A 115,343-nucleotide genomic window follows, 5' to 3' on the forward strand; every position below is an offset into this window, starting at 1 on the left:
CTCGGGACCGTCGTCGGGGCCTTCGGCAGCCTGGAAGCGCAGCTCGAAATTGACGGCCGGATCGTGGAAGCCCGTGATCGCCGAATAGGGGATGACCAGTTTCGACGCGACCTGATTGAAGCTGAGGCCGACCGAGAACTTCGTGTCGTCGACGTACAGATCCCAGTAGCGGTTCTGGATGACGATCGTCATTTCATCCGGAAACCGCTCGATCAGCCGCTTGGGGATGTCGACGCCGGGGTTCTGCGTCTTGAACGTGATGTAGAAATGATGCTCGCCCGGCAGGCCCCCGCTCTCGGCGACCGTGCCGAGGACGCGGCCGACCACGGCACGCAACGCTTCCTGGACGATCTCGTCGTAGGGAATCAGGCTGTCTGGAAGTCCATCGCTCATCCGGCCATGGACTAGCGTGGTTTGGGGTGCGGTCAAGATTGCATGGACCGCCCGGCCCGCTATGGAGGGCGAATGCGCACCGCCACGATCAATCGCTCGACCGCGGAAACCCGGATCGACGTCACCCTGAACCTCGACGGGACCGGGGTCTATGACAACGCGACCGGCATCGGGTTTCTCGACCACATGCTCGACCAGCTGTCGCGCCATTCGCTGATCGACCTGAGCGTGAAGGTCGTCGGCGACCTGCACATCGACGGGCACCACACGGTCGAGGACAGCGCGCTGGCGATCGGTCAGGCCTTCGCGCAGGCGCTGGGCGACAAGCGCGGTATCCGCCGGTATGGCGAGGCGGTGACGCCGATGGACGAGGCGCTGATCCAGGTCGCGCTCGATATTTCGGGCCGCCCCTGGCTGGTGTGGAATACGCCGTTCACCGTCGAACGACTGGGCGGGCTGGACACCGAACTGATCGAACACTGGTTTCACAGCTTCGCGCAGACCGCCGGCATCACGCTGCACGTCACCAAGCTCGGCGGCCACAACAACCACCATATCGTCGAAGGCGCGTTCAAGGGGCTTGCCCGCGCACTGCGGATGGCGGTGGAGATCGACCCGCGCAAAGGCGACGCGATCCCGTCGACCAAGGGGATTTTGTGATGGCCGCCAAGCCGATGACCCCAATGTGCCTTGTGCTGCTGACTTATGTAAAGCCGCTGGCGGAGGTCGACGTGCACCGCGCGGCGCATGTCGCGTGGATCGAGGGTCTGATGACGACGGGCACGATGCTGCTCGCCGGTCGTCGTTCGCCACCCACCGGCGGCGTCCTGCTGTTCCGCGGCGAGGCCGATGTGGTGGCGGAGGAAGCGGCCAACGATCCGTTCGTGCAGAACGGCGTCGCCACGTTCGAGGTGATCCCCTTCACCGCGACGCTGGCGATGGAAGAAATCGGCGACCTGTTTTGATCGCACTCATCGACTATGGCGCGGGCAACCTCCACTCGGTCGAGAACGCCTTGCGTGCGGCGGGCGCAACCGACCTGATCGTCACCGCCGACCCCGATGCCGTGGCGAAGGCCGACCGGATCGTCCTGCCCGGTGTCGGCGCGTTCGGCGCCTGTGCGGCCGCGCTGCGCGGGGTTGATGGCATGATCGACGCGATGGACCGGCGGGTGCGACAGGAGGGCGCACCGTTCCTCGGCATCTGCGTCGGCATGCAGCTGATGGCCGATACCGGGGTCGAGATGGGGACCCATGCCGGCCTCGGCTGGATCGCGGGCACCGTTACCCGGCTGGAGCCGACCGATCCGACCGCCAAGGTCCCGCATATGGGCTGGAACGACGTGGTGCCGGTGCGCGACCATCCGCTGATCGTGGCCGGCGAGGCATATTTCCTGCACAGCTATGCATTCGAGGGGGCGGATGTGATCGCGACCAGCGACCATGATGGCCCGGTCACCGCCGCGATCGGCCGCGACACGATGATCGGTGTGCAGTTCCACCCCGAAAAAAGCCAGGCATATGGCCTGGCGATGCTTGAAAGGTTCCTGACATGGCGGCCCTGATCGTCTTTCCCGCGATCGACCTGAAGGCGGGTCAGGTCGTCCGTCTGGCCGAGGGCGATATGGACCGCGCGACCGTCTATGGCGACGATCCCGCCGCACAGGCGATGCTGTTCGCGCAGGCCGGCGCGGAGTATCTCCACGTCGTCGATCTGGACGGCGCGTTCGCTGGCGGATCGGTCAATGGCGATGCGGTGCGCGGGATCGTGTCGGCGTTTCCCGGCCATGTCCAGCTGGGCGGCGGCATCCGCACCCGCGCCAATGTCGAGAGCTGGTTCGACGCGGGCGTCTCGCGCGTCGTCATCGGCACCGCCGCGCTGGAGGACCCGGAATTCGTGAAGGCCGCCGCGCGCGACTTTCCCGGCGGCATCGTCGTGGCGGTCGATGCGAAGGACAGCATGGTCGCGACGCGCGGCTGGGCCGACGTCTCGACCGTCACCGTCACCGACCTCGCCCGCCGGTTCGAGGATGCGGGCGTCGCCGCGCTGCTGTTCACCGATGTGGGGCGCGACGGGATGCTGAAGGGTTGCAATGTCGAGGCGACGGTCGATCTGGCGCGATCGGTCGACATCCCCGTCATCGCCAGCGGCGGCGTGAAGGGGATCGGCGACATTCACGTCCTGGCGTTGCACGTCCGCGACGGGGTGGAGGGGGTCATTACCGGCCGTGCGCTGTACGACGGTCGGCTGGACCTGACGGCGGCGATGGCCGTGGCGAACGCGGCGTGAGCGCATGACCGTCCGGGCGCGCGTGATCCCCTGCCTCGACGTGGCCAATGGCCGCGTGGTGAAGGGCGTGAACTTCGTCGACCTGATCGACGCGGGCGATCCCGTCGAGCAGGCGCGGGCCTATGATGCGGCGGGCGCGGACGAACTCTGCTTCCTCGATATTACCGCCAGTCACGAGGCGCGCGGCACGATTCTCGACGTCGTGCGGCGGACGGCGGAGGTGTGTTTCATGCCGCTGACCGTCGGCGGCGGCGTGCGCAGCGCGGAGGATGCGCGCGCGCTGCTGCTGGCGGGGGCGGACAAGGTCGCGGTCAATTCCGCCGCCGTCGCCCGGCCGGCGGTGGTCGCCGACATCGCCGAACGCTTCGGCAGCCAGTGCGTCGTCGCCTCGGTCGATGCGCGGCGGGTCGGGGATGGTTGGGAAGTCTTCACCCATGGCGGCCGTCGCCCGACCGGCATCGACGCGATCGAGCACGCGCTGCGGCTGGCCGATCTGGGCGCGGGCGAGATTCTCGTCACCTCGATGGACCGCGACGGGACGCGCGGCGGATATGATCTGGCGCTGATCCGCGCGATCGCCGATCGGGTGTCGGTGCCGGTGGTGGCGAGCGGCGGCGTCGGCGGTCTGGACGATCTGGTTGCCGGCATCCGCGACGGGCACGCCAGCGCGGTGCTGGCCGCGTCGATCTTTCACTTCGGCGAGGCGTCGATCGCGGACGCGCACGCCGCGCTGGCGGCAGCGGGGATTCCGGTGCGGGCGCATTGAGGGTGCCTTCCCCCTCCCCCTTCCGGCGCGGTGCGCTTCCCTCCCTATCCCATGGGGAAAGGGAAAAGACGGCGAAGGGTGGAGGTGACCGGTCAACCGCAGCCCGGGGCACGCCGTGCTGACCATCGCCGTCCAGTCCGGCCACACCGGCGTTGTACGCCCGCGTACCGGGCCGGAGGCATCCGACATCGCGCTGTTCGCCTTTGCCGCCATCGCGGTCTGGCTGGTGCGGCGGGCGTTGCGCGCACGATTTCGGTCGAAGGCTCCGCCACCGGGCAAGGATTGACCGCAAGGCCATCCCGCGCCAGACGCTGGGCCATATGGCCGATGACATCCTCGACCGCCTTGAGGCGACGATCCGCAGCCGCCGCGCAAGCGATGCCGGCAGTTCCTACACCGCCAGCCTGTTCGCGAAGGGCCGCCCCAAGATCGCGCAGAAACTGGGCGAGGAAGCGGTCGAGACCGTCATCGCCGCGTGTTCGGGCGACGACGCGGCAATCGTGCCGGAGGCGGCCGACCTGATCTTTCACCTGTGCGTGCTGCTGGCCGATGCCGGCCTCAGCCTGGACGACGTCCGCGCCGAGATCGCGCGGCGCGATGGCGTCGGCGGGCTGGTGGAGAAGGCGTCGCGCGCGGGATAACTTGTCTTCCGTTCGTTTCGAGCGACGTCGAAAAACTGATACGCGCGGTGGTTTCTCGACTTCCCTCGAAACGAACGGCTATGGGTTAGGCGCTGCCGTCGGGAGCGGAGGATACGCCCTCCCCTAACCCCTCCCGCAAGCGGGAGAGGGATTCCATGCCGATCGACGCCACCGCGCCCTATGACGACCAGAATGTCTTTGCGAAGATCCTGCGCCGCGAAATCCCGGCGGCGACGGTGTATGAGGACGACTATGCCCTCGCCTTCAACGACATCACGCCGCAGGCCCCGGCCCATATTCTGGTGATCCCCAAGGGGCCTTATGTCTCATGGGACGATTTCAGCGCGCGGGGCAGCGACGCGGAGATCGCCGGCTTCGTCCGCGCGGTCGGCACGGTCGCGCGTGCGGCCGGGCTGGTCGCGCCGGGATACCGCCTGCTCGCCAACATCGGCGCGCATGGCGGGCAGGAGGTCGCGCATCTCCACGTCCACATCCTCGCCGGGCGCCCGCTGGGGCCGATGGTCGCGCGATAGGCCAGCTTGGATGCACTAAAGGATTGCACGCAACAAAATTGCGGTTACCTTCTCGCGCTTGACCTGTGACGGCCGACATGGCCGCTCCTTGGGGGGAAGACTTGATGATTTTCGGACGCGTGAAGTCCCTAGACGCGATCCTGGCGGCGGCGGAGAAGAAGTCGCTCCACCGATCGCTCGGCGCATTCCAGCTGACCCTGTTCGGCATCGGATCGGTCATCGGCACCGGCATTTTCGTGCTGACCGCATCGGGCGCGCAAAAGGCCGGACCGGGCCTGATGCTCGCCTTCCTGATCGCGGGTGCGATCTGCATCGTCGCGGCACTCTGCTACGCCGAAATCGCGGCGATGATCCCGGTGGCGGGGTCGGCCTATACCTATACCTATTCGGTGATGGGCGAGCTGCTCGCCTGGACGGTCGGCTGGGCGCTGGTGCTTGAATATGCGGTCGCGGCGTCGGCCGTCGCGGTCGGGTGGTCGGGTTATTTCAGCGGGACGATCCTGAACCAGTTCTTCGGCATACAATTGCCGCCGTTCCTGGCGGGCGGACCGCTGGCGCTGGGCGGGATTGAAGGTGGCTTCATCAACCTGCCCGCCGTCGTCATCGCGCTGCTCGTCACCTGGTTGCTGATCGTCGGCACCAAGGAAAGCGCGCGCGTGAACGCGGTGCTGGTGCTCATCAAGGTTGTCGCGCTGACGACCTTCATCGCGCTGACCGCCGGCAAGATCGACATGACCAAGTTCAACCCGTTCCTGCCGGCCGGCGTGTTCGGCGGGTTCGGCACCGGCGTCGGCGCGGTCGGTGCGGCGGCGACGATCTTCTTTGCCTATGTCGGCTTCGACGCGGTGTCGACCGCCGCCGAGGAAACCAAGAACCCGCAGAAGAACGTGCCAATCGGCCTGATCGGGTCGCTGCTGTTCTGCACCGTGTTCTACATCCTGGTCGCGGCTGGCGCGATCGGCACCATCGGCGGCCAGCCGATCATGGGGCCGGGCGGCATCCCCTTCCCCGCCGGGTCGGCCGAACTGGCGAAACAGTGCATGCTGCCGCAATATGCCGATGCGCTGGTCTGCTCGAACGAGGCGCTCGCGCACGTCCTGCGCCAGATCGGCTTCGGGCCGGTCGGCAACATGCTGGGCATCGCCGCATTCGTCGCGCTGCCGTCGGTCATCCTCGTCCTGCTGTTCGGCCAGACACGCATCTTCTTCGTGATGAGCCGTGACGGCCTGCTGCCCGAGGCGCTGAGCCGGGTGCATCCGAAGTACAACACGCCGCATATCGTTACCGCGATCACCGGCGCGGCCGTGGCGTTCGCCGCCGCGTTCCTGCCGGTCGGCCAGCTGGCGGACATCGCCAATGCCGGTACGCTCTATGCGTTCATGATGGTTGCGATCGCGGTCATGCTGCTGCGCAAGACCGAACCGACCCGCAAGCGCGTGTTCAAGACACCGCTGATCTGGCTCGTCGCACCCGCGACGGTCGTCGGTTGCGTGTTCCTGTTCTTCAACCTGCCGGCGGCGGCAATGCTGGTGCTGCCGGTCTGGGGCGGCGTCGGCCTCGTGATCTACTTCGTCTATGGCTACAGCCGCAGCCATGTCGGCCGCGGGCTGGACGTGGTCGATCCGGTCGCCGAACTGGATGGTCCCGTTCACTGATACCGGTCTTCTGTTCCCCGGCGAAGGCCGGGGTCCAGTTGCCGGGTTCCCGGTAACCGTGGGCTGAACCCTCCGACACGCGCTAGCCCAACTGGGCCCCGGCCTTCGCCGGGGGACGGAGGCACAAAAAAAGGGCCGCCGGGATTATCTCCCGGCGGCCCTTTCTGCGTCTGTGGTCGAACGCTTCAGCCCAGCTTGGCGGCGGCCAGCGCCTTCATGTCGACCACCGGACGCGCGCCGACATGGCTGATGATCTCGGCTGCACACACGGCACCAAGCTTCAGCGACTGCTCCAGCGCATGGCCCTGCGCCTGGCCGTGCAGGAACCCTGCGGCAAACAGGTCGCCGGCACCCGTCGTGTCGACGACGCGGTCGATCGGCTCGGCCGGCACTTGGGCGCGCGTGCCGTTCTGGACCGCGCAGGCCCCGTGTTCGCCGCGCGTGACGACCAGCGTCGGCACCTGGGCTGAAACCTTCGCCACCGCCGCCTCGAAATCATCGGTTTCAGCGAGCGCCGCCAGTTCGCTTTCATTGGCGAACAGGATGTCGATCAGCCCGTCGGCGATCAGCGTGCGGAAATCACCGCCATGACGCGCAATGCAGAACACGTCGGACAGGGTGAAAGCGACCTTGCGCCCGGCCCCGCGCGCGCAGTCGATCGCCGCGCGCATCGCCGCACGCGGCTCCTTCGGATCCCAGAGATAGCCCTCCAGATACAGGATGGCGGAATCGGCGATCATCGCGGTGTCGATCGCGGCGGCGGGCAGGAACTGGCCCGCGCCAAGAAACGTGTTCATCGTCCGCTGGCCATCCGGCGTCACGAAGATCAGGCAGCGGCCGGTGGTCGGATCGCCCGCGCGGACGGCGGTGTTGAACTCGATGCCGATGCTGCGGACGTCGTGCGCGAACACCTGACCCAGCTGGTCGTCGGCGACCTGGCCGATGAAGCCGCACTTGCCGCCGAGCGCCGCGATGCCGGCGACGGTGTTGGCCGCCGATCCGCCCGAGACTTCGCGCCCCGGACCCATTTTGGCATAGAGCGCATCGGCCTCTTCCGTAGAGAACATCAGCTGCATCGAGCCCTTCGCGACGCCGATCTCGGCGATGAAGGCGTCGTCGCAGGTGCTGAGGATGTCGACGATGGCATTGCCGATCGCAACGACGTCATAGGTGGGTGTGGTCAAGGGGATACGCGCCTTTCAGGCCGGAAACGGATGGCCCGGGCGATACCCAGCCGCATGACGCTGCGCAACCGGCGCGTTGACGCACGCCACCACCCGCGCCATCGCGTGCGCCATGATCCACGCGCTTACCCTGTCGCTGGCCCAGATGGGCGACCGCAAGATCCTGGCCGTGCTGGCGAAGTCGCTGAGCGTGACGCTGGTGCTGTTCGTGATCGCGGGGGCCGGCGTCTGGTGGGGGACCGAGGCGCTGCTGGACCAGTGGCTGGGCGCGAGCGCGGGCGGCGTCGCGACGCTGATCGCGCTGTTCGTCACCGTCATGGCGCTGTGGCTGCTGTTCCGCGCGGTCGCGATCGGCGTGGTCGGGATCTTCGCCGACGACGTGGTCGAGGCGGTGGAGGCAAAGCATTATCCCGCCGCGCTGAAGACCGCGAAACCCGTGTCGCTGGGCAAGGCGGCGGCGATGGGCCTGCGGTCGGGCGGCCGGGTGGTGATCGTCAACCTGCTGCTGCTGCCGGTCTATATCACGCTGCTCGTGACCGGCGTCGGCACCGCGATCCTGTTCATCGTCGTCAATGGCTGGTTGCTGGGCCGCGACCTGGGCGACATGGTCGCGGTGCGACACATGGATGCAGCGGCGATGCGGGGCTGGCGCAAGGCGACCGATGGTTCCCGCTTCCTGCTGGGGCTTGCGGTGGCGGTGCTGTTCGTGGTTCCGGTCGCCAACATCCTTGCGCCGGTACTGGGCGCGGCGATGGCGACCCATCTGTTCCACACCCGATTGCTGCGTAAGGGGCAACCATGACCCGCAACTGTGTCCGCCACCTGACGATGCTGGCCTTGGCCGGCGGGGTATCCGCCTGCGCCGCACCCGCGACCAGGGGGCCGACCCTCTCCCGGCCGGTCGCCGTTCCGTACACCAATGTCGGGCTGGAGCGGGTGGTGGGACAGGACGCCGCCGGCCTCGTCCGCCTGTTCGGCCAGCCCGATGCCGACATTCGCGAAGGGGCCGCGCGCAAGCTGCAGTTCGAAAGCGGGATCTGCGTGCTGGACGTCTATCTGTATCCCAAGGGATCGGACGCGTCCAAGGTCACCTATGTCGACGCGCGCGAGCCGGATGGCAGCAGCATCGACCGGGCCAGCTGCGTCGCGGCGCTGGTTCGGCGCGAGGGCGGGAAATAGGCCTGGGGGCGGATCAGCCAACCCGCTCCAGCCTGGCCGCATAGTCCGCGGCGCGCGCGACATAGCCCGCCGCTGCCGCCCGCAGGCCGGCGACCGCCGCATCGTCCAGCGTGCGGACCGCGCGGGCGGGTGATCCGACGATCAGGCTGCGCGGCGGGAAGACCTTCCCTTCGGTCACCAGCGCGCCCGCGCCGACGAGCGACTCCGCGCCGATGACCGCACGGTTCAGGATCGTCGCGCCCATGCCGACCAGCACGGTGTCGCCGATGGTGCAGCCGTGCAGGATGGCGTGATGGCCGATCGTGCAGCCCGCGCCCACGGTCAGCGGCGCGCCCGGGTCGGAATGGAGCATCGCGCCTTCCTGAATATTGGTCGCGGCGCCGACGATGATCGGCGTATTGTCCGCGCGGATCACCGCCCTGAACCAGACGCTGGCCCCCTGCCCCAGCCGCACGTCGCCGATCACGTCCGCCGACGGCGCGATCCACGCCGATCCGTCATCCGGCAGCGTCGGCGCAGTCCCGGCGATCCTGTACAGCGGCATGGCCATCCTTTTCCTTCACCCAGGCCCGGAACCGGTGGAGCAGCGGTTCGGTATAGCCGCTCGGCTGGTCCAGCCCCTCGAACACCAACGCGCGGGCGGCCTGAAAAGCAAGGCTGTCGTGCTCGCGGCCCGCCATCGGCCGGTACAGCGGGTCGCCCGCATTCTGCGCATCGACCGTGGCCGCCATCCGCGACAATGCGGCGTCGACGTCCGCCGCCGTGCAGATGCCGTGGAGCAGCCAGTTGGCCATGTGCTGCGACGAAATCCGCAAGGTCGCGCGGTCCTCCATCAACCCGACGTCGTGAATGTCGGGCACCTTGGAGCATCCCACCCCCTGATCGACCCAGCGCACGACGTAACCAAGGATCCCTTGGGCATTGTTGTCCAGTTCCTCGCGCACCTCCTGCGCCGACCAGTCATGACCGTACGCGACCGGAATGGTCAGCAGCCGGTCGAGCGACGCGACCGGTTCGCCGGCGCGTTCGGCCCGGCGAGCGAAGACATCGACATCGTGATAGTGGGTGGCGTGCAGCGTCGCGGCGGTGGGGCTTGGCACCCAGGCGGTGTTGGCCCCGGTCTGCGGATGGCCGATCTTCTGCGCCATCATGTCGGCCATCCGGTCGGGTGCGGCCCACATGCCCTTGCCGATCTGCGCCTTGCCCGACAGGCCGCAGGCAAGGCCGATCTGGACGTTGCGGTCCTCATAGGCCGCGATCCAGTCGCTGGCCTTCATGGCCCCTTTGCGGATCATCGGCCCGGCGCGCATCGCGGTGTGCATCTCGTCGCCGGTGCGGTCGAGGAAGCCGGTGTTGATGAACACGATCCGGTCGCGCACCGCATGGATACAGGCGGCCAGATTGGCCGACGTCCGGCGTTCCTCGTCCATCACGCCGACCTTGATCGTGTGGCGGTCCAACCTGAGCAGATCCTCGACCGCGTCAAACAGGCGATTGGTGAAAGCGGCCTCGTCGGCCCCGTGCATCTTGGGCTTCACGATGTAGATCGAGCCGGCGCGGCTGTTGGTGAACCGGCCCTGCCGTTTCAGGTCGTGGACGCCGATCAGCGCGGTCACGATGGCGTCGAGGATGCCTTCGGGGGCCTCGCCGCCATCGGGCAGCCGCACGGCAGGCGTGGTCATCAGGTGACCGACATTGCGGACGAACAGCAGCGAGCGGCCGGGCAGCGTCAGGGCGGTTCCGTCGGGGGCGGTGTAGGCCCGGTCCTCGGCCATCGTGCGGGTCAGCGTCCGCCCGCCCTTGGCGAAGCTGGCGGTCAGGTCGCCCCTCATCAGGCCAAGCCAGTTGGTGTAGGCCGCGACCTTGTCGCCTGCGTCGACGGCGGCAATCGAATCCTCCAGATCGACGATGGTGGTCAGCGCGGATTCGAGCAGAACGTCGGCGATGCCGGCCGGGTCGGTCGCGCCGATCGGGTGGCTGCGATCCACGACGACCTCGATATGCAGGCCGTTGTGCCGGAACAGCCAGGTGTCGCCATTGCGGCCGGCCAGCTGCTTGGGATCGGCCAGCGTCGGGGCGTCACCCGCAAAGTCGCTCCACGATCCTGTCGCCAGCGGCACCGCGCGGTCGAGGAACGCCTTCCCCCAGGCGATGACCTGTGCGCCCCACTCCTGGTCATAGCCCTTGCCCGTCGTGGTGCCGGGGATGACGTCGGTGCCGTAGAGCGCGTCGTACAGGCTGCCCCAGCGCGCATTGGCGGCGTTCAGCAGGAAGCGCGCGTTGAGGACCGGCACGACCAGTTGCGGACCGGCAAGCGTTGCGACCTCGGCATCGACGTTTGCGGTGGTGATCGTGAAGGGCGCGGAATCGGGGACGAGATAGCCGATCTCGCGCAGGAACGCCTGATAGGCGGGCTGGTCGATGGGCTGACCGGCATGGTCGGTGTGCCACGCGTCGATCCGCGCCTGCATCGTGTCGCGCACGGCGAGCAGCGCGCGGTTGTCGGGGGCAAAGGTCGCGAAGATCCGCGCGGTGCCGGACCAGAAGACGTCGGGCGCGATGCCGGTGCCGGGCAGCGCCTGGGTTTCAATGAAGTCGGCCAGTTCGCTGGCGACCTGTAGCCCGGCCTTTTCAACCATTGCACTCATTCTCGGTCTCCTATGCGCGCACATCAATCCGTTCGTTTCGAGCGGAAAGGGGGGCGGTCCCCCATCATAAAACCACACTACCCCCCTCACCAATCGGTCGGTAGAGGATAAGAACTACAGACAGTCGATCGCGATAGGAACAGATGATGGATCCCGACAGCGCACTCTTTGTCGACGTGGTGACCGCCGGCAGCCTGAGCGCCGCCGCCCGCGCCCGCGGGATTTCGCCGGCGATGGTGTCGAAGCGGATCGCCCGGCTGGAAGCGCGGCTGGGCGTGCGGTTGCTGCACCGGACGACGCGCCGGCTGGAGCCGACCGCGCGCGGCGAGCGGTTTCATGCCGACATGGTGCAGGTGCTGGCGGCGATCCGCGCGGCGGAGGCGCGGGTGGCCGATGGCCGGGATGCGCCGTCCGGGCCGTTGCGGATCAGTGCGCCGACATCGTTCGGACGACTGCACGTCGCGCCGCATCTGGCCGCGTTTCTCGATGCGTATCCGGGCATCGCGCTGGAGCTGAACCTGTCGGACGGGTTCGCCGACCTGATCGGCGAGGGTATCGACCTGGCGATCCGCATCGCGCCACGCGTCGAGCCAGCGCTGGTCGCGCACCGGCTGGCCGACAGCCGGCGGATCCTGTGCGCGGCGCCGGCGTATCTGGCCGCGCGGGGCGTGCCGGTCGATGCCGATGCGCTGGCGGATCACCGGCTGCTGGCCGCGACCGGGCAGATGCCGTGGCGGCTGGCGGACGGGATCACGATCGACCGGGCGTCGCATGTCCGCACCAATTCCAGCGAAGTGGTGCGCGAACTGGCCATTGCCGGGGTCGGCATCGCGCTGCGGTCGCTGTGGGATGTCAGCGCCGATCTGGCGGCCGGGCGACTGGTCCGCGTGTTGCCGGCGATCGAGGGGTCGGCCGACGTCGGCATCTATGCGGTGCATCCGCGCGGGAGTCCCGTGCCCGCCGGCGTGACCGCGCTGCTCGACTATCTGCGCGCGCTGTGGTCGCCGGCTCCGTCGTGGGAGTCCTGATCGCCGGAGGCATTATCCAGCGCCAGCACCTCGGTGTCGATCCGGCGCAGCATCGCGACGAAGCCGGCAAGTTCGTCCGGACTGAACGCCGTGAAGATCCGGCGTTCCAGATCGAGCGCCTTGGGCGCGACCGCGCTGTAGAGGGTCCGGCCCGCGTCGCTCAGCACCAGCAGATGCGAGCGCCGATCCGACGCGCTGGCCTGTCGTTCCAGCAATCCGCGGTCGACCAGCGCGGCGGCGGCGCGGCTGACCGTCACCTTGTCCATGCGGGTGCGCTGCCCGATCGCGTTCTGGGTGATGCCGCCGGTTTCCGCGACCACCGTGACCAGCCGCCATTCGGGAATCGTCAGCCCGAACAGCGCCGCATAGGCCCGCGCGATCGAGTCGCTGACGAGGTTGGAGGTGTAGGACAGCCGGAAGGGCAGGAAGTCGTCGAGGATCAGGCGGGTGGTCACCGGCACATGGTATCAATTGACACCATCTCCGCAAGCGCACAAACTGGTTTCATTAGATACCATAAGAAGGTGCCGCCCCGTGACTCAACCCATGACCCAGTCCGACAATCCGCTTGGCCTCGACGGTTTCGAGTTCTGCGAGTTCACCTCGCCCGATCCCGACACGCTGGCCGCGCAGTTCGAGCAGCTGGGGTTCGTGGTGTCGCATCGCCACCCAAGCAAGGACGTGGTGCGCTACAAGCAGGGGCGGATCAATCTGCTGCTCAACCGCGAGGCGACCGGGCAGGCCGCCGATTTCCGCGCCGCGCACGGGCCATCGGCCAGCGGCATGGCGTTCCGGGTGGCCGATGCGAAGGCGGCATATGACCACGCCATTGCCGAGGGTGCGAATCCGGTCGACGTTGCCGCGGGGACGCTGGGCGAAGGATCCTATGCGATCGAGGGGATCGGCGGGTCGTATCTGTACCTCGTCGACGCCGCGACCGGGCTGTACGACCGCTGGACCGAAGTCCCCGGCTGGCAGGAGGCGGAGGCGGTCAATACCGTCGGCCTCGACCTGCTCGATCACCTGACCCACAATGTCCGTCGCGGCGAGATGCGGACATGGTCCAGCTTCTACGGCAAGCTGTTCGGTTTTCAGGAACAGAAATATTTCGACATCAAGGGCAAGGCGACCGGCCTGTTCAGCCAGGCGATGATCGCGCCCGACAAGGCGATCCGCATTCCCCTGAACGAAAGCCAGGACGACAAGAGCCAGATCGAGGAGTTCATCCGCGAGTACAAGGGCGAGGGCATCCAGCACCTCGCGCTGACCACCCCGGATATTTTCGACACGGTGGAGAAGCTGCGCGCGCGCGGCGTGAAGCTGCAGGACACGATCGAGACCTATTACGAACTGGTCGACAAGCGGGTGCCGGGGCATGGCGAGGATCTGGAGCGGCTGCGCAAGAACCGGATCCTGATCGACGGCAATGTCGGCGAGGAGGGCCTGTTGCTCCAGATCTTTACCGAGACGATGGTCGGACCGATCTTCTTCGAGATCATCCAGCGTAAAGGGAATGAGGGGTTCGGCAACGGCAACTTCCAGGCGTTGTTTGAAAGCATCGAGCTGGATCAGATCCGGCGCGGGGTGATTATGGTCGACGCGTAAGCGCGACCATAATCACGCCCCGCCCGGCCGGTCCGGCAGAGCCTGCCCACAGGGCACGGCTTTGCCGGGTCCGACGGGCAGGCGGATGAGACTCCCACAGGAGCCACCGATACTGCACCACCCCATGCGGGGTTGATGGAAAGGATGCCGATGACCGCCCCCGCCCCCGACTACATCCCCGGCTTCGGCAACCACGTCTCGACCGAGGCGGTGCCCGGCGCGTTGCCGATCGGGCGCAATTCGCCGCAGCGGCCCGCCTTCGGCCTGTACGCCGAGCAGCTGTCAGGCACCGCCTTCACGGCACCCCGCCATGAAAACCGGCGCAGCTGGCTGTACCGGCTGCGCCCCACCGCCGAGCATCCGCCGTTCGTGCCCTATGACGGTGCCGGTCGGTTCGTCGACGGTGCGGGCGATGCGCCGCTCGCGCCCAACCGGCTGCGCTGGGATCCGATCGCCGATGCAGGCCCCGGCATCGACCTGATCGACGGCATGACGACGATGCTGACCACGCGCCCGCCCGCCGATCTGGAGGGGGTGGCGGTCCACCTGTACGCGGCCAATGCCGACATGACCGACCGGGTGTTCATGGATTCGGACGGCGAGTTGCTGTTCGTGCCGCAGGCGGGGCGGCTGACGCTGCTGACCGAGCTGGGGCGGATCGACATCGCGCCGGGACAGATCGCGCTGGTCCCGCGCGGCGTCCGGTTCCGCGCGTTGCTGCCCGACGGCAGCGCGCGCGGCTATGTCGCGGAAAACCACGGCAGCCTGTTCCGCCTGCCCGATTTGGGGCCGATCGGTGCGAACGGCCTTGGCAACGCGCGCGATTTCGAGACGCCGGTGGCGTGGTTCGAGGATCGCGACGCGCCCACGCAGGTGATCCAGAAGTTCATGGGGGCGCTCTGGACGACGACGCTGGATCATTCGCCGCTCGACGTGGTGGCGTGGCACGGCAATCTTGCGCCGTGGCGGTACGACCTGTCACGGTTCAACACGATCGGCAGCATCAACTTCGACCATCCCGATCCGTCGATCTTCACGCTCCTGACCTCGCCCAGCGACGTGCCCGGCCGCGCCAATGCCGATTTCGTGCTGTTCCCGCCGCGCTGGCTGGTGGCGGAGGACACGTTCCGCCCCCCCTGGTTCCACCGTAACGTCATGTCGGAGGCGATGGGCCTGATCCACGGCGCGTACGATGCCAAGGCGGACGGATTTTCGCCCGGTGGCCTGAGCCTGCATAATCTGATGGCGGGCCACGGCCCCGACCTGACCAGCTGGCAGGGGGCGAGCGCCGCCGACCTGAAACCGCACAAGATCGACGCGACGATGGCATTCATGGTCGAAAGCTGCTGGCCGTATCGCCCGACGCCCCACGCGCTGGCGACCGCGCAGCTCGACTATGACGCGGTGTGGCAGGACTTTCCCAAGGCCGTGTTGCCGGCATGAGCGACCGGCTGACCGCGACACCGGCCGGCGTGCGCCTTGGCCCGATCGGCGACATCGCCGATGGAGCGGCACGCGGCTATGTGTTGCAGATGCGCGCCGGGCGTTTCCACGGTTTCGTGGTGCGCCGGGGCGATGTGGCGACCGGCTATGTCGATGCGTGCCCGCATATGGGCCTGCCGCTGGCGCGGACGCTGGACGATTACCTCACGCCGGATTCAAGCCGGATCGCGTGCGGCTGGCACGGGGCGGTGTTCGCGGTGGAGGACGGGCGATGCCTTGGCGGGCCGTGCGTCGGCGCGACGCTGACCCCGTGGCCGGTGACGGTGATCGACGGCATCCTCACGACCGCCTGAACGGGGTCAGAGCGACTGGCCGTCGTCGATGGTGAAGCATGACCCCGTCACGCCGGCCGACGCATCGGAGGCAAGGTATAGGAGTGGCACGTCCAGCGCATCCTCGGCCAGCAGCCGGCGGCGGGGAAAGGTTTCGACATGCCGCGCGCCGGCCGGCGTGTCGAACCAGTCGGCGTTGATGTCGGTGCGGATATAGCCGGGGCACAGCATGTTGACGTTGATGCCGCTGCGCGCCCAGTCGCGGGCCATCACCCGGCCCATCTGCTGCACCCCCGCCTTGGTCGCGCTGTAGGCGGCAAGGCCCGGCGACACGGCATCGGCGGTGATCGACGACAGGATGACCATCCGCCCCCGCCCGGTATCGGCGCTGCCCGCCGCGATCATCCGCCGCGCCCCCTCCCGCACCGTCACGAACACGCCGCGCAGATTGACCGCGACGATCGAGTCGAAGGCGTCGAGGTTCAGGTCGGTGGAGGGACCGGATACGCTGATGCCGGCGTTGGCGATGACCGTGTCGACCGGGCCGAACCGCTGTTCCGCCGTATCATAGGCGCCCTGCACCGACGTCTCGTCGGTCACGTCGAGCGATACGGCCACGGCGGTGCCGCCCCGCTGCCGGATCGCCGCGACCAGCGCGTCGAGCCGGTCGACCCGTCGTGCACCGACCACCACCCGCGCGCCCGCCGCCGCCAGGATCGTTGCGAACCGTGCGCCCAGTCCGGACGACGCACCGGTGACAAGGGCGATCCGCCCCGACAGGTCGAACGTGGGTAGCTCGCACGGGGGTGGCGTGGGCATGATGGCATCTCCTCCGCTCGTCCTATCGCATCGCTATCTGCTGGCGAAGACCGCATTTTTTTGGCACATGCCGCCAGATACCGGGAACAATTGTCGGGTTGGTGACTTTTGGTTCTACCGGTCGTGCGTCCGGTCGCGTTGGTGAAGGGTTTCGGATTGTCGACATCGAACGGGGATCGTTTGTCCCTCAAGGTTTGGCTGGGTTCGGCCGTCATCATCGCCATCGCCGGATTGTCTGCCTGCGGTGACAGCGCATCCAACGGAAAAGCGGGCGGAGATAAGGCCGGAGCCGGCAAAGCCAAGCAAACGCCTGAAGTCGGGTTCGTCGTCGTCCAGCCGACCAATGTCGCGCTGACCACCGAACTGGCCGGACGTACCGTCGCCTTCCAGAGTTCCGAAGTCCGCCCGCAGGTGACCGGCGTGATCCAGCGCCGATTGTTCACCGAAGGCACGATCGTCCGGCGCGGCCAGCCGCTTTACCAGATCGACCCCAGCCTTTACCGCGCCGCCGCGAACGAAGCGCAGGCCAACGTGGCCAGCGCGCAGGCGACCGCCGCGGCGGCCCGGATCAAGGCGCAACGCTACAAGCCGCTGGCCGACATGCAGGCGGTGGCGGCGCAGGATTACACAGACGCCGCCGCGACCGCACGCCAGGCCGCCGCCGCCGTGGCGCAAACCCGGGCCGCGCTGGAAACCGCGCGTGTCAACCTGCGCTTCACGACGGTCCCCGCACCGATCACCGGCCGGATCGGCCGGTCGCTGTTCACGGTCGGCGCGCTGGTGTCGAGCACGCAGGCCGATCCGCTGGCGACGATCCAGCAGCTTGACCCGATGTTCGTCGACATCCAGCAATCCGCCGCCGCGCTGATCGAGTTGCGCCGGGCGCTCGCTACCGGCGGCGTGCAGCCGACCAAGGCCGTCGTGCGCCTGAAGCTGGAGGATGGCAGCGAATACGGCATGACCGGGACGGTCGAGTTCGCCGAGGTCGTGGTCGATCCGACGACAGGCACGGTCACCCTGCGCGCGCGCGTGCCCAACCCGAACGGCGCGCTGTTGCCGGGCATGTTCGTGCGCGCGACCTTCGCACAGTCGATCGACACCAACGCATTCCTCGTCCCGCAGGCCGCCGTGACCCGCGATGCCAAGGGCGCGGCGACGTTGTACGTCGTCGGGCCGGGCAACAAGGCCGTGCAGAAATCCGTCATCGCCGATCGGGCGCAGGGCGCGTTCTGGGTGGTGACCAAGGGTCTCAATCCCGGCGACAAGGTCATCACCCAAGGCACGGGAAGTCTGAAACCGAACGCACCGGTTCGACCGGTTCCGGCCAACACCCCGCAGCGCATCGTGCCCCCGCAAGGTCAGGGGGGCGGTCAGGACAAGGGCGGAACCCCGGCCGCCAAGAGCTGATCGGCGATGATTTCGCGTATCTTCATCGACCGCCCCATCTTTGCATGGGTGCTGTCCATCATCGTCATGCTGGCCGGCGTCGGCGGCATCCTGTCGCTGCCGATCGCGCAATATCCCGACGTGGCCCCGCCGCAGGTTTCGATCCGCGCGACCTTCCCCGGCGCATCGGCGCAGACGATCCAGAACAGCGTCACCCAGGTCATCGAGCAGCAGCTGACGGGTATCGACGGGCTGATCTATTTTCAGTCCTCGTCCAGTTCGCGCGGCTCGGTGTCGATCACCGCGACGTTTGAGAAGGGCACCGATCCCGACATCGCGCAGGTCCAGGTACAGAACCAGGTCCAGCAGGCAATTTCGCGCCTGCCCCAGCAGGTGCAGCAGCAGGGACTGGTCGTCCGCAAGTCGAACCCCGACTTCCTGCTGATCGCCGGCGTCTATGACGAAACCGACAAGCTGACCAACCAGGACGTGTCGGACTATCTGGTGTCCAATCTGCAGGACCAGCTGGCGCGGACGCCGGGTGTCGGTGACACCAACGTGTTCGGGTCGCAATATGCCATGCGGATCTGGCTCGATCCCGCCAAGCTGACCAGTTTCCAGCTGATGCCCGGCGACGTCATCACCGCGATCACCAACCAGAATACCGAAGTCGCGGCGGGCGAGCTTGGCGGCCAGCCACAGCCGATGACGCAGATGCTGAACGCGACCGTCACCGCCCAGTCGCGCCTGCAAACGCCCGAAGAGTTCCGCAACATCATCCTGAAGACCGAGCAGGACGGCGGCACCGTCCGCCTGTCCGACGTCGCGCGGATCGAGCTGGGGGCGGAAAGCTATGCGGCGCTCAGCCGCGTGAACCGGCATCCGGGTGCGGGCATCGCGGTGCTGATGGCGCCGGGGGCCGACGCGCTGAAGACCGCCGAACTGGTGAAGGCGCAGATCGAAACCGCGTCCAAGGATTTTCCGCCGGGCCTGAAATACGCCTATGCCAACGACACCACCGACTTCATCAAGCTGTCGATCGAGGAAGTCGTCAAGACGCTGATCGAGGCGATCATCCTGGTCGTGATCGTGATGTTCGTGTTCCTGCAAAGCTGGCGCGCGACGCTGATCCCGACGATCGCGGTGCCGGTCGTGCTGCTGGGTACGTTTGCGGTATTCTACCTCGCCGGCTTCTCGATCAACACGTTGACGCTGTTCGGGCTGGTGCTGGCCATCGGCCTGCTGGTCGATGACGCGATCGTGGTGGTCGAGAATGTCGAACGCCTGATGGAGGAGGATCCCGACCTGACGCCGCGCGAGGCGACGATCAAGTCGATGGACGAGATCACCGTCGCGCTGATCGCCATCGCGCTGGTGCTGTCGGCGGTGTTCCTGCCGATGGCGTTCTTCGGCGGATCGACGGGCGTGATCTACCGCCAGTTCTCGCTGACGATCGTGTCGGCGATGATCCTGTCGGTGTTCGTGGCGCTGATCCTGTCCCCGGCGCTGACCGCGACCCTGCTGAAGCAGAAGAAGAAGGATGGCGAGCACGAGGACGGGTTCCTCGATCGCCGTTTCCCGAAGGTCGCGCACGGGTTGCAGCGCGCGAAGGACGGGTTCAACAGCCGGTTCGATCGCGGGGTCGAACGCTATACCGGGGCGGTGAAGACCGTGATCGACCGCAAATGGCTGTTCCTGCTGATCTATGCGGGGCTGCTCGCCTTGCTGGTCGTGCTGTTCCTGCGGCTGTCGACCGGCTTCCTGCCGACCGAGGATCAGGGCGGCGCGATCGTCCAGTTCCAGTTGCCGGCCGGCGCGACGCAGGGGCGCACCTATCAGACGCAGCGGCAGGTCGAGGAGTATTTCGCCAAGAACGAAGCCGCGAACCTGAAGACGATCTTCTCGGTCAGCGGCGGCGGCGGCGGCGGGACGAGCGGGCAGAATACCGGCCAGGCCTTCCTGGCGTTCAACGACTGGGCCGAGCGCGAGGGCAAGGAAAACAGCGCTGACGCGATCGTCGCGCGGGCATCGGCCGCATTTGCCGGGATCCGTGACGCGCGCGTCTTCGCGCTGGTGCCGCCGGCCATTCGTGGTCTGGGCCAGTCGAACGGTTTCACCATGGAATTGCAGAACAGCAGTGGCATGGACCAGGCCAAGTTCGAGGCGGCGCGTGACAAGCTGCTCGCCGCCGCCAATGCCGACCCGGTTCTCGCCTCGGTCCGCCTGACCGAGTTGCCCGACGTCGCGACGCTGAAGGTCGATGTCGACCAGCAGAAGCTGGCCGCGCTGGGGCTGACCCAGAACGACGTGAACACGACGCTGTCGACCGCCTGGGGTGGCCGCTACGTCAACGATTTCGTCGATCGCGGACGCGTGAAGCGGGTCTTCGTGCAGGGCGACGCGCAATACCGCGCCGACCCGGCCAATCTGGCGCAGTGGTTCGTGCGCGGCGCGAATGGCCAGATGGCCCCCTTCTCCGCCTTCTCGCAGACCAGCTGGTCGCAGGCACCGACAACGCTGTCACGGTTCCAGGGCATCCCGTCCTACGAGTTTCAGGGACAGGCGGCCGCCGGCCAGAGTTCAGGCGACGCGATGATGCGGATGACGGAGCTGGCGGCGCAGATTCCGGGAACGACCGTGGCATGGGCGGGGCTGTCCTATCAGGAACGGCTGTCGGCGGGGCAGGCCCCGCTGCTGTACGGCCTGTCGATCCTGGTCGTGTTCCTGTGCCTTGCCGCGCTGTATGAAAGCTGGACGATCCCGATCGCGGTGTTGCTGGTCATTCCGCTCGGGCTGATCGGGGCCATCGCGGCGGTGACGCTGCGCGGACTCATCAACGACGTCTATCTCCAGATCGGCCTGCTGACGACGATGGGTCTGGCGGCGAAGAACGCGATCCTGATGATCGAGTTTGCCGAACAGGCGGAAAAGAAGGGCGCACGCGTCATCGACGCGGCGATCGAAGCGGCAAAGATCCGGTTGCGCCCGATCCTGATGACCAGCCTCGCCTTCATCTTCGGCGTGCTGCCGCTGGCGATCTCGACCGGGGCCGGTGCGAACAGCCGCATCGCGATCGGCACCGCGGTGATCGGCGGCATGTTTACCGCGACCGTCCTGGCGATCTTCTACATCCCGCTGTTCTTCGTGCTGGTCCGGCGCGGCGTGCGCGACGGGATGAAGAAACTGCGACACAAGAAGGACGCCCCGCCATTGCCACCCACCCCATCCACGGCGGAGCCGGCATGATGCGCCGTGGTCCGATCGCGCTGTTGCTCGGTGCCGCGCTCGCGGGCTGTTCGATGGCCCCCAAATATGTCCGCACCGACCTGCCGGTGCCGCCGTCCTGGCCGGTGGGTGACGCCTATCTGCGACAGAGCGAGGGGGCGCTGGCCAGCGTCAGCTATGCGCAGGTCTTCACCGACCCCCGGTTGCAGGCGATCGTGCGGCAGGCACTGGACAACAACCGCGACCTGCGCGTCGCCGCCGCCAACATCGCGGCGGCGCGCGCGCAATACCGGATCCAGCGATCCGACCTGTTGCCGCAGGTCGACGCCAATGGCCGCTATACCTATTCCGACGGGGGCAATGGCGCATCCAGCATCGCCGGCAGCGGGACGACCGGCGGTACGGGCACCGGGGTCGGCACTGGGGTCGGCACCGGCGCAGGCACCGATACCGGCGCGGGGACGGGTACGTCGACCGGGTCGGTGGTAACGACGTCGCGCTCCAACAGCGCGTTTTCGGTAGGGCTTGGCACGACCGCGTTCGAACTGGACCTGTTCGGTCGGATCCGTTCGCTGAGCGATGCGGCGCTGAACCGGTATTTCCAGACCGAGGCGGCGGCGCGTACCACCCGGCTGACGCTGGTCGGGGACATTGCGGACGCGTGGCTGACCTATGCCTCCGACCAGAGCCTGTTGCGGATCGCGCAGGAAACCGCGCTCAGTGCCGAACGCAGCGTCCGGCTGACCCGGTTGCGGCTGGACGGCGGCATCGCGCCGCGCACCGACCTGCGCCAGGCCGAAACCGTGCTGGCGACCGCGCGCGCCGATCTGGCGCAACAGCGGACCGCGATCGCGCAGGACGTCAACGCCCTGCAACTGCTGGTCGGCGCGCCCGTCGCGGCGAACCTGCTGCCCCGGTCGATCGAGGAAGCGGCGGCAACCATCCGCCCCCTGCCCGCCGGCCTGGATTCGTCGATCCTGTTGCGGCGGCCCGATGTGGTCGAGGCGGAATATACGTTGCGCGCGCTGAATGCCGAGATCGGCGCGGCGCGCGCGGCGCTGTTCCCACGCATCTCGCTGACCGGGCTGGTCGGTTTCGCCAGCACCGCGCTGACGTCGCTGTTCAGCGGCGGGGCGTTCAATTATTCGGTCGCGCCCAGCATCAGCTACCCGATCTTCAATGCAGGCGCTGGCCGCGCCGGCGTGCGGTTCAGCGAGGCACAGCGCGATGCCGCGCTTGCCACCTATGAGGGCACGATCCAGACCGCGTTTCGCGAAGTATCGGACGCGCTGGCCCGTCAGGGTACGTTTGCCGATCAGTTGCGCGCCAACCAGCAGTTGCAGGCCGCCGCCGCCGATACCTATCGCCTGACCGATGCGCGCTATCGCGGCGGGATCGACACGTTCCTCGCCAGTCTGGATTCGCAACGCTCGCTGTATCAGGCGCAGCGGACGCTGGTCGCGACCCAGTTGACGGGGGCGAGCAACACGGTGTCGCTGTATCAGGCACTGGGCGGCGATTCGACGCTGGAGGCCACCAGCAGCGGGCCGGTGCCCGTCACGCCGACCGGTCAGCCGCGCGCGGCCCGGACCGGGGGCACGCCCGCGTCCGATCGTCCCTGATCCCCGACCGCCCCTGCCCCATGTCGATCGTCCGTCGCCCCTCCACCCTGCTCGGCCTGCTCGAAGTACCGCGCGCCATTGCCGAACTCGGGACATTTCCCCTTGCGGCAAAGGCGCTGGCGAACGCACCGCGCGGCGACGGGCACCCGGTCATGGTCCTGCCGGGCTTCGTCGCGGACGACGCCTCCACCCGCGTCCTGCGCCATTTCTTGCGCGCGCGCGGGCACAACGCCAGTGGCTGGGACCTTGGCCGCAACCTGGGACCGAAGGCCATCGGCGCGCAGGGTGAGGCGCTGGTCGAGCGGGTCCTGGCGTGGCGGGCGACATCGGGGCGCACGGTCAGCCTGGTCGGCTGGAGTCTAGGCGGCATCATGGCGCGGATCATCGCCCGGCGCGTCCCCGATGCCGTTCGTCAGGTGGTGACGTTCGGGTCGCCGTTTGCCGGCGATCCGCGCGCCACCAATGTCTGGCGCGCCTATGAACTGCTGGCGGGCCAGCGGGTCGACGACCCGGCCGCGCGCACCCTGCTGGCGGAAGGGGCCGGGCCGCTCGACGTACCGACCAGCGCCATCTTTTCGCGCGACGACGGAATCGTCGCGTGGCAGAACTGCCATGGCGAAGACGGTGACGCCTGCGAAAGCATCGAGGTTCGCGGAAGCCATCTTGGCCTCGCATCGAATCCGGCCGTCCTGTATGCCGTGGCGGATCGGCTGGCCCTGCCCGAAGGTGCCTGGCACCGGTTTCGGGCGACGGAATTGCACGGTCTGTCCTATCCGGCGATGGTCGCGCCGAGCGTCCCGTCCGACCAGACCCGCCTTGTGACAGCATGACCACGGTACAGACAGACTCATTCGACGGCGTCAGATGATCGTTTCACCGCATGGATTTGTACAATCGGACAATAGCCTGCGCACGCGGCGGCGGGCGACTTCCAGTTGCATTACCGGTCAAGTCGAATATTACGCGCAGGGTCACGATCATGACCGTGAAACTTTCCTGAAGGTGGGCCGAAACTTGAAGCTACTCTCGTCCACCGGCAATCGCGTTGCGATCTGCCTGGTCGTATCGGCTGCCGGCATCGTGTCGGGCTGTTCATCGCTGCCGACCAGCGGCCCGACCGCACGACAGATCATCGCCAATGAAAAGGACGAGGCCGCCCGTATCGGCTTTCAGATCGTCAATCTCGACGCGACGACGCTGCCGCAGGCCGGGGCCACCGATGCGATGTCGAGCGCCGGCATCGCGGCGCTGGCGCGAAACGGCCGCGTCGATCAGGTGGGACCGGGTGACGTTCTGTCGATCACCATCTACGAGGTCGGCGTCACCCTGTTCGGGTCGGGCACCACGACGCTTGGCGGCACGGCCGGCAGCGGCGCGGCCGGCGGCGGTTACGACCCATCGGCCAAGGCGCAGAACCTGGCCGGCGTCACCGTCCGTGACGACGGCACGATCCGGTTGCCGTTCATCGGCAATCTGCGTGTCGCCGGCCGCACGACCGCCGAGATCGAGGCGATGATCGTCGCCAAGCTGCGCGGCATGTCGCAGGCGCCACAGGCGCTGGTGACGATCAGCGGCAACATGACCAATACGATATTGGTGAGCGGTGCGGTGACCCGCCCGGGACGCCAGCAGCTTTCGCTGGTTCGCGAACGCCTGCTCGACGCGATTGCCGCGGCGGGCGGGACCGGAGAGCGCGACGGGCCGCAAAGCACCGTCGTGCGCTTTACCCGCGACGGCCAGTCGGCCGAGGCCTATCTGGGAACGATCGCGCCGGGATCGGCGGCGGACCTGACACTGCTGCCGGGCGACCGGATCGACCTGATCCGGCGACCGCGCAGCTTTTCGGTGTTTGGCGCGGCCGGCAAGGTGATGCAGCTGCCGATCGACGCGAACGTCCTGTCGCTGGCCGAGGCCGTGGCCCAGGCCGGCGGCCCCGATGACAGCCGTGCCGATCCGACGGCGGTATTCGTGTTCCGCGATTCGGCAAACGGGCTTGCAGCCGCGCCGGGCGCACGACCGGCCGCGCCGATGGTCTACCGTCTCGACCTGATGAAACCGTCCAGCTATTTCGTCGCGCAGCGGTTCGCGATGCGCGACAAGGACGTCATCTATGTCGCCAACGCGCGCCTGAACCAGACCCGCAAGCTGGTCGAAATCTTCAACGTCCTGTTCACCCCGGTTTTCACCCTGCGGCAGACGGTGCAGTAAAATACCGGACTGCGGAGAGCTGATCGACGCTCTCTGCGGTCGTGGACGTCTTGCCGCGCCAAGGGGTCATCACCTGAAAACAGGCTTCAGGCTGCGCGGCCGCCGATCTGACGCGGGGCGGATGAAGGCCCGTGGAATCGACAGATGCCGCGCCTCCGCCCATGTCGACGAGCGCTGTCTGGTTGATCTCAAAGCGGTCCGCGTCGCCATCGGCAAACGCGGACCGCCGGCCGGTCAGGCCTCGTGCTCGCGCACCCCGGCCAGGATCAGCCAGCCGATTGCATAGGCAACGAACAGGCCGAGGAAGATCGTTCCGACGATACGCAACCGCTGCGGGTATTGCGACTTCACCGGCATGTTCGGATTGACGACGCGGACCAGATACAACTGCTTGCGCATGACCTGCTCGCGCGCCCGATCGAGGGCGCTGGCAACGGCTTCGTAGCGTTTGGACGCGAATTCCTGCCGCAGTTGCAGCTCGTTGTAGGAGGCCAGTTGCGAGGCGATCGTCGTTCCCGATCCGGCGAGGCGGTTGGACTGGGCCGAAACCTGTGCCTGCAACGCCTGGACCCGCCCGCGCAGCGCGACGTATTGCGGGCTGGACGGGCTGATCGCCTGCCCCATGCTGGCCAGCTGTGCCTGTGCCTGAACCAGATCCGCGGTCAGCTGGCTGATGAGCGTCGTCTGCGCCTGCCCGGTGCCCTGCGGGTCGATATCGCGCTGCTGCGCGCGAAAACGGCTGATGTCGACCTGCGCCTTGTCCAGCGCGTTTTCCGCATCGGCCAGCTGCCGCTCGGAACTGGCGATGGCATCGTCATAGGCGCGCTTGTTGAGCGAATTGATCCGCAGATCGCCCAGCGCCAGCAGGCGGGTGGTGATCGCATAGGCATCCGCCGGTCGAAACGCGCGCGCCTGAACGACCGTGATGCCGGTCGTGGAATTGATCTCGACCTTGGTATGCGCCAGATAATATTTCAGCAGCTTTTCCGGGGTCGGGTTCGGCGAGCCGAGCCGCGAAATGGCATCCACCTCGGGCCGGCGATACATCTGTACGAGGCCGATCTGGTCCCGCAGGGCATCGACCACGTCGTGCGACGTCATGTAGTCCGCCACGCTCATCGCCTCGGGCGACGAGTTTTCGCCGCCGGCCGCCGCCAGGATCTGGCTGATGCCGCCGCCGCCGCTCGGCTTCTGCGTTTCGGCGGTGCGGACGATGTAATGCGCCTCCGACTGATACTGATCGGCGGCGATCGCATAGTAATAGAAGGCCGCAAGCGCCGTCGGCAGGAAGACGATCAGCAACACCATGCGATGGGCGACGATCCATGCCCAAGTACGGCGAGCAGGCGACCCGCGCCGTGTCCCGACATCGTGCCCCAGGGGCTGAATTACGCCGTGCATAGAAAAGTCCTCAGGCCAGGTATCAGGCGTCGATCAATGAACATGGACGCGCCTGCGAAGACGGCGCACCAAAAGCAAGCCGCAGTAGGTCAGCAGCGTGCATACGATTGCGACGTAGCCCACGTCCATATATTCCGACGTTGCCGACCGGAACTGCCCGTACCGTGCCTGCTCACAGATGAGCGCCATCGGCCACCACAGCAGGTACTTCCGAAAGCTCTCGGGAATCCATTCCAATTGATAAAACGCGCCCGACAGCGGCACGCAAAAATAGGCAATTGGGTGGGTGAAGCGGGCCAGCGTTTCGTTGCCATACGTTACGCCTACAACAATGAAAGCCAATGCAACTGACCACCACCCCATCTGAGCATAGGCGGCAAGTAGATGGAGCGGACGCTCTGGCCAATCAGCATAGCCCAAGGAAATCGCCAACGACATCAGAATGCACATCGTGATGAAGCAGCCGCCAATTTCAAGCATGGCGCGCGCCAGCATGATATCCGTGATTGTCACCATGCGATGATGCAGAAGCATCTGGTTTGATTCGACGGCCCCATCGGCACGGCTGAAGATGCCACGGAACACGATGAAGATCGTATAGCCGATGATCGTGAACGGTACCGGGCCGATGTCGCTGCCGAAATGCGTCGGTGCATTGGCGTGCAGCAGCGTGATGACGCTGGCCAGCATCATCGGCTCGGCGATCAGCCATAGATAGCCGATGTTGTCCCGGCCGTAACGCGAATGAAGCTCGCGTAGAAACAGCGCGCCAATGACACGCTTCTGCGTGGACAGTGCGCCAAAGAAGCGGCCGATACGTCCGGGGCTGTGGGGAAGCGAAGACGCCATCGGCTCAAAGTCCAGACACTGACGATATCATCCGGGTGAAGGCCATGGTCAGGTTGCGGCACCCGGCGGACGGGTGGCGAGATACCGCGCCTCCTCGTCCAGCCACAGGTCGGCATAGCCCACGTTCGTCCACTGTTCGAACCATGGGCCGCCATTGGTGTAGTGGATCAGGTTCGGGGCCTTTTCCGGCAGTGGATATTCGCCCTCCAGGAAGTTCCAGCCCAGATCCAGCGACCCGATGAGGGAGTCGTCGGGCAGCCATTCGAAGCGGTGCAGATAGCTTGGCGCGGCCGTGTTCACCAATTCGGGGGTCAATGCGCGCACATGCGGATTGCGACCGTTGAAGATCATCACCGACGACCAGTTCTTGCGCGGATAGACCGTCTGCGCCTTGCCATCCATCTTGATCGCGTTGGCCGGCTCGTAATCGTGCTGCACCACGTACAGCGCCTTGCTCTCGTCCAGCCCCTCGAAAATCGCGTTGAGATCGGTGGTCAGCAGGACGTCGCAGTCCATGAACACCGTCCAGCCGTCATGCGCGGCGATGTATGGTACCAAGAACCGCGTCAGCGAAAACTCGGTCGACGACAGCGCATCCATCGGCCGCGTGTACAGCCCCAGTTCGCGCACGGTCGTCTGGCGCAGCGGATAGATATCGATCGGGGTGGATGCATGGCGATTGATCGAATGACGGCAGACCTGCCACGCGATATCTTCACGGCTGTCATATCCGACATACACTCGGTTTCGCATCTCAATCCCCAATGAAGCTCGTCGGCCGCTGCATACCGCAGTTGATGAGCGGGGTCGATCCGCGTTTTGTAAGAGGCCGGGTCGATGCGCCCGGATGATGCGACCGGTCGTGCCAGCCTCTGCCGGACGCCGATGGAAGGGGATGACGCCTGTTTGAAGCTGCGCTAGGAGTCGGGCCATGTTTGGCTTTTCGAGAAAATCGACCGGCGTCCGGTTCCCCCTGGATCCCTTCGCGATGTGGCCGAACCACGCAAGCCGGATCAGCGGCCTTGGCCACGGCACACAATCGTCGCATGACAACGTTGTTTTTCATACGGCCTATCTGTCGTTCGGCAGCGGCTGGCTGACCTTCGATATCGAGCTTGACGCCCTTGTCGCCACATCGGGCACGCTGAGCCTGACGATCCTGGAATTGTCGGATCGACGGTCGAGCGCTGCCGTGGTCAAGCGGCAGTCGGTTTCGCTGCCGAAGGTCGCCACCGCGACGGGCACCGTATCCGTGTCGATCGCCATCCGCGCGCGCGACGATGCCAGTTATGCGGTCTGTGGCCGGATCCGCGACGAGACCGATGCGCGGGCGTCGGCCATCCGCGTCTTTTCCGACCGGGAAAAGGACGATTCCCTGCTGGAGCGCAAGGTCGAGCAGGCGCGCACGACGATCTTTGCCGCCGTATCACCGATGACCGATGCCGACCCGCTGGTCGTGGCGACCCCCGCCACGCTGGCGACGCCGCGGTCGCAGATGTGCACCGCCGCCCAGTTCGACGAACCCGACTATGCCCGCTGGCTGACCCGCATCAACCGGCCGATGCACCGCCACCGCAAGCAGTGGGAGCATGTCTTCATCTGCCGCACGTTCGAGGCCATGAACGCCTTGAAAGGGCCCGCCCGCGCGCTGGGTTTCGGATGCGGGATGGAACCGATCCCGGCCGCGATCGCCGCCTACGACATCTTCGTCACCGCCAGCGACCTGCCGGTCGGCGATGCGCGCGCGGAAAACTGGCGCTATTCGGCACAGCTGCTGGTCAGCCTCGACGATCTGCGCGATCCCGGCATCTGCCCCAACGACCTGTTCGACCAGCGGGTCGAGTTGCAGCCGATCGACATGACGGCAATTCCGGCGGAGCGGCGCGATTACGACATGTGCTGGTCGTCCTGCGCGCTGGAGCATCTCGGTTCGATCGACGCCGGCCTCACCTTCATCGAACGGTCGCTCGACACGCTGAAGCCCGGCGGCGTGGCGGTGCACACGACCGAGCTGAACCTGACGTCGGACACGACCACGGTCGACAGCGGCGGCACCGTGCTGTTCCGCCGCCCCGATATCGAGGGCCTGGCCCGTCGCCTGCGGGCGCTGGGCCATTATGTCGCGCCGATCACGTTCGACATGGGCGAGCAGCCCGAGGACCGGCATATCGACACGCCGCCCTACACCGCCGACAGCCACCTGAAACTGGCGCTCGACCGCTATGTCAGCACCTCGTTCGGGCTGGTGATCCGCAAGGCCGGCGGTTGAACGACCGGTCCTGACCGGGCCGCAAGGTCAGATCGAATCTACGACATCCAGGACGATGTCGAGATGATCGGACCAGCCGGGCGCAAGCCAGCCGGGCAATCGGCCCAGCTGTGCCGCCCTGGCGGGTGAATCGGCGCGGGCATAGTCCCGGATCGCCGTCATCCACGCGATACCGTCCAGCGGGTCGATATAGTCGGGCACGTCGAGACCGACTTCGCGCAGCGGCAGCAGGTCCGACGCGATCACCGGCACGCCCAGCGCCAGCGCCTCGCTGACCGGCATGCCGAACCCTTCCGCAAACGACGGCAGCAGCAGCGCGCGGGCGCCGCGCAGGACGTCGAACATCCGTCGATCGGACATGCTGCTATATTCCTCGACCACGCCCTGCAACGGCACGCAGCGTTCGAGCATGTCGACGACCTGTTCGTTCTCCCAGCCGCGGCGACCGATCAGGATCAGCTTCGGTGCGGCCGGTCCCATTTCCTCGACCAGACGCTTCCAGACGTTCAGCAGCAGCAGGTGGTTCTTGCGCGGCTCGATCGTCGCCACGCAGACGAAATAGGGGCGGTCGCCCGGCTGCGCGGGCGCATCCGCCCGGTCCTCGCCGATCTCGGTGCCGAGATGCGCGACGGCCACGCGGCGCGGCCGATCCGTCCGGTCCAGAAAGGGGGCCAGCGCGTCGCGGGTGGCGACAGAGTTCGTAATGATCCCGCTGGCGTGCCGCGCGATCGTATCAATCCGGCGCAGATGGACGGCGGCACCGTTTTCGCGCGCATATTCGGGGTGCGTGACGGGGATGACGTCATGCACCAGACAGACGAAGGCGGCATGCTCGCGCGCCAGGATCCGGCCCATCCGGCCGCCATCCTCCAGATGATGCGGCGAGCTTTGCAGGAAGACCCGGGGGCCACGCGCCCGCGGGATGATGCGCGGTCGCAGCGCGGTCAGATGCCGGGCGGCGCTGGCCTGCAACGTCCACCGGTCGACGCGGTCGCCATTGCGCCACAGGGCCGCCGTCGTCGTCAGGAACTGACGCACCGCCGTCAGCGAAAGGCGACCATAGACGCCGTAGGGATAGCGCGCGCCGAACGACAACCGTTCCGGTATCCGGTCCAGCAGGCCAAGCGCATAGACAAGCTCGACCCGGTCGATCCCGGTCGGCGTCGTCCGCAGGACACGCGACAACAGTCGCGACAGGTCGAGGACGACTTCCGTCCCGCCCGATGCCCGCCCCTCTCCCCTGTCACGCCTCATCGCGATGGTATCATCGTCCCGCAAAAGTCATGCCGCAGCGCGATGTCTCCATCCAGCCGTGCCATGGCACCACGCACCAGTACGTCCAGCCCCTCCTCGCTCAGATATCCGCCATGAACGAGACACCGGTCGATCAGCACGCGGCAGAACGCGTCGTACACCGTCATATCCGGTGCGACCGGATTACACCAGAAGGCATCCAGCGTTCCCTGATAGGTGATGCGCGGCATGTGGTAGACCGCATCGCCCAGCACCGCGGTCGGGATCCCCTTGCGCAGGGCCAGGGTGCCGGTGGTGCTGTTGACCGTCACCACCCCGCGCGCGCGCTCGACCAGCGTCGTGACGTCGCCTTCGGGCAGGTAGAACACCCGGTCGCCGACGCCGCTTCGCTCCGCCTCGCGCGCGACGATCCGGCCATAGGGAACGAGGTCGGCATCGAGCGGGTGACGCTTGAGCACCAGCAGCGTGTCGGCGGGGGCATGTGCCGCGAAGCTGCGGATGACGAAGGCGATCGCCACCGTCATGTCCTCGAACGGCGAATGGGTGCGGATCTGGTGGTCCGACGACAATTGCATCGGCAGACAGAAATAGGGCCTGTCGCCGATCGCGCGCAGGGCCTCCTCCGACTGGCGCCGGTCGCCCTTGCTGAACAGCCGGCGACCGATCCAGCCGATCGCCTCGTACCAGGCCCCCGACGGGCGATGCGAGCGGTAGAAGGGGAAGCGCAGTCGTCCCGTCACCGTCGCCAGGTTGTAGGCGATGGTCTGGCGCGCGCGACGCTGGAAACTGGCGGGCACACCGTCGAACACCGGTGCCGGCGGCAGGCGCGCGGCCTCCGCCAGATACCAGTCGGGATCGTCCGGCAGCATCGAATTGCCGTTCACGCCCTCACGTTCCAGCGTCAGGAAGTCCGGGCGGATATAGCCTTCCTCGAAAACGTGGATCCGGCAACCGCGCAGTTTGGCGATGCCATGCGCGGCGCGGTGTACCGCGCGGCAGTCGCCGTACAGGATGACGTCGGTGATGCCGTGGTCGCGCAGGAAGGCATCGAGAAACAGCGGCCAGCCATCGCTGGTGCCGCGATAGTCGACCCCGCCCGGACCCCAGTCCAGCCGGTCGCCGCCGTTCAGATTTATCCGATAAACGCGGTGTCCGGCGTCGGCCAGCGCATCGCCAAGACGACGGAAAAACGGTCCGTGCGGCCCCTGGAGGAAAAGCAGCGCCTTTGCCTCCGGCCGGATCATATCGTGCCGCATCATGTCCGCCCGCTAACCCGCCAGCAGCCGCATGACCCGGCCCTGCGTGCGGCGCAGGCGGGTCAACAAGGTCGGGCGACCCTGGGTGCTGGCGATGCCGGTGATAAACACTTCCGGCGGACACGGCAAACCATGCCGTGGGTCCAGATAGCGCGGATAGAGGATCAGGACACCGGCCACGAGCTGGTCGAGCGTCAACCGGCGCATCCGCCGGCCAAGCGGCAGGCCGATATCGCGGGTCAGCCCCCAGCCGGCAAAGAAGGGCTGGCCGTGCACGACGACCTCGCGGTGACGCAACAGCGCCTCGAACCCGGTCAGCGACGTCAGGACGTGCACCGCATCGGCCCGGTCGATCAGCGCGGCGAGCGATCCGCCACGCACCACCGCATCGGCATGACGCCGCGCGTCGTCATCGGCGACCGCGCCGCGCCGGTGCCCGGCCTCCACGTCCGGGTGCGGCCGGTACAGGATCCAGGCGCCGGGTTCGGCGGCGCGCGCGCGGCGCAGGAGGTCGAGGTTCCCGGTCACGCCGCCCCCGCCGCGCAGGACCGATTCGTCATCCTCCACCTGTCCGGCGACCAGCACCACCCGGCGGCCGGCGGGCAGGTCGGGCAGGTCGGCGGCGGGGCCGGCGACACCGTATTTGCCGACCCCGCCATCGACGATGCGCGTCCGCAACGCCGCCGCGCGGGCGACCAGCTCGTCGGGGAAGGGATGGGTCGCCAGGATCGTCTCGATCCGGCTGGGGCGCGACGGGTCGTAATAGGGCGCAAGATCGTCGACCGCGATCGACAGCGGCGGGTTGAGGTCGCTGCCAAGCCCGGCGGACCGGAGGAACCCGTCCTCGACCCAGCGGACCGGCACCGCCGTGTCCGCAGCCTCGACGCCGAAATCGGCCGGCACGCGCGACGGCCACGCAGCGACGGCCCCGCGCCCTGCGTCCGCAGAACCCGCGGCCAGCGCGATGGCGGCAGCCGGTGGCATGAACGGCAGGTCATCCGCCCGGCCATCCCAGAGCAGGCGGGCGATCTCACGCCGTTTCCAGCGGGCCATGCCGGTGGCGGCGGCAAGCCCGCGATTGGCGTCGATCGTCGTGCGCCAGAAGGCGAGCAGCGCGATGGCCGCCTCGACCGTGATCGCATCGCCGGTAAACGGGTCGCGGTAGCGCCGTCCGCGCAGCAGGGCATCGTCAAGCCGCTGAAAATCCGGATCGACGACCGGCCGACCCGACAGGTCGTGGACCACGCACCCGGCCGCGCCCGCCAGCACCGCGATCTCATCGGCCGGATCGGCGATCACCAGCGCCGCCCCCGCGATCAGCGACCACGGGTCCACGTCGCGGCCGACCCGCAGTGCGGCGTGCGTGTCGCAGCGCAATGACGCGTCGACGACGACAACGCTGTCAGCAAGATCGCCCTCGGGCAACGTCCCGCCAGGTCCGGTAACGATCAGCCTCGGCCGCCCCGTCGCCTGCATGCCCCAGAAACCGCCGCCGACGCGGCCGGTCGCCAGCAGGGCGGCGACGCGGCGCGCACGGCCCGGATCGCGCGACACCGTTCCCGCCCCCTGCCCGTCGCCGTCGATCGTGGCCACCGCCGGGTCGATGCCCGGAAACGGGGGGGATCGCAGGAGCGCGCCAGAGGACGAAACGGCCGCCACTATCCGGCTTTCCGGATGATGAGGCCGCACGCCGACCGGCCATCCTCGACCACCGCCTCGCCGCCGATATGCCGCAACTGCGCCACCTGGTGCCCGCGCGAGACGAGGACGAGCGCCAGACGGTCGATCTCCCGCTTCGGCAGGCCGGCAAACGTGCCGTTCTCGATCACGTCCATCGACAGCATGACGACCGCCAGCCCGCCCGGCTTCAGCCCGCGCAACAGATCCTCGACGAAACGCAGGCTGCCCTGGCGATCCAGATCGGGTCCGCCGTCGCGGGTCACATAGCAGAAGTCGAACCCGGCGATGTCGTCGGGCACGGCGTGGGGATCGAAAAGGCGCGCGGTCGCACCGACCGGCAGCGGGGCATCGCGCGGCTCGGGCGAGGTCAGCACCAGACGGCATCCCGCCGAAGCCAGCGCATCGGCCAGCGGGTCGCCCAGGCCACCGACCCCCAGTCCGCGCGCGCCCGACCGGGCCACGTCATACCGGTCCAGCGCCCGGGCGATGAACACCCGCTCCCAGGTCGCGATCGACCCGGTCTCGCGGCCCGCCCCGACATGCTGCGCCCAGTCGGCGAACACCGGTTCCTTGAACTGCGCCAGCGTACAGACCTGCGACACCGGCGCCTTCAGCGTCGGCGGCTCGGGCGCGATCAACTGACCCACCGCACCGACCCGTTCGGATGAGTAGCGGGTGGCGATTGCCGGATCGTCGGCGTCCGGGGTGCGGCGCGTGACGTCGATCCGCAGGGCGTCGGCCATCGCGACGCAATCGCCGTGGACATGGCCGAGAATGGCATAGCTGAACCCGTCCGTCGCCTCGGTCCCGATGGTGACGCGGCCGCCGCTGCGGATCACCTCCAGCAACTGCGTCTGCGACAGGGTGACCAGTCGTGCATCCGCGCCCAGCACATCGGCCAGTTCATGGATTCGCAGGATCAGCGTGCCGCGCTCGGCGGTCAGCCCCTCGAACGTCAGGTCGAACTGGATCCAGCCGGTACCGCAGCCGACATACAGGGTATGGAAGGCATAATCGGGGTCGTCACCCTGTTCGGGTCCACCAAGCGGCGTGACGCGGCTGCGACGTTCCGGCCAGAAGACGAACGGGTCGATCGCGATCGAATCGCCTTCGTCGACCAGCTTGCGCGGATCGACGATCATGCCGCCGAAGCCTGACCCAGCGTCCGGGCATAGAGCGTGGCCAGCCGTTCGCGATACCGTTCCATCGAGAACATGCGTGCCTGTTCCAGTCCCTTTCGCGCCATCGTCTCACGCAGCGCGGGATCGGAATCGACCCGCCGCATCGCCTCGACCAGCGAAGTAACGTCATAGGGATCCACCTGGATGCCCGCGTCACCGACGATTTCGGGCAGCGAGCTGGTGCGCGCGGTGATGACCGGCGTGCCGAGCTGCATCGATTCCAGCGCAGGCAGGCCGAACCCCTCGTACAGCGACGGGAACAGCAGCGCGCGCGCGCCCCGCGCCAGTTGCTTCAGCACCCGGCGCGGCAGGTAGGACAGGCGGACGATGGTCTGCCCGCGGTGGCCGGTGAACGTGCCCTGCACCGCGTCGGCACCGCCGCCGGGCATCAGCTTCAGTTCCTCGCTGCTCTGCCACGCGCGCGCGCCGACGATCACCAGCGGCGTATCGGTGCGCAGCGACAGATACGCCTCGATGATGCGGCCGACATTCTTCTTCGGCTCGATCGCGCCGAAATACAGGAAATAGCCGCGATGCTTCAGGCCGAAGATCCCCTCGATCGCGGCGGCGTCATCGGCCTCCGACCCGCTGGGGATCTCGCCCATCGACACCGATTGATAGGTGTTGGTGATCCGGCCAGGCGCGATGCCGAAGCGGTCGCGAATGTCGTTCAGGCTCGATTCCGATACGGTGCAGATGTGATCGGCGGTGGCGATGCAGTCGGCGACGATCCGCTGGTACACCGCCTTGTTGTCGAGCGTGGTGTAGGGCAGCTTCAGCGGCACCAGATCGTGCAGCGTATAGATGTTGCGCGCGCCCTTCAGCCGCACCGGCACCGGATAGGTCCAGTGCATGATGTCCGGCGGGTCGACCATTTCCAGCGTCGTGAACCGCCTGATCCGTTCAAAGCGGACATTCGCGCGCTCGAACAGGTTCTGGCTGCTCGACAGGCGGGCGAAGGCGGGCATCCGGTCGGCGAAGGTCGACTTCTCGACATTGGGGGTGAGCGGAATGTCCAGCGCCCGGGCCGGGCCGAACGCACGCAGATACTCGATCCGGCGCTCCCATTTCGGCACGCGTTTCAGCGGGTCGCGCGGGCGTTGCAGCGCGTCGAAGAACTGCACTTCGCGATAGGTCGGATCGGTCGGCACCGGCAGGCCGAAGACACCCTCGACCGCATGGCCCATGCCCTGCAACGCGGTGACCAGTTCGATACCGTAGGTCGACACGCCCGTGCCATGCGCCATGGCGAGATTGTAGCCGTCGACACCGATCCGCAAAATTCACCTCATCGTCACCAGCGTCAGAGGACATCGCGATACGGGTGCGGTCCGTCGCTGACAAGCATCGTGGCATACAACGCCGCCAGCCGGTTGGCGAATGCGGCGGGTGCATAGACGCCCGATCGCGCCCGCCCCGCCGACGCCAGCGTGGCGCGCAACGGGGCATCGCCGTCCAGCCGCCGGATCGCATCGGCAATGGCCGCCGTGTCGGTCGGGTCGACGAGTAGCGCCGCCCCGCCCGCGACCTCCGCCGTGGCCCCGTACCGCGACGTGAGGACCGGGACGCCGAACCCCATCGCCTCGATGATCGGCAGGCCGAACCCCTCGGCCAGCGTGGGGAACAGGACCCCGCGCGCACCGGCCTGCACCGCATGAAGGTCCGCGGTCGGCAGATAGGGCAGCCGGATCACACCGGCGGCGTCGAGCGCGGGCAGGATGGTTTCCGCCCGCCAGCCATCGCCGCCGACCACGACCAGCGGCGTCGTCACGCCCGACGCTGCCCATGCCGCGGCCAGCCGGATCAGGTTCTTGCGCGGCTCGATCGACCCGCAGAACAGGAAGTATCCGCCCGGCTCAAGCCCCGCGGCCCCGGCCCGGCCCGCCACGACCGGCGACACCGCCTGACCGCAATCGACCACGCGCCCCGGATCGAGGTTCAGCGTGGCCGCGATGTCCGCGCGCGCCGCCGCGCTGACCGTCACGATGCCGTCCGCCGCCCCGGCGATGGCGGTCAGCAACCGCCGATGCCGCACAGGATCAATCGGACTGAGATCGGGCGCCATCAGCGGGATCGCGTCATGGATGGTGTAGACGTTGCGCCAGCCGCACAGGCGGATCGGCACCGGATAGGTCCAGTGCATGATCCCGGCAGGCCCGGGCGGCGGCACGACCCGCATCAGCGTGCCGTGGCGATCGAAATGCACCTGCGCGCGCCGGAAGATGTCCGCGCCGACAAGACCTTCAGCCGCCGACGGCGCAGCGACGGGCACGTCACGCCGCGTGGCCAGCCAGCGTCGCAGCTTTTCCGACCGCGACCGGCGCTCGCCCATGCGCCCGACAAAGCCGTCGGTCAGCAGGCACGCATCCCCCAGGCTGCGCTGCGCCGCACGCAGGCCCCGCGCATAGGTCGCAACGCCGGTACCAGCGGACTCCGCCAGCATCCGTGCGTCCATGCACAGGGTGAGGCGCGACCCCGCGGGGATCGCCGAATCGTCGTTCATTGGCTAAGAGACGCCAGCCGGCGCGGTCGCCGGCACCCAAAGCCGGGACCGTGACAGCGATGATTAGGTTCGAAGACGTATCGAAGGTCTATCACGGCAAGAAGTTTACCAAGCGGGTGTTCAACAACCTGAACTTCTCGGTGGAACGCGGTGAGAGCATCGGCATCGTCGGGGCGAACGGTGCCGGCAAATCGACGCTGATGCGGCTGCTGGCCGGGGTCGAACCACCCACGAGCGGGACGATTACCCGCACCATGAGCATGTCCTGGCCGATCGGGTACAGCAGTGCGCTGCAGTCGGGCCTGACCGGTGCCGACAATGCCCGGTTCATCGCCCGTATCTACAACCAGCCGGAAGACGAACTGCTGGAAAAGGTCGAGGCCTTTGCCCAGCTCGGCCCCTATCTCCATCAGCCGTTCGGCACCTATTCGTCGGGCATGTCGGGACGCCTTGCCTTTGCCCTGTCGCTGACGATCGAGTTCGACTGCTATCTGATCGACGAGGTCATGTCGGCGGGCGACGAACGCTTTCGCAAGAAGGCGGAGGCGGCGATGATCGAACGGCGCGAACGGGCATCGCTCGTCATGATCTCGCACGATCTGGGGACGCTGCAACGATACTGTTCGCGCGGCGCGGTGCTGTATGGTGGCGCCCTCACCTTCTTCGACAGCGTGTCCGAGGCCTGCGAGGTTCATTACAGCCTGCAAGCACTGGCGTCCTGATCGTCGCTCCCTGTGGATGACGCGACGCCCCAGGGATGGGCGGTGGCACCCCGGTCGATCCGCCGCAGGATTTCGGACAGCGGCGGATCGCGATATCCGTCGAACGGCTGGCCGCGCAGCGCGTAATGCGGATCATGGGCGGGATCCCAGCGCAGATCGCTGCCCCAGCGTCGTGCCAGCGTCTGTAGCTCACCCTCGTCCCAGGCGACCTGGTCCCGCGTGACGTTATGGCCGCGCGTCTGCGATTCGTGATGGGTCAGGGTCAGCGCCGGCGTGTAGAGGACGACGCGCCCGCTCGCGCGGACACGGAAGCAATAGTCGATGTCGTTATAGGCCAGCGCCAGCGCCTCGTCGAAGCCGCCGACCGCCTGCATCGCCGTCCGGCTCGTCGCCAGAAAGGCCCCCGTTACCGCCGCCACCCGCCGGGTCTGGAGCCAGCGGTCGAGCGGCCCGCCCTCATCGCCGTGATGGCCCAGCCCCTCGTGCACGCAAAGCTGCGTCGCCGACAGGCCAAAGGCGATGCCGGCATGCTGATAGTGACCGTCGGGATAGAGCAGGCGCGCACCGACCGCGCCGACACCGGGCTGCGCGCAGAACCCCTCGACCTGCACGTCCCAGCCGTCGGTGAGCATGTCGACATCGTCATTGGCAAAGACCAGCGTGTCCGCATCGCTGAGCGCGAGGATCCGGTTGTTCATTGCCGACCAGTTGAACGCGGCATCATGCGCAACCACCCGCGCCTGGCCCGCCGCCGCGATCCGCGCCAGCATCGCCCGGCCAGCGTCCGTTTCGCCGCGATTGTCGAGAATGACGATATCAAGCCGGTCGGGATGGGTCGCACGCGCATGAAGCCCGGCGATGCAGCGCTCCAGCATTGCCGGCGAATCGCGCGTCGGCACCAGCACCGCGATCCGCCCCGGCGTGACCGGTGGGACCGCCTGCGCCGAGGCGACCGCAACGCCGTCGCGTCGCCGGATGCTCGCCAGCGGCCGGGCCGGGTCGCTGGCGGTGGGCACGCCCCACGCGACCTCGCCGGTGCCGGTCCTGGCCTCGGCCGGTCCCAGCGGCGCACCCCGCGCGACGGCGGGCACTTGCAGGATCGAGGCGAGCAAGCGCGGGACGTGCACGACGCGGCGGCCTTGCGCGTCCGCCGACAGGATCAGGCGGCGGATGGGATCGGGGTCGGATGACGCAACCGGCTCGGTCGCGACCGTGGTAAAGACCGCGACAGGCGGATCGTTGGTCGCGGCGATCACCAGCGGATCGAAATAGCCGAACAGCGCGGGCGTGCGGTGGACCGGCCCGGTCCGCCAGTCGCGCTCGACCCGGTCATGATCGGCGAACAGGCAGTGCCCGCCACTGCGCGCGGCGGCGAACAGGAACCAGGCCAGCGCATTGGCATCCAGCACGACACCGGCCATCACCGTCAGGGTGCCGGCCGGAACCGGATCATCGACGGCCACCTCGCCCGCCCAGTCGCCGAACCGCAGCCGTGGATCGCGGTCGGCGATGGTGGCGACGGCGTGCCCGCTCCGGTCCGCAAAGCCTGCGATGCACGCGGTCCAGTCGCCATGCGTCTGGTCGGACAGGCTGTCCAGCGTGGCCCGCACCATCGCCGGGGAGGCGGTGGCGGCCTCGACCCGGATACAGACCAGACCCGGCAGCGGCACCGTGGCCGGGGGCGGGACGACCGGGCAGGCATGGCGAAACCGGTCATAGGCACCCGGCGGATACAGGCCGCCACCGACCCAAGCCTCGATCGCATCGCTGGTCGCGGTCGCCGCATCGCCGATCCGCGCCATCAGCGTGCCCTGCCGCGCGCGCGTGATCGCACAATCGGGCAGGTTGGTCCGGCCGCCCATTTCGGCGATCATGTGGGTCGCCTGGCGGTGGTCGGAGTCACGCCGCAGGATATCGGCATAGGCGATGCGCGCGTCGGCAGGGCGATCGGCACGACGCAGCATGTCGGCCAGGTGCGCCAGCGCATCGGTCGACGTCGGCGCAAGGTCGGCGGCGATGCGGTAGGATCGTTCTGCCGGCCGGATCAGCCCGGCCTCTTTCAGCGCATGGGCATATTGGACGCGCAGGCCCGCCGACGCGGGAGAGGCGGCGACCACCGCCGACAGATGCTCGGCGACCGCCATCCAGTCCCCGGCCTGTCGCGCCGCCTCGGCCCGCGCCTGCGCATCGCGCACGATCGTCCCGCGGCCCGGCGACCAGAGACGACCAAGCCATGCGCGCAAGGGCCGCATCGCGTCAGCGGCCGCCGCTATACGCGGTCGATGCCGTCATATCGAAAACCATGGGTAACTTTCCTGCAACGCCGTTCCATTCGCTTGACCGAACCGGTCCCGCCAATCATCTAGGCGCGATATTCGGTTCGGAGGCCTTCATGGCGAATTGGTTTGGCAAGTTCAATTCGCGTACGCGCTTCGGCAGTCGCAGCAGCCCGTTTCGCACACTCGGCGACGAGGCGCGCGATCGCCGTGACTGGGCCGCCGCCGCCAGTGCCTATGCCAGTCATGTGGCCGATCATCCGGACGACCTGCCGATCTGGATCCAGCTTGGCCACGCGCACAAGGAGGCGGGCGATTACGACAGCGCCATGGAAGCGTACCAGCAGGTGCGAAAGGCGACGCCGGCCGATCCGGATCTGCTGCTGAACCTGGGCCATCTGTACAAACTCATGGGCGATGCGCCTCGCGCGTGTCAGGCCTATGCCGCCAGCGCCGCGATCGACGGCAACAGCGCAGCGCAGGAAGAATATGCCAGCTTGGCAGTCACGGTTCCCATCACCCGCGTGGTGAAGGAAGTCCTGGTGGAAAAGGGCAGCGAAACGATCGCGTATCTTCGGCCGCGCTGCCACGGCGTCCGCCCGACCCTCGCCAGTGACCTGACCGTGCTGGGCGACACGCTGCAAAGCGCCAGCAACGACCCCTGGGTCGAGTTCGAACCGACCGGTCGCATCCCGGTGGCCACACGCGCGGCCGAACTGCTGATGACCATTGACGGTCCGCTGCCCGAAGAGGGCATGACCACCAAGATCTATCTCGACTATGGGGACGGCTATAGCGAAACCCGCTCGATCGTCTTCCCGACAAAGGTAGGCGATGTCCGGTTGCAGCTGGTATTTCCTCGTTTCATCAAGCGGATGCGCTGGGATCCCGACACCGGCCCCTGCCAGTTCTCGGTCGAGTCCATCATCCTCTCCCCGCTGTCGTCGCTGGCTGCAGCGACAGCATCGCTCCGCGCAAGCGAACGGCCCGAAGTCGAGATCGCCGGTGCACTCGTCGCGCTGGAACAGGCCTTTGCCGCGGATGCCCCGACGGAAAGCCTCGCCGACTGGCTGCAACTGCCGCTGAAGCCCAATTTCCACATGGGCCTCGATTATGACTGGTGGCGCGAAATGTATATCGATCCCAAGCCGGACGATTACCGACGCATCACCCGAATGACGGCCGCGCTGTCCTACAAGCCGAAGTTCTCTTTCGTCGTGCCGACCTATGATACCGACCCGGCGTTGCTGGTCGAGTGCATCGAGTCCATGCTGAAGCAGACATATACTAATTTTGAGATCTGTATTTCTGACGATAATTCGCCGAATGAAGAAGTCCGCACCATTCTCAGCCGTTATGCGGACAAGCACGACAACATCAAGGTAACATTTCGTCGGCGCAACGGGCATATTTCAGCCAACAGCAATTCGGCGATCGCGCTGGCAAGTGGCGACTATATCGTCCTGGTCGACCATGACGATATCATCCCCGACTATTCCCTGTTCGTCGTCGCATATTATCTGAACCAGCATCCCGAAGCCCAAGTCATATTTTCCGATGAGGACAAGGTTTCGGCCAACGGTGACCGTCGGTTCGATCCCTATTTCAAATCGGCCTTCAGCCGGTTTCTGCTATATGGCCACAACATGGTCAGCCATCTGGGGATCTACAAAAAATCGCTGGTCGACCAGCTTGGCGGCTTTCGCCTCGGCCTGGAGGGCAGCCAGGATTATGACCTTGCCTTGCGATGCCATGATATCGTCGGCGATGAAGGGTTCCTGCACATCCCGCATATCCTGTATCACTGGCGGACGATTCCGGGATCGACGTCGCTCAGCGCCGATCAGAAGAGCTATGCCGTCATCGCCGCGGAAATGGCGATCAACGGCCATTTCGAACGGACCAATCGCCCTCTGCGCAGCGTCAACGGCCTTGCGCCCGGCCTGACGGCGGTCAAGCCGGCGTTCGAACTGGATACGTTCGTCAGCATCATCATTCCGACCCGCGACGGACTGGATGTGCTGCGTCCCTGTATCGACGCGATTGCCGCGCGCCATCCGTCCAGCATCGAAATACTGATCGTCGACAACGGGTCGCAGGATCCTCAGATGCTGGCGTATCTCGAAAGCCTGAAGGATCATGCGTACATCCGTGTGCTGCGCTATGATCAGCCGTTCAATTTCTCCGAAATCAACAACTTCGCGGTCCGTCACGCCAAGGGGGAGATCATCTGCTTCCTGAACGACGATACCGAAGTCGTGTCGACCGACTGGCTGAACCATGCACGGACGTTGCTGTCGATGCCCGACGTCGGCGTCGTCGGCGCGCGATTGATGTTCCCCGACGGCAACCTTCAGCATTTCGGCATCGGACTTGGCATCGGTCGGCATCGGGTTGCCGGAACCCCGCATGGCGGCACGCCGGGCGACCATTTCGGCTATTTCGGCAAGGCCCGGCTGATGCAGGAATTCAGCGCGGTGACGGCAGCCTGCATGTTTGTCCGAAAGGCCGATTTCGAGCGACTGGGCGGGTTCGATCCGTCGCTTCGCGTGGCGTATAACGACGTCGATCTGTGCCTGCGATTCCGCGAGGACAATCTGCGGGTGCTGTGCGACCCGGAAATCGAGCTGATCCACAAGGAGTCCCGGACGCGCGGCAGCGACAAGACCGAGGAGAACCGCGCACGACTGAATATCGAGGCGGCCATGATGCGGGAACGTTGGGGGCATCAGCTCGACAATGATCCGTTCATTTCTCCGAACCACAGCCTGGCCCGTACGGACTTCGCCCTGGCCTGGCCACCACGCGTGCCCGTTCCCTGGCGCATGGAAGGGACGTCGCCGGGTCGTCTCGCATAATAACTGGCGTTCGATCGGGGCGGGCGGTATTGGGCAGAAATGTATGTATCTGCCGCGTTCGATCGCCTGTATCCCGAGGGAGCCGGATTTCCCGAGCCAAGCAAGCGCAACGACAGCGGCTGGTTGGACGGCGATGCCACGGGTGCCGGCATCACCGTGGTGGCAGACCTGTTTCCCCGCGCGTCCTATGGGGCACCGTTCGATCCGGCCATTTTCCCGCAGAACACGCCGTGGACCGGTACCCTCTGGCCACTTTACACGGATCTGGCGGTCAAGACCGCCAGCAGCGCCCTGCTCGTCGCGATCGACGACGCGCTCACTTATGGACCGGTCGTCTACACAGGGCCGGGCCACGATCGCGCGGTCCTGTATGAAACCTATCGCCCGAACGATCGTGCGGTGGCCCAGTTGGCGGCTCCTGAACACGTCAACGGTGCGCACGCGTTCAATTTCCTGAACGACGCCGACTATCTGTTCTTCGCATCCGTTGGTTCGTTCAATTACGGGCACTTCCTGGTCGACGACCTGCCGCGACTGAAGGCCGTAGAACTTTTGCGCGCTTCCAACGGCGGCCGCAGGATCGTCATCGTGATGATTTCCCATGGGCCGGCGATCGACCGGATCCGGACGGATGCCATCCGACGCATTGCCGGCACCATGCTGGAAATCCGCCTGCTGCCGCAGTCCGAAACATTCCGGTTTGAACGCCTTCTCTATGCGACGCCGGTCAGCTCGCATCCAGTGGAGAAGAATCCGCTCGCGCTGGACTATGTCGTGCAGGCGGCCAAGGCGGCGATGGGCATCGACCAGACCCCGCGATCGAAACTGCTCGTGCTCCGCAAATCGTCGACCGTGCGCGCGCTGGTCAATCAGAAGGAACTTGTCGACCGTCTGGTTCCACTCGGTTTTGAACCGTTGCACACGGACGATCTGTCGTTCGAGGATCAGGTGCGGCGCTTCGCCGGAGCGGCGATCATTGTTGGCCAGATGGGGGCGGCCATGACGAATACGATGTTTGCCCCCGCCGCCGCCAAGCTCGTCTATCTGGCTCCGGCCGGTTGGATCGAACCCTTTTACTGGGATTTGTCACTGGCGCGCCGGCAGTCCTATCGCGCCGTCTATGGCCCCGTGACGCAGCAGGGGCGCCCGGTCCACGATTCGGACTTTGCCGTTTCTCTGGATGCCGTGCTTGCGGCGATCGACTGATATGGCATCGTTCTGCCGGCGCGCGCCGCGCCGCGTCGTACGACTTCTAGCCGCCACCGTTTCACTGATCCTCGTCACCTCACCGGCTTTTGCGCAGGAAGAGGATGGGCAATTCTGGTTTCAGGCCAATACGAACGTGCCGCTGGCCGACAATGTCCGCGTGACGCTGGAGCAGATCGCGCGCACCAGCGACCGGCAGGATGGCGTGTATCAGACCGAGTTCGGCGGGTTGCTGGGATACCGGGCGGCCAAGGGGGTCGAACTGGGGTTCGGCTATCGCAAGGTCGGCGCGCACAACGGCAACACCGGTGCGAACGAGGATCGCCTGCGTCAGCAGATCGTCGCGACCTTCGGCCCGTTCACCACGCGGTTCCGGGTCGACGAGCGGTTCAATCCGCGCGGCAGCGAGGTCGGGTTCCGGGTCCGCCCGCTGGTCCGGTACAATTACCGCATCGGAAAACGCGGCCACGCGCTGTTCTTCAGCCATGAGAGCTTTCTGCTGCCCAACAGTACCCGCTGGGGTCAGCGCAGCGGGTATGAACGGATGCGCAACATCGTCGGGGTCGCGCTGCCACTGCGGTCGCGGGTGGCGGCGGACGTCGGCTATCTCAACCAGTATCGCTTCGCACGCGGATCATCGCGCGCGCAGATGGATCATGCGCTCAGCCTGCAACTGACGATCAACCTGAACGCCTTCAAGATGCCGCGCGTGCATTACTGATCCCGGTCGCGTTTATCCTGCTTTCCTGTTGCGTGGTGGCCTGACGATGGCATGATCGCATGCCTCACCATGACCCATCGCACCACCACCAGACACCGGATCGGTGCCGAGGCCGAACCGCTGATAACGATCGACGGATTCGCAGTTGATCCCGCGGCGTTGCGCGCCGCCGCGATCGAAGCGGCGTTCGACTCCGCCGATCATCATTATCCGGGGCTGCGTGCTCCCCTGCCCGATACCTATCTGCGCGATCAGCTTCCCGTCATCGCCCAGGCGCTTGGGCGCGTGTTCGGTCCGTGCCGTCGCCTCCATGTGGTCGATGCCCGGTTTTCGCTGGTCACGACGCCGCCCGGTCGACTGGATGTCCGGCAAAGCCTGCCGCATGTCGATGCCTATGGCCGCGAGCGGATCGCGCTGGTCCATTATCTGTCGCTCGGATGCCGGGACGGAACCGCCTTCTACAGGCATCGCGCCACCGGATTTGAGACGATCGACGAGACGCGCGCGCCCGCGTATTTCGACCGGCTGCGGGCGGAGGTGGAGGACGCCCCGCCTACCGGTTATATCGTCGGCGATACGCCCTTGTTCGAGCGAACAGCGGTGGCGCAGGGCGATTATAACCGCGCTGTGCTGTATCGCAGCTACCTGCTGCACAGCGGCGACATCGGGCCTGATACCGTCTTTTCGACCGATCCGGCCGCCGGTCGCCTGACCATTACCGCCTTCCTGGCGGTCGAATAGAGGAAGGATACATCCCATGATCGTGCTGCTGTTCGCGTTGCAGGCCGCCACGCTTGGCGCGACCAATTACGGTGTCGATGCACCGATGACCGTCCCGAAGGGTAAACCCAGCTTTGCGGACGAATTCGACGGCAAGGCCATCGCCGCCGGCCCATGGCGGTTCGACGTTTCGCGCAATGCGCAGGGGTGGGCCAATAACGAGCGGCAATATTACGCCGCGAACCGGCCAGAGAACGCGCGGATCGAAAAAGGCGCGCTGGTCATCGAGGCGCGGCGCGAGACGCTGGACACGGCGCGATTTTCCGATTGGGGCGGTCAGGCCTACACCTCGGCGAGGCTTGTCTCGCGCGAACCGCGAGGGCCGGGTTTCTATGAAGTCCGGGCAAAACTGCCGTGTGGGCGTGGTGGCTGGCCGGCGATCTGGCTGCTGGCACCGGACGGCAAATGGCCGGACGAGGGCGAGATCGACATCATGGAAATGGTGGGCTGGGATCCGGGCGTCATCCACGCCACGCTGCACACCGAAGCGTACAACCATGCAAAGGGCACGCAGCGTGGTGCACAGACCCGGGTCGCCACCGCATGCACCGCCTATCACCGCTATCAGCTCGACTGGCGCGCCGACAGCATCACCATCGGCGTCGATGGCCGCGCGGTCATGCGGGTTGCGAACACCCCGCCGGGCGGCAAGGCGGCGTGGCCGTTCACCCGCCCCTATTCGCTGATCCTGAACCTGGCGGTCGGCGGCGACTGGGGCGGGCAGAAGGGCATCGACGACACCGCCTTCCCGCAACGGATGGCCGTCGATTACGTCCGCTACTGGAAACCGCGCTGAACTCGACGTTGCCGGGGACTATGGCTTCATCGTCATCGGTGCCAGCGTTGCGGTTCTGACCATCGCCCGGTCGGTCGCGTCATGCGCGACCGCTACGCGGTAGGCACCGCCGGCGATCCGCCATCCCGGCAGCGTCGTGTCGTAATCCGCCACGACCCGCGGCTCGGCGGTCAGCGTGACGCGGCGCGTCTCTCCCGGCTTCAGCGTAAGCCGCGTGAACCCGGCCAGCCGCATCGGCATGGCCGCCCCGTCGCGCGCGACATACATCTGCGGCACGTCCACCCCAACCTGCTTGCCGGTATTGACGACGTCGAACGTGACGCTGAGCGACCGGCCGCCGGTGACGACGGGATTGCGATAGGCAAAGCTGGTGTAGGTCAGGCCGTGGCCGAACGCGAACAACGGGCGCTGCGCCTGTTTTTCATACCAGCGATAGCCGACATTCGCGCCCTCGACATAGTCGACCGGGAAGGATTCGAGCTGATAGGCCGATGCGTTCGCCGGATTGGCCGCCGCCTGCGCCTCGACCGAGGTCAGCCGGTCCAGCCCGACCGGGGCGGCACGCGGAGCCTGTGTCGCGGCAGCGGGAAAGGTGATCGGCAGCCGGCCCGATGGCGCGACCTTGCCCGTCAGGATATTGGCAATCGCCTCGCCGCCACGCTGGCCGGGATACCAAGCCTGCACGACGGCCGGGACCGTGTCGATCCACGGCATCAGGACCGGGCCGCCGGTTTCCAGTATGGCCACCGTCTTCGGCTGCGCCTTGGCGACGGCGGCGATCAGTGCGTCCTGCCGGTCGGGCAGCGACAGGTCGGTCGCGTCCTGCGCCTCGGTCGTCCACTGTGTCGCGAAGACGATCGCCATATCGGCGGCCCGCGCGGCCCGCGCGGCCGATGCCGCCGCCGCGACGTCCGTGCCATCGACGAAGGTCACGGTCGCCCCCGGCAGCGCGGCCTGCAGCGCCTTCAGCGGCGACGACGCGTGATAGGTGTAGCGGGCGAACGACATCGCCGCGCCCGAGGTCAGCGGTACCTCGATCGGCGCGCCGCCGACCGACCGCACCTGGCTCGATCCGCCGCCCGACAGCACGCCGACATCGGCGCGCCCACCGATCACCACGATCCGCTTCGCGGTGCGCGCCATCGGCAGCAGGCCGCCCTCGTTCTTGAGCAGCACGATACCGGCCTCCGCCGCGCGCTGCGCCACATCGGCATGCGCGGCATAGGGCGGCGTCTGCGCGGTCGCCGGGACCGGCGTATCGTAGGCGCCGGTTTCGATCAGCCCGGTCAGATAGCGCACGATCATGTCGTCCAGCCGGGCAGCGGGCACGGTGCCGGCCTGGACCGCAGCCTTCAGCGGCGCGGCGAAATACAGCGCCTTGTCCAGTTCCTGCCCCGACTGCTGGTCCAGCCCGGCGTTCGCCGCCTTGACCGTGGAATGGACCGCGCCCCAGTCGCTCATCACCCAGCCGCGATAGCCCCAGTCGCGCTTCAGCACGTCGGTCATCAGGTGCTTGTTCTCGCACGCCCAGTCGCCATTGACCTTGTTGTAGGCGCACATGACTGAACCCGGCCGCCCCTTTTCGATCGCGATCTGGAAGGCGAGCAGGTCGCTCATCCGCAGGCTGGCTTCGTCGATCCGCGCGTCGACCACCATGCGGCCGGTTTCCTGCGCGTTGAGCGCAAGATGCTTGACGGTCGACACGATCCGGTTCGACTGGACGCCGGCGATATGCGCGCCGGCCATCTCACCGGCCAGCAGCGGATCCTCGCCCAGATATTCGAAATTGCGGCCGTTCCACGGGTCGCGCGTCAGGTTGACACCGCCGGCCAGCAGCACGTTGAAACGCTTGGCCCGCGCCTCCGCCCCGATCATCACCCCGCCGGCCCGCGCGATGGCGGGATCAAAGCTGGCGGCGGTCGCCAGGCTGGACGGCAGGGCGGTCGCGACGTCACCCTTGCGCTGCTCGACCTGGTTGGCAACGCCGAGCGAGGCGTCGCTTTCACGCACCAGCGGCACGCCGAGACGCGGGATACCGTCGATATGGCCCGCCGAGGGAATCAGCTCGTTGGCCGTCTTGCCCGCCGCCATCGGCGGGAACAGCCCGTGGGCCAGCGCGATCTTCTCATCCAGCGTCATCCGCGCCACGATCGCCGCCGCGCGCGCGCGGGCATCGGACACCGGCTGCGCCCCGGCGGCCGGCAACGCGCCATCGCCAGCCAGCACCGGCGCGGTCGCGACGAGTAGCGAGGCTCCCATCAATGCGGCACGAAAACCCTTCGACATCACCATCTCCCTGATTGCGGCGACGGACCCGGGGGCCGTCGTCCGGGTGCGTGTTGCACCGTTGCAACGATTATCAGCATAATTTGTGAACGTTCACAACTGCCGTTTCCAACGCTTGACATGGAAAGGCAGAAGGAGAAAGTGAACGTTCACAGGCAAGGCGCACGGATAGCGCTGGCTACAGGGAGAGAAGACTCATGCGTGGCTTCACAGCGCGTTCGCTTTCGCAGTTCTTTATCGGCACATCGGCCCTCGCGCTGATCGGCGTTCCGGGCGCGGCAGCCGCGCAGGATGCAGCCGCCACCGTCGGCAACCCCGGCCCGTCGGACATCGCACCGCAGACGACGCCCACCGAGGGCGAGCCGACCGATGACATCGTCGTCACCGGCATTCGCGCATCGCTGCGCGAGGCGATCGACCTGAAGCGCAACGGACAGGGCGTCGTCGACGCGATCTCGTCCGAAGACATCGGCAAGTTCCCCGACACCAACCTGGCCGAATCGCTCCAGCGCATCACCGGCGTGTCGATCGACCGTTCGAACGGCGAAGGTTCGACCGTCACCGTGCGCGGCTTTGGTCCGGAATATAACCTGGTCACGCTGAACGGCCGCCAGATGCCGACCTCGACGCTGGGCGACGGGGCCAGCGCGCCGGCCTCGCGTTCGTTCGATTTCGCCAACCTCGCGTCCGAAGGCGTCGCCGCGGTCGAGGTCTACAAGACCGGCCGTGCCGCGGTGCCGTCGGGCGGCATCGGCTCGACGATCAACATCCGCACGCCCCGCCCGCTCGACAAGCCGGGCACGCGCGGCAGCGTCGCCGCCAAGGGCGTGCTGGACAGCTCGCGCAACGGCAAGGATCCGATCACGCCGGAAGTGTCGGGCATCCTGTCCTCGACCTTTGCCGACGACCGGATCGGCATCCTCCTGAGCGGCGCGTATCAGCGGCGCAAGGCCAGCAGCAACACGGCCGGCGTCGGCTTCCGCGACGGCTTCCTGGGGTCGGAGAACAACTGGGGCACGCTGGCGCAGCCGGGAACGCCGGGTGCGGCCAACATCACCAACCGCCCCGGCCCGAACGACGTCTACGAAATCCCGCAGAGCGCGAACTACAACCTGATCGACATCGACCGCGAGCGCATCAACGGCCAGCTGGTGTTGCAGGCCAAGCCGACCGACACGCTGACCGCGACGCTGGACTTCACCTATTCGAGCAACAAGGTCGAGGTGCGCGACAGCAGCGTCGGCATCTGGTTCAACTTCGGCGACACGCGCAGTGCCTGGACCAACGGCCCCTCGGCAGGCCCCGTTTTCTATTCGGAGAATTTCGCGCCCGGCAAGGATCTGTCGTACAGCAGCGCGCTGACCGCCAACAAGTCCGAGAACAAGTCGATCGGCGGCAACCTGACCTGGGACGCGCCCGGCGGCGTCACCATGTCGCTCGACGCGCATCACTCGACCGCAACGTCGAAGCCGACCAACGATTACGGCAGCAGCACGTCGATCGGCGGCGCGATCTTCGGCGTGCAGTCGCAGACGCTGAATTTCGAAAACGACCTGCCGATCATCTCCTACCAGATGTATCCGGGCATCGACCCGCTGAACGCCGCGCTCATCACGCCCACCGGCAACGCGTTCCGCAACGCGTTTTTCAAGGACGAGATCAACCAGTTGCAGCTGAAGGGTCATTACGACCATGATGGCGGCTTCCTCGACAGCGTCGACTGGGGCTTCTCGTACGTCGACAACAAGGTCCGCTCGGCCTACGGCTTCATTCAGAACGAGACGTGGGGCGGCATCGACCCGCGCGGCGCGGCGTTCGGCGCGGCGGCGGTGCCCGACAATTTCTTCACCCAGACCAGTTTGCCGGACAAGTTCAAGGGCGTGGCGGGCGCGGACAATTCCGCCATTCCGGCGTCGATCTACACGTTCAACTTCGAGCAGATGGCCGAATTGCTGCGCACGCAGTACAATATCTGCAGCGCACCGCAGACGGGCACGACCGCGCCGGGCACCTGCCTTGCGGATTACACCAACGACCGTCGTATCCGCGAGCAGACGGTGTCGCCGTTCATCCAGTTCAACGGCAAGTTCGACGTGTTCGGCCGATCGGCGCACATTATCGGCGGCGTCCGTTACGACCAGACGCTCGTGAAGTCGTCGGCGCTGGTGCCGATTCCCAACGGCACGCGCTGGACGGGGCCGAACGAATTCGCGCTGACCTATGCCGCCAATGCCGCGTTCACCACGCTCAAGGGCGAATACCAGAACTGGCTGCCGGCGGTCGATTTCGACATCGAACCGGTGCGCAACGTCAAGCTGCGCGCGTCGTACAGCCACACGATCACCCGTGCTGACTACAATAGCCTGCAAGGCGGCCTGTCGATCGATTCCAACCCGCGGATCGGCGGCGGCACGGGCAGTCAGGGCAACCCGAACCTGATCCCGTACAAGTCGAAGAACATCGATCTGTCGGCCGAATGGTATTACGGTCGTGAAAGCTACATCTCGGTCGGCTATTTCAACAAGGACGTGAAGAACTTCATCGGCACGACCCAGATCAACACGCCGGCATTCGACCTGCGCAACCCGGGTGCGGGTCCGCGTTATCGCCAGGCGGTGGCGGCACTGGGCACGAGCGACGCCGTCCGGGTGCGCGACTATATCCTGCGCAACTTCCCCGCATCGTCGCAGGTGACCGGCAATACCGTGGTCACCACCCCGACCGGCGACATCACCTATCTGAACGGCAACATCATCGGCCTGCCCGAGGACGATCTGTTCAACTTCCAGGTGAGCCAGCCGTTCAACAGCGACCAGACCGCCAACATCAACGGCTGGGAATTCGCGCTGCAGCACCGGCTGTGGGAAACCGGCTTCGGCGTCATCCTGAACTACACGATCGTCAACGGCGACTCCGACTATAACAACGCCCTCAACCCGAACCTCGGCCAGTTCGCGCTGACCGGTCTCAGTGACAGTGCCAATGCGGTCGGTTACTACGACAAGAACGGCATCCAGGCGCGTGTCGCGTACAACTGGCGCGGCGAATTCTATGCCGGCGGCGCGTTCGATCCGACCTATGTCGAGGCGTACGGCCAGATCGACGCCAGCGCGAGCTACCAGGTGACGCAGGGCCTCGCCGTGTTCGCCGAAGGCATCAACCTGACGGGTCAGGGCCGTCGCGGCCATCGCCGGTCGGACGAGTTCGTCACCTTTGCGCAGCCCGGCTATGCGCGCTACTCGGCCGGCCTTCGCTTCACCTTCTGAGGCATGGCCTGTCCGGGTGCCTGATCGACGTTGGAATGGCGGAGGAACCCACCGCCTTTTCGACGCCGGTCAGGCACCCATATAGTTTTTAGGAACGAGAGGCGGGAAAGGCACGATGACGACAGACACGGGAGATCGCCCGGTCCAGCACATCGTCGTCGTCGGCGGGGGCACCGCCGGCTGGCTTTCCGCCTGCCTGATCGCGGCGCGCGCCGATCCCCGCGTGCGCCGCCCCATCACCGTTACATTGGTCGAATCGCCGGACGTCGCGACGATCGGCGTTGGCGAGGGAACGTGGCCGACGATGCGCGGGACGCTGGAGCGGATCGGCATCAGCGAAACCGCGTTCCTGCTTGCCTGCGATGGTGCGTTCAAACAGGGGTCGCGGTTCGACGGCTGGCGCACCGGTGCTGCGGACGACCGCTATTTCCATCCCTTTACCGCGCCGATCGAGGGCGACCCGCGCGATATCGTTGCCGCATGGGCGGACCAGCCGACGCATGACGGAGCAGGATTTGCCCATAGGGTCGGGGCACAGGCCGACATGTGCGCGCGCGACCTTGCGCCGCGGCAGCGGGCCATGCCCGACTATGCCGGCACGCTGAACTACGCCTATCATCTCGACGCGGGCAAACTGGCCGCGCTGCTGATGCGGCAGGCGACCGAAACGCTGGGCGTGCGCCATGTTCGCGATCATGTCGTCGGCATCGACACGACCGGCGACGGCGACATCGCCGCTGTCCGCACGCGGGACAATGGCGCGATTGCCGGCGACCTGTTTCTCGATTGCACCGGCCAGCCGGCCTTGCTGATCGGTGGGCATTACGGCGTCGGCACGGTCGATCGCGGCGGCGAGCTGTTCAACGATCGCGCGCTGGCGGTGCAGATACCCGTCGCGCCCGACAGCGCCATCGCGTCACAGACCAACGCGACCGCGCACGCCGCGGGGTGGATCTGGGACATCGGCCTGCCGACCAGGCGGGGAGTCGGATGCGTCTATTCCTCGGCCCATTGCAGCGACGACGCGGCGGCGGACACGCTGGCGCGCTATTGCCGCCGGGTGGCGCCGGATATGGCCGTTCCGTCTTTCCGGCAGTTGACGTTTCAGTCGCGCCACCGTCAACGGTTCTGGGAGCGCAACTGCCTGGCGATCGGGCTGTCCGCCGGTTTCCTGGAGCCGCTGGAGGCATCGGCCATCGTGCTGATCGAATTGTCGCTGGAGGCGCTGCTCGACAATTTCCCGGTGACCCGTGCGGCGATGGATATCCATGCGGCCCGGTTCAACACACTTTTCCGCTATCGCTGGGACCGGATCGTCGAGTTCCTGAAACTGCATTATGTACTCAGCCGCCGCAAGGAGCCGTATTGGCGCGACCACCGCGACCCGGCGTCGATCCCGGACAGGCTCGCCGAACTGTTGCGGCTCTGGCAGCACCAGCCACCCTCGCGCGCCGATTTCCCGATGATCGACGAAATCTTCCCCGCCGCCAGCTATCAATATGTGCTGTACGGCATGGGCTTTTCGCCGCCCACGTCCGGCCCGATCGCAAGCGGATCGCGCACACGGGCGCAAATCCTGCTAGGCCAGATGGAGCAGCGCAAGCGCCAGCTCGCCGCCGGCCTGCCCACCAACCGTGCCTATCTCGACGCCCTGCGGCGCGAGAGCGGCATGCCCGTTCTGGAACCTGTTGCCTGATGTCCGACCATGCCATCCTGACCGCCGAAGACCATCGCGACCTGCGGATCCGCACCGAACGGTCGCCCGCGTATGGCGATGCGGTGATGGCCTGCATCACCGTGCCGAGCGAGTTTCGCCGCGTACAGTCGCACTATCCGATCCTGTTCCAGCTCGACGCGACCCGCGACAATTTCATCGCACTGGCCATGTTCGGGTTCGAGGCCGGAGAGAACCTGTTCCTGACCGATACCGGCTGGGACGCGCGCTATCGCCCGCTCGCCATCGACAGCCAGCCGTTTCTGGTCGGGCGCGGGCCTGACGGATCCGACGTGCGCCAGGTGCATATCGACATGGCCAGCCCCCGAATCGTGACCGGCGCGGGTGAAGGCATGCGCGTGTTCGACGATACCGGCCGCCCGACGCCGTATCTGGAGCGCATCGCCGACCAGTTGCGCGCGCTCGATACCGATTATGTCGCCTCCGCCGGGTTCTTCGCCGCCCTGCTGCGCCATGACCTGCTCGAACCGCTGACGCTGGACGTCACGCTTGACGACGGGTCGAAGAACCGGCTGGTCGGCTATCACGTTATCGACGAAGACAAGCTGGCGGCACTCGATGCCGCCGCCATTGCCGACCTGCACGAGGCCGGGCACCTGATGCCGATCTTCATGGCGCTGGCGTCGCTTGGCGCGATCGGCGACCTCGTTGCGCGCAAGAACCGGCGCAACGCCCATGGCTGAGGCCGACGCCGGCATCTTCGACACGCTCGCGCGGGTGCGCGACATCACGGTTGCGGATGCGGCGGACCTGGACGTCCACCTGCGCGAGGCGACGACGCCGTTCGTCGTGCGCGGGCTGATCGCCGACTGGCCGATGGTGCGCGCAGGACTGCAATCCGCCCGCGCGGCCCGCGACTATATCGCGCGCCATGCCCTTGACCGGCCGTTCGCCGTCTCGGTCGGTGCGCCCGGCACCGGTGGGCGGCTGTTCTATGACGACGCGCTGGCGATGAATTTCCAGATGCTGCGCGCGAAACTGCCTGACATCTTTGCGCGGATCGACGCGAATGAGGGCGCGGCGGACGCGCACGCCATCTATCTGGCGTCGATCGACCTGCACCAGTTCTTCGCCGGTCTGCATGAGGCGAACCATGTCGACCTTGGCGACCGCACGCCGCTGGCCAGCATCTGGATGGGAACGCCCACGCGGATCGCGGCGCATAACGACCAGCCCGACAATCTGGCCTGCGTCGCGGTCGGGCAGCGGCGCTTCGCGCTGTTTCCGCGCGACCAGTTCCGCAATCTCTACCTCGGCCCGGTCGACAACACGCCCGCCGGGCGCGCGGTGAGCATGGTCGATTTTCACCATCCCGATTTTGACCAACACCCGCATTTCGCCGATGCGCTGACCCACGCGCAGGTCGCGGACCTGGACGCGGGCGACGCGCTCTACATCCCGGCGCTGTGGTGGCATCATGTCGAGGGGCTGGCCGCGTTCAACGTGCTGGTCAATTACTGGTGGCGCGACACGCCGCGCTGGCTGGGTCAGCCGCAGGATGCGCTGAACCATGCGATGCTGGCGATCCGCGACCTGCCCGATGACGAGAAGCAGCACTGGCGCGCGATGTTCGACCATTATGTCTTCAAGGGCGGCCCCGATGTCACCGCGCATATTCCGGCGGCGGCGCGCGGCGTACTGGCCCCCCTGACCCCCGAAAGCGCGGGCAGCCTCCGCGCCGTCCTCCTGCGAGCACTCAGCCGATGACCGAACCTCGTATCCGCCCCTCGATCCGGCGCGTCGTCATTGCCGGTGGCGGCACCGCCGGCTGGATGGCGGCCGCCGCGATCGCGCGCACGATGGGCGGGACGATCGAGCTGACCCTGGTCGAATCCGATGCGATCGGCACCATCGGCGTCGGGGAATCGACGATCCCGCCGATGATGACCTTCAACCGGCTGCTCGGCATCAACGAGGCCGAGTTCATGCGCGAGACGCAGGCGACGTTCAAACTGGGCATCCTGTTCGAAGGCTGGAAGGACGTCGGCGACCGTTATTTCCATTCGTTCGGCGTCACTGGCAAGGACCACTGGTCCGCCGGCTTCCAGCATTTCTGGCTGCACGGCCTGACGCGCGGGCACCACCAGCCCTATGACGATTACTGCCTTGAGCTGCGCGCCGCGTTGCAGGGAAAGTTCGCGCACCTGCCCGACGACCGGATGAACTACGCCTATCAGCTGGATTCCACGCGCTATGCCAGGTTCCTGCGCCGCATGGCCGAGGCCGACGGCACGCGCCGGATCGAGGGCAGGATCGCGCGGGTCGAGCTGGACGGCGAAAGCGGCGACATCGCCGCGCTGGAACTGGAATCGGGTGCGCGGATCGAGGGCGACCTGTTCCTCGACTGCACCGGGTTTCGCGCGCTGCTGATCGAGGGCGCGCTGCACGCCGGGTTCGACGACTGGTCGCATTACCTGCCGTGCGATTCGGCGATCGCGATCCAGACCGAAAGCGTGAAGCCCGCCCTGCCCTATACCCGCGCCATCGCGCATGACGCCGGGTGGCAGTGGCGGATACCGCTCCAGCACCGGGGCGGCAACGGGATCGTCTATTGCAGCCGCTATCTCGACCGGGATGCGGCCCTCGACCGCCTGCTCGGCACGATCGAGGGCAGGACGCTGACCGAACCGAACATGATCCGCTTCGTGACCGGCGCGCGGCGTCAGCAATGGCATCGCAACTGCGTTGCCATCGGCCTGTCGGGCGGGTTCATGGAACCGCTGGAGTCGACCAGCATCCACCTGATCCAGCGCGCGGTCCTGCGCCTCCTGCGGCTGTTCCCGTCCGGCGCGGTTTCCCCGCGCGACGTCGCCGAATTCAACGACCAGCAGCATACCGACATGCTGCAGATCCGCGATTTCCTGATCCTGCATTACAAGGCGACCGACCGGCGCGACAGCCCGTTCTGGCGGCAATGCGCGGCGATGCCCGTCCCCGCCTCGCTGGAACAGAAGATCGAGCTGTTCCGCGAAACCGGGCGCGTATTCCGCAAGAACGAGGAACTGTTCGCGGAAAACAGCTGGGTTCAGGTGATGCTGGGCCAGGGCATCGTCCCCGACCGGTATCACCCGATCGCGACCAAGCTGCCCGATGCTGAGCTGGCCCGGTTCCTGGGCCAGTTGCGCGACGGCACCAATGCGACGGTCGCCAGCCTGCCCGAACACGCGGCCTATGTCGCGCGCTACTGCGCTGCGGCGGCCTGAGGCGCGTAACGATGGCGCGGCGACGTCAGGCGGTCACGATCAAGCATGTCGCGGCGGATGCGGGGGTTTCGCTCCAGACCGTCAGCCGCGTGGTGAACAAGGAACCGGGCGTCCGGCCCGAGATGATGGCCCGGGTGCAGGCGTCGATCGACGCGCTCGGCTATGTCCCCTCGATCGCGGCGCAGCGGATGGGCGGGTCGCGCTCCTACCTGATCCTCGCGCTCAACGACCGGGAACGGACGATCGCCGACTGGCGCGCGCGGCAGGGCACCGACTGGATCGACCAGATGCTGTTCGGCGGCATGCTGACCTGTGCCGAACATGGCTATCGCCTGATCGTCGAACTGGTCGACACGCACAGCGACCATATCGAGCGCGAGTTGCTGGCGGCCATCGCCGCGTTGCAGCCGGACGGCGTGATCCTGACCCCGCCCCATTCCGCCAATCCGCTCATCATCGACCTGCTGGCGGAACACGGCATCAGCTTCGCGCGGATCGGGTCGCTGACCGATGGCCCGGGCATCCGGCTCATCATGGACGACACGCGCGCCGCGACGATCGCGACCGAGCATCTGATCGCGCTTGGACACACCCGGATCGGCTTCATCGCCGGACCGGCCGAATATGAACTCAGCGCATGGCGCGTCGATGGCTGGGGCGCGGCGATGCAGGCCGCCGGGCTGACGACCGACGACCTGCTGGCGGTGGGCGATTTTGGTTATCCGTCGGGCCGGGCGGCGGCGGAGGCCCTGTTTGCCCTGCCCGACCGACCGACCGCGATCATCGCCAGCAACGATCAGATGACGCTGGCGACGCTCGACCTCGCGCGCGAACGGCGCCTGACCGTGCCGGACGACCTGTCACTCATCAGTTTCGACGACACGCCGATCATCCGGCTCGCGCACCCGCCGCTGACCGCGATCGTCCAGCCAATCGCGGAGGTCACCGCGCGCGCCGTCAACCTCATCATCGCCGATCTGGGCGACGGTCCGAAATCCGACGCACCGGTCACCGTCCCGGCACTGCTGACCATCCGCCAGTCGACCTGCCCGCCCGCCGGCGGTTGAGCGGGCAGTCGGTACGCACCGTCAGTCCCGTCCCGCATCGCGCGACGGGCGGCGGGCGGCGGGCGCATCGGGCGAGACGATCGCGGCGCGATCCAGCGCCTCGGGGATCAGGGCAAGGCACTGGATCGCCGCCAGTCCCCATTGCGCGGCGGCATTGGTCGAGACCCCCGGCCATTCGATCACAGCCCCGGTTCTACGGCGCGGATCGGTCGGCCATGTTCCCAGTCCCGCATCGCCGGACAGGAACTCGGACGCCGCCCGCGTGGCGAGTGCGGCATCCTGCTGTTCATGGGCCGCATAGGCGGTAAGCCGCGAGTGCCCCTCGCGCAGGTTGCGGGGGCCGAACGGCGCGCCGAACTTTGCCAGATACTCCGCCTGCGGCGCGTTGTACCATCGGCAATAGTCCAGCCAGGCGGCGCGGTAACGCGGAACGTCGAGCAGGCGGATCAGCTCCGAACTGACCTCCACCGCGCCGAACACCGCGTTCAGATGCGACAACCGGATCGGGCGACCATCGTCACGGAACCGGCCCGAGGCGAGGTCGAAGGGCGCGCTGCCGGTCATCCAGCCGTGCGGCAGCCGCCCGATGCTGTCGAGCCCAGCGACGATCCGGTCGCGCCACCGCGTATCGCCGGTCCGCTCCCATTCGGTCAGCCAGGCGGCGGCGAGCGGGCACCAGGTCGTGCCGAAGGTCATCTCGATCGTGCCCGCCGGCAGCACCGGTTTCTTCGCGCCCGGCACCTTGCGGCCGATCTCGACCTGCTGCAGCCGCTGGTCGGACGTCAGGAGGTCGCGCATCAGGTCGCCGACACGCTCGTCCGCCGTCAGATAGTAGAAGATCCGCCGGTAACTCGCGTTGCTGACACGCGGCTGTTTGGAACTGTCGCTCCAGTGCTGGACACCGTGGCGCGTGCCCATGCCGGCGAAACGCCCGCCATGATACACATCGACCTCGCCGGTGTGACGGGTCATCGCCTCGGCAAAGCGGAACGCGGTCGCATCGCCGGTGCGCAGGAGCGAATACCAGAGCCACAGGTCGGGGGAGAGTTCGCTGTTGTCCCACGCGAAACCGCCGATGTCATAGCGCCAGCGATGCCGATCGCTGTCATAGGTATGCATGATGTCGCCGTGGTTCCAGAACCCGTACCACGCCCGACGATCGACCTCGCCAGCGTAGAAATCGAGGAGGTTGCCGAGCTGGTTCTCGATCGCGGTGCGGTTCGGCGTCGACCGGTCGGGCAGGCCCCAGTCGCCGAACACGCCGGCGGCATGAAGATGCCCGGGCGTCGCCATCAATTGCGGCGGCGTTGCCTGCGCCTGCGCCATCGCGGCCAGCGTCGCGGTGTCCGGGGTGGCCGGCAACGCCCACAAGGTCAGCTCGCTGGTACGCGCGATACCCGACGCATCGTCCCAACCCGGCTCGTAATCCTCATAGGTGACGGACAGCCCCTCGTTCTGCGCGGCATAGCCCTCCATCCCCATCGTGCCATGATAGGGGCGCAGGTCCATCGCCGGCGCGGCGGGCGACCACAGCCACGCGGTCAGCCGCGCGGTGTCGTGATCCGCGCCGTCGATGTGCAGCGCGGTCGGGTGACGCTGCCAGAAATAGCGCTGGCCGATCGCGGCCCCGCCGTCGGGACCACCGACATAGGCCAGCCCCGGCGCACGCGCGCCCTCGTCCGCGTCGATCCAGCCATGACCCGGCGCAGTACGCTTGGTCAGCTGCCAGCCATGGGCATTGGGCTGCTCCAGCCGGAAGTCACCCCATGCCGGTATCCGCTCCAGCGTGTCACGCACCGCAGGCGCCATCTGCGCCAGTGGCGGTGTCGCGTGGCCTGCCACCTGCGCCTCGCGGAACGCACGGCCGGGATCACGGCGCAGACCGGTGAGCGGGCGGACGCCTTCGGCGAACATCTGCCCATCGGTGGCGATGCGGACGTGGCGATCGTGCAGGCTGCCGCGCATCGGCACGGTCGCCTGAACGCCAAGGCTGGTGAGAAAGTCCCGGCCGGCATTGCCATCGAACACGAAACTATGGACGATCCTGAGCGCCGCCGATCCGGCATAGGCATAGAGCCGTAGGGTGAACGGCAGCCAGCGCCGGTCACCCATGACGTGCCGGCCGTCGATCCGGACGACCCCGCGCACCGGCCCGCGCTGTTCGACGGTGACCGTCTCGATCTCGCCCGCAAAGGGAACGGAATCGCCGTGCAGCGGGTCGGATCGGACCGACCCGACGAGGGTGACGTGTCCGAGCACGGCGCGCCCGGATTGGGTCGCCGACCGAACGAGGGCGGCACCGGTGCGGCCGATCTCCCACCGCAGGTCGCCGACCTGCACGCGGACGGCATCGGCGGTTTCGGTGACGGTTACCGGATTTTGCGGCGCGACCCCGCGACCACGCGTGACCATCAGGCCATCGGGCGTGACATCGGCGGCCAGCGCGTGGGCGCTCCATTTGATCGAGCCGTCGGGCCAGCTTGCCGTCGTCCAGGTCTGCGACGCGACACCGACCCCTCGCACCGTGCGCAGCGTCAGCGCGGTATCGCGCTTCAGGACGCCGCGCGGCCAGGCGACGCCGAACGTCTGGCCGGTGTGCATCGCCGGCGCGGCACCGTCGATCCAGCGGATCGGTGCCGGCCGGAACGCAGGCACGCGTGCGGCATCGAGACGGACCGGCAGCATCGCGGTCGCGCCACCGAGCAAAACGGCCTTCAGCGTGTCGCGACGCGTGGGATTCAGAACGGTCATGGTCGTCTCCATCAGCAGGCCGTGGTCAGCGGGGCGTGATCGACAGGCGTCGGATACGCAGGTGGCTCCACGTCGTGCGCAGGCCGAAATGGCCGGCGGTGTAGGGTGCGGGATCATCGAGCGTGAACAGGCGGCGACCGTCCCGCTCGACCGCGATCGTCCGCCCGTCCGCGATCAGCCGGATCGTCGTCCAGCGGTTGGGCCGCAGCATGTCGGCCTCGTCGCTTTTGTCATGGCCGGGCAGCAACGGGCGGTCGCCGGTGCGCCCGACATAGCGGCGGAAGCGGGTGGTGGTGTTGCGGTTGCCGCCGATGCCGACATAATAGGTACGCAGGGTGTCATAGTCGGCAAAGGCGCCGCTGCGCCGCCGGGCGAGCACGGACCCGCCATCGTCATTGCGTGCCATCCAGAAGGCGTTGAGGTCGCTGACGCGGTCGTTCGCGCCGCCGCGCGCCACCGCCATCGCCTGAAACCGGATGACGACCGGCGCCGCGACCGGCCGGCGCCACCACAGGGTCAGGCCCTTGGGGGTGTCGATGTCGATGACGCCGCGATGCTGCGTGACGCGCGCGGCAGGATCTTCGGCCTCGACCACCCAGTCGTCGGACACGCGGTCGGCAGCGATCGGGCCGGCGGAGGGCGGATGCGCCATCATCGCGGTGGCCGAACCCGGAAGCCCGAGCGCCGCTGTGTAAATCCATGCCATGACGCGCATGTCGTTCCCCTCCCCGCGCTGTCGCCGCGCTGATGGGTCTTCTAGGCGGCAATTGCGCGACCGCCAATACGATCCCGAATATTAGCGCACTATTTCACATGATGAATATTTATCGGCCGGGCAGTTGCGCTTGGCGGGATCGCGTCGCATCATGCGGGACATAAAAGGCAGGAGAGTGGGCGTGAGAAACGGCGTGCTGATGGCGATCGCTCTGGTCGCACCGGTGATCGGTGGCGCGACTCCGCCTCCGATGCGGATTTTCATTGCCAGCGATTCGACCGCACAGGATTACAAGGCGGATCGCTATCCCCAATCGGGCTGGGGCACGATGCTGCGCTGCGCTGTCGCCCCCAACGTCGAAATCGTGAACCGCGCGATCGGCGGTCGCAGCACCAACAGCTTCATTCGCGAAGGCCGGCTGGACACGATCGCGACAGACCTGCGCAAGGGCGATACCCTGCTGATCCAGTTCGGCCACAATGACGCCAGCATCGACAAACCCGAACGCTACACCAGCATCGACCAGTATCGCGCGAACCTGCGCCGGTTCCTCGACGTTGCCAGACGGGCAGGCGCGAAGGCGGTCATCCTGACGCCGGTCGCGCGACGCGACTTCAGGGACGGGATCGAACAGCCCAGCTTCCCGACCTATGCCGAGGCGGCGCGACAGGTGGCACGCGAAACGCGGACGCCGCTGATCGACCTGGGCCGGACATCGCAGGCGCTGGTGCAGGCCGCCGGCCCCGATGCGGCCAAGGGATATTATCTCCACTATACCGGCACGGCGGGTGCGCCCGGCTATCCCGCCGGGGTGACGGACGATACGCATTTCAGCGAGATCGGCGCTCGGCGGATCGCCGATCTGGTGGCGACCGGACTGCACCGACTGAAGCTGCCGATCGCGCGGTATGTCATGCCGGGGACGCCTGCGCTGACGCGGGCGACACCGGCCGGCGGCCCGTCGTGCGGCTGATCGGTGCGCTGGTTCTGGGGGCCGCGCTGATGGCTGGTCCGGCCGAGGGCCAGTCACGGCGTTTCGTTTTCGCGGGCAAGCCGGCCCCCAAGGACGCCGTCGCCGTTCCCGCCGGTCGCCCCTATGCCGATGGCTACGGATTCGAAGGTGGCAACCCCGCGCTGTTCTCGGTCGCGGTGCCGCCCGGCAACTACCGCGTCACGGTGACGCTGGGCCGCGATGACATCCGCACCGACACGACGATCAAGGCGGAGTCGCGGCGGCTGATGCTGGACCGTGTCGTTGTACCCGCCGGGCGAACGGTCATGCGCAGCTTTGTGGTCAACGTCCGCGATGCCACGCTTGCCCCGCCGCCGGTCAACGCGCCGGGCGGCACGGCGGTGCTGCTGAAACCGCGCGAACGCGGGTCGTTCAGCTGGGACGACAGGCTGACACTGGAAATGCTTGGCACCGCGCCCGGCGTCACCGCGATCACCGTCGAGCCGGTGACGGTGCCGACCGTGTTCCTGCTGGGCGACTCCACCGTTACCGACCAGCCGGCCGAACCGGCGGCAAGCTGGGGGCAGATGCTGCCCGTCTTCTTCCGTCCCGATGTCGCCGTCGCCAATCACGCGGAATCGGGCGAGACGATGAAGTCGTTCATGACCGAGCTTCGCTTTGCCAAGGTGCTGGAAACCGCGAAGGCGGGCGACTGGGCGCTGATCCAGTTCGGGCACAATGACCAGAAGACGCAGTGGCCGCAGACCTATGCCGCCGCCGAGACGACCTATCGCGATTATCTGCGCGCATGGATCGCGGAGTTCCGGCGGCGCGGCGTGACGCCGGTCCTGGTGACCTCGCCCGAGCGGCGGATGTGGACCGGGTCCGCCATCCGCCCAACGCTGGCCGACTATGCGGCGGCGGTGAAGACAGTCGGTGCGGACCTGCGCGTGCCGGTGATCGACCTGAACATGGCGTCAATCCGCTTTTACGAGGCGCTGGGGCCGACGCGTGCGCCGCTCGCCTTCAACGACGGCGGCAAGGACGCCACGCATCACGACAATTACGGCGCGTGGGTGCTCGCGCGTGCGGTGGCGGCGGGCATGGCGGCGGCGAAACTGCCGCTGGCCGCGCATCTCAGGCCGGATCTGGCGGCGTTCGATGCCGGCCGTCCGCCCGACCCCGCGACGTTCCGGCTCGCGCCCAGCGTGGCGCACGATTCAACCCGACCGGACGGGAACTGACATGACGACACGCCGAACGATCCTTGCGGGTACCCTCGCCAGTCTGATCCCGCTGCCCGCGCTCGCACAAACACTCGCACAAACAGATGCCCCACCCGTCGAACGCTTTCCGATCTGGCCCGGTGCGGCACCCGGCGGCCCGACCCCTGCGGTCGTCGACGCATGGGTCGGGCGATCGCCGACCGGCGGAGCGGACGATATCGCCTGGCCGCATGTCGCGACGCCGATGCTCACCGTCGTGCGCCCCGCACGACCGACGGGAGCGGCCGTGCTGATCTGTCCGGGCGGCGGCTATGCCCGCGTCGCGGTAGGGCGGACGGGTGGCGGCATCGCCCGCGACTTCGCAGCGCGCGGCATCACCGCGTTCGAGCTGCTGTACCGGCTGCCGCACGATAACTGGGCCGCGGGGCCGGATGCGCCGTTGCAGGATGCGCAGCGGGCGATGCGTATCATCCGCGCGGGTGCCGGCACGCGCTGGACCATTGATCCGGCGCGCGTTGCCGTCACCGGGTTTTCGGCGGGCGGGCATCTCGCCGCGCGGCTGGCGGCGCGATCGGCGATGTCGACCTATACGCCGGTCGATCCCGTGGACCGGTTGTCGGCCCGCCCGGTGGTCGCCGGCCTGTTCTTCCCGGTGGTGACGATGCTCGACGACGGGGTGCACGCGCAGTCGCGCCGCGAACTGCTCGGCAGCCATGCCGCCGACCCCGACTGGCAACAACGCTATTCCGCGCAGATCGGTCTGGGCAGCGACATGCCGCCGACCTTCGTGGCGCACAATGGCGACGATCCGGTCGTGCCGATGCGTAACAGCGTGCTGATGTACACAGCCCTGCATGCCGCGAAGATACCGGCCGAACTGATGATCTTCGAGAAGGGCGGCCACGGTCCGCCCGCCGCGCACCGCGACGGATCGCCGGTGGCGTGGATGGAGCTTTTTCTGGCCTGGTCGCGCGACCATGGCTGGCCCGCCTGATGAACGGAATGACGATGCGGAAACATACACTCAGTCTCGGTCTGGCGTTGGTCGTTGCAACGCCCCCGGCCACGGCCCAGGTCGCGGCCCAGGTCACGGCCAAGCCAGCGTCATGGATCGACGCGAAGACCGGCCACCGCATCCTGCGGCTGTCCGATGCACCGGGCAATTACGCGCTGTATTTCAACTACAATGCCTACACGCCGCAGGGCGACCGGATGATCTTCCAGACCGCCGACGGGATATCGGTGGCGGACACGAAGTCCTGGACGGTAAAGCCCCTGCTGCGCCGACCGGGCCTGCACCTGCTGTTCGCCGGCCACACGACGCGCACCGCCTATTTCTCCGAACAGGGCAAGGGCGGTGCCGATGCGCCGGTCACGATCTACGCCGCCGACATCGACACCGGCAAGGTGCGGAAAATCGCCGACGTGCCAAAGGGCAGCCGGATCGACACGATCAACGCCGACGAAACCCTGTTGGCCGGACAGATTGCAGCGCGCGACATGCCGCTTCAGCCGAATGCGGCCGGCGTCGACATCAGGACCGGGCAGACCGCCTATGCCGCCAACTGGCCCGACGGGCGGCCGATGACCTATGCCGATGCCAAGGAATTTCGTCTGAACCAGCGGCTCGACGCGCGGATCCCGATGGAGATCTTCACCGTCGACGTGAAGACCGGCGCGCGGCGCAGCATCGTGAAATCGACCGACTGGCTGAACCACCTGCAATTCTCGCCGACCGACCCGACGCTGCTGATGTATTGCCATGAGGGGCCGTGGCACCGGGTCGACCGGATCTGGACGGTGCGCACCGATGGCAGCCAGAAGACGAAGGTCCACACCCGAACGATGAACATGGAGATTGCCGGCCACGAGTTCTGGTCACCCGATGGCAAGACCATCTGGTATGACTTGCAGACACCGCGCGGCGAGGATTTCTGGCTGGCCGGCTATGACGTGGCGACCGCCAAGCGCCGCTGGTATCACCTGGAGCGCAACGAATGGTCGGTGCATTACAATGTGTCGGCCGACCAGACTCTGTTTTCCGGCGATGGCGGTGACAGCGAAATGGTCGCGCGCGCGCCCGACGCGAAGTGGCTGTATCTGTTCCGCCCGCGCGCGGTGCCCGATGTCGCCGGGATTCGCGCCGACAATGCCGACGCCCTGATCGAACCCGGCACCTTCGCGACCGAGAAACTGGTCGACATGAGCCGGCAGGATTACAAGCTGGAGCCGAACGCGCGCTTCTCGCCCGACGGCAAATGGCTGATCTTTCGCGCCAATATCGAGGGGAAGGCCGCGATCTACGCGGTCGAAACGGGCAAGCCGGCCCGGTGACCGACGGTCGCCCGTAACGACCGCCCTTACCCTTCCCCGCCGCAGCCGGCCGGCAGGGTGAGGACGATCCGCCGTCAGTCTGCGGTGTCGGCGGGCGTCAGGCTGCCCGGAAAATAACCGAGATGCGGCGGCTGGTTGTAGGCGGTGTTCTGCCACGCGATACCGGCGCGATAGACGGGATCGTGCATCAGCGTCACGAGGCGATGCCGGGTCGGATAGGGCGTGACATAGATACGCAGTTCGCGGTTATCCGCCGATCGCCAAACGACCTCCTCGCGCCAGTCACCCAGAATATCCGCCTGCAACGCCGGATTGCCCTTGGTCCCGTTGTTCGACGCGACGTCGTCCGGATGCAGCAGCGGCACCGCCGTCCCGGTCTTCCAGTCCCATTTGCTGATCGTCGTCCCGTCCAGCAATTCCCGCAACAGGTCACCGTCCCAGTAGAGCGCGAAGTTGGTCTGGCGCGGTGCGGGGCCGATCGCATTGCCCTTCACGTCGAACAACTCGCGGCTGTTCGATCCCCAGAACTCCGCCCCGACATGGCGCGGGTCGATATCGGCGGCGAGGCCACGCCCGGTGTCGGTTTCGGCGGGTTTGGACCACAAGACGCGGCCAGTGCGCGCGTCGAGCAGGGCCGATCCGATGCCGCCATTGGTCTTCACCTGTTCAAAGACGCCCCATTTCTCCAGGCCCGGCCGCAGCGGATCGAGATCGGCGACATGCATCGCGTCGCCGTGGAACAACGGCACGGTCCACAGCCCCCTGCCGTCGTCGTCGATCGCCATCGAGCCATAGACGACCTCGTCGCGGCCATCGCCGTCGACATCGGCGATGCTCAACTGGTGATTGCCCCGGTCGCCATAGTCGGCGTTGCCCGGCGCGGCGCTGTCGAACAGCCAGCGTTTCACGAGCTTGTCGCCGCGATAGTCCCAGGCCGCGACGACGCTGCGGGCATAATAGCCGCGACCGAAGATCATGCTCGGCAGCCGCCCGTCGAGCCAGGCCATGCCGGCTAGGAACCGGTCGGACCGATTGGCATAGCCGTCACCCCAAGTGTCACGCATCTGCTCGAACGTCGGATTGCCGCCGGGATAGCGCGGCGGGTCATAGGCGGCGGTGGCGAGTGCCCGGCCGGTGCGGCCGTCGAACACGGTCAGATATTCCGGTCCCTTCAGGATGCGACCGACCAGCGGCGCGACCTTCGTGCCATCCGCCAGCACCTTGGCACCGGTCCTGTCCGGCTGCGGCACTTCGCCGTCACGACCGCGCCAGTCGGCGTTCGCATCACCGATCACCACGCCGGTGCCGTCCACGGTACCGTCGGCGGTCTTAATCGCCACCTCGGCGCGGCCGTCGCCATCGTAATCGGCGACCTGGATCTGCGTATAATGCGCGCCGGCGCGGATGTTGCGGCCAAGGTCGATCCGCCACAGCCGCTTGCCGTCGAGCATATAGGCGTCGACGAACACGCTGCCGGTATAGCCGGCCTGGCTGTTGTCGTGGCTGTTAGTTGGATCCCACTTCAGGATCATTTCATATCGCCCATCGCCGTCGAGATCGCCGACGCTGACGTCATTGGCGGTGTAGGTATAGGCCTCGCCATCCGGCGTCGTGCCGCCGGGCGGTGGTGTCAGGGGTATCGACAGATAGCCTTGCGGTGCCATCAGCGCCAGCCGGTCCGACCGCGCAGCCGCGCCCGCTTCGGCCGACCCCGCTCCGACCGCGCGCACGGTATAGCGCGCCTTGGCGCTGCCGTTGCGGTCGACGAACGCGGTCGCATCGGCAATCGGCCGCGTCGTGATCCTGCGGCCATCACGATAGACGTCGAAGCGGGTCGCGGACGGATCGTCGCGCAGCAGTCGCCAGCTGACGAGCCAGCCGCCGCCCCGCGCCGGCGTCGCGACGATGCCGCGATCGAGCCGTTCGACCGGGCGCGGTTGCGCCGCCGCCCCGACAGGCACACAGGTCCCGATCATCAGTCCCAGCACGGCGTTGCGGCATCGCGTCATCATCATCTCCCACGGGGCCGGCCCGTTTATACTGTTTATCCCAATTATTATGATTGCCCTTCAGTAAATGGCAAACTAATAACGGAACAGAGCCTCACAATGTGGTTTTCGCCGGTCAGCGCGCCGGTGCAGGCGACGGTAATGACCGCGTCGAGATTAGGGGATGATGATGACACGGCCCGACACCCGAAATGCCCGACCGACCGATCGCACGATACGATGCGATACCGCCGCGGCATCGCGAGCCGCCGTCTAGCATCCAGGTATCAGCACCGGACCAGCGCCCGAATGTGGCCGTCCGGCACGTCTCAGGGGGGAGAACATCATGACAGTTCACAACGGGTCGGCCCGCAATCTGGCGATCACCACGTCCGCGCTCGCAATCATGCTGGGATGCGCCGCACCGGCGACCGCGCAAACCACCCCGCCGGTGACACCGGTTGCACCCACCGCGCCCCGGACCACGCAGGCCCCCACCCCCGACACGACGACCCCCGATACCACCGCACTCGACGAGGCCACCACCGAGGATATTCTGGTCGTCGGCACACGCGCGTCGCTGCAATCCGCCATCGCCCGCAAGCGCAAGGCCGGCACTGTCGTCGACTCGATCGTCGCCGACGACATCGCCAGCTTCCCCGACAAGAATATCGGCGACTCCCTGGCGCGCATCACCGGCGTGCAGTTGAGCCGTGATTTCGGCGAGGGGCAGGCGGTGTCGATCCGCGGCGTCGAGCCGGATCTGAACCGCGTCGAGATCAACGGCGTCACCCAGGCCAGCGCCGATGGCAGCCGGTCGGGTGACCTTCGCGATCTGGCGACCGAACTCGTCAAGTCGATCGACGTCTACAAGGGCTACACCGTCGATCTGACCGAGGGCGGTCTTGGCGGCACGGTCAGCGTGGAGACGCGGCGTCCGCTCGAATTGCTGAAGCCGCTGGCCAGCCTCGTGGTTTCGGCCCAGCATCTCGATACCGCGCAGCAATGGCGCCCCCGCCTGACGGCCATCGTCGGCACGCCGCGCTTCCTCCTCGACGGCCTCGGCTTCCTCGGCACCGTCAACTACGAGAAGAAGCAGCTTCGCCAGGATTATATCAGCAACACCAACTGGAAGCGGATCGCCGATTTCGACCGGTCGGACGAAAAGACCATCGCCAACCCCGCCTATGCCAATTTCAACACCTATGGCAGCTGCGCCGGTGTCGGTGGCGCAAACGCATCCGCGGCGACCGCGCGGCGGCTGGCCTGCGAAACGCAGTTCTTCGACTGGGTGCCGACCGTGCCGCGCCTGCGCCAGCGTCGCATCGACGACCAGCGCCTGTCGGCCGATCTGCAGGTCCAATACGAATTCGCGCCCAATTTCCGCGCGTTCGCCGAAGCCATCATCACCAATCGCAAGCAGCAGTTCAACGACGTCAACTACTCGCTCGACCTCGGCCGGTTCGAACGCTTCAATTACGACGCGCCGCTACCCGTCGGCCTGAACGGGGCCACGTCGCGCCCGCAGATTTCTGCCGGTACGTCGACGAGTGAAAACCACGTCGTCACCAGCGCGCTGACCGCGGTCAATTCGGTCAATGTCGGTACCGCGACCGCCCCCATCTGGAACGGCGCCAGCAACATCCTTGGCGTGCAGCGCCGCGATTTCCAGTACGACCAGAAGACCCGCTATTACCTGACCGGTTTCGACTGGACGTTCGACAACCTGAAGCTCAAGGCGCTTGCGTCCCATTCGACGGGGCGGACCGTCAACGACACCAATCTGCTGGCCTATTCGACCGGCATCGGCGGTATCACCATCGACCGGCGCAACGACCTTGGCATTCCGGTGTTCGTGTTCCCCGAAAACTTCGACCCGGCATCGACCAGCGCCTATGTCCGGCCCGGCGGCATCAACGCCCCCGGACGCCAGGCCGGGCCGACCGTGCAGTACCGCCCCAGCGACAACAACAACAAGGAAGACCAGCTGAAGCTGGATGCGGACTGGAAAACCAACCTGCCGTTCCTGACCAGCATCGAATATGGTGGCCAGTTCCGGTGGCAGGAATACGAGAATTACAACGGCGGCGGTTCGCGCCTGCTGCGGCCGGCCGTGTCGGCCAACCCATCGACCGGCACCCCGGCGGTTCCGGCCGTGTACCAGACCAGCGCGAACGTCTCCTATACGACCGTGGTGACGGACACGCCGCCGGCCGTCCGCGCCGCCAACACCTATTACATGACCCAGGCGCAATATGCGCAGTTCATCGCCACGAATTCGGGCCGCCTGCCCGGCGCGCCGCTGTTCTCCGGCCTTCAGGGCGCGCCGGACGGCCTGCCGGGGCAATTGTCGGTGCCGGCGATCAACTTCGGCCAGCTCGGCCAGATCTATGACCTCTCGGGCTTCGACCAGGATCTCGTCCGCAACGCCGATGGCCTCGCGCAGATTCCGACGGTGTTCATCAAGGAGACGATCGCCGCCGCCTATCTGAAGGGCAATTTCGAGCAGGACGTGTTCGGCATGCGGTTCAGCGGCAACGCCGGCCTGCGCTATATCAAGACCACCGATACCGGCACCGGCACGAACATCAGCCGCCAGACGCGGGTTCGCCCCGGCACCGGCGTTCCGGGCATCCCGGCGGTCATCGAAACCGTGGTGACCAGCGCCAATGCCCTCTCGCTCCAGAACAGCTACACGGACTGGCTGCCCGCCTTCAACGGATCACTGGACATCACGCCGAACCTGACCTTCCGCGCCAACTGGGCGCGCAATCTTGCCCGGCCGAAGCCGACCGACCTTGTTCCCAACGTCAACTGTCTTGACGACGTGACCGATATCACCGGGCTTCAGGATGCGTGCACCGCCGGCAACCCCGACCTCGTGCCGTATCGCGCGGATCAGTGGGAAGTGAACCTCGGCTGGTTCCCCAACAAGGATACCGCGCTCAGCATCGGGTATTTCAAGAAGTACGAAAAGAGCTTCGTGATCTCGAACGTGACGCGCGGCGACGTCGACCTGTTCCAGGACGGCACCCTGTTCTCGGTGCGCCAGCCGGTCAACGGGTTCGGCGCGCTGCTCGACGGGATCGAGGCCAGCGCGCAGACCGCCTTCACCTTCCTGCCGGCACCGTTCGACGGCTTCGGCGCCAGCGGCAACGTGACCTATGCCCGTGCGATCCGCACCAACCTGACCAATGTCGCCACCGGCCAGCCGCTCGACGACTATCCCGGCCTGTCGAAATGGACCGCGAATGCCAGCATCTTCTATGACAAGGACTGGCTGAACATCCGCGTAAACTACAATTACCGGTCGGACTGGCTGGTGACCGTCGCCGATGTCAATTTCGACAACAGCCCGATCTATCGCGGAGCGGAGGGATATCTCGACGCCAAGGTCACCTTCCGCTTCCCCGAACAGCATACCAACGTCTTCATGGAAATGCAGAACATCAACAAGGAATCGTCGCGCAGCTTCATCGACAAGGCGCGGCCGGTTGAATATTACTATGCCGGACAGCGTTTCTTCGCTGGTTTCCAGGTCAAGTTCTGATCCCTCCCCCTTGGCCGGACCGCCCCCATGCGGCCGGCCATTTTTTCCATTCCTCCACCGCTGCCGTGCGATCCGGGGCGACTGCCATTCGCCGATTGCCAGCATGTAGGAGGCCGTTTTATGGAGTGGGGATGAATACGATCACGACGCATGTCGACAAGATGGAGCCGGCCGGCGCAGCCGTCGGCGCGGGCAGCCAGACGCTCATGCGGGGTCTCGACCTGATCGAGGCGGTCAGTCACGAGGTGCTGACGCTGAGCGAGCTGGCGGTGAAACTCGACCTGACCAAGAGCACCACGCATCGCCTGTTGAGCGCGCTGGTCGATCGCGGCTACCTCGCGTTCACGCCGCGCGCGGGCTACCGGCTTGGTCCCAAGCTGCTGTTGCTTGGTACGCTGGCGCAGGCGCAGGCCGATCTTGTCCAGGTCGCCCGCCCCTATCTGGAGGAGCTTGCCGCCTCGACCGAGGATACGGTGCATCTCGGCGTGTTCGACGGCGATTTCGCGCTGTATCTCGACAAGGTGCCGGGACGGCGGCGGATCACGATTTCCAGCCGGGTGGGCGATCGCCAGCCGCTGAGTTCCACCGGACTTGGCAAGGCGCTGATGATCGATTCCCCGCCCGCCTATTGGCAGGAGCGGTTCGACGCGGACCAGGCCGCCGGCGCACCCAGGGCCGACCCGAAGGTCTGGCGCGAGCGGATGCAGGGCTATGCCCAGTGCGGCCGCGCGTTCGATCTGGAGGAGAACGAGGACCAGATCCGCTGTGTCGCCGCGCCGATCCGCGATGCCGCCGGCAAGATCGTCGGCGCGATCAGCGTGTCGAGTGCCGCGCAATATATGAGCGACGAGCGCATGACCCGTCTGACCGACGAGGTGCGCGGGACCGCCGGCGCCATCAGCCGCGAGCTTGGGTTCGAGGCGCGGACCGACTGACCTGAAGGAGATTATCATGTTGCTTGAAGGCAAGACCGTGCTGGTGACCGGCGCATCGGCGGGTATCGGCCGGGCGGTCGCGATCGGCTGCGCGCGCCACGGCGCCAACGTCGCGCTGAATTTCGCGCGCGATGTCGACGGGGCGAACAGCGCGGTCGCCGAAATAGAAGCGCTTGGCCGCAAGGGCATCGCCATTCAGGGCGACGTGGCCGACCCCGCGACCGCCCACGACTTCATCGACCGCGCGGTCGCCGCGCTTGGTCGGGTCGACGTCTTCGTCAACAACGCAGGGATCTGCCCGTTCCACGCGTTTCTCGACATGCCGGTCGAGACGTTCGAGCGGACGATGCGCGTCAACCTGCACGGTGCCTATTTCATGGTGCAGGCGGCGGCCAACCAGATGGTGAAGCAGGGCGACGGCGGGTCGATCATCGCGATGTCGTCGATCTCGGCGCTGGTCGGTGGCGAGTATCAGACGCATTACACGCCGACCAAGGCGGGGCTGCATTCGCTGATGCAGTCGGTCGCCATCGCGCTGGGCAAGCATGGGATCCGGTGCAACTCGCTGTTCCCGGGCACGATCCTGACCGACATCAACAAGGACGATCTCGCCGATCAGGACAAGCGGTCGTACATGGAAAAGCGGATTCCGCTTGGCCGTCTGGGCAGGCCCGACGATCTGGTCGGACCGACCGTGTTCCTGGCGTCCGACCTTGCGCAATACGTCACCGGCGCATCGCTGCTGGTCGACGGCGGCATGTATGTGAACCTGCAATAGTCGTGACCGGTGCCTCGACCGTGACGCGTCGGGCACTGGGCTTGGGGATCGGCGTCGCGCTGCTCCCCTTCCCCGCGCATGCCGCGACCATGATCGACGTGCGCGATCACGGCGCACGCGGGGACGGGCGGACGATCGACAGCCCGGCGATCAACGCCGCGATCACCGCCGCCGCCAGGGCCGGCGGGGGCACCGTGGCCATTCCGCCGGGCCGCTATCTGTGTTTTTCGATCCGTCTGAAAAGCCGTGTGACGATCCAGTTTGCCAAAGGCGCGGTGATCGAGGCGGCGGATCCGGCCCGGCATGCCGGACGCTACGACCTGCCCGAAGACAATGGCGAGCAGCTGTATCAGGATTTCGGCCACAGCCACTGGCGCAACAGCCTGTTCTGGGGCGAGGACGTCGAGGATGTCGCGATAGTCGGTCCCGGCCTGATCCACGGGGCCGGGCTGACGCGCGACGGTCCCGGCGCGCGCTGGAAGGCGCAGACCGGCGAGCGGCCGCTGTCGATGCGTCAGATGAGCGCGGCCGAGATCGCCCGGCTGGAACCCGACGCGACGCGCATGAACGGCCTTGGCAACAAGGGAATCGCGTTCAGGAACGGGCGCAATATCCGCCTGTCGGGGTTCTCGATGCTGCGCTGCGGGCATTTCGCGATTCTCGCGACGGGTACGCAGCACCTGCATATCCACGACCTGACCATCGACACCGACCGCGACGGCATCGACCTGGATTGCGTCCGGCATACCGTCGTCGAACGATGCCGCGTGAACACCCCCAATGACGACGCGATCGTCATCAAGAGCAGCTTCGCGCTGGGTCGCGCCATCGCATCGCAGGACGTGACCGTGCGCCACTGCGCGGTTTCCGGCCATGACCTTGGCACCATGCTGGACGGTACGCGCCGGACGACGCAACTCCTTGCGCCGGACCGCGACCGGGTGACCGGCCGGATCAAGCTGGGGACCGAAAGCAATGGCGGCTACCGGCGGATCCTGATCGAGGATTGCAGCTTCACCCATTGTCGCGGTCTGGCGCTGGAGACGGTCGACGGCGGCGTGATGGAGGACGTCGTCGTGCGGCGGATCACCATGCGCGACGTGACGACCGCGCCGCTGTTCCTGCGGATCGGCGACCGGCGGCGTGGGCCGGCGGGTACCGGCGTCGGTGCGATCCGCCGGGTGACGCTCAGCGAAATCGACGCGACCGGGATCGACCACCGCTTTGCCGCGACGATCGCCGGCCTTCCCGGCCACCCGGTCGAGGATCTGACGCTGTCCCATATCCATCTGTCCTATCGCGGTGGCGGCACCGCCGAGGACGCGGCGCGCCGGCCGGAGGAACTGGCCGGTGCCTATCCCGAACCCAGCATGTTCGGCGTGCTGCCTGCTTGGGGCCTGTGGGTTCGCCATGCACGCAGGCTGACGATCGACCGTCTGGACCTCGCCACGACCGCAGCCGACGCTCGCCCGCCGTTCGTCTTTGCTGATGCGACTGGACTTTCGATAACCGGCACGCCGCTCTGGCGCGGTTAGCATTTGACCTGAGCGCCCAAGACCTTTACCAAATCGTACAGAACAATACCACATAGTGGATTGGAGGGGTGCGATGTCGATCCATGCGGTCAGGATGCAGTTGAAGCCCGGCGTGGTCGACGAGTATCGCAAGCGCCACGACGAGATCTGGCCCGAGCTGTCCGCGCTGCTGACCGAGAGCGGCATTCACGATTATTCGATCTTCCTCGACGAAGGCACGCTGTCACTGTTCGCGGTCCTGAAGCTGGCCGAACCGAACACGCGCGATACCCTGCCCGATCATCCGGTGATGAAGCGCTGGTGGGATTACATGGCCCCGCTGATGGAGGTCGAGCCGGACAATCGCCCGCGCGAATGGACGCTGCCTATGATCTTCCACCATGACTGATCGTTCGCACCTGATCGCGCTGGCGCTTGCCACCGCGCTGATGTCCGTGCCGGCATCCGCGCAGGTGGCACGGCCGACCGAGAACCTTGCGGCCCCCGTCAAGACTTTTGGCCGCGTATCCTACGACGCGCGGTCGCTGATGATCGACGGCAAGCGTCAGGTCATCTGGTCGAGCGAGTTCCACCCGTTCCGCCTGCCCAGCCCCGACCTGTGGCGCGACATCCTGCAAAAGATGAAGGCGAGCGGGTTCAACACCGTCGCGCTGTATTTCGACTGGGGCTATCACAGCCCGAAACAGGGCGTGTACGACTTCACCGGCATCCGCGACGTCGAACGCGTGCTGACGATGGCGCAGGAGGAGGGGCTGTACGTCATCACCCGCGCCGGGCCGTATGTGAATGCGGAACTGTCGCGCGGCGGTTTCCCGGGCTGGCTGGTCAACCAGAAGGCGCGCGCACGGACGGACGATCCGGCCTATCTGGCGGCGGTCGACGAATGGCTGACGCAGATCAACGCGATCATCGCCCGGCACCAGATCAACGGCGATGGCAAGGGACACAGCGGCAGCGTCATCCTGCACCAGATCGAAAACGAACTGGCGCTGACGACCCCGACCCAGCGCCGCTACATGGACCACCTGTATGCCAAGGCGCGCGCCGACGGCATCACCGTGCCGCTGTTCCACAACGATCAGGGGCGCAACGGCTATTGGGTGCCCGAAAGCTCGACCGTCGCGGGCGTCGTGAAAGGCCCGGGCGATCTCTACGCGTTCGATGGCTATCCCGGCGGCACCTGCACCGTCGCGGGTGTGCCGACCCGCAACGTGGCCGCGCCCGACTGGGGCTATTACGGCACTGGCGGCGCGAAGGGCGGTGCCTCGGCCTCGCCCGACACCCCGGCGTTCCTGGCGGAATTTGGCGGCGGCTGGTTCGATTACTGGGGATCGAACGGCGGGTACGAATGCAACGCGGTCCAGCGTGGCAAGCGGTTCCAGCGCGTGTTCTACGGCACCAATCTGGCCAACGGCATCGACATCCAGAGCTTCTACATGGGGTTCGGGGGCACGAGCTGGGGCTGGCTGCCCGCGCCGGTAGTGTTCACCAGCTACGACTATGGCGCGGCGATTTCCGAAGCGCGCGCGGTGCGCGGCAAGGCGGAGGAAATGAAGCAGCTCGGCGGGCTGATCGCCGCCGTGCCGGACCTCGCCGGCATGGTCCCGGCCGTGCCGGTGCAGGTGTCCTCACCAGCCGTGCAGGTCTATCACAACCGCAGCCCGGAGAGCGACGCGCGCTTCCTGATGGTGACGCACAAACCCTCCAACGGGCAGACCGACGACCGCTTCACGATCACCGCCGACCTGCCGGACGGACGCTACACCTTCCCGCAGGGGGAACCGGCGCGGCTGAACGGCTTCGATGCCAAATGGCTGGTCGCCGGGGTGAACCTTGGCGGGCAGCGGCTGGTCTATTCGACGTCGGAATTGCAGACCGCGCTGACGATCGACGGCGACGACGTAATGCTGCTGTACGGCCGGGCGGGCGAGACGGGCGAGACCGTGCTGCGCTATGCATCCGCGCCGACGATCACCGTGCTGGAGGGCGCAGCCACCAGCGTGTTCGATGCGGCCAAAGGGGATCTCCGGCTCGATTACGATCACCGCGGCCGGTCTATCGTGCGGATCGCCGGCGGCGGACGCCCGGCCCTGACGCTGATCCTCGCCGACGAGGCGGAGGCCGTCCGCTACTGGCGGGGCAGCGACGCGGTTTTGGTGCGGGGACCGGCGCTGCTGCGCGCGACGAAGGCGACGGGCGGCACGCTCGCGCTGATCGGCGACACGGCCGAGGCGACGCCGCTCGAACTCTGGGCGCCCAAGGCCCTGCGGTCGGTACGGTGGAACGGCGCAACCGTCGCGCTGACGACGACGAAGACCGGCAGCCGGGTGGCGGCACGGCCATTGGCCGGCCCGACGCCCGTGACTCTACCCGCCCTGACCGGCTGGCGGTCCGCGAACGGCTCGCCGGAAGCCGAGCCGGGGTTCGACGACAGCGCGTGGCAAGCGATCGACGGGCGCGGCGCTGCAACGATTACCGCAAAGCCCGACGGCCAGCCGAACCTGACGATGGATTCTTACGGCTTCCACGACGGCGACGTCTGGTATCGCGGGCGCTTCACCGGCACCCTTGATGCCAAGCAGATCGCGCTGTTCTACGGCGGCGGCGGTTCGGGGATGGTGCAGGTCTGGGTCGATGGCGTGTTCGCCGGCCAGAACGAGCTTCCCGGCGGCCTGCCGCGCCCGATCACCACTGGCGGCGCCCGTTTCGACCTGCCGGCATCGGCACAGGCCCCCGGCGAACATGTGCTGAGCGTGATGGTCCGCAACAACGGCCACAACTGGGATCTCGATTCCGACGATTATCACAAGGAAGCGCGCGGGCTGATCTCGGCGTCGATCGAGGCGCCCGGCGGGCGCAGCTTCGCCATACCCATCGCGTGGAAGATCCAGGGCAAGCAGGGCGGCGAAGTCCTGCCCGATCCGGCGCGCGGCCCCGCCAACAATGGCGGCCAATATGGCGAACGGTTCGGCTGGCACCTGCCCGGCTTCGACGACACCGGCTGGACCGCGACGACGCTGCCCGCCACCACGGTCACGCCCGGCACGACGTGGTATCGCACGCAGTTCGATCTGGCGCTGCCCAAGGGGCAGGACAGCACGATTGCGCTGGCGTTCGGCGACACCGCCACGCCGCGCTCGGTCGCGCGGTATCGCGCGCTGCTGTTCGTCAATGGCTGGAACATGGGGCAGTTCATCGCCCATGTCGGGCCGCAGCGTGTCTTCCCGATCCCAGAGGGCATCCTGAACCACCACGGGAGCAACACCGTGGCGCTGGCCGTCACGTCAGACGGCCAGCCGGGCGATGCGGTAGAACAGGTCCGGCTGGTGTCGCTGCGCACCGTCAGGGGCGGCGTGCCCGTGCGGATGGTCGCTGCACCCGCGCGGGCAGGCAACGCACCATGATTACCCGCCGGACATTCGGTGCGGGTGCGGGCGCGGCGGCCTGCCTTGCCGCCATCCCCCGCCCCGCGCTGGCCGCCGGCGGCGCGCGACCCTGGCCGTATCTGATCGGCGCGGATGTCTCGTGGATCCCCGAGGACGAATTTGCCGGCGCGACGTATTTCGCGGACGGCGTGGCGAAGGATCCGCTGGTAATCCTGCGCGATGCCGGGTTCAACGCGATCAAGCTGCGGCTGTTCGTCGATCCGGCCCGGGGCTATTCGTCGGGCAAGCCCGGCGGCCCGTGGTGCGACCTGCCGCGCACGATCGCGTTTGCGAAGCGGATCAAGGCGGCCGGTTTCCACCTGTCGCTGACGCTGCATTATTCCGATACCTGGGCCGATCCGCAGCATCAGGACAAGCCGGCCGCGTGGGCCGCGCTGACGTTCGCGCAACTGGTCGATGCGGTCCACCGGCATACCGTCGACGCGCTGTCGGCGATGGCGCGCGCGGGGGCCGCACCCGATCTTGTGGTGATCGGCAACGAGACGACGTTCGGCATGCTGTGGCCGGACGGCCGCGTGCCGCTGACGATTCCGACCGGCAATCCGCAGACCGATGCGGTCCATATGCGCGTGCCCGGCGCGGGCGGTTACGACCGGTTCGCGATGCTGCTGAAGGCGGGAATCGCGGGCGCGCGCGCGGCGACCCCGGCGGCGCGGGTGGCGGTACACAACCACCTTGGCCGGCACTGGCCGATCGTCCGCCACTGGATGGACAATCTGCTCCGGCGCGGCGTGACCTTCGATGCCACCGGCTTCTCCTGCTATCAGCAACAGGCGCAGGGCGACTGGGCGCGAACCTTTGCCGAATTCGCCAAAGCCTATCCCGATCACGGTTTCCTCGCGCTCGAATACTCGTCGCGCAAACGCTATGTGAACGACCTCGTCCATGCGCAGCCGCATGGCTGGGGCAGCTTCATCTGGGAGCCGACACGGCATCAGGAAGCGATCTTCACGCGGAACGGGATCAACGCGGGCGAAGGGCCGAAGCCGGACCTGCTGTCGCAGGGGATCAACACCGCCGAGGCACCGGGTGCCGTTACGGAACCGAACACACCAGCCGACGGAGCAACACCGTCAGACGACGATGGCGGCCGCTACGACGCCGATCCCGCCTTCATCACCCTCTACCAGACAATGGCGCGCGACTACGGCCTTGCCCCCGTGCGCCCCAACAGGAGACGATAATTGGCTGCCCTCACCCACAACGTGCCGCGCGCGGACGTCACCGCCGCGATCGCCAAGCTGATGGACAATCTGGTCAACATCAAGGACGAAACCGGCGAGTTCCTGCTGCGGCTGGACGACGGCCGGGTCATCGACACCAAGGGCTGGGCCGGCTGGGAATGGACCCACGGCGTCGGCCTGTTCGGCATGTGGCGCTATTACGAGCAGACCGGCGACGCCGGCGCGCTGGCGATCATCAAACAGTGGTTCGAGGATCGCTTCGCCGAGGGTACGCCGACCAAGAACATCAACACGGTCGCGCCGTTCATCACGCTCGCCTATCTCTACGAACGCGAGCCGGATCCGCGCTACATCCCCTATCTCGACACCTGGGCCGAATGGCTGATGGCCCCCGACGGCCTGCCCAAGACCGAGGAGGGCGGGTTCCAGCATATCGTCTACAATGACGAAAATCCCGGCGAAATGTGGGACGACACGCTGATGATGTCGGTGCTGCCGCTCGCCAAGATCGGCCTGCTGCTGAACCGTCCGCACTATGTCGAGGAGGCCAAGCGCCAGTTCCTGGTCCACATCAAGTATCTGTTCGACAAGAAGACCGGCCTTTGGTTCCACGGCTGGGACTTCAACGGCCGGCACAATTTCGCCGAGGCGCTGTGGGCGCGCGGCAATTGCTGGGTGACAATCGCGATCCCCGAGATCATCGAGATTCTCGATCTGCCGGTGGGCGATGCGTTGCGCACCTTCCTGATCGACACGCTGGCCGCGCAGGTGAAGACGCTGGCCGAGACGCAGGACGAAAGCGGCCTGTGGCACACGCTGGTGATGGACCCGACCAGCTATCTGGAGGCGTCGGCGACGGCTGGTTTCGCCTATGGCATCCTGAAAGGCGTCCGCAAAGGCTATCTGCCGCGCCATTACGAGGCGGTCGGGATCAAGGCGGTCAAGGGCGTGCTCGCCAATATCGACGACGCAGGCGAGCTGAAGCAGGTCAGCTTCGGCACGGCGATGGGCGACACCCAGCAATTCTACAAGGACATCGCGCTCACCTCGATGCCTTATGGCCAGAGCCTGGCGATGGTCGCGCTGGCCGAGTTCCTGCGCACGTACATCTGACGATCTCGTGCTCCTGCCTGCGCAGGCAGGAGCACAATGCCCCATCCACACAGCCCCGCCTGAACAATGCGGGCTGAGGAGAGCACATGGCCACCGACCCCATCGCCGCCCGGCCCATCCTGCCTACGACACCATCACGCCCGGTGCGCTGGTACAATCTGCTCGCCTACGGCTCGAACGACGTGCTCGGCGCGGGGTCGATGGCGGTCATCTCGACGTGGATCCTGATCTTCTACACCAGCTTTTGCGGGCTGTCGGCGGCGCAGGCGACGATCATTTTCGGCGTCGCGCGCGTGCTGGACGCGTTTACCAGTCCGATGATCGGCCACCTGTCCGACAATATCGGCCGCAGTTGGCTGGGCCGCAAGTTCGGGCGACGCCGGATCTTCATCCTCGCCGCGATCCCGCTGCTGCCGTCCTTTGCGATCATGTGGGTCGCGGGCCAGGGCTTCTGGTATTATCTCGTCACCTACGTCCTGTTCGAGATGGTGTACGCCATGGAGATCATCCCGTACGAGACGCTCGCCTCCGAAATGGCGACCGATTACCGGACCAAGGCGAAGTTCGCCGGCGCGCGGATCCTGTGCGGGCAGTGCTCGGCAATCGCGGCGGCATTCCTGCCGGGCTGGCTGATCGCCTATCTGGGGCCGGATTCGCCCGACACCTATCTGTATATGGGCATCATTTTCTCGATATTGTTCATGGGCGCGGCCGGCCTGCTCTATGCGTTCAGCTGGGAGCGGCAGCGGCCGGCGGGGCTGGACGAGATCGCGGCGGTCGAGAAGCCGACGCTCGGCGCGGCCTTCAAGGCGCTGTACCGCAACCTGTTCTCGACACTGCGGATCCGGGCGTTCCGGCTGCATCTCGGCATGTATCTGGGCGGCTATATCAGCCAGGATATCTACAACGCGGCCTTTACCTATTTCGTGATCTTCGCGCTGGCCGGGTCGACCGCGGTGGTCGCCAACCTCGTCGGCGTGACGTATATCGTCCAGCTGGTCGCCGTCGTGCTGGCGATCAACTTCGCGCTGCGCCTGTCGCCGGCCGCCGCCTACCGCTTCGCCGCGCTCAGCTTCGCGATCGGGGTCGTGATCTTCCTCGCGATGTATGCGGCGGGCTATACCGCGACGTCCGCGCTGTTCTGGCTGCCGGTGGTGTTCGCCGGGCTGGGTCGCGGCGCGCTGAACTATATCCCTTGGGCGACGTACAATTACATGGCCGACGTCGATGAGATCGTCACCGGCCGCCGTCGCGAGGGCGCGTTCGCCGGCGTGATGACGTTCGTGCGCAAGATGAGCCAGGCGCTGGCGGTGATCCTGGTCGGGCAGGTCATGCAGGCGTCGGGCTTCGTGTCCAAGGCGACCGAACAAAGCCCGCAGGCGATCCATGCGATCGTCGCGGTGCTGGGCGCGGGCACGATCGCGATGCTGGTGTTCGGCGTCCTCGTTTCGACGCGGTTTCGCCTGACCCCCGGCACGCACGCGATCCTGCTGGACGAGATCGAGCATCTGCGGCGTGGCGAACGCACCCCCTCCAGCGCCGACAACGCCCGCGTGGTCGAGGATCTGTCGGGCTGGTCCTATGACACGCTGTGGGGCAACAATCCGGTGGCGGCGGCCGGCACGCGGTAACCCCGCGCGTCGCCGGGCCGGTCGTTAATCGAGGAAGCCGGTCTGGCGGAGCCATGCCGCGCAGAGCATCGGCCAAAGCGCAACCGGCTGCCCCCGCGTATCAAGCGCGAAGCCGTGCGGCGCGTCGGCGAAGATGTGGAGATCTGCCGCGCCGCCGGTCGCCTGCCATGCCGCGTACAGCCGGCGCGCATTTTCGATCGGGACGACCGGATCATTGCCGGCATAGACGATGAACGCGGGCGGCGGCGACGGCAGCAACTGCGCGTCGGGCTGCAGCCGGTCGTACATCGCCTGCTTCTCGACCGGCGGCAGCGGCGGCTTGTCGGCGACGATCGTCCGGCCGGCCGCGTTGGTGGAAACCGGCGCATAGCCGATCACCAGGACATCGGGCCGCGTTGCCTGGTCGGGATGGCGCGACACCGGCGGCGTCCAGTCATCGGGATAGGCGGCCGCCAGACAGGCGGCGAGGTGCCCGCCCGAGGACAACCCCACCACGCCCAGCCCGGCGGAAGCAAGACCGTGCGCGCGGATCAGGCGCATCGCCTCGCGCGCATCGTCGAGCGGCGCGGCGACGCCGTTGGCCGCGTTGGGAAAACGGTGGAGCAGCACGAAGGCGTGATAGCCAAGCCCGGTCAGCCAGCGGGCAACCTGCACCCCTTCCCTGCCCGCCATCAGCGCGGTGTAGCCACCGCCGCCGATCACCAGCATCGCGCGCCCGTTCGGCACCAATGGGTGAAACCCGAGCACCGCCGGCTGGTTCACCGCCGTGACGATGGCGACGTCGGGTGCGGCCGTGCCATCGTCGAACGTCACCGACGCTGCATCGGCCCATAGCGGCCAGACCGTCTGCGCGCCGAGCATCAGCATCCCGGCTTCGCCCCGTCGAACGAGGAATGACCCGGCGTGCAGGGATGCGTCGGATACGCCTCGCCATCCAGTTCGGTCGCCTCGCGCACCACCGACAGCCGATCGCCGTCGTCGCGCATTTCATAGAGCTTGCCGAGTGCGAAATTGAACGGGCGGTGGAGGATCATCATCAACCGCCCGTCGAATGCGCGGAACAGCATGCCGTGCCCGCTGTCGCGCTCGACCAGCGGGCCGAGCTGGTCCCACGGCCCCGCGATGTCGCCGGAGCGCGACCGGGCCTGCCCCTCGACATAGCCCTTCTTCCCGTAACTCGACCACAGCATCAGCAATGTGCCGGTTTTGCTGCGATACAGTTGCGGGCCATCGGTGACGTAGACGGTGTCGCCATCGGGTTGTTTCTGGCCGACCACCCACGCCGCGTCGTTCGCGCCGAACAGGCGTTTCGACGGATCCGCCACCGACAGATCGTGCTTCAGCGGCGCGGCCTCGATCGTGCCGATCGTCGTCTGCCACCATTCATGAGCGTAGACGAGCCACGGCTTGCTCTTCGGATCGACGTACAGCGTGCCGTCCAACGTCATTTGGTCGCTGGCGATGATCGGCTCGCCGTTCCGCACCAGCGTATAGGGGCCGTCGATCCGGTCGGCGACAGCCAGCACGGTGCCGCGACGATAGGTGGCGCGCGCGCCGTTGGGCGCGAGCGGCGATGCGGGATCGTGGAAGGTCGTGAACAGATACCAGCGGTTGTTCCAGCGGTGCACCTCGGGCGCCCAGCTTCCCGCCTTTGCCCACACGCCGGCGGGCAGCACGAAGGCGAGCTTCGGCCTAGTCCAGTGCTTCAGGTCGCGGCTGGCATAGACCATCGTGCCAAGGCGCGGATCGCCGGTCATCGCCGCCTCGTTGCGGGTGAACAGATAATAGGTCCGCGTGGCCGTGTCGGCGACGATCCAGGGATCGTGAAGCTGCATCGCCGTCATCAGCAACGGCGCGTCAGCCACCGCCGGCGGCGTGGCCGGCGCGGCCCCGCCAAGCGCCAGCAACCCGGCGGCGATCAGGTGCGCGATGCGGGTCATGCGACCGGTGCCACCGCGATGCTGTTGCCATAGCCGATCACGATCGTCGCGATCAGCAACAGCGCGATCCCCGCCCAGACGACCGCCTTGATCCGCGTGCCCGCATCCTTCCACTCGCGAAAGGCAAAGCCCCACAGCGTACCAAAGATGATGATGCTCGCCATGTGCAACGTCCAGCTGGAAAAGCCCAGCCGCCCCATCTGGCTCTCGCCCATCGTGTAGAAGAAGAACTGGAAATACCAGGTGACGCCCGCCAGCGCGCTGAGCGCGTAATTGCGCAGCAGCGGTGGTCGTGCTCCCTCTGTCACCCGGCCGACCCACTGGACCGCGCTCCGGTTCCGGGCGATCAGCCACGCGCACCACACGCCATTGGTGAGCAGGCCGCCCGCCATGATGAGGCACAGGACGGGAAGCCCGGTCCACAGCGGCCCGGTGCCGGCCGCCGCCGACAGCGCCTTGATCGGCTCGCCCGCCGCCAGCCCGAACGCGAAGCAGGCGGACATGATGCCCGCGCCGATCGCGACGACCAGCCCTTTGCGGAAATAGAACTCGGCCACGACCGCCTGTTTCTGGTCCGGCGTCAGCGCCGCGTCCTTCATCGCGCCGGCAATGGCGACGACGACGATCCCCGCCAGCGTCAGGCCGATGCCGGCCAGCACGATGTTGCCGGACGTCGTCGCGATCAGCTTGTCGTAAAACTCCCCCGTGAAGGCGGGTGGGATCAGCGTGCCGAACACGGTGCACAGCCCCAGCACCACCGCCATGCCGAGCGACAGCCCGAGATAGCGCATGACCAGCCCGTACCCCAGCCCGCCAAACCCCCAGAGGACACCGAACATCACCGGCCACCACAGCGCAGCCGGCGGTGCACGGCCAAGCACGCCAAGCAGATCCTGCGTCTGGAGGCTGGCGAAGAACCACGGGGCCACCAGCCACGACACGACACCGCCGGTCAGCCAGTAGATCTCCCACGACCAGCGTTGCACGCCGCGATAGGGGACGTAGAAACTGGCCGAGGCGAGTCCGCCGAGCCAGTGATACAGGACGCCGAGCAGCGGATTCACAGGGCAAGCCCCAGACGATAGACGCGGTTCGCGTTGCGGCCGAACATCGCCCGCCGCTCGTCCTTGCTGAACTCGGCGACGAGATCATGACAGGTTTCGAGATACCGGTCGATCGGCGCAAACAGCATGTCGGTCGGCGCGTCACTGGCGAACAGGCAGCGATCCGTGCCGAACAGGTCGATCGCCCCGAGCAGGAACGGCCGCACGCTCTCGGGCGTCCAGTCACGGGCGATGAAGCCAAGGCCCGACAGCTTGATCGCGACATGCGGCAGCGCGGCGAGCGCACGCAGACCGTTGCGCCACTGCGCGACCCCGTCAGGATCGGTGATGACCGGCATCCCCAGATGATTGATGATGACCGGAATCTCAGGGTGGCGCGCGATCAGCGGCACCAGACCCGGCATCTGCGCCGGATAGCATTGCAGGTCGAACGACAGGCCGTGACGGCCAAGCAGCGCATAACCCGCCTGCCATCGTGCATCCCGCGTCAGATCGCGGGGCGTGTAGCTGCGCTGCGCATCGCTGTGCCAGTTGATGATGTGGCGGATGCCGCGAACGCGGGAATGCGCGCCTTGCGCGGCCAGCGCCGCCTCCACATCCGGATCGTCCAGCGCCGCGAACGCGACGATGGCGTCGGGCAGGCCGTGTTCGGCGGCAAGGCCCTCAAGCCAGCGGGTTTCATCCAGCGCCTGCGCGGGGTCGGCCCCGGCATCAATATGCACCGCCCCGACGACGTTCCAGCGGGCCAGCGCCGCGCGGTATTCGGCAACCCCGAAATCCCGCGCGATCGCCGCGACACTGCCGTTGGGACCATCCTCGGCGAACGGCGGCATCAGCCACGGATACCGGATGTGGCCCAGATCCCACAGATGGATATGTGCATCGACGAACGGGATCATGGTCATCGCCTTCTCCGGGCCGAGGTGCGGTGTCGTTGCGGGGCGGTCGCGCGCCTAGAAGGTCGTCCGTCCCCCAGAGGTGTCGAAGGTGGAGGCGGTCGTGAAGCTGCACTCCTCGGACGCCATGAAACACACCATCGCCGTCGATTCCGGAATCTCGCCCAGCCGCCCCATCGGGATCTTGCCGCGCATGTAGTCGACCTGGCTCGCCGGCAACTGGTCCAGGATCGGGCTTTCGAACGTCGCCGGGGTCAGCGCGTTGGCGATGACGCCCTTGCCCGCCAGTTCCTTACCCAGACTCTTGGTCAGGCCGATCACCGCCGCCTTGGTCGCCGAATAGGCGGACGCGTTGGGATTGCCCTCCTTGCCCGCCACCGACGACACATTGACGATGCGACCATAGCCATTAGCCAGCATCAGCGGCACGACCGCCTGGCAGCAATAGAACACCCCGTTCAGATTGATGTCGACGACGCGCTTCCAGCTGTCGATCGGGTATTCGTGCACCGGCGCGGTGGCACCGGTAATGCCCGCCGAGCAGACCAGGATATCAACCTTGCCCAGCACGCCCGCGCTGTCGCTGGCCGCCGCGACGACCGCGTCCACGTCCGACACGTCAAGCGCGACGACATGATCCGCGCCGACCTCGTCCTTCGCGGTCGCCAGTCTGGCCGGATCGAGATCCCACAGAACGACACGACCGCCCTCGGCGACGATCCGCTTCGCCACGTCCTTGCCAAGCCCCGATGCCCCGCCGGTGATGATCGCACAGCGACCGGCAAACCGCCCCCCATAGATGGTCATGCGATCGAACCCTCCCCCAGGTGATGCCATTCGACGACCGACTGGCGCTGCGTACCCAGCCCGGCGATGCCAAGCTCCATGACATCGCCGGCCTTCAGATAGACGGCCTCCGGCTTCTTGCCCTCGCCGACGCCGGGCGGGGTGCCGGTGATGAGCAGGTCGCCCGGATACAGCGTGATATATTCGCTGACGTAGGAAATAAGCTGCTTCAGGTCGAAGATCATCGTCTTCGTGTTGCCCGTCTGCATCCGCGCGCCGTTGACGTCGAGGTGCATGGCCAGATCCTGCGCGTCGCCAATCTCGTCCGGCGTCACCAACCAGGGACCGACCGGGCAGAATGTGTCGTGGCCCTTGCCCTTGCTCCACTGCGACCCGCGCTGCTTCTGGTTGAAACGTTCGGACACGTCGTTGACCAGGACATAGCCGGCGACCTTGTCGAGCGCCGCGTCCTCGGACACGTAGCGGCACGTCCTGCCGATGACGACGCCCAGTTCGACCTCCCAGTCGCCATGCGTCGATCCACGCGGCAGGACGACGTCGTCGTTCGGGCCGTTCAGGCTGGAGAGCGGCTTCATGAACATCATCGGCTCGGTCGGGATCGGCAGACCCGATTCGATCGCATGATCGCGGTAGTTCAGGCCGATCGCGACGATCTTGCCGATGCCCTTGATCGGGACGCCATAGCGCGGCGTGCCCGTGACGACCGGCAATGCGGCCACATCCGCGGCGCACGCGGTCTTCAGCGTGTCGATCGTCAGGTCGTCGATCAGGCCCGACAGGTCGCGGATCGCGCCTGTATCATCGACGATGCCGGGCTTTTCCTGGCCGGGTTGGCCGTAGCGGCAGAGCTTCATGCGGGATCTTTCGGAAAGAGATACATCATCAATGCGTGTACGGGCGGTGCATCGGAATATCGGGATTCAGGGTGACGCCGAACCCCGGCGCATCGAGCGCGCTTACCTTCATCCGACCGTTCTGCGGCACCGGTTCGCCCAGCAACTGGGGCGCGAACATCGGCACCACCTCGGTCGGCCCGGGATGCATCATCAGGAACTCCGCGAACGGCGAATTGTGGCGGGTAACGACGAAGTGATAGCTGTAGACCGACGACCCGTGCGGCACGACCATCTTGCCGTGCGCATCCGCCAAGGCCGAGATCTTGAGCAGTTCGGTAACACCGCCGCACCAGCCGACATCGGGCTGGATGATGTCGCAGCAATCCATCTCCAGCAGCATACGGAAGCCCCAGCGCGTCGCCTCATGCTCACCGGTGGTGACCAGCATCCCCTTGGGCACGTTGCGCTTCAGTTCGGCATAACCCCAGTAATCGTCGGGGCTGATCGCTTCCTCGATCCACTTCAGGCCGTGCTCGTGCGCGGCGATCGCCAGACGGGTGGCGTAATCGACGTCGAGCGCCATCCAGCAATCGAGCATCAGCCAGAAATCATCGCCGCACTTCGCGCGCATGTCGGCAATCATCGCGATATTCTTCTTCATGCCCTCAGGCCCCTCGGCGGGACCATGGTGGAGCGGCATCTTGCCGCCGATGAAGCCCAGATCCTTCGCGATGTCGGGCCGCGCGCCGGTCGCATAGAATTGCAGTTCGTAGCGCACCGCACCGCCAAGCAGGTGATAAACCGGCTCCTGCCGCAGCTTGCCGAGCAGATCCCACAGCGCGAGATCGACGCCGGAAATCGCGTTTACGACCAGCCCCTTGCGGCCATAATACTGGGTCGAGAAATACATCTGGTCCCAGATCTTCTCATATTCGGTCGGCGACCGGCCCTCCAGAAAGCGGGCCAGGTGCTTTTCGACGATGAACGCCGCCGGCTCGCCGCCCGTCGTCACCGCGAAGCCGACCGTGCCGTCCTCCGCCTCGATCTCGACGACCAGCGTGCCAAGCACGTTGATGCCGAAACTCTGCCGCGACTGGCGATATTCGGGATAGCGGCTCATCGGCGTGGCGATGTGATCGTCGATCCAGTGGCCTGCGCCCTGATCGTGATAATCCGCGCCGCCGCCACGGACGACGAACGCCCGGACGTGCTTGATCTTCGGCAAAGTCACAACCGCCACCCTCAACGCTCCTCATCCCCCATGCCCCAAGCGAGGCACGTCACCTGCATCGTCGAGCGATCTCCGCGTGTTGCCCGCCGCGACCCCGATCCGTCGGGTAACGTGGCACGATCACGCGACACTCGATAATGTGTTTCATCTCATTTTGTGGGATAGGCAACTACTTGATGAGAATGTCCGCGTCAAACGCAGACTTGGTCTGCAAAACCGAAATCGCCCGCCGGGTATGCGCGGCGCGACGATGCGATGTGGCCGGACAATCGGGGAACACCGGAGGCTGACCCACCCTGTGCCGGATAGTCCCGGTGCCGTCGTCACCAGAAGCACGGTGAAAAACTACTAGAGCCACTTGACGAATCTATGCTATGTGGTTGCGTGTCTTACAATGTGGAAAACCACACAAGACGGTTTCCATGCATACAGGGGAGGATATCCATGAATCATCCACAGCTCGCGACCCGAATCCGTAGCGGCGCGTCCCTGCTGGCGCTGTTGTCGGCCGGGTTCGCCGCCAGCGTATCCGCGCAGCAGACGCCTCCCCCGCCCGCACCGCCCGCCGGCCAGACGCCATCATCCGCCGAGGTTCCGGCCGACGCGGCCGACATGACCGATATCGTGGTCACCGGCTTCCGCGCGTCGCTGAGCACCGCGATCAACCAGAAGCGCAACGAAACCGCCGCGATCGACAGCATCGTCGCCGAGGATATCGGCAAGTTTCCCGATTCCAACCTGGCCGAATCGATGCAGCGTATTCCCGGCGTCGCCCTGGCGCGCGGCGATGGCGGCGAGGGTCGCAACATCTCGGTCCGTGGTCTTGGCGCGGCGTTCACGCGCGTCCGCATCAACGGCATGGAGGGCACGTCGCAGACCGGATCGTCCGACATCTACGGCGGTGGCAACAACGGCCGCAGCTTCGATTTCAACGTCTTTCCAACCGAAATCTTCTCGTCGCTGGCGGTGCGCAAGACCCCGTCCGCCGATGTGGAGGAAGGCTCGCTTGGCGCCACGGTCGACCTGTCCGCGCCGAAACCGCTCGACGGCAAGCAGGACTTCACGCTCAGCGCGACCGTGCGCGGCGTCTACAGCGAACTGGCCAAGAAGGTGAACCCGCGCGCGTCGCTGCTGGTCGCGAAGAAGTTTGCCGACGGGCGGTTCGGTATCCTCGGCTCGGTCGCCTATCAGGAACGCGACATCCGCGAGGTCGGTTATTCGGCGGTCGATATCCTGTCCGCCAACACCAACGGGCTGTTCTGTTCGCCGGTCGGCTTCGCGCCGGCCACGCCCGCGATCGGCAGCAAGGGGGCCGACGCCGCGAACTGCTATCCCGGCACGCCGCGGACCAGCACGACGGCGGCGTTCAACACCGTGCTGGCCGCGCGCCGCCCCGACCTGCCCAATACCGCGGGCAGCGGCGCGTTCTTCCCGCGCATCCCGCGCTACCTGAATTCCGAACAGAAGCAGAAGCGGATCGGTGGCACGCTGAGTTTCCAGTTCCAGCCTGACGACGCGACCGACATCTCGCTCGACCTGCTCTACTCGCGCTTCCATGTCGTGCGCCGCGACAATTATATCGAGGCCATCTCGTTCGGGCGGTCGGCCGCGAACAACGGCCAGCCGGTGACGTCGATCAAGGATGTGCAACTGACGCCGCAGGGCGGGCTGGTCTACGGCGTGTTTGACGGCGTCGACGTCCGTTCCGAAGGGCTGGTCGACGATTTCACCTCGACGTTCAAGCAGGCCAATCTCAACCTGAAGCACGATTTCAACGACCGTTTCAGCGTCACCGCGCTGTTCGGGCTGAACGAGGCGAAGTCGTTCGGCAAGCAACGCTTCCAGTATTTCATGGATGCGTTGGACACACCCAATTTCTCGATCGACTATCGCGACGGCAACGATACGCCCAAGCTCGGCTTCGGCTTTGACGTGTCCGATCCCACGCGCTTCAACTATGCCCCGCCGCTGGCCGATGGCACGGTGCGCGGCGGCTACAGTTTCCAGGCGCGTCCGTCGACCAACACGAACAACGGGCTGACCGCCGAGACCAACCTGCAATGGAAGGTCGCCGACGTCCTCACGCTGAAAGGCGGCGGCCAGTATCGCCGCAGCGACTTCACGCTGCGCAACGTCATCCCGTTCACCGCCGACACGATCACCCGCGCCCTGCCGGCCGGCACGACGCTGTCCAGCATCACGAACCAGATTACCGGCGTCGACGCGCTGTGGGGCAATGGCGCACCGGCCAGCTGGGCGTCACTGGATCCGAACAAGCTCATCAGCACGTTCAATCTCGATGCGACACGCTATTGCGGCACCGAGTGCGGGGCACAGTCCAGCCGCGTGCTGGAGGAAGTGACCTCCGTCTATGCGATGGCCGCCTTTGATCTGGACGACCGGCTCGGCGGCATCGGGGTTCGCGGCGATGCGGGCGTTCGTTATGTCCACACCGACCAGCTGTCGTCCGGCTTCATCTCGGCCGCGCTGGCCGGTTCGCCGACCGGCGTGACGGGTCGGTTCGCCACCGCGAACAAGCAGTACAGCGATTGGCTGCCGTCGGGCAATCTGGTGATCGAACCGGTCGAGGATCTGCTGTTCCGCTTCTCGGGCGCAAAGGTGCTGGCGCGTCCCGAACTCGGCGTGCTGACCCCGACCAGCGGCGTCAACGCGGTGACCCGCAACGGCAGCATCCAGAACCCGCAGCTCGACCCGATCCGCGCCAACACCTTCGATGCGGCGATCGAATGGTATTTCCGTCCCGGTGCGCTGCTGTCCGCCGCGTTCTTCTACAAGGATCTGAAATCCTACGTCCAGAACGTCAACACGCTCGTGCCGTTCAGCGACCTCGGCCTGCCGAACGAGTTGCTGGCCGGCACCAACACGCTGCCAAGCGAGCTGTTCACCATCGCGCAGCCGCTGAACACGCCGGGCGGCCCGTTGAAGGGGATCGAGGTCAACGCGCAGGTGCCGTTCACCTTCCTGCCGGGGTTCCTGAAGAACTTCGGTGCGCTGGCCAACTACACGCGCGTCACCTCGCGGATCAATTACATCCTCGCCAGCGTCAACGGCGTGCCGACCGTCACCACCACCGCCAACCTGATCGGCCTGTCAAAGAACACCGGGTCGGGCACGCTGTATTATGAGGACAACCGGTTCAGCATCCGCGGCACCGCCAATTACCGCGACGGGTTCATTCGTGGCATTCCGGCCTCGCCCGGCAGCGACCTTCAGGGCAATGACAGCACGCTGTTCGTCGATGCCTCGGCCTCGCTGGCGTTGACCGATACGATCAAGCTGATCGTCGAGGGGACCAACCTGACCGATGAACAGAACCGGCTCTACACCGACAGCGTCCGCCAGGACACGCTGTTCCAGACCCGGATCGGACGGACGATCACCTTCGGGGTAAACGTCAAACTGTGATCCGGAACGGCTGCGATCATCGCCGTTGATGATCGCGCCGGGACAGATGGCATGCGCCTGTTACGGGATCAGGCGGACGGCACCGCTGGCGCGGCCAGCGTTCGACCGATCCATCGGTCGAACAGGACCGGCCAGTCCGACCCCGGCAGACTGGCGGCCAGGTAGCTGGGGCCGAAGCCGTGCCCGCCCTCCTGCAGGAAATGCGCCTCGACGGGCACTCTTGCCTCCCGCGCGGCAACCAGCATCGCCATCGGTTCGCTGAAGGGCACGACCGGATCGTCGATGGCGTGGACGATGAAGATCGGCGGCGTGTCGCGTCCGACCCGCCGGACCGGATCGAACCGGGCGGCCGGGCCGGTGCCGACCCGCATCAGGTCGGCGGACGTGACGGGATAGACCAGCCCCGCAAAGGCCGGTCGGGCGTTCTGCCGATCGGTCGCGTCGACGGGGGCATAGACCGGATCGTTCCACGCGGTCGCGATCGACGCCGCAAGCAGGCCGCCGGCCGAAAAGCCGACCACACCCAGTTTTTCGGGCATGATGCCATAGCGTCCGGCATTGGCGCGGATCAGCCGCATGGCCCGTTGCGCGTCCTGCAACGGCACGTCCTGGGGATTGGCCCAGCCCTCGCCGGGCAACCGGTAGCCCAGCACGAACACGGTGATGCCAAGCGGGTTGAAGGTCCGGGCGACGTTGATGCCCTCGTTCTCGACCGAGATGAACTGATATCCCCCGCCCGGTATCGACAGCAGCGCCCGGCCGTCCGGATTGGCGGGACGAAACACGCCCACCACCGGCTGTGCGATGCCCCGCAGCCACAATTCCCGCCGGGGTGCCCGACCGTTCATGGTGAAATTGGGCCGTGGCAGGACTTTCGGCGCATTCGGCGGACGATCGGGCCATAGCGCGAAATGGTCGGCCGGCGGCCATGTCGTCGCCACCTCCTGCGCCACGGCCTGTCCAGCCGCCGACGCTGCAGCGACACCGATTGCCCCACCCAATATCGCGCGGCGATCCAGTTCCATGTCCGTCCTCTCCAGGGCCTGTCGACCTGCGCCAGTGACGGCGGTGGTCCGATTATGGCGGCAGTCTATCGGACAAGGGCGATGGTGCAACCGCAACGAACGGCCCAGCGAGGACGCGGACCGAATTGACAGGGCGATGATCGCCCCTTACCGCGCTATTGCGAGTTGATATCAACGGTCCGGCTGTTTTTCTTCATGACGAGTTCCTCGATCCGTACGTGGTACCTCGTGCACAAATGGACCAGCCTGATCTGCACGATCTTCCTGCTGATGCTGTGCGTGACGGGGCTGCCGCTGATCTTCAGCGACGAGATCGACCGGCTGGGCGGTGGCCAAGGCCGGTTCGGGATGCCGGGGGTCGGATCATCCGGCAACGCCCCCGGCCTGCTGTCGCTCGACACGATGATGACCAGGGCACTGGCCGCGCGTCCGGGCGAAGTGCCGCTGTTCATGGCGTTCGACAACGACCAGCCGTCGATGACCATCACCACCGGCCCGACGCCCGACGCCCCCGCCGCGCAGATGACGACCATGACCTTCGACCGGTCGACCGGCGGATTCCTGAGCCAGGAGGACGGCGGCGGTGTGATGCATGTCCTGCTGGATCTGCACACCGACCTGTTCCTGGGGCTGCCCGGCATGTTGTTTCTGGGCGCGATGGGGGCGCTGTTCGTGGCCGCGCTCGTCTCCGGCGTGGTGCTGTACGCGCCGTTCATGCGCAAGCTTGCCTTCGGCACGCTGCGAACGTCGCGCAGCGCGCGGCTCAAGTGGCTCGACTATCACAACCTGCTTGGCGTGGTCGCGCTGGCCTGGATGACGGTGGTCGGTGTCACCGGGGTCATCAACACGCTGGAAAAGCCGATCAACGCGCTGTGGCAACGGGGCGAGCTGACGGCGATGACGCGGGCCTATGCCGGCAAGGCCGCCCTGCCGCCGGCGGGCTACGGATCGCTCGACACCGCCATGGCCGCCGCGCGCAAGGCGCTGCCGGGCAACAATCCGCAATTCATCGGCTTTCCCGGTGGCAGTTTCAGCTCCCGCCATCATTACGCGGTGTTCTTTCAGGGCGACACGCCGCTGACACAGCATCTGCTGACGCCGGCACTCATCGACGCCGAAACCGGCACCTTCACCACCGCACGCTCGATGCCGTGGTACAACAAGGCGCTCTCGCTCTCCCGCCCGCTGCACTTCGGTGACTATGGCGGTCTGCCGCTCAAGATCCTGTGGGCGGTGCTGGATATCTTCACGATCGTCGTGCTGGCTACGGGGTTGTACCTGTGGCTCGGCAAGCGCCGCGCCTCGGCGGCCGCGCATGTCCGCGAAGTCGAGACCGGCGGCTTGGCCGTGCCCGCGGAATGACGCAGCACCGCCGCTCACGGCAGAGCCTCGGCGCGATCTTCGCCGCGCCGCTGGTGATCGCAGTGGCCAGCGCAGTGGCCCTGGTCGCGGCGCTGACCGGCGATGGCTGGCGCGACATCCTGTCGTGGGTCGGACTTGCCGTGCCGATCCTGGCCGTCCCCTGGGCCATGCTGGCCCGCCGTACCTGAACACCCCCTGCGCCGGTCGACCGGCGCGCTTGAGGAAATATCCGTGATGAAGACCCGTGCTGTTCTCCGCCTGACGGCAGGTGCCCTGACCATGGCCGCCGCCTGCCCCGCCTTCGCGCAGGATCCGACAACCACGGACCGCGCCGCCAAAAGGACCGAAGACCGCGCCGCGGATATCGTCGTCACCGCGCAGCAGGCGAACGAAACCGGCGTGACGCACGGGGGCGACGTCGGCGTCCTCGGTGACAAGCCGGCGGAGGACGTGCCGTTCGCGATCAAGAGTTACAACGCCGCGCTGATCCTGAACCAGCAGCCGCAGACGCTGGGCCAGGTGCTCGACAACGATCCCTCGGTGCGGACAAGCTATGGTTTCGGCAATGCCGCCGAACAATTCGTCATCCGGGGCTTTGCGCTGACCGGCGACGATATCGGCTTCGACGGGCTGTACGGCATCACGCCGCGTCAGCTGATCGCCCCCGAACTCTATGAATCGGTGCAGGTCCTGAACGGGTCGAGCGCGTTCCTGAACGGTGCAGCCCCCGGCGGCAGCGCAATTGGCGGCAGCGTCAACCTGATCCCGAAGCGGGCGGGCACGACCCCGCTGACCCGTGTGACCGCGAACTACACATCCAGCGGGCATGTCGGCGGCAGTTTCGACGTCAGCCGCCGCTTTGGTACCAATGGCGAATGGGGCGTGCGCGTCAACGCCGCCGCCCGGCGCGGCGATGTCGCGATCGACGACGAGTTTCGCAGTGCCTATCTGCTGGGTGGCGCGATTGATTACGACAGCGGACCGCTGCGCCTGTCGCTCGATCTGGCCTACCAGAAGGTGCGGGTCGACCAGATCCGGCCGAAGCTGACGTTGCCCGCCGCGATCACTGTCATCCCGACGGTGCCGGGTGCCGCCACCAACTACGGCCAGCCCTATTATTTCACCAATCTGCGCGACGTCTATGGCCAGTTCCGCGCGGAATACGACCTGTCCGACACCGCCATGGTCTACGCCGCGTTCGGCGCGCGTGACGGGTCGGAGGACGGCTATTACAGCACGCTTTCCCTGCTGAACGCGACGACCGGCACGGCATCGGTGTCGGGATCGCGGATCCCGCGCACCGACAACAACGAGGCGGCACAGGCCGGGCTGCGCGTGAAGCTGGCCGCTGGCGGCGTGACGCACGAGTTCAACATCGGCGGGTCGATGAACTGGCTGACCAACCGCAACGCCTATGAATTTTACGCGAATTCATCGGGCACGACGAACATCTACGCACCGGTCGTGGTGCCCGAACCCAGCCTGGTCAGTTTCGCCGGCGGCAATCTGGATACCCCGTTCCCGATCTCGCGCACGCGCCTGACCAGCGCGTTCGCATCCGACACCGTCGGTGTCTGGGACGACCGGATCCTGCTGACCGCCGGCTTGCGGCTGCAGCAGATCGTCGTGAAATCCTATTCTTATTTCACGTCGTTGCAGACGGACGCCTATCGCAAGGACGCGGTGACCCCGGTGGTCGGTCTGGTCATCAAGCCCGTCGACCATGTCTCGCTCTATGCCAATCGCATCGAGGCGCTGGTACAGGGCGCGACGGCCCCGGCGATCAGCGGCGGCCTCAACATCGTCAATGTCGGTGAGGTCCTGCCCCCATCCCGGTCGACGCAATATGAAGTCGGCGGCAAGCTGAGCCTCGACGCGGTGACCGCCAGCCTCTCGTTCTTCACCACCGACCGGGCGACCGCGATCGCCACGCCCTTGTCGTCGCCAGCCGGTGCCGGCCGCTTCGACGCGTCCGGGCTGCAGCGCAACCGGGGTATCGAATTCAGCATCCAGGCCGAACCGGTACGGGGCCTGCGGATCATCGGCGGCGGATCGGTGATCGACGCCAGGCTGCGCCGCCAGACGGGTGGCCTGAACGAAGGTCGCAAGGTCGCCGGGGTGCCCGACTATCTGGTCAACGGCAATGTCGAATGGGATCCCGCGTTCATCCCGGCGCTGACCCTGACGGGCCGGATCGTCCATACCGGCCCCCAGGCGGCCAACGCCGCCAACACGCTGTCGCTGCCGGACTGGACACGCTTCGACCTCGGCGCGCGCTATGTCGCGGTGGTGGCAGACACGCCGCTGACGATCCGCGCCGGCGTCGATAACGTGGCGAACCGCCGTTACTGGGCATCGGCGTTCGACAGCTTGCGGCCCGACCTGCTGCAAGGGGCACCGCGCACCGTCAAACTGTCCGCCTCGATCGACCTGTAGCGTCGGCGCCGGGATCGAGGCGTTCGCGCTTTCGTCGGGCCTTGCCAGCGTATCGGGTACCGCGGCGGCGGATATGGTCGACCTGACCGACGGACGCCTCCCTCGGCGTCGCAGGCTCGACGATCAACGTCGCCCGGATGGCGGAGCGGGCAGGTACGACCTTCAGACCAGCTGGCGGCCAACGATCCGGCGATTTCAAAGGTCATATCGGCCGTCCCGATCCCTGCTGGACCTTTGTCAGCCAGACGTTCATATTGATACGACAACGTGAGACAGACGACAGGGGAGGCAGAATGGTCAAGGTGCCGTCGATGGCGGACGCGCTGTACGCGCGGCTGGAATCCGGCATTCTTGCGGGCGAGCTGCAACCCGGCGCACAGATGCCGACGCAGAAGATCATTGCCGAATCCGAAGGCGTCAGTCGCACCGTGGTACGTGAGGCGGTGGCGCGCCTGGAGGCACACGGAATGGTCGTGTCGCGCCAGGGATCCGGTGTCTATGTGGCGGACGATGCACGCTATCGCGCATTCCAGGTTACGCGCGATGAATTGTCCGAGCTGGCCGACGTCATCCGCCTGCTCGAAACCCGTCTGGCGATCGAAGCCGAAATGGCTGCTTTCGCCGCCGCGCGCCGGACGACGGAAGATATCGGCGCCATGCGCATGGCCCTCCGGCACATGGCCGATGTCAGCCACGATCAGGCGGCAGCGGCGGCGGCGGATGTGCAGTTCCACCTCGCCATCGCACGCGCCACCCGCAACGAGTATTTCGTCAGGCTGATCGAGTTTCTCGGTCTGCGGCTTGTGCCACCACGCAATCTGTATCTGCGCGGCAAACCGCCCGAAGCCCATATTGCCTATGCCGCCAAGGTTCGCGCCGAACACGAGGCGATTCTCGAAGCGATCATGCGCATGGACGTGCCCCGCGCGCGCAAGGCGCGCATGGGACCATATGCAGGAAAGCCTCAACCGCCATTCCGAACTGAGCGACGAATAGTATCGCAACAAACGGGCGCAGGCTCCAACCCGGTTGTCATATTACCCGGAGCCGGCGCTTAGCCTGACATGAAACTAGCGCGCGCTGCTCCGGGATCCCTACGCCAATCGCCATGACCGCCGCATCGCGTCCGGTCGTGGCGCAAGGCCGGATCACGGTGGAAGCGGCCGCCGACCATAGTGCCGGCCGGCTTGGCCGGAGCCGACCGGATCGCGGCCTGTTCAAGGGGGCGGCCGGCCACAAACCCGCCACCCCCGCCGGCCGGTGCATCAGAACCGGTAGCGCACCGTGCCGCCATAGGTCCGTGCCATGTAGATCACGTCGCGCGGCTGGTCGGGAAAGCCGTAGAAACTGCGCCGCGTGCCCGCGAGCACGTTCTGGACCTGCACCGAAAAACCGAGGTTTTCGAGCGGGCCGCGCGGGATGGTATAGTTAATCGCGGCGTCCATCCATGTGCGCGGCGCGACATAGGTCGATCCGCGCAGGAAACCACTGTTGACCGAATCCAGCACCGTTCCATTGTAGTTGTACGACAGTCGCGCGTTCAGCGTGCCGCGCTCGAACAGGCCGGCGATATTGTAGACATGCTTGGCCAGCCGCGCGATCGGCAACGATGCGGGGGCACCGGTCGGCGAACCGGGGATCTGATCGAACTCCTGCAACGATTCGACATAGGTGTAATTGGCCGACACCCCGAAATTGCGCAGCAGACCGGGCAGGAAGGTAAAAAAGCTTTGCGCCTGCATTTCGACGCCCCGGCGATAACCGCTGCCCGCATTATACGGGCGGAACACGCGCGACGGGGTGGCATCGCTTTCCTCGATCAGCTCCAGCGTCTCGAACGTCGCGACACTGCCTTCGAGCTTCCAGTAGAACGGGTTGATCGACAGGATGCCGGTGCGTCCGAAATAATATTCAAGGCTGGCATCGTAGCGCGTGGTCTTTTGCGGCTCGAGCGCGGGATTGCCCGAATTGAAGCTGACCGCATCGTCGCGCAGGATGAAGAACGGGCTGATCTGGTCGGTGTTCGGGCGGCTGATGCCGACATTGTATGACAGACGCGCCTGCAATTTGGGCGTGAAATGCGTGACCAGCGTAACCGTCGGCTCGATGTTCAGATAGTTGCCCGATCCGTTGGTCTGCGTCAGTTCGGCGACGGTCACCTGAAGGCCATCAACGGTACGGCGCACGTTGCGGAACAGCAGCGACCGGTTATCGACCACCGTATTGGTGATGCGCGCGCCGATCAGCCCGTCGATCGGGAACAACAGCTTCGTGCGATACCCGATCGTGCCATAGGCGGAGACGACCCGTTCCTTGCCATCGAAATTGCGGTCGGGCCGCTCGGGCACGAGGTCGGTGGCAAAGGCGGGACTGAACTGTGCCAGATACTGGCGCATGTCTCCGTAATTGTCGCGCGCGGCGAACCGGTCATAGCTGAGCCAGCGGGCGTTGTTCTCGACCCCGGTGCCCGAAAACCCCTCGGCGATCGGCACCAGCTTATTGAAGCCTTTGGGCAGCATCGATTGCTCGATCTGGAGATTCCCGACGCTGCGGAAGCGTTCGCGCCGCGACGCGTCACGCGCGGCGAAGCGCATGCCGAACTTGATGTATTCGATCGGGTTCCAGAAGGTGCGCAGCGTCAGGTCGCTGCGTAGCGCGAGCGTGCGGTTCTGCGACCGGTTCTCGCGCTGGTTCAGCCCGAAGAACCGGTATTGTGTCGGGTCGAGCAGGTCGAGATCGCGGAAGACGAGGTTCATCATCGGATACCTGAACTTGTCGCTTGCGAACTCGACGTCATAGGTCGGCCGGTTGACCAGCCTGTTGCGCGTCTCCAGCTCTTCGAACAGGTTGTTCGCGCCGGTATAGGCGACTTCGGTGGACAGGGTATATTGTTCGGTATCGCGCTGCCCCGTCGCCTTTATCATGAAATTGCTGTTGTTCTCCTCGGAGATGTACGAGATTGGTCCGACCTGCGTCACCGGCGACACCGTGACTGACGCCATGCGGTTGGTGCCGGGCACCAGCGTGATATTGCTGAGCGCGGGCAGGTTGTTGGTCGATGCCGCCTGGATCAGGACCGGCAGGTAGAACTGATTGCTGAACCGGTCGAAATTGGGCTTGGCGTAATTGCCTTCGAGGATCAGCGTCGTCTCGTCGTCCGGCGACCATTGCAGCGACCCGCTGACGCTGGGCGTCGTGCGCGCGCCGGTGGTGTAGAAGAACGCGACCTGATTGGGCGCGAAGGTCGGCTGCGGCAGGATCTGCGGGCCGACGACCTGGCGCGTCTGCACCGCCGCCAACGGATCGTTGCGCGCCTGCGATTCGAGGAAGGGATTGTGGTTGATCGTGAAACCCAGCTGGACCCCCATCTCGCCGATCGCGGTGTCGCGGCGATAATTGGTGATCGCGGTATAGACCTGGTTGTACCGTTTCGACTGGGTGTTGTAGCGCGCGGTCGCATTGCCGCTGAAGGTGAAGCCATCCTTGAAATCGACCGGGCGGCGCAGGTTGATGTTGATCGTGCCCGCACCCGATCCCTCGACCTGGTCGGGGGTGCGCGTCTTGAACACCTCGACGCTCTGCACGAGGTCGGCGGGAAGATCGGCGATCGAGGCGACGCGGTCCGCGCCGCTTTCGATCGGCGTGCCGCCCAGCGTGGTCTGCACCCCGCCCAGCCCGCGCAGCTGGATGTCGTTCACCTCGCCCTCGGTACGATACACCGCGATGCCGGGGATCGAGGCGACGACGTCGCCGACGGTGTTGTTCGGCAGCTTGCCGATATCCTCCGCCTCGACGATGTCGACGATGGTGTCCGACTTGCGCTTCTTGTCGCGCGCCTTGGCAAGGCTGCCGCGCACGCCGCTGACGACGATCTCCGCGTCGCGGTCTTCGGTGGGCGTTGCGGGCAGTTTCTGCGCGGCATCGTCCGCGGCGGTGGTCGTGGCGACCGGTTCGGCGGCATGAGCACCCCCGGCGACGGCAATGGCGAACGCGAACGACGATGCGTGAACGAGCAGGCTGCTGCGGTTCATCTTTCTCTCCCCCTGTAATATCCTGGCGGGGCGCGCTGGACGCGCCCCGATGAACCGCGCGATGCGCGGTCAGATCATGTGAACACGCTCTCGCGCAGCACGCCGTTCAGGCCGGCGGGGAAGAACCCGCCCGACGTGGCGACGGACCGGGTCATGTAGAAGGTGTTGATCGTCAGATTGGGCAACCGGCCATAGATCTCGCCCTCGCCGTCCGACGGGTTGATGTCGGCGGCCAGGCTGCTGCCCGATCCCGACGACACGCCCCGGTCATCGTCGACCGTCGGGGTAAAGCTGTCGCGCAGGTCGCTCAGCCGGACGGTGGCGGTGCGCAACACGCTGCCCGTCGCACCGCCGCGCAGGAACAGTTGGCTGCGGATCAGACCGGCGTGGAAGGCGCAGGTCGCAAGCATTCCCGCCGCCACGTCGATGTTGGCGGCGCTGGTCATCAGCGTGGCGATGCCGCGCCATGCCGACACCACTGCATCCTCCAGTACGAACGCGCCCAGCAGCAGTTGATCCTGCCCGGCATAGACGTCGGTCAGCACCGGTGCGGTCGCCGGAACGGTGACAGGAGTCGCTTCGGTGGCATAGCGCGCGAAGCTGCCCCCAGCCTCCATGCTCAGGTTCAGCGCGGGGCGCGCCGGGACCGCCGATCCCAGCACCGCGCGCAGGCGCACGAGCTGGTCGATCTTTTCCACCGCGATCTCGCGCAGGTAATCGGCGAGGATAGGGTCGGCGATCGTGACCGCGCGCGGCCCCACGACGTCACCCGCCGCGCCCGCGCCCGTCACCAGCGACGACGCCAGCGGCGCGCCCAGCACAGCGCGCGCGTAGAATTCAGCCTGGAGATACTGGAGCTGCACCATCAGCGTCAGCAAATCGACATCGCTGACCGGCAGGATGCTCGGCGATGCTGCGGGCGTGGGAGTGGGCGTGCCCGATGGCGTCGGGGTCGGCGTGTTGGCGAGTGGCGATTCATCGCCTTCTGAACAGGCGGCGATCGCGACGATCGCGCCGACGGTCGCGAACCGCCCAGCGCGGCCGAGGAAGGCGCGGCGGGCGACGACCGGTAATTCGGCGACGGCGCTGCCCATATTGTCGTTGTCCATGGTCGGTATCCCTACAAGTTCAGGCACTGGCGCTGGTGCGAAGCGTGCCGTTGACGCCTTCGGGGAAGAACCCGCCCGAGGTTGCCGTCGTCGCGGTCAGATAGAGCTGGTTGAGCACCTGCCCGGCGGAACGACCCGCGGCCTCGCCGGTGGCAGCGGCCGGCGAGACGTTGGACGTCTGCACCGTCGCGGAACTCCCCGCATAGCCGCGCATGATCGGCGCGACGCCCTGGAATGCCTGTCCGCCGTTCAGCGAACGCTGGAACGCAGCGATCCTCTCGGCATTTTCGCGCAGGCGCGGGGTCGTTGCTCCCCGGCTGTAGAGGTAGCTGCGAATCGTGGCGGCGTGGATCGCTTCGGCACCGAGAAATCCGGTGAAGTTCTGCACCACAACCCGGTTGCTGATCGACGCGGTCAGCCCACGATACGCCGCCACCGAGATACTCTTGAGATACAGGATCGCGTAGAGGAGGTTTTCCTCGTTCGCATAGGGATCGAACACCGCCCCCGGCGCAACGACGCCCGCGCGCTGCATCGCCACCGCAAACGGTGCGGTTGCCGACGCCGAAATGTCCATCAGCGGCTGGCGCACCGCCAGCGCGCCGATGACGACGCGGATCGGCAGCAGGTGGTTGCGATTGTCCGCCGCCATTTCGTTGACGATCAGCCGCAACGCCGGGTCGCTGAACGTCACGCCGCGCCCCGGGATGATCGGGACGCCCGCCACGCCATTGCCGGTCAGGCGGTCGACCGGCACGAGGATCGGCGGTGTGGTCGCGGTGGTGCTGGCGACCGACTGGCTGAGGAACTGCGCCAGCAGATACTCCATGTTGAGTATCAGGTTCAGCAATTCGATATCACCGATTGTCTGCGCGGCCGCCGGTCGCGTCGGCGCGAGCAGCCCGGCACCCGCGATGGCCGATCCAGCCACCGCCTTGAATAGCATGCGCCGACCGATGTCGGCGCCAACCGTCCGGGACTCCATGGATCCCCTCCCCCCTGTTACTTTTGTATTCTGCATTTATACGATATATTCACTGGCCCGCGAGACTTGTCGTACAAAAATATCAATGCGTCGAAAATGAACAGGTTTTCCGACACGAACCAAAAAAGCCGCGCAAGATTCTTGCAAGTCGTTCGTATCGCTGGAAAACCGATCTCTCCGGGGTTGCGAGCCGCCGGTCTGCGGCATCTAGGCGCGGCGGAACGGTCGCAGCGCATCACACGACAAAGGCGTGGTGCGCGCCAAATTGTGATCAACGCATCATGTCCGCCGCAGTGATCCTGCGCGATTCGGGCTGCACACCCCGAAATGCGCGATCCGTAGCGCCCTGCCCCCTTTTTCGACCTGTGGCATGACAACCCATGGCGACTTTCGACCGGCGGACAGCCGATCGTTCGTTACGTTATAATATCAATGTCATGGTGAAGGCTGGATCCCGGCGAGGACGCGGGGATGCAGGACCCGACCGAGGTCAGCCGCACGACCGTGAGACGCGGTAGACACGCGCATGGCAAGAGGCGAAGCTTTGGGTCGGCATGACCGCGCGTCCCACAACCGTCATCGCCGGCATGGGCGGCACTGGGCCGCCATATATTCCGCTCAAGTGTTTGCTTACACCTGTTGCGCGACGCACCCTGACATGATGGCGCGGCCGCCCCATACGGAGCTGTGCGACCCCTATCTGGTCCGCAATGGTGCCGTGGTGCTGACCTGTTTGTACGACAAACGCTTCTACATCGGCGGCGCAAATACCCCCCCGGGGGGGGAGGCATTATCGCCTTCCCCGTTCCCTCATGCCGCGTGGAGCGACCAGCAGTCTCGCCAGCGCAGTACCGGGCGGTCCCCCTCCCATTCGATCGGCAACCAGACATAGCGCCCGTCGATCGCGTTGTCCGGCCGCCAGATGTCAGCCATGAACACGAATCGTTCGCGCCCGCCCCGCGACGACAGCGGCAGGACGAAGGTGCTTTGCGCCCCGAACGTCGTGGCGACCTGTTGCGCGGTGCCGCGCACCGGATTGCCCAGCGGCTCCCACGGTCCCTCGATCCGGTCGGCGACGAATGATCGCGCCGGATTGGGCGCCCATCCGGTCAGGCCGGAGGTTATCATGTAATAGCGCCCGCGCGCGCGGAAGATCGCCGGTGCCTCGTTCGCGCCGCCGGGCAGGACACGCCAGTATCGCCCGTCATGCGCCGCCATGTCGGGGGTCAGCCGCGCGACCTGCAACGTGCGGTTCTCTTCCGACGAATATACATGCCAGCCGGTCCCTTCGGCATCGACGAAGATCGTCATGTCGCGCGCCATCTGGCCGCCGGGCATGTCCTTGACCAGATAGCTGTCGGTCAGCGCCCGGTCCTGCGCCGTGACGTTGACCGGCCATCGCCCCGGATTGACCCGGCCCGCGCGCACGAACCGGTACGGCCCGGTGATCCGGTCCGCCACCGCCACCCCGGCATGCGCGGCGGCATAGCCCTGCCCTTTGCGTTCGAGGTGGAACCACATCACGAACCGGCCGCTGACGGGATCGCGCACCACCTTGGGCCGTTCGATGATGCAGCCGCGCACGATCGGGCTGGCCGGATCGTTTGACACGGCCAGCGCGATCCCCTCATCGCGCCACATATACAGGTCGCGCGAGCTATAGACGTGCACCCCCACCTCGGCGACGTTGCCGCCGGTCCCGGGCGTCTTGTGTTCGCCGAACCAGTACCAGCGGTCGCCGTGGCGCAGCATGCCGCCGCCATGCGCGTTGATATGCACGCCGCGATCGTCGGGCCACAATGCGCCGGGCGTGAACGCCCCGGCCGGCCGCGCCGACGTGGGCAGTGCGGCCCCGGCCAGCGTCGCCCCCATGCCCGCCAGCGCGGCGCGGCGTGTCACCTGCGGCATCACTGCACCTCCGTCGCGCGCGCCGGCCGGGCCTTGTCGGCGTCGGTGCCCGCCCCGGTAAAGGGTTCAAACCGGAATGCGATCCGCGTCGGTTCGACCTTCGTGCGATACTGCATGTGCGGCTGGCCGGTCGCGCTCCACGTCGTGTCGCCGCCGACACCCCATTGCGCGGCGTCGATGTTCAGCGACACCTGGTCGTGCGGCACGATATCGCTCGACCGGCGGGTACCCGGCGGACGGCGGTCAAGGTCGGCATAGGGGAACGCCAGCGCCTGCATCATCAACGGCCGGTCGGCGACGACGCGCAGGCCCGCGTCGGCACCCGACACTTCCATCCAGCGCACATCGACCTTGTTGCCGGTATCCTGCGGCCGCATGTAATCGTGGTTCTGGTCGGCCACCCTGCCCCGCCACAGGCCGATCGGCGCGGATGTCTTGCGATCGACATAGCTTTCGTGCGGCCCGCGCCCGTACCAGCCGACCGTCGTCATCGCTTGCGGCAGGGCATAGGACAGGCCGACGCGGATCGGCGGCGGCAGGTCGCTTTTCAGCGGGGTCAGGTCGGCGACCACCGCGACCGATCCGTCACCCGCCATCGTATAGATGGTGACGAAGGCGGCGGCCCCCGCCCCCAGCGCATGGTCGACGCGCACCTCGACCGCACCGTCGGGCAGCCGCCGCGTGGTCAGCGCGCGCAACTGGCGATTGGCGGCGACCGGTCCCCATGCGGCGGTCTGCGCGGTGTTGCCGTTCGCCAGGTCGTTGTCGGTCGGCGCGCGGTGGAAATTGGGGGCGCCGCCGGTCGCCAGCACGATATCGCCCCGCGCATAGCGATCGAGCAACCCGGTCTTGCGGTCAATCGCCAGCATCGCGCCACCCGCCGACACGCGCACCATGTCCGCCGCATAGGCCAGCGTCACCGTGCCGCGTCGCACGACCGGCGTGGCGGGCGCGGTGCCCAGCGCGAACTGTTCCCAGCCCACGACATGGTCGGCGGGCACCAGCGGGATCGCCCCCGCCTTCGCACGGGCGCGCACCGTCACCAGATATTCCGCCCCCGCACGGCGCGGCACGCCCGCAACGGGCAGCACGATCGCTTCCACACCGCGCGCAGCGGTGGCCAGCGGCGGCAACGCGCCCTGCGCGACGGTCACGCCGTCCGCCTCGACCCGCCAGTCGAACGCAAAGCCCGACAGGTCGCGAAAATCATGCCGGTTGCGCACCGTGACCCGCCCGGTCGCGGGATCGAACCCCTCGAACTGGATCGGGCTGAGCACCTTCTGTACCTCGTACAGATGCGGGTTGGGCGTGCGGTCGGGCTGGTTCAGCCCGTCGCCGAACTCGATGTCGCCGCCCGGATTGGGACCATATTCGCCGCCGGTCCCCCAATAGGGTTTGCCGTCCGCCGTCGTGCGCGACATCGATTGGTCGACCCAGTCCCAGATGAACCCGCCCTGCAACTTGTTCGGATGGGCATAAATGGTGTCCCAATAGTCCTTGAAATTGCCACCCGAATTGCCCTGCATATGCGCATATTCGCACTGGATCATGGGTTGCGTGCGCGTGGGGTCCTTCGCCCAGTCGACCATCTTCTCCACATCGTCGTACATCGGCGCATAGATATCGACGTAGGCATTGGGCTGATGGTCCCAGTCGAGCGTGCCCCAGCCGAGGTACGAGATCAGCCGGCCGGGATCGCGCGCACGTACCGCCGCCGCCGCCGCCTCGAAATTCGGGCCGATGCCCGCCTCGTTGCCCAGCGACCAGAAGATCACCGACGGATGGTTCTTGTCACGTTCGACCATGTTCGTCACCCGATCGACATGCGCGGTCTTCCACGCCGGGTCGAAGCCGATCTGGTATTTCGCGCGCTGTCGCGGATCGCGGTTGCCCGCCTCCATGTACAGGTGGCTCTCGATGTTGGCCTCGTCCATCACATACAGCCCGATTTCGTCCGCCAGCGCGTACAGCCGGGGATCGTTGGGATAGTGCGAGGTGCGCAGCGCATTGACGTTGTTGCGCTTCATCAGTTCCAGGTCGCGGCGCATCGATTCCAGCGAAATGACGTGGAACGTCACCGGGTCATGCTCGTGGCGGTTGACGCCGCGGATGGTGATCGGGCGGCCGTTGACGCTGACCAGTCCGTTCTTCATTTCGACCGTACGAAAACCGATGCGTTGCGGCGTCGATTGCACGACGCGCCCGTCGGCATCGACCAGTTCGACCAGCAACGTGTACAGGTCGGGCGTCTCGGCGGACCATGCCCGCACGCCCGGCACCGGCGCGGACAGCGTCACCGTGCGCGGCGCGGCGCCCGGCGCGACCGGCATCGTGCGCGTCAGCAGTTCGCGCGTACCGTCGAGCAGCACGATGCGCGCGGTCGTCGGGCGCGACGCGGGCGTCACGGCCACCTCCACCGCCAGCGTGCCGTCGCGATAGGCGCGGTCCAGCCCGGCCTTGACGAACAGGTCGGCGATCCGCGTCTTCGGCATCGCGGCCAGGAACACTTCGCGCTCGATCCCCGACACGCGCCAGAAATCCTGATCCTCCAGATACGCCCCGTCCGAATAGCGATGCACCCGGATCGCCACGCTGTTCACGCCGGGCCGGACGAACCGGGTGACGTCGAATTCGGACGGCAGCTTGCTGTCCTCGGCATAGCCGACCTCGCGACCGTTCACCCACACCCGGTATGCCGATCCCGCCGCGCCGATGTGGAGCACGATATCCTCGCCCGACCAGCCCGCCGGCAGCGTGAAGTCGCGGCGGTACGATCCGGTCTCGTTGTCGTCGTGGGGGACCAGCGGACGGTTGGCGGGAAACGGATAGGTGATGTTGTTGTATTTCGCCTGGCCGTACCCCTGCGCCTGCCACATCGACGGCACCGGGATCTTCCTCCATCCCGACACGTCATACCCCGGCGCCTCGAACCCCGTGGGCGCGCCATCGACCGAGGGACTGAAATGGAACGCCCAGTCGCCGTTCAGGCTGAGGAAGCGGTTCGATTGCGTGCGGTGCCCCGCCAGCGCGGCGGCGCGGCTTTCGAACGCGAAGCCGGTCGCACGCGCGGGCAGCCTGCCGCGTGCATTGACCGCCGGATTTTCCCAGTCGGGCCGGGCAGGATCGACCTGCACCTCTGCCACCGCCACGCCGCGCTGCGCAAAGGCATCCGGCGACAACCCCAGGACGCTCACGCCCACAAACGCCACAACCAGCTTCATGTCGATCCCCTCAGCACCGGCGTCTACGCGCCGAGATTTGTCCGACAATATCGCAATCGCGTCACGACGCAACCGTCCGACCCACTGTTATATGATGAATATCTTTCAATTGGGCGGGATACGATGCCGCCCCGTGCGACGGCCGGCACGCGCTCCCGGACATAAAAACAGCGTGCCTTTGTCTGGTCGGGGATTCTGCGAAACCAGCGGCGTGACAAATCGCCCCACTTCGCACCGCACCGCCGTGCGATCATTATCACATCTATTCACCCGCGCTGACTGGATGAGCACTTGCCTGAAACCAGGGGCATGCAGATACTTTGGGCGGATGGTCGCAGGGGGTAGAGCCGAGTGACGACCTGCCACGGGCGAACGGTCCCGCGCGGTGTAGCCACATACCGTCGCGCGATCCGGCGCGAAGGCGATGGAGCTGGGCTGCCCCGGCGTGATGCGAAACCACAAGGGGCGACCCGAACCGTTGCCTGATCCGCGCATCATGCGTCGCCCGGCGCGGATGTCCATGAACCAGCCTTCAGTCTGCTGAAGCCTGAGGCTCAAAGAGGATCTCATCCCGCAGCAGCCGCACCGCATCCTGTCACGGTGCGGGAGGCGTCATACCGGTGACGAGCACGAAGCGCTGACCGGCGGGTGGTGCCGGTACGGGGGTTATGCCTTGGCCGCGCAGGAGCGACGCGATCGCGAGCGCCCGGCGTTCGACGAGGTTCGGTGACGCCGGCATCGCGCCCGGTGGCAGGCCAGGCACGCCGAGGCCCTGGATATTCCAGCGCCGCGCCGCCCAGATCGACGTCGCCACGGCGGATCGCGCCGCCGCGTCGAGCGAGTCGACATTGTCGGCAAAGGCAACCTCGGGCAGCGGCCCCTGCGGCGGCACGATGACCACTGTCCACCCCTCCGTCCCGGCGGCGGCGCGTGCCTCCAGCGCCCGATATGTCGCAAGGCTCGCGCCCGGCAATATCGCGGCCGGCGCGGTCGCGCGTCGATGATCGCGATCAATCGTGACATCCTCGGCCGCCACGCCCGTCACCAGTGCGATCATCTTCGCCAGCGACGCCATGCGCTGGGCGTCGGGACTGGGGGCCTCGCCGGCCTGGCGAAGCTCCTCACGCTGCGCTTCCAGCGCCCCTGCCCCCGGATCGAGCAGGATCTGGTCGAGATCCAGCCGGATCGGCCGGCCCAGCGCTTCGGTCAGCGCGGCCTGGATCGTCGGCGTCTTCTGGGTCTTGCCGCGAGGCGCGATGACGACGGCACGCACGACCAGCGGTTCGGCGGCAAAATCAAGATCGAGTTGGGTGACACGCGCATCATCGCCGAACCTGTTCGTCAGAAGCGATCGTGCCTGCGACACGGCCACCGCTTCGCGGCCGATCCTGTTCAGCGAGATCCCCAACGGGACAGCCATCACGACGAAGACGAGCAGCAGCACGATGGTCTGCATCCAGCTCTGCCGTCGCGACAGGTGATGACCAAATCCATAAAAGCGCGCCATGGCGGTCGCCGACAAAGCGATCGTGATGAAATTGGTGACGAACAGAGCGAAGGCACCCGCGCCGACGGGGACGTTGCGGGTGGCGATACCGTAGCCGACGACGGCAAGCGGCGGCATCAAGGCGGTGGCGATCGCGACGCCGACGATGGTTTCGCCACGGCCGCGGATGATGGCGAAGCTGCCCGCGAGGGCGGCGAACAGCGCGACCGCCAGATCGAACAGATTGGGCCTGGTCCGCGCGACGATTTCCGCCGTCGGTGCCTGGAGCGGCGAGATGGTGACGATCAACGCCGTGAACGCGACCGCCGCGATCGCTCCCAGCGCCAGCGCCTTCAACGATCGCCGCAGTTCGCGAAAATCGAAGAGAGCAAGGCTGAAGCCAAAACCCAGGATCGGATTCATCAGCGGCGAAATCAGCATCGCGCCGATCACCACGGCCGGCGACGACAGCAACAGCCCGAGCACCGCGATTCCCGCCGACATCATCGTCATGAACGCATAGCGCGGCGACCACCCGCTTTCCTCGACGATACGCGCGACCACGGCCTCGTGATCGACGCGCCCCACCACCGATCGGCGCCACCAGCGGTACAGCGCGAGGCGGGCCAGACGGCTGTTCAGGTCGGATCGAGCGCGCGCTATGTCAGTCATTCTTCGGGCTTATGCCCCGCTGGCGATCGTGCGTCACCTCCCGTCGTCATCCCGCGACGCGGACGTGGCGGATTGGTCCCCGCGGGCCAGCCCTCGCGCCGGGTCGACCGATCACCGGCGGGGTATCGACATCGGGCTTGGCAATGATGATGCGCCGCCCGGCGAGCCACCCCGATGGTGTTGCCACGACATCACGGTTCGCTACCGGATAAGCCATGCGATCGCGAAGCAGGTCGCCAGGCCGACGATTATATTCATCGGCACCCCGATTTTCACGAAGTCGGAGAACCGATAATCCGCCGCCGCATAGACCATGGTATTGGTCTGGTAACCGATCGGCGTTGCGAAACTGGCCGAGGCCGCAAACATCACCGCGACGATCAGCGCGCGCGGATCGTTGCCGGTCGCCTGTGCCAGCCCGATCGCCACCGGCGTCATGATGACGGCGACCGCGTTGTTGGTCACGGTTTCGGTCAGCGCCGATGTCAGGAAATAGAGGACGAGGATCAGCACCAGCGGCGACAGCGTGCCAAGCCAGGGCGAGATCGCATCGACGACGAGACCGACGGTGCCGATCGCCTCCAGCCCGCTTCCGATGCCAAGCATGGCGAAGATGAGCACGAGAACGCTGCCGTCGATCGAGCGCCATGCCTCCTCGGGGTCGATACAGCCGGTGATGAGGACGATACCGACGCCCATCAACGCAAGCGTCACGACCGGCAGCACCCCCAGCGCGGCCAGGCCAACGACCCCCGCCAAGGTGAGAAGCGCGATCGGCGCGCGCGTCCGACGAAAGCGACGGACGTGGCTTGTATCCTCCGCGATCAGGTTGGTGTTCTCGCGCAGTTCGGCGATCGCGGACTCCCCGGCGGCGACCAGCAGGCTGTCGGCGGCGCGAAGCCGCACGCTGCCGAGATCCGGTCCCGGCAGATGTCGCGCACGCCCGATGCCCAAGACCCGCGCCGGCAGGTTCGACAGGAACGGGATGTCGCGCAGATGGCGGCCAAGCGCCGGATGCGACGGCGCGATCGTCAGCCCGACCAGCCGGACATCGTCGGCGCGCTCGTCATCGGCAAGCCGGATCGGGTTCCCGACATTCTGCAAGCCCACGACGACGTCGCGGCTTCGGGCAAGACCGTCCAGCTCGTCCGCGGAACTGGCGACGACCAGTCGGTCGCCTGGCATCAACGCGGTTTCCGGGCGCGTATCGCGCAGCAGCGCGCCGCCGCGGCGGATGGCGATCAACCGGACCGCATCGCGCCTGAGGAACGATAGCGCACCGACGGTTGGTGTCCGCGCGGCCAGGTCGCCAATCAGCGCCAGCTCGGTCAGATAATCGCGGTGATGCCGGTCCGCTATGTCATTGTCAGGCCGTGCCGGGAGCAGTCTGGGTCCGAGCACGAGCATCGTCAGGACACCGGCCAGCATGGCGGCCAAGCCAACCCCGGTAATCTCGAAGATGCCGAACGCGGCCTGCCCGTTGGCGCGCGCGACGCCGTCTACAAGCAGGTTCGTCGACGTGCCGATAAGCGTCAGCGTGCCCCCCAGGATGGACAGGTAGGACAGCGGAATGAGCAAGCGTGTCGCGGGGATACCGACCGTCCGGGCCAACCGCCGGACAAGGGGGATCAGCACGATCACGACCGGCGTGTTGTTGATGAAGGCCGGCGCGGTCGCCGCCCCCGCCAGCATTTCCGCAACGGTCCGCCTCGGCGCCTGCGCCGCACGCCGGACAACCAGGCTGGCAAGTGCCTCGATCGTCCCGGTGCGAACGAGCGCACCCGAAAGGACGAAGAACGCAGCGATCGTGATCGGGGCGGAATTGGCGAATGCCGCGGTGACGAGGTCGGGCGTCAGCCAGCCCAGCGCGATCATCACGCCGGCCCCGAATACCGCGATTGTCACAGGCGGGAACCGTTCGGTCGCAAAGGCAACGAACAGCGCCACGACAAAGGCCAGGCCCAGCACCGGCTGATGCAAGGCCATGAACGCGGTCAGATTGTCGATCAACTCACTCCCCCCCCCCCGATGCAGATGCATGTGTTTTGTCGTTGCTGGCAGGAAGATCAGTGGCTGTCCAACGCTTCGATCGGCGCTAGACAGGTGTCGATGCCACGCCGGAACCATAGATCGAGCGATCCTCTGCCGATGTTGCGCCAACGCAGCCGGACGCCGGTCTGGATCGCGCTTTCCTGGCGGATCCTGCTCGCGCTTGGCTTGATCGGCGTGGCACTGGCTGTCCACTGGTTCGATCGGGACGGGTTGCGCGATAACAGCGACGGCTATGTGAGCCTGATCGACGTCGTCTATTTCACGATGATTACCGTCACGACCGTCGGTTACGGCGACATCGTGCCCGTGACCGACCGGGCGCGGCTGTTCGACACGTTCGTGGTGACACCGGTCCGACTGTTCGTGTGGCTGATCTTTCTCGGCACCGCCTATAATTTCGTCTTCAAGCAGGTTTGGGAGAAATGGCGCATGCGCGTCCTGCAACGCGATCTTCGCGGCCACGTCATCGTCGCCGGTCACGGGACCAGTGGCACGGAGGCCGTGGCCGAGCTGATCCGGCGGGGTCGCAAGCCCGGCGAGATCGTGGTCATCGACCCGCGCGCCGACGCGCTCGACACGGCGGAGGGCGAAGGCGTGATCGTGCTGGCCGGAGACGCGACGCGCAACGCGACGCTGGAGGCTGTCAGGGTCGGCCGTGCCAGCGCGCTCATCGTCGCTGCGGGTCGCGACGATACGTCGATCCTGATCGTGCTGACCGCTCGTCGCCTTGCCGTCGATCTGCCGATCAGCGTCGTCATCCGATCGGAGGATAACGAGGCGCTGGCGACGCAGGCCGGTGCCAACACCGTTATAAACCCCGCCAGCTTCGCCGGCCTGCTGCTTGCCGAGTCGACCAGCGGGCCGCATCTGGCCGACTACATGATGGATCTGGCCGGGCTTCACGGCGCGGTTTCGCTCCACGAGCGCGCGGTCGCACCGCACGAGATCGGCACGCCGATGTCCGGCCTCACGACCGGAATGGGCCTCCGCGTCTATCGCGGCGGACAACGCTATGGCTTCTGGCAATCGGAGGTCTCGGCGCTCGAAGCCGACGATCGGATCATCGAGATCGTGCCGACGACGACCTGATGCCCGCGAGGTGCCTTCCACGCTGTACCGACTATCCGGCCAACCCCGCCCTGATCGCCAATGCGGCACGGTCCAGCACGCGAATGCTGCCATAGGAGAGGCGCACCATACCCAGGGCGGCCATCGCGGCGAGTTGTCGGTTCATGGTCTGGCGGGACAGTCCCAGCATGACGGCGATGTCCTCCTGCCGAAGATGGAGATCGGGCGCATCGGCCGTCGTTCGGGTCAGGATCGACCTGGCAATCCGCGATCGCGGCGGCAGGCCGATCTGGGCGATAAACTCCAGCGCGATCCGCTCGTGCCGGCACGCCAGCGTCCCGAGGTCATGGTAGATGAGGGGCATCGCTACCGCCAGTCGCGCCAGCGCCGGCATCGTGACATGCAACAGCCTGACGGAGCCGTGCGCGATGGCATCGTGAGGACGCGGCCCGCCATCAATCGCCGAAACCTCCCCGAACCAGTTGCCCGGCGTCAGGGCGAGCGCCAGCGATTCAAGCCCCGGCGACGGATAGTGCTTCAGTCGCACCTGCCCCTCCAGAACGGCCCAAAGCCCGTTCGGCGGGTCGCCGGTCGCATAGATCCCGGCCCCGTCCGCCGCGCGGCTGGTTCGGCCGTTCAGGATCAGGGCATCGCGGCGATCAGGGGGCAATGCACCGAACCAGGCATCCCCGGACAACGTCAACTGATCGCGATGATCCATGGGCAATGCTTGCAGAACCGACTGAAATGTCAATCTCGCGACATTCCTCGTGGATTGCCCGTGGTAGCTGTCGCGGCCTAGGCGGAGAGGACATCAGACAATGGCGACAGCCCTGCACCAGCAGACCATGCGTGACGTGGTATCGGACGAGGAATGGGCGATGCGGGTGGATCTGGCCGCAGCCTACCGGCTCGTGGCGCTTTACGGGTGGGACGACCTGATATTCACGCATCTGTCGGCGCGGGTGCCGGGTCCCGAGCACCATTTCCTCATCAATCCATACGACATGATGTTCGAGGAGATCACCGCCTCCAGTCTCGTCAAGATCGACGGAGACGGCAACACGGCCATGGACACTCCCTCTCCCGTGAACCGGGCGGGTTTCGTCATCCACTCGGCCGTTCACGGCGCACGGCATGACGCGGTCGCGGTGCTGCATCTCCACACCCCCTATGGCCAGGCGGTATCGGCGATGGCGTGCGGATTGCTGCCGCATACGCAGACCGCGATGATCGCCGGTCGCGACATCGCCTATCACGATTTCGAGGGCATCGCGACCGACCTTGACGAGCGCGAACGGCTCGTTGCCGATCTCGGCACCAAGAGCGCCATGATCCTGCGCAATCACGGAACCCTGACGGTCGGCGAGACGGTGGCGCAGGCG

At 66.7% G+C, this 115,343-nt stretch carries 89 protein-coding genes (2 of these 89 only partly in view); 53 read left to right on the top strand and 36 right to left on the bottom strand.

The features are described 5' to 3' along the window. On the bottom strand, positions 1–393 hold the 5' portion of the coding sequence (locus ASE75_RS02420) for an SspB family protein (RefSeq protein ID WP_055928202.1). The gene continues 93 nt to the left of window position 1, outside the view; only the first 393 of its 486 coding nucleotides appear in the window; it begins with the start codon at positions 391–393; its stop codon lies off the left edge, out of view. 72 nt (positions 394–465) lie between these two features. Here ASE75_RS02420 and hisB point away from each other — a divergent pair, with 72 nt between their 5' ends. The 9 genes from hisB (at position 466) to ASE75_RS02460 (ending at position 6,277) form a co-directional block, all read left to right on the top strand. Then, on the top strand, positions 466–1,053 hold the full coding sequence (gene hisB / locus ASE75_RS02425) for an imidazoleglycerol-phosphate dehydratase HisB (RefSeq protein ID WP_055928205.1): 588 nt from the start codon (positions 466–468) through the stop codon (positions 1,051–1,053). Further along, entirely contained in the window at positions 1,053–1,358 is a 306-nt protein-coding gene (locus ASE75_RS02430) for a YciI family protein (protein ID WP_235512482.1), read from the top strand. The genes hisB and ASE75_RS02430 overlap by 1 nt, the downstream gene beginning before the upstream one ends. Beyond that, on the top strand, positions 1,355–1,957 hold the full coding sequence (gene hisH / locus ASE75_RS02435; RefSeq protein WP_055928208.1) for an imidazole glycerol phosphate synthase subunit HisH: 603 nt from the start codon (positions 1,355–1,357) through the stop codon (positions 1,955–1,957). Before ASE75_RS02430 ends, hisH begins: the two co-directional genes overlap by 4 nt. Next, positions 1,945–2,682, top strand: coding sequence for a 1-(5-phosphoribosyl)-5-[(5-phosphoribosylamino)methylideneamino]imidazole-4-carboxamide isomerase (gene hisA / locus ASE75_RS02440; protein WP_055928211.1), 738 nt, complete (start codon positions 1,945–1,947; stop codon positions 2,680–2,682). Before hisH ends, hisA begins: the two co-directional genes overlap by 13 nt. A gap of 4 nt (positions 2,683–2,686) precedes the next feature. Then, a complete protein-coding gene (gene hisF, locus ASE75_RS02445; protein WP_055928213.1) occupies positions 2,687–3,448 on the top strand; it encodes an imidazole glycerol phosphate synthase subunit HisF in 762 nt (253 codons plus the stop codon). Positions 3,449–3,563: 115 nt separating this feature from the next. Continuing rightward, positions 3,564–3,734: a hypothetical protein gene (locus tag ASE75_RS15720; RefSeq protein WP_200922296.1), complete on the top strand. Its 171-nt coding sequence runs from the start codon at positions 3,564–3,566 to the stop codon at positions 3,732–3,734. Between the two features lie 34 nt (positions 3,735–3,768). Then, positions 3,769–4,089, top strand: a complete 321-nt coding sequence (locus tag ASE75_RS02450) for a phosphoribosyl-ATP diphosphatase (RefSeq protein WP_055928215.1) — start codon at positions 3,769–3,771, stop codon at positions 4,087–4,089. A 155-nt stretch (positions 4,090–4,244) separates the two neighbouring features. Continuing rightward, positions 4,245–4,622 carry a histidine triad nucleotide-binding protein gene (locus ASE75_RS02455; protein ID WP_055928218.1) on the top strand — a complete coding sequence of 126 codons (378 nt, stop codon included), beginning with the start codon at positions 4,245–4,247 and terminating at the stop codon, positions 4,620–4,622. Positions 4,623–4,726: 104 nt separating this feature from the next. After that, complete coding sequence (locus ASE75_RS02460; protein WP_055928222.1) at positions 4,727–6,277, top strand: amino acid permease; 1,551 nt, start codon at positions 4,727–4,729, stop codon at positions 6,275–6,277. Between the two features lie 185 nt (positions 6,278–6,462). On the opposite strand, the gene ASE75_RS02465 is transcribed toward ASE75_RS02460, so the two are convergent. Further along, entirely contained in the window at positions 6,463–7,461 is a 999-nt protein-coding gene (locus ASE75_RS02465) for an adenosine kinase (protein WP_055928225.1), read from the bottom strand. A 112-nt stretch (positions 7,462–7,573) separates the two neighbouring features. Here ASE75_RS02465 and ASE75_RS02470 point away from each other — a divergent pair, with 112 nt between their 5' ends. Together ASE75_RS02470 and ASE75_RS02475 are read left to right on the top strand one after the other, a co-directional pair. After that, a complete protein-coding gene (locus tag ASE75_RS02470; RefSeq protein ID WP_055928228.1) occupies positions 7,574–8,263 on the top strand; it encodes an EI24 domain-containing protein in 690 nt (229 codons plus the stop codon). Beyond that, a complete protein-coding gene (locus tag ASE75_RS02475; RefSeq protein WP_055928230.1) occupies positions 8,260–8,640 on the top strand; it encodes a hypothetical protein in 381 nt (126 codons plus the stop codon). Before ASE75_RS02470 ends, ASE75_RS02475 begins: the two co-directional genes overlap by 4 nt. Before the next feature lie 13 nt (positions 8,641–8,653). On the opposite strand, the gene ASE75_RS02480 is transcribed toward ASE75_RS02475, so the two are convergent. After that, complete coding sequence (locus ASE75_RS02480) at positions 8,654–9,184, bottom strand: gamma carbonic anhydrase family protein (RefSeq protein WP_055928233.1); 531 nt, start codon at positions 9,182–9,184, stop codon at positions 8,654–8,656. Beyond that, positions 9,138–11,279, bottom strand: coding sequence for a malate synthase G (locus tag ASE75_RS02485; RefSeq protein WP_055928236.1), 2,142 nt, complete (start codon positions 11,277–11,279; stop codon positions 9,138–9,140). The genes ASE75_RS02480 and ASE75_RS02485 overlap by 47 nt, the downstream gene beginning before the upstream one ends. 155 nt (positions 11,280–11,434) lie before the next feature. Between ASE75_RS02485 and ASE75_RS02490 the strand changes: the two genes are divergently transcribed. Then, complete coding sequence (locus ASE75_RS02490; protein ID WP_055929303.1) at positions 11,435–12,316, top strand: LysR family transcriptional regulator; 882 nt, start codon at positions 11,435–11,437, stop codon at positions 12,314–12,316. Here the strand turns inward: ASE75_RS02490 and ASE75_RS02495 are convergent. Continuing rightward, entirely contained in the window at positions 12,271–12,771 is a 501-nt protein-coding gene (locus ASE75_RS02495) for a MarR family winged helix-turn-helix transcriptional regulator (protein ID WP_055929306.1), read from the bottom strand. The two genes, ASE75_RS02490 and ASE75_RS02495, sit on opposite strands and share 46 nt — an antisense overlap. Positions 12,772–12,862: 91 nt before the next feature. Here ASE75_RS02495 and hppD point away from each other — a divergent pair, with 91 nt between their 5' ends. The 3 genes from hppD (at position 12,863) to ASE75_RS02510 (ending at position 15,717) form a co-directional block, all read left to right on the top strand. Then, the gene (gene hppD / locus ASE75_RS02500) at positions 12,863–13,921 is read left to right on the top strand and encodes a 4-hydroxyphenylpyruvate dioxygenase (protein ID WP_055928239.1); all 1,059 of its coding nucleotides are present in this window, start codon (positions 12,863–12,865) and stop codon (positions 13,919–13,921) included. Between the two features lie 150 nt (positions 13,922–14,071). Next, complete coding sequence (hmgA, locus tag ASE75_RS02505) at positions 14,072–15,364, top strand: homogentisate 1,2-dioxygenase (RefSeq protein ID WP_156340059.1); 1,293 nt, start codon at positions 14,072–14,074, stop codon at positions 15,362–15,364. Beyond that, on the top strand, positions 15,361–15,717 hold the full coding sequence (locus ASE75_RS02510) for a Rieske (2Fe-2S) protein (RefSeq protein ID WP_055928245.1): 357 nt from the start codon (positions 15,361–15,363) through the stop codon (positions 15,715–15,717). Before hmgA ends, ASE75_RS02510 begins: the two co-directional genes overlap by 4 nt. A gap of 6 nt (positions 15,718–15,723) precedes the next feature. Here ASE75_RS02510 and ASE75_RS02515 read toward each other — a convergent pair whose 3' ends face one another. Continuing rightward, positions 15,724–16,515 carry an SDR family NAD(P)-dependent oxidoreductase gene (locus tag ASE75_RS02515; RefSeq protein WP_055928248.1) on the bottom strand — a complete coding sequence of 264 codons (792 nt, stop codon included), beginning with the start codon at positions 16,513–16,515 and terminating at the stop codon, positions 15,724–15,726. A gap of 180 nt (positions 16,516–16,695) precedes the next feature. Between ASE75_RS02515 and ASE75_RS02520 the strand changes: the two genes are divergently transcribed. The 5 genes from ASE75_RS02520 to ASE75_RS02540 all read left to right on the top strand — a co-directional run bounded on the left by ASE75_RS02520 (position 16,696) and on the right by ASE75_RS02540 (position 24,956). Further along, on the top strand, positions 16,696–17,922 hold the full coding sequence (locus ASE75_RS02520) for an efflux RND transporter periplasmic adaptor subunit (RefSeq protein WP_055929309.1): 1,227 nt from the start codon (positions 16,696–16,698) through the stop codon (positions 17,920–17,922). 6 nt (positions 17,923–17,928) lie between these two features. Next, positions 17,929–21,147 carry a multidrug efflux RND transporter permease subunit gene (locus ASE75_RS02525; protein WP_055928251.1) on the top strand — a complete coding sequence of 1,073 codons (3,219 nt, stop codon included), beginning with the start codon at positions 17,929–17,931 and terminating at the stop codon, positions 21,145–21,147. Then, positions 21,147–22,748: an efflux transporter outer membrane subunit gene (locus ASE75_RS02530; protein ID WP_082463739.1), complete on the top strand. Its 1,602-nt coding sequence runs from the start codon at positions 21,147–21,149 to the stop codon at positions 22,746–22,748. The genes ASE75_RS02525 and ASE75_RS02530 overlap by 1 nt, the downstream gene beginning before the upstream one ends. Before the next feature lie 20 nt (positions 22,749–22,768). After that, on the top strand, positions 22,769–23,578 hold the full coding sequence (locus tag ASE75_RS02535) for an esterase/lipase family protein (protein ID WP_055928257.1): 810 nt from the start codon (positions 22,769–22,771) through the stop codon (positions 23,576–23,578). A 184-nt stretch (positions 23,579–23,762) separates the two neighbouring features. Then, positions 23,763–24,956 carry a polysaccharide biosynthesis/export family protein gene (locus ASE75_RS02540; RefSeq protein WP_055928260.1) on the top strand — a complete coding sequence of 398 codons (1,194 nt, stop codon included), beginning with the start codon at positions 23,763–23,765 and terminating at the stop codon, positions 24,954–24,956. Positions 24,957–25,190: 234 nt separating this feature from the next. Here the strand turns inward: ASE75_RS02540 and ASE75_RS02545 are convergent, their stop codons facing one another. The 3 genes from ASE75_RS02545 to ASE75_RS02555 form a co-directional block, all read right to left on the bottom strand. Continuing rightward, positions 25,191–26,264, bottom strand: coding sequence for a hypothetical protein (locus tag ASE75_RS02545; protein ID WP_082463741.1), 1,074 nt, complete (start codon positions 26,262–26,264; stop codon positions 25,191–25,193). Between the two features lie 126 nt (positions 26,265–26,390). Beyond that, positions 26,391–27,206, bottom strand: a complete 816-nt coding sequence (locus ASE75_RS02550; RefSeq protein ID WP_055928262.1) for an ABC transporter permease — start codon at positions 27,204–27,206, stop codon at positions 26,391–26,393. 48 nt (positions 27,207–27,254) lie between these two features. Then, positions 27,255–27,959 (bottom strand): hypothetical protein, encoded by a 705-nt coding sequence (locus tag ASE75_RS02555; protein ID WP_055928265.1) that lies wholly within the window; start codon positions 27,957–27,959, stop codon positions 27,255–27,257. A 178-nt stretch (positions 27,960–28,137) separates the two neighbouring features. On the opposite strand from ASE75_RS02555, the gene ASE75_RS02560 reads away from it, so the two are divergent. Continuing rightward, positions 28,138–29,475, top strand: coding sequence for a class I SAM-dependent methyltransferase (locus tag ASE75_RS02560; RefSeq protein ID WP_055928268.1), 1,338 nt, complete (start codon positions 28,138–28,140; stop codon positions 29,473–29,475). 27 nt (positions 29,476–29,502) lie between these two features. On the opposite strand, the gene ASE75_RS02565 is transcribed toward ASE75_RS02560, so the two are convergent. From ASE75_RS02565 to ASE75_RS02590, 6 genes are all read right to left on the bottom strand, one after another. Next, on the bottom strand, positions 29,503–30,729 hold the full coding sequence (locus ASE75_RS02565) for a glycosyltransferase family 4 protein (protein ID WP_055929315.1): 1,227 nt from the start codon (positions 30,727–30,729) through the stop codon (positions 29,503–29,505). Continuing rightward, the gene (locus ASE75_RS02570; protein WP_235512483.1) at positions 30,726–31,985 is read right to left on the bottom strand and encodes a capsule biosynthesis protein; all 1,260 of its coding nucleotides are present in this window, start codon (positions 31,983–31,985) and stop codon (positions 30,726–30,728) included. The genes ASE75_RS02565 and ASE75_RS02570 overlap by 4 nt, the downstream gene beginning before the upstream one ends. A gap of 12 nt (positions 31,986–31,997) precedes the next feature. Next, the gene (locus tag ASE75_RS02575) at positions 31,998–33,578 is read right to left on the bottom strand and encodes a capsular polysaccharide export protein, LipB/KpsS family (protein WP_055928271.1); all 1,581 of its coding nucleotides are present in this window, start codon (positions 33,576–33,578) and stop codon (positions 31,998–32,000) included. 65 nt (positions 33,579–33,643) lie between these two features. Then, the gene (locus ASE75_RS15830) at positions 33,644–34,807 is read right to left on the bottom strand and encodes a hypothetical protein (protein WP_055928275.1); all 1,164 of its coding nucleotides are present in this window, start codon (positions 34,805–34,807) and stop codon (positions 33,644–33,646) included. Next, on the bottom strand, positions 34,804–36,093 hold the full coding sequence (locus tag ASE75_RS02585) for a glycosyltransferase family 4 protein (protein ID WP_055929318.1): 1,290 nt from the start codon (positions 36,091–36,093) through the stop codon (positions 34,804–34,806). Before ASE75_RS02585 ends, ASE75_RS15830 begins: the two co-directional genes overlap by 4 nt. Before the next feature lie 56 nt (positions 36,094–36,149). Then, positions 36,150–37,349 (bottom strand): glycosyltransferase family 4 protein, encoded by a 1,200-nt coding sequence (locus ASE75_RS02590; RefSeq protein ID WP_235512484.1) that lies wholly within the window; start codon positions 37,347–37,349, stop codon positions 36,150–36,152. 59 nt (positions 37,350–37,408) lie between these two features. On the opposite strand from ASE75_RS02590, the gene ASE75_RS02595 reads away from it, so the two are divergent. Then, positions 37,409–38,071 (top strand): ABC transporter ATP-binding protein, encoded by a 663-nt coding sequence (locus ASE75_RS02595; protein ID WP_055928277.1) that lies wholly within the window; start codon positions 37,409–37,411, stop codon positions 38,069–38,071. Here the strand turns inward: ASE75_RS02595 and ASE75_RS02600 are convergent. Beyond that, positions 38,044–40,323: a glycosyltransferase family 2 protein gene (locus tag ASE75_RS02600; protein ID WP_055928280.1), complete on the bottom strand. Its 2,280-nt coding sequence runs from the start codon at positions 40,321–40,323 to the stop codon at positions 38,044–38,046. The genes ASE75_RS02595 and ASE75_RS02600 overlap by 28 nt on opposite strands. A 140-nt stretch (positions 40,324–40,463) precedes the next feature. Between ASE75_RS02600 and ASE75_RS02605 the strand changes: the two genes are divergently transcribed. From ASE75_RS02605 to ASE75_RS02625, 5 genes are all read left to right on the top strand, one after another. Beyond that, positions 40,464–43,205: a glycosyltransferase gene (locus tag ASE75_RS02605; RefSeq protein WP_055928283.1), complete on the top strand. Its 2,742-nt coding sequence runs from the start codon at positions 40,464–40,466 to the stop codon at positions 43,203–43,205. Positions 43,206–43,328: 123 nt separating this feature from the next. After that, on the top strand, positions 43,329–44,411 hold the full coding sequence (locus tag ASE75_RS02610) for a glycosyltransferase family 61 protein (protein WP_162233698.1): 1,083 nt from the start codon (positions 43,329–43,331) through the stop codon (positions 44,409–44,411). A gap of 1 nt (position 44,412) precedes the next feature. Further along, the gene (locus ASE75_RS02615) at positions 44,413–45,132 is read left to right on the top strand and encodes a DUF2490 domain-containing protein (RefSeq protein ID WP_055928289.1); all 720 of its coding nucleotides are present in this window, start codon (positions 44,413–44,415) and stop codon (positions 45,130–45,132) included. A gap of 69 nt (positions 45,133–45,201) precedes the next feature. Beyond that, positions 45,202–45,873, top strand: coding sequence for a DUF6445 family protein (locus ASE75_RS02620; RefSeq protein ID WP_055929323.1), 672 nt, complete (start codon positions 45,202–45,204; stop codon positions 45,871–45,873). A gap of 16 nt (positions 45,874–45,889) precedes the next feature. Continuing rightward, positions 45,890–46,708 carry a glycoside hydrolase family 16 protein gene (locus ASE75_RS02625; protein WP_055928292.1) on the top strand — a complete coding sequence of 273 codons (819 nt, stop codon included), beginning with the start codon at positions 45,890–45,892 and terminating at the stop codon, positions 46,706–46,708. Between the two features lie 18 nt (positions 46,709–46,726). Here ASE75_RS02625 and ASE75_RS02630 read toward each other — a convergent pair whose 3' ends face one another. Beyond that, positions 46,727–48,994 (bottom strand): beta-glucosidase, encoded by a 2,268-nt coding sequence (locus ASE75_RS02630; protein WP_055928295.1) that lies wholly within the window; start codon positions 48,992–48,994, stop codon positions 46,727–46,729. Between the two features lie 197 nt (positions 48,995–49,191). On the opposite strand from ASE75_RS02630, the gene ASE75_RS02635 reads away from it, so the two are divergent. The 6 genes from ASE75_RS02635 (at position 49,192) to ASE75_RS02660 (ending at position 58,265) form a co-directional block, all read left to right on the top strand. Then, the gene (locus ASE75_RS02635; RefSeq protein ID WP_055928298.1) at positions 49,192–52,260 is read left to right on the top strand and encodes a TonB-dependent receptor; all 3,069 of its coding nucleotides are present in this window, start codon (positions 49,192–49,194) and stop codon (positions 52,258–52,260) included. 115 nt (positions 52,261–52,375) lie between these two features. Continuing rightward, positions 52,376–53,956, top strand: coding sequence for a tryptophan halogenase family protein (locus ASE75_RS02640; protein ID WP_055928300.1), 1,581 nt, complete (start codon positions 52,376–52,378; stop codon positions 53,954–53,956). After that, positions 53,956–54,678 carry a SapC family protein gene (locus ASE75_RS02645; RefSeq protein WP_055928303.1) on the top strand — a complete coding sequence of 241 codons (723 nt, stop codon included), beginning with the start codon at positions 53,956–53,958 and terminating at the stop codon, positions 54,676–54,678. The genes ASE75_RS02640 and ASE75_RS02645 overlap by 1 nt, the downstream gene beginning before the upstream one ends. Further along, the gene (locus ASE75_RS02650; RefSeq protein ID WP_055928307.1) at positions 54,671–55,702 is read left to right on the top strand and encodes a cupin-like domain-containing protein; all 1,032 of its coding nucleotides are present in this window, start codon (positions 54,671–54,673) and stop codon (positions 55,700–55,702) included. The genes ASE75_RS02645 and ASE75_RS02650 overlap by 8 nt, the downstream gene beginning before the upstream one ends. Next, positions 55,699–57,198 (top strand): tryptophan halogenase family protein, encoded by a 1,500-nt coding sequence (locus ASE75_RS02655; RefSeq protein WP_055928311.1) that lies wholly within the window; start codon positions 55,699–55,701, stop codon positions 57,196–57,198. The genes ASE75_RS02650 and ASE75_RS02655 overlap by 4 nt, the downstream gene beginning before the upstream one ends. Before the next feature lie 11 nt (positions 57,199–57,209). Further along, entirely contained in the window at positions 57,210–58,265 is a 1,056-nt protein-coding gene (locus tag ASE75_RS02660; RefSeq protein WP_055928314.1) for a LacI family DNA-binding transcriptional regulator, read from the top strand. Positions 58,266–58,286: 21 nt separating this feature from the next. Here the strand turns inward: ASE75_RS02660 and ASE75_RS02665 are convergent, their stop codons facing one another. Together ASE75_RS02665 and ASE75_RS02670 are read right to left on the bottom strand one after the other, a co-directional pair. Next, a complete protein-coding gene (locus ASE75_RS02665) occupies positions 58,287–61,016 on the bottom strand; it encodes an exo-rhamnogalacturonan lyase family protein (protein WP_055929326.1) in 2,730 nt (909 codons plus the stop codon). Between the two features lie 25 nt (positions 61,017–61,041). Continuing rightward, entirely contained in the window at positions 61,042–61,722 is a 681-nt protein-coding gene (locus ASE75_RS02670) for a DUF6250 domain-containing protein (RefSeq protein ID WP_055929329.1), read from the bottom strand. Positions 61,723–61,912: 190 nt separating this feature from the next. Between ASE75_RS02670 and ASE75_RS02675 the strand changes: the two genes are divergently transcribed. From ASE75_RS02675 to ASE75_RS02690, 4 genes are read left to right on the top strand one after another with little or no spacing between them, the layout of a single operon-like run. Next, a complete protein-coding gene (locus ASE75_RS02675) occupies positions 61,913–62,704 on the top strand; it encodes a rhamnogalacturonan acetylesterase (protein ID WP_235512485.1) in 792 nt (263 codons plus the stop codon). Continuing rightward, positions 62,695–63,927, top strand: coding sequence for a rhamnogalacturonan acetylesterase (locus ASE75_RS02680; protein WP_235512486.1), 1,233 nt, complete (start codon positions 62,695–62,697; stop codon positions 63,925–63,927). The genes ASE75_RS02675 and ASE75_RS02680 overlap by 10 nt, the downstream gene beginning before the upstream one ends. Before the next feature lies 1 nt (position 63,928). Next, positions 63,929–64,903: an alpha/beta hydrolase gene (locus ASE75_RS02685; protein WP_055928317.1), complete on the top strand. Its 975-nt coding sequence runs from the start codon at positions 63,929–63,931 to the stop codon at positions 64,901–64,903. A 14-nt stretch (positions 64,904–64,917) separates the two neighbouring features. Further along, complete coding sequence (locus ASE75_RS02690) at positions 64,918–66,243, top strand: oligogalacturonate lyase family protein (RefSeq protein ID WP_055929340.1); 1,326 nt, start codon at positions 64,918–64,920, stop codon at positions 66,241–66,243. Positions 66,244–66,317: 74 nt separating this feature from the next. On the opposite strand, the gene ASE75_RS02695 is transcribed toward ASE75_RS02690, so the two are convergent. Then, positions 66,318–68,252 (bottom strand): rhamnogalacturonan lyase, encoded by a 1,935-nt coding sequence (locus tag ASE75_RS02695; protein WP_443025282.1) that lies wholly within the window; start codon positions 68,250–68,252, stop codon positions 66,318–66,320. A 325-nt stretch (positions 68,253–68,577) separates the two neighbouring features. On the opposite strand from ASE75_RS02695, the gene ASE75_RS02700 reads away from it, so the two are divergent. The 9 genes from ASE75_RS02700 to ASE75_RS02740 all read left to right on the top strand — a co-directional run bounded on the left by ASE75_RS02700 (position 68,578) and on the right by ASE75_RS02740 (position 82,403). Further along, positions 68,578–71,781, top strand: coding sequence for a TonB-dependent receptor (locus ASE75_RS02700; protein WP_055928320.1), 3,204 nt, complete (start codon positions 68,578–68,580; stop codon positions 71,779–71,781). Positions 71,782–71,912: 131 nt separating this feature from the next. Continuing rightward, positions 71,913–72,716: an IclR family transcriptional regulator gene (locus ASE75_RS02705; RefSeq protein ID WP_055928323.1), complete on the top strand. Its 804-nt coding sequence runs from the start codon at positions 71,913–71,915 to the stop codon at positions 72,714–72,716. 13 nt (positions 72,717–72,729) lie between these two features. Next, positions 72,730–73,494 (top strand): SDR family NAD(P)-dependent oxidoreductase, encoded by a 765-nt coding sequence (locus tag ASE75_RS02710; RefSeq protein WP_055929347.1) that lies wholly within the window; start codon positions 72,730–72,732, stop codon positions 73,492–73,494. Positions 73,495–73,496: 2 nt separating this feature from the next. After that, positions 73,497–75,029 carry a rhamnogalacturonidase gene (locus ASE75_RS02715; RefSeq protein ID WP_235512487.1) on the top strand — a complete coding sequence of 511 codons (1,533 nt, stop codon included), beginning with the start codon at positions 73,497–73,499 and terminating at the stop codon, positions 75,027–75,029. Between the two features lie 73 nt (positions 75,030–75,102). Beyond that, positions 75,103–75,417, top strand: coding sequence for an L-rhamnose mutarotase (locus tag ASE75_RS02720; protein WP_055928327.1), 315 nt, complete (start codon positions 75,103–75,105; stop codon positions 75,415–75,417). Next, a complete protein-coding gene (locus ASE75_RS02725) occupies positions 75,410–78,433 on the top strand; it encodes a glycoside hydrolase family 35 protein (protein WP_055928330.1) in 3,024 nt (1,007 codons plus the stop codon). The genes ASE75_RS02720 and ASE75_RS02725 overlap by 8 nt, the downstream gene beginning before the upstream one ends. Next, a complete protein-coding gene (locus tag ASE75_RS02730) occupies positions 78,430–79,659 on the top strand; it encodes a glycosyl hydrolase 53 family protein (RefSeq protein ID WP_055928333.1) in 1,230 nt (409 codons plus the stop codon). The genes ASE75_RS02725 and ASE75_RS02730 overlap by 4 nt, the downstream gene beginning before the upstream one ends. Next, a complete protein-coding gene (gene bglB, locus ASE75_RS02735; protein WP_055928336.1) occupies positions 79,660–80,772 on the top strand; it encodes a beta-galactosidase BglB in 1,113 nt (370 codons plus the stop codon). It begins immediately after the preceding gene. An 86-nt stretch (positions 80,773–80,858) separates the two neighbouring features. Next, positions 80,859–82,403: an MFS transporter gene (locus tag ASE75_RS02740; RefSeq protein ID WP_235512488.1), complete on the top strand. Its 1,545-nt coding sequence runs from the start codon at positions 80,859–80,861 to the stop codon at positions 82,401–82,403. A gap of 24 nt (positions 82,404–82,427) precedes the next feature. Here the strand turns inward: ASE75_RS02740 and ASE75_RS02745 are convergent, their stop codons facing one another. The 7 genes from ASE75_RS02745 to rhmD are packed head-to-tail and all read right to left on the bottom strand — an operon-like array spanning position 82,428 to position 89,177. Further along, positions 82,428–83,270 carry an alpha/beta hydrolase gene (locus ASE75_RS02745; RefSeq protein ID WP_235512489.1) on the bottom strand — a complete coding sequence of 281 codons (843 nt, stop codon included), beginning with the start codon at positions 83,268–83,270 and terminating at the stop codon, positions 82,428–82,430. After that, positions 83,264–84,343: a glycoside hydrolase family 43 protein gene (locus ASE75_RS02750; RefSeq protein WP_055928338.1), complete on the bottom strand. Its 1,080-nt coding sequence runs from the start codon at positions 84,341–84,343 to the stop codon at positions 83,264–83,266. Before ASE75_RS02750 ends, ASE75_RS02745 begins: the two co-directional genes overlap by 7 nt. Beyond that, positions 84,340–85,407, bottom strand: coding sequence for an L-rhamnose/proton symporter RhaT (rhaT, locus tag ASE75_RS02755; protein ID WP_055928342.1), 1,068 nt, complete (start codon positions 85,405–85,407; stop codon positions 84,340–84,342). Before rhaT ends, ASE75_RS02750 begins: the two co-directional genes overlap by 4 nt. Next, positions 85,404–86,306, bottom strand: coding sequence for an amidohydrolase family protein (locus ASE75_RS02760; protein ID WP_055928345.1), 903 nt, complete (start codon positions 86,304–86,306; stop codon positions 85,404–85,406). The genes rhaT and ASE75_RS02760 overlap by 4 nt, the downstream gene beginning before the upstream one ends. Positions 86,307–86,360: 54 nt before the next feature. Further along, positions 86,361–87,110 (bottom strand): SDR family NAD(P)-dependent oxidoreductase, encoded by a 750-nt coding sequence (locus ASE75_RS02765; protein WP_055928349.1) that lies wholly within the window; start codon positions 87,108–87,110, stop codon positions 86,361–86,363. Continuing rightward, a complete protein-coding gene (locus tag ASE75_RS02770; protein ID WP_055928352.1) occupies positions 87,107–87,964 on the bottom strand; it encodes a fumarylacetoacetate hydrolase family protein in 858 nt (285 codons plus the stop codon). Before ASE75_RS02770 ends, ASE75_RS02765 begins: the two co-directional genes overlap by 4 nt. A gap of 28 nt (positions 87,965–87,992) precedes the next feature. Next, complete coding sequence (rhmD, locus tag ASE75_RS02775) at positions 87,993–89,177, bottom strand: L-rhamnonate dehydratase (protein WP_055929361.1); 1,185 nt, start codon at positions 89,175–89,177, stop codon at positions 87,993–87,995. A gap of 444 nt (positions 89,178–89,621) precedes the next feature. Between rhmD and ASE75_RS02780 the strand changes: the two genes are divergently transcribed. Continuing rightward, complete coding sequence (locus ASE75_RS02780; RefSeq protein ID WP_055928356.1) at positions 89,622–92,603, top strand: TonB-dependent receptor; 2,982 nt, start codon at positions 89,622–89,624, stop codon at positions 92,601–92,603. Between the two features lie 68 nt (positions 92,604–92,671). On the opposite strand, the gene ASE75_RS02785 is transcribed toward ASE75_RS02780, so the two are convergent. After that, positions 92,672–93,628 (bottom strand): alpha/beta hydrolase, encoded by a 957-nt coding sequence (locus ASE75_RS02785; protein ID WP_055928359.1) that lies wholly within the window; start codon positions 93,626–93,628, stop codon positions 92,672–92,674. A gap of 195 nt (positions 93,629–93,823) precedes the next feature. On the opposite strand from ASE75_RS02785, the gene ASE75_RS02790 reads away from it, so the two are divergent. From ASE75_RS02790 to ASE75_RS02805, 4 genes are all read left to right on the top strand, one after another. After that, on the top strand, positions 93,824–94,990 hold the full coding sequence (locus tag ASE75_RS02790; protein WP_055929365.1) for a PepSY-associated TM helix domain-containing protein: 1,167 nt from the start codon (positions 93,824–93,826) through the stop codon (positions 94,988–94,990). Next, positions 94,987–95,178: a hypothetical protein gene (locus tag ASE75_RS02795; RefSeq protein ID WP_055928362.1), complete on the top strand. Its 192-nt coding sequence runs from the start codon at positions 94,987–94,989 to the stop codon at positions 95,176–95,178. The genes ASE75_RS02790 and ASE75_RS02795 overlap by 4 nt, the downstream gene beginning before the upstream one ends. Before the next feature lie 46 nt (positions 95,179–95,224). Next, on the top strand, positions 95,225–97,426 hold the full coding sequence (locus tag ASE75_RS02800) for a TonB-dependent receptor (protein ID WP_055928366.1): 2,202 nt from the start codon (positions 95,225–95,227) through the stop codon (positions 97,424–97,426). A 293-nt stretch (positions 97,427–97,719) separates the two neighbouring features. Continuing rightward, positions 97,720–98,484, top strand: a complete 765-nt coding sequence (locus ASE75_RS02805; RefSeq protein ID WP_235512490.1) for a FadR/GntR family transcriptional regulator — start codon at positions 97,720–97,722, stop codon at positions 98,482–98,484. 207 nt (positions 98,485–98,691) lie between these two features. Here the strand turns inward: ASE75_RS02805 and ASE75_RS02810 are convergent, their stop codons facing one another. The 7 genes from ASE75_RS02810 to ASE75_RS02840 form a co-directional block, all read right to left on the bottom strand. Next, positions 98,692–101,457, bottom strand: coding sequence for a TonB-dependent receptor (locus ASE75_RS02810; RefSeq protein ID WP_055928369.1), 2,766 nt, complete (start codon positions 101,455–101,457; stop codon positions 98,692–98,694). 74 nt (positions 101,458–101,531) lie between these two features. Further along, entirely contained in the window at positions 101,532–102,566 is a 1,035-nt protein-coding gene (locus tag ASE75_RS02815) for a ferritin-like domain-containing protein (protein ID WP_055928372.1), read from the bottom strand. Positions 102,567–102,585: 19 nt separating this feature from the next. Continuing rightward, positions 102,586–103,512 carry a ferritin-like domain-containing protein gene (locus ASE75_RS02820; protein ID WP_162233699.1) on the bottom strand — a complete coding sequence of 309 codons (927 nt, stop codon included), beginning with the start codon at positions 103,510–103,512 and terminating at the stop codon, positions 102,586–102,588. A gap of 849 nt (positions 103,513–104,361) precedes the next feature. Further along, positions 104,362–105,459, bottom strand: a complete 1,098-nt coding sequence (locus ASE75_RS02825) for a glycoside hydrolase family 43 protein (protein WP_082463745.1) — start codon at positions 105,457–105,459, stop codon at positions 104,362–104,364. After that, positions 105,459–108,680: a glycoside hydrolase family 2 TIM barrel-domain containing protein gene (locus tag ASE75_RS02830; protein WP_055928378.1), complete on the bottom strand. Its 3,222-nt coding sequence runs from the start codon at positions 108,678–108,680 to the stop codon at positions 105,459–105,461. Before ASE75_RS02830 ends, ASE75_RS02825 begins: the two co-directional genes overlap by 1 nt. Positions 108,681–109,275: 595 nt before the next feature. Further along, on the bottom strand, positions 109,276–110,838 hold the full coding sequence (locus tag ASE75_RS02835; RefSeq protein WP_055928381.1) for a DUF389 domain-containing protein: 1,563 nt from the start codon (positions 110,836–110,838) through the stop codon (positions 109,276–109,278). A gap of 201 nt (positions 110,839–111,039) precedes the next feature. Beyond that, on the bottom strand, positions 111,040–112,848 hold the full coding sequence (locus ASE75_RS02840; RefSeq protein WP_327196306.1) for an SLC13 family permease: 1,809 nt from the start codon (positions 112,846–112,848) through the stop codon (positions 111,040–111,042). 138 nt (positions 112,849–112,986) lie between these two features. Here ASE75_RS02840 and ASE75_RS02845 point away from each other — a divergent pair, with 138 nt between their 5' ends. Then, positions 112,987–113,979 carry a potassium channel family protein gene (locus tag ASE75_RS02845; RefSeq protein WP_235512491.1) on the top strand — a complete coding sequence of 331 codons (993 nt, stop codon included), beginning with the start codon at positions 112,987–112,989 and terminating at the stop codon, positions 113,977–113,979. Positions 113,980–114,010: 31 nt separating this feature from the next. Here the strand turns inward: ASE75_RS02845 and ASE75_RS02850 are convergent, their stop codons facing one another. Next, a complete protein-coding gene (locus ASE75_RS02850) occupies positions 114,011–114,712 on the bottom strand; it encodes a Crp/Fnr family transcriptional regulator (RefSeq protein ID WP_156340063.1) in 702 nt (233 codons plus the stop codon). Between the two features lie 67 nt (positions 114,713–114,779). Here ASE75_RS02850 and ASE75_RS02855 point away from each other — a divergent pair, with 67 nt between their 5' ends. Continuing rightward, positions 114,780–115,343 carry the 5' portion of a class II aldolase/adducin family protein gene (locus tag ASE75_RS02855; RefSeq protein WP_055928393.1) on the top strand. Its footprint extends 213 nt past the window's final position, so the window shows 564 of its 777 coding nt (coding positions 1–564); it begins with the start codon at positions 114,780–114,782; the stop codon falls past the right edge of the window.

The sequence above is a fragment of the Sphingomonas sp. Leaf17 genome, assembly GCF_001421505.1.
In the GTDB taxonomy this organism is placed as follows: Bacteria; Pseudomonadota; Alphaproteobacteria; order Sphingomonadales; family Sphingomonadaceae; genus Sphingomonas.

What these genes read in the sequence shown, in the direction of transcription:
- ASE75_RS02525 (WP_055928251.1), top strand. Translation starts at nt 17,929, where the DNA reads ATGATTTCGCGTATCTTCATCGACCGCCCCATCTTTGCATGGGTGCTG.
- hisF (WP_055928213.1), top strand. Translation starts at nt 2,687, where the DNA reads ATGACCGTCCGGGCGCGCGTGATCCCCTGCCTCGACGTGGCCAATGGC.
- ASE75_RS02590 (WP_235512484.1), bottom strand. Translation starts at nt 37,349, where the DNA reads ATGAACGACGATTCGGCGATCCCCGCGGGGTCGCGCCTCACCCTGTGC.
- ASE75_RS02820 (WP_162233699.1), bottom strand. Translation starts at nt 103,512, where the DNA reads ATGCTATTCAAGGCGGTGGCTGGATCGGCCATCGCGGGTGCCGGGCTG.
- ASE75_RS02550 (WP_055928262.1), bottom strand. Translation starts at nt 27,206, where the DNA reads ATGGCGTCTTCGCTTCCCCACAGCCCCGGACGTATCGGCCGCTTCTTT.
- ASE75_RS02830 (WP_055928378.1), bottom strand. Translation starts at nt 108,680, where the DNA reads ATGAAGCTGGTTGTGGCGTTTGTGGGCGTGAGCGTCCTGGGGTTGTCG.
- ASE75_RS02685 (WP_055928317.1), top strand. Translation starts at nt 63,929, where the DNA reads ATGACGACACGCCGAACGATCCTTGCGGGTACCCTCGCCAGTCTGATC.
- ASE75_RS02690 (WP_055929340.1), top strand. Translation starts at nt 64,918, where the DNA reads ATGCGGAAACATACACTCAGTCTCGGTCTGGCGTTGGTCGTTGCAACG.
- ASE75_RS02555 (WP_055928265.1), bottom strand. Translation starts at nt 27,959, where the DNA reads ATGCGAAACCGAGTGTATGTCGGATATGACAGCCGTGAAGATATCGCG.
- ASE75_RS02670 (WP_055929329.1), bottom strand. Translation starts at nt 61,722, where the DNA reads ATGGCATGGATTTACACAGCGGCGCTCGGGCTTCCGGGTTCGGCCACC.
- ASE75_RS02630 (WP_055928295.1), bottom strand. Translation starts at nt 48,994, where the DNA reads ATGTCGAAGGGTTTTCGTGCCGCATTGATGGGAGCCTCGCTACTCGTC.
- ASE75_RS02515 (WP_055928248.1), bottom strand. Translation starts at nt 16,515, where the DNA reads ATGCCCACGCCACCCCCGTGCGAGCTACCCACGTTCGACCTGTCGGGG.
- ASE75_RS02660 (WP_055928314.1), top strand. Translation starts at nt 57,210, where the DNA reads ATGGCGCGGCGACGTCAGGCGGTCACGATCAAGCATGTCGCGGCGGAT.
- ASE75_RS02485 (WP_055928236.1), bottom strand. Translation starts at nt 11,279, where the DNA reads ATGGTTGAAAAGGCCGGGCTACAGGTCGCCAGCGAACTGGCCGACTTC.
- ASE75_RS02650 (WP_055928307.1), top strand. Translation starts at nt 54,671, where the DNA reads ATGGCTGAGGCCGACGCCGGCATCTTCGACACGCTCGCGCGGGTGCGC.
- ASE75_RS02835 (WP_055928381.1), bottom strand. Translation starts at nt 110,838, where the DNA reads ATGACTGACATAGCGCGCGCTCGATCCGACCTGAACAGCCGTCTGGCC.
- ASE75_RS02430 (WP_235512482.1), top strand. Translation starts at nt 1,053, where the DNA reads ATGGCCGCCAAGCCGATGACCCCAATGTGCCTTGTGCTGCTGACTTAT.
- ASE75_RS02700 (WP_055928320.1), top strand. Translation starts at nt 68,578, where the DNA reads ATGACAGTTCACAACGGGTCGGCCCGCAATCTGGCGATCACCACGTCC.
- ASE75_RS02780 (WP_055928356.1), top strand. Translation starts at nt 89,622, where the DNA reads ATGAATCATCCACAGCTCGCGACCCGAATCCGTAGCGGCGCGTCCCTG.
- ASE75_RS02640 (WP_055928300.1), top strand. Translation starts at nt 52,376, where the DNA reads ATGACGACAGACACGGGAGATCGCCCGGTCCAGCACATCGTCGTCGTC.
- ASE75_RS02740 (WP_235512488.1), top strand. Translation starts at nt 80,859, where the DNA reads ATGGCCACCGACCCCATCGCCGCCCGGCCCATCCTGCCTACGACACCA.
- ASE75_RS02800 (WP_055928366.1), top strand. Translation starts at nt 95,225, where the DNA reads ATGAAGACCCGTGCTGTTCTCCGCCTGACGGCAGGTGCCCTGACCATG.
- ASE75_RS15830 (WP_055928275.1), bottom strand. Translation starts at nt 34,807, where the DNA reads ATGATCGTCGATCCGCGCAAGCTGGTCGACGAAGGCGATTCGATCGCG.
- ASE75_RS02595 (WP_055928277.1), top strand. Translation starts at nt 37,409, where the DNA reads ATGATTAGGTTCGAAGACGTATCGAAGGTCTATCACGGCAAGAAGTTT.
- ASE75_RS02605 (WP_055928283.1), top strand. Translation starts at nt 40,464, where the DNA reads ATGGCGAATTGGTTTGGCAAGTTCAATTCGCGTACGCGCTTCGGCAGT.
- ASE75_RS02760 (WP_055928345.1), bottom strand. Translation starts at nt 86,306, where the DNA reads ATGATCCCGTTCGTCGATGCACATATCCATCTGTGGGATCTGGGCCAC.
- ASE75_RS02620 (WP_055929323.1), top strand. Translation starts at nt 45,202, where the DNA reads ATGACCCATCGCACCACCACCAGACACCGGATCGGTGCCGAGGCCGAA.
- ASE75_RS02750 (WP_055928338.1), bottom strand. Translation starts at nt 84,343, where the DNA reads ATGACCCGCATCGCGCACCTGATCGCCGCCGGGTTGCTGGCGCTTGGC.
- ASE75_RS02730 (WP_055928333.1), top strand. Translation starts at nt 78,430, where the DNA reads ATGATTACCCGCCGGACATTCGGTGCGGGTGCGGGCGCGGCGGCCTGC.
- ASE75_RS02770 (WP_055928352.1), bottom strand. Translation starts at nt 87,964, where the DNA reads ATGAAGCTCTGCCGCTACGGCCAACCCGGCCAGGAAAAGCCCGGCATC.
- ASE75_RS02545 (WP_082463741.1), bottom strand. Translation starts at nt 26,264, where the DNA reads ATGGTGTTGCTGATCGTCTTCCTGCCGACGGCGCTTGCGGCCTTCTAT.
- ASE75_RS02560 (WP_055928268.1), top strand. Translation starts at nt 28,138, where the DNA reads ATGTTTGGCTTTTCGAGAAAATCGACCGGCGTCCGGTTCCCCCTGGAT.
- ASE75_RS02665 (WP_055929326.1), bottom strand. Translation starts at nt 61,016, where the DNA reads ATGACCGTTCTGAATCCCACGCGTCGCGACACGCTGAAGGCCGTTTTG.
- ASE75_RS02765 (WP_055928349.1), bottom strand. Translation starts at nt 87,110, where the DNA reads ATGACCATCTATGGGGGGCGGTTTGCCGGTCGCTGTGCGATCATCACC.
- ASE75_RS02625 (WP_055928292.1), top strand. Translation starts at nt 45,890, where the DNA reads ATGATCGTGCTGCTGTTCGCGTTGCAGGCCGCCACGCTTGGCGCGACC.
- ASE75_RS02635 (WP_055928298.1), top strand. Translation starts at nt 49,192, where the DNA reads ATGCGTGGCTTCACAGCGCGTTCGCTTTCGCAGTTCTTTATCGGCACA.
- ASE75_RS02475 (WP_055928230.1), top strand. Translation starts at nt 8,260, where the DNA reads ATGACCCGCAACTGTGTCCGCCACCTGACGATGCTGGCCTTGGCCGGC.
- ASE75_RS02745 (WP_235512489.1), bottom strand. Translation starts at nt 83,270, where the DNA reads ATGCTGATGCTCGGCGCGCAGACGGTCTGGCCGCTATGGGCCGATGCA.
- ASE75_RS02795 (WP_055928362.1), top strand. Translation starts at nt 94,987, where the DNA reads ATGACGCAGCACCGCCGCTCACGGCAGAGCCTCGGCGCGATCTTCGCC.
- hisA (WP_055928211.1), top strand. Translation starts at nt 1,945, where the DNA reads ATGGCGGCCCTGATCGTCTTTCCCGCGATCGACCTGAAGGCGGGTCAG.
- ASE75_RS02845 (WP_235512491.1), top strand. Translation starts at nt 112,987, where the DNA reads ATGTTGCGCCAACGCAGCCGGACGCCGGTCTGGATCGCGCTTTCCTGG.
- ASE75_RS02570 (WP_235512483.1), bottom strand. Translation starts at nt 31,985, where the DNA reads ATGCGGCACGATATGATCCGGCCGGAGGCAAAGGCGCTGCTTTTCCTC.
- ASE75_RS02510 (WP_055928245.1), top strand. Translation starts at nt 15,361, where the DNA reads ATGAGCGACCGGCTGACCGCGACACCGGCCGGCGTGCGCCTTGGCCCG.
- ASE75_RS02600 (WP_055928280.1), bottom strand. Translation starts at nt 40,323, where the DNA reads ATGCGGCCCTTGCGCGCATGGCTTGGTCGTCTCTGGTCGCCGGGCCGC.
- ASE75_RS02815 (WP_055928372.1), bottom strand. Translation starts at nt 102,566, where the DNA reads ATGGACAACGACAATATGGGCAGCGCCGTCGCCGAATTACCGGTCGTC.
- hisB (WP_055928205.1), top strand. Translation starts at nt 466, where the DNA reads ATGCGCACCGCCACGATCAATCGCTCGACCGCGGAAACCCGGATCGAC.
- ASE75_RS02480 (WP_055928233.1), bottom strand. Translation starts at nt 9,184, where the DNA reads ATGCCGCTGTACAGGATCGCCGGGACTGCGCCGACGCTGCCGGATGAC.
- ASE75_RS02455 (WP_055928218.1), top strand. Translation starts at nt 4,245, where the DNA reads ATGCCGATCGACGCCACCGCGCCCTATGACGACCAGAATGTCTTTGCG.
- ASE75_RS02655 (WP_055928311.1), top strand. Translation starts at nt 55,699, where the DNA reads ATGACCGAACCTCGTATCCGCCCCTCGATCCGGCGCGTCGTCATTGCC.
- hmgA (WP_156340059.1), top strand. Translation starts at nt 14,072, where the DNA reads ATGACCGCCCCCGCCCCCGACTACATCCCCGGCTTCGGCAACCACGTC.
- ASE75_RS02585 (WP_055929318.1), bottom strand. Translation starts at nt 36,093, where the DNA reads ATGGCGCATGGCACGGGCGTGTCGACCTACGGTATCGAACTGGTCACC.
- ASE75_RS02720 (WP_055928327.1), top strand. Translation starts at nt 75,103, where the DNA reads ATGTCGATCCATGCGGTCAGGATGCAGTTGAAGCCCGGCGTGGTCGAC.
- ASE75_RS02695 (WP_443025282.1), bottom strand. Translation starts at nt 68,252, where the DNA reads ATGACGCGATGCCGCAACGCCGTGCTGGGACTGATGATCGGGACCTGT.
- ASE75_RS02825 (WP_082463745.1), bottom strand. Translation starts at nt 105,459, where the DNA reads ATGCCGCAGGTGACACGCCGCGCCGCGCTGGCGGGCATGGGGGCGACG.
- ASE75_RS02535 (WP_055928257.1), top strand. Translation starts at nt 22,769, where the DNA reads ATGTCGATCGTCCGTCGCCCCTCCACCCTGCTCGGCCTGCTCGAAGTA.
- ASE75_RS02530 (WP_082463739.1), top strand. Translation starts at nt 21,147, where the DNA reads ATGCGCCGTGGTCCGATCGCGCTGTTGCTCGGTGCCGCGCTCGCGGGC.
- ASE75_RS02790 (WP_055929365.1), top strand. Translation starts at nt 93,824, where the DNA reads ATGACGAGTTCCTCGATCCGTACGTGGTACCTCGTGCACAAATGGACC.
- ASE75_RS02785 (WP_055928359.1), bottom strand. Translation starts at nt 93,628, where the DNA reads ATGGAACTGGATCGCCGCGCGATATTGGGTGGGGCAATCGGTGTCGCT.
- ASE75_RS02470 (WP_055928228.1), top strand. Translation starts at nt 7,574, where the DNA reads ATGATCCACGCGCTTACCCTGTCGCTGGCCCAGATGGGCGACCGCAAG.
- ASE75_RS02645 (WP_055928303.1), top strand. Translation starts at nt 53,956, where the DNA reads ATGTCCGACCATGCCATCCTGACCGCCGAAGACCATCGCGACCTGCGG.
- ASE75_RS02460 (WP_055928222.1), top strand. Translation starts at nt 4,727, where the DNA reads ATGATTTTCGGACGCGTGAAGTCCCTAGACGCGATCCTGGCGGCGGCG.
- ASE75_RS02450 (WP_055928215.1), top strand. Translation starts at nt 3,769, where the DNA reads ATGGCCGATGACATCCTCGACCGCCTTGAGGCGACGATCCGCAGCCGC.
- hppD (WP_055928239.1), top strand. Translation starts at nt 12,863, where the DNA reads ATGACCCAGTCCGACAATCCGCTTGGCCTCGACGGTTTCGAGTTCTGC.
- ASE75_RS02490 (WP_055929303.1), top strand. Translation starts at nt 11,435, where the DNA reads ATGGATCCCGACAGCGCACTCTTTGTCGACGTGGTGACCGCCGGCAGC.
- ASE75_RS02805 (WP_235512490.1), top strand. Translation starts at nt 97,720, where the DNA reads ATGGTCAAGGTGCCGTCGATGGCGGACGCGCTGTACGCGCGGCTGGAA.
- ASE75_RS02705 (WP_055928323.1), top strand. Translation starts at nt 71,913, where the DNA reads ATGAATACGATCACGACGCATGTCGACAAGATGGAGCCGGCCGGCGCA.
- ASE75_RS02565 (WP_055929315.1), bottom strand. Translation starts at nt 30,729, where the DNA reads ATGAGGCGTGACAGGGGAGAGGGGCGGGCATCGGGCGGGACGGAAGTC.
- ASE75_RS02810 (WP_055928369.1), bottom strand. Translation starts at nt 101,457, where the DNA reads ATGAACCGCAGCAGCCTGCTCGTTCACGCATCGTCGTTCGCGTTCGCC.
- ASE75_RS02615 (WP_055928289.1), top strand. Translation starts at nt 44,413, where the DNA reads ATGGCATCGTTCTGCCGGCGCGCGCCGCGCCGCGTCGTACGACTTCTA.
- ASE75_RS02725 (WP_055928330.1), top strand. Translation starts at nt 75,410, where the DNA reads ATGACTGATCGTTCGCACCTGATCGCGCTGGCGCTTGCCACCGCGCTG.